Annotated in this window: 108 protein-coding genes (1 of these 108 only partly in view); 57 read left to right on the top strand and 51 right to left on the bottom strand. The window is 54.0% G+C overall.

Translation table 11 applies throughout. From position 1 onward, the window contains the following. From JKP81_RS09305 to JKP81_RS09295, 3 genes are all read left to right on the top strand, one after another. A protein-coding gene (locus tag JKP81_RS09305) for a choline transporter (RefSeq protein ID WP_200551514.1) crosses the window boundary here: on the top strand, positions 1-27 show its final stretch. 2,004 nt of this gene lie to the left of the window's left edge; 27 of the gene's 2,031 nt are visible here — the last part of the coding sequence; its start codon lies beyond the left edge, outside the window; its stop codon occupies positions 25-27. 103 nt (positions 28-130) lie between these two features. Then, positions 131-403, top strand: coding sequence for a CopG family ribbon-helix-helix protein (locus JKP81_RS09300; RefSeq protein WP_086871384.1), 273 nt, complete (start codon positions 131-133; stop codon positions 401-403). A gap of 9 nt (positions 404-412) precedes the next feature. Beyond that, positions 413-688 carry a type II toxin-antitoxin system RelE/ParE family toxin gene (locus JKP81_RS09295; protein ID WP_200551513.1) on the top strand — a complete coding sequence of 92 codons (276 nt, stop codon included), beginning with the start codon at positions 413-415 and terminating at the stop codon, positions 686-688. Positions 689-716: 28 nt separating this feature from the next. Here the strand turns inward: JKP81_RS09295 and JKP81_RS09290 are convergent, their stop codons facing one another. Further along, positions 717-1,304 carry a TetR/AcrR family transcriptional regulator gene (locus JKP81_RS09290; RefSeq protein WP_200551512.1) on the bottom strand — a complete coding sequence of 196 codons (588 nt, stop codon included), beginning with the start codon at positions 1,302-1,304 and terminating at the stop codon, positions 717-719. A 110-nt stretch (positions 1,305-1,414) separates the two neighbouring features. Between JKP81_RS09290 and JKP81_RS09285 the strand changes: the two genes are divergently transcribed. Then, positions 1,415-2,158: an SDR family NAD(P)-dependent oxidoreductase gene (locus JKP81_RS09285; protein WP_200551511.1), complete on the top strand. Its 744-nt coding sequence runs from the start codon at positions 1,415-1,417 to the stop codon at positions 2,156-2,158. A 118-nt stretch (positions 2,159-2,276) separates the two neighbouring features. Here JKP81_RS09285 and JKP81_RS09280 read toward each other — a convergent pair whose 3' ends face one another. The 7 genes from JKP81_RS09280 to entC form a co-directional block, all read right to left on the bottom strand. Then, the gene (locus JKP81_RS09280; protein ID WP_017455812.1) at positions 2,277-2,474 is read right to left on the bottom strand and encodes a YbdD/YjiX family protein; all 198 of its coding nucleotides are present in this window, start codon (positions 2,472-2,474) and stop codon (positions 2,277-2,279) included. A 20-nt stretch (positions 2,475-2,494) separates the two neighbouring features. Then, entirely contained in the window at positions 2,495-4,600 is a 2,106-nt protein-coding gene (cstA, locus tag JKP81_RS09275) for a pyruvate/proton symporter CstA (protein ID WP_200551510.1), read from the bottom strand. Between the two features lie 168 nt (positions 4,601-4,768). Next, positions 4,769-5,182 (bottom strand): proofreading thioesterase EntH, encoded by a 414-nt coding sequence (gene entH, locus JKP81_RS09270; RefSeq protein WP_200551509.1) that lies wholly within the window; start codon positions 5,180-5,182, stop codon positions 4,769-4,771. Continuing rightward, on the bottom strand, positions 5,183-5,938 hold the full coding sequence (gene entA, locus JKP81_RS09265) for a 2,3-dihydro-2,3-dihydroxybenzoate dehydrogenase EntA (protein ID WP_200551508.1): 756 nt from the start codon (positions 5,936-5,938) through the stop codon (positions 5,183-5,185). Continuing rightward, positions 5,938-6,789: an isochorismatase gene (locus tag JKP81_RS09260; protein ID WP_200551507.1), complete on the bottom strand. Its 852-nt coding sequence runs from the start codon at positions 6,787-6,789 to the stop codon at positions 5,938-5,940. The genes entA and JKP81_RS09260 overlap by 1 nt, the downstream gene beginning before the upstream one ends. A 10-nt stretch (positions 6,790-6,799) precedes the next feature. Further along, positions 6,800-8,410: a (2,3-dihydroxybenzoyl)adenylate synthase EntE gene (gene entE, locus JKP81_RS09255; protein ID WP_200551506.1), complete on the bottom strand. Its 1,611-nt coding sequence runs from the start codon at positions 8,408-8,410 to the stop codon at positions 6,800-6,802. A 9-nt stretch (positions 8,411-8,419) separates the two neighbouring features. Continuing rightward, positions 8,420-9,595, bottom strand: coding sequence for an isochorismate synthase EntC (entC, locus tag JKP81_RS09250; RefSeq protein ID WP_200551505.1), 1,176 nt, complete (start codon positions 9,593-9,595; stop codon positions 8,420-8,422). 186 nt (positions 9,596-9,781) lie between these two features. Between entC and fepB the strand changes: the two genes are divergently transcribed. Further along, positions 9,782-10,741 carry a Fe2+-enterobactin ABC transporter substrate-binding protein gene (fepB, locus tag JKP81_RS09245; RefSeq protein WP_200551504.1) on the top strand — a complete coding sequence of 320 codons (960 nt, stop codon included), beginning with the start codon at positions 9,782-9,784 and terminating at the stop codon, positions 10,739-10,741. On the opposite strand, the gene entS is transcribed toward fepB, so the two are convergent. After that, the gene (entS, locus tag JKP81_RS09240) at positions 10,742-11,983 is read right to left on the bottom strand and encodes an enterobactin transporter EntS (protein WP_200551503.1); all 1,242 of its coding nucleotides are present in this window, start codon (positions 11,981-11,983) and stop codon (positions 10,742-10,744) included. A 112-nt stretch (positions 11,984-12,095) separates the two neighbouring features. Here entS and fepD point away from each other — a divergent pair, with 112 nt between their 5' ends. The 3 genes from fepD to fepC are packed head-to-tail and all read left to right on the top strand — an operon-like array spanning position 12,096 to position 14,886. Then, on the top strand, positions 12,096-13,100 hold the full coding sequence (gene fepD / locus JKP81_RS09235) for a Fe(3+)-siderophore ABC transporter permease (protein WP_200551502.1): 1,005 nt from the start codon (positions 12,096-12,098) through the stop codon (positions 13,098-13,100). Continuing rightward, entirely contained in the window at positions 13,097-14,089 is a 993-nt protein-coding gene (gene fepG / locus JKP81_RS09230; RefSeq protein WP_200551501.1) for an iron-enterobactin ABC transporter permease, read from the top strand. The genes fepD and fepG overlap by 4 nt, the downstream gene beginning before the upstream one ends. Further along, a complete protein-coding gene (gene fepC, locus JKP81_RS09225) occupies positions 14,086-14,886 on the top strand; it encodes an iron-enterobactin ABC transporter ATP-binding protein (RefSeq protein ID WP_200551500.1) in 801 nt (266 codons plus the stop codon). Before fepG ends, fepC begins: the two co-directional genes overlap by 4 nt. A 153-nt stretch (positions 14,887-15,039) precedes the next feature. On the opposite strand, the gene entF is transcribed toward fepC, so the two are convergent. From entF to fes, 3 genes are read right to left on the bottom strand one after another with little or no spacing between them, the layout of a single operon-like run. Further along, entirely contained in the window at positions 15,040-18,927 is a 3,888-nt protein-coding gene (gene entF / locus JKP81_RS09220) for an enterobactin non-ribosomal peptide synthetase EntF (protein ID WP_200551499.1), read from the bottom strand. 10 nt (positions 18,928-18,937) lie between these two features. Then, complete coding sequence (locus JKP81_RS09215) at positions 18,938-19,141, bottom strand: MbtH family NRPS accessory protein (RefSeq protein WP_200551498.1); 204 nt, start codon at positions 19,139-19,141, stop codon at positions 18,938-18,940. A gap of 28 nt (positions 19,142-19,169) precedes the next feature. Further along, complete coding sequence (gene fes / locus JKP81_RS09210) at positions 19,170-20,381, bottom strand: enterochelin esterase (RefSeq protein WP_200551497.1); 1,212 nt, start codon at positions 20,379-20,381, stop codon at positions 19,170-19,172. A gap of 253 nt (positions 20,382-20,634) precedes the next feature. Between fes and JKP81_RS09205 the strand changes: the two genes are divergently transcribed. The 5 genes from JKP81_RS09205 to JKP81_RS09185 all read left to right on the top strand — a co-directional run bounded on the left by JKP81_RS09205 (position 20,635) and on the right by JKP81_RS09185 (position 27,348). Continuing rightward, positions 20,635-22,908, top strand: coding sequence for a TonB-dependent siderophore receptor (locus JKP81_RS09205; protein ID WP_200551496.1), 2,274 nt, complete (start codon positions 20,635-20,637; stop codon positions 22,906-22,908). 255 nt (positions 22,909-23,163) lie between these two features. Continuing rightward, a complete protein-coding gene (locus JKP81_RS09200; protein ID WP_200551495.1) occupies positions 23,164-24,105 on the top strand; it encodes a D-ribose ABC transporter substrate-binding protein in 942 nt (313 codons plus the stop codon). A gap of 12 nt (positions 24,106-24,117) precedes the next feature. Then, the gene (locus JKP81_RS09195) at positions 24,118-24,732 is read left to right on the top strand and encodes a DUF2291 family protein (protein ID WP_200551494.1); all 615 of its coding nucleotides are present in this window, start codon (positions 24,118-24,120) and stop codon (positions 24,730-24,732) included. Then, entirely contained in the window at positions 24,732-26,258 is a 1,527-nt protein-coding gene (locus JKP81_RS09190) for a sugar ABC transporter ATP-binding protein (protein WP_200551493.1), read from the top strand. The genes JKP81_RS09195 and JKP81_RS09190 overlap by 1 nt, the downstream gene beginning before the upstream one ends. Before the next feature lies 1 nt (position 26,259). Continuing rightward, on the top strand, positions 26,260-27,348 hold the full coding sequence (locus JKP81_RS09185; protein ID WP_200551492.1) for an ABC transporter permease: 1,089 nt from the start codon (positions 26,260-26,262) through the stop codon (positions 27,346-27,348). A 69-nt stretch (positions 27,349-27,417) separates the two neighbouring features. On the opposite strand, the gene JKP81_RS09180 is transcribed toward JKP81_RS09185, so the two are convergent. Both JKP81_RS09180 and JKP81_RS09175 read right to left on the bottom strand, forming a co-directional pair. Then, entirely contained in the window at positions 27,418-29,100 is a 1,683-nt protein-coding gene (locus tag JKP81_RS09180; RefSeq protein WP_200551491.1) for a methyl-accepting chemotaxis protein, read from the bottom strand. 221 nt (positions 29,101-29,321) lie between these two features. After that, positions 29,322-30,284, bottom strand: coding sequence for a sugar-binding transcriptional regulator (locus JKP81_RS09175; protein ID WP_200551490.1), 963 nt, complete (start codon positions 30,282-30,284; stop codon positions 29,322-29,324). A 316-nt stretch (positions 30,285-30,600) separates the two neighbouring features. Between JKP81_RS09175 and JKP81_RS09170 the strand changes: the two genes are divergently transcribed. The 9 genes from JKP81_RS09170 (at position 30,601) to JKP81_RS09130 (ending at position 40,542) form a co-directional block, all read left to right on the top strand. Continuing rightward, positions 30,601-31,431 carry a transketolase gene (locus JKP81_RS09170; protein ID WP_200551489.1) on the top strand — a complete coding sequence of 277 codons (831 nt, stop codon included), beginning with the start codon at positions 30,601-30,603 and terminating at the stop codon, positions 31,429-31,431. Next, the gene (locus tag JKP81_RS09165) at positions 31,424-32,371 is read left to right on the top strand and encodes a transketolase family protein (RefSeq protein ID WP_200551488.1); all 948 of its coding nucleotides are present in this window, start codon (positions 31,424-31,426) and stop codon (positions 32,369-32,371) included. The genes JKP81_RS09170 and JKP81_RS09165 overlap by 8 nt, the downstream gene beginning before the upstream one ends. A gap of 33 nt (positions 32,372-32,404) precedes the next feature. Beyond that, positions 32,405-33,823: an L-fucose/L-arabinose isomerase family protein gene (locus JKP81_RS09160; RefSeq protein WP_200551487.1), complete on the top strand. Its 1,419-nt coding sequence runs from the start codon at positions 32,405-32,407 to the stop codon at positions 33,821-33,823. A gap of 20 nt (positions 33,824-33,843) precedes the next feature. Further along, the gene (locus tag JKP81_RS09155) at positions 33,844-35,346 is read left to right on the top strand and encodes an FGGY family carbohydrate kinase (RefSeq protein WP_200551486.1); all 1,503 of its coding nucleotides are present in this window, start codon (positions 33,844-33,846) and stop codon (positions 35,344-35,346) included. A 172-nt stretch (positions 35,347-35,518) separates the two neighbouring features. Beyond that, positions 35,519-37,087 carry an ABC transporter substrate-binding protein gene (locus JKP81_RS09150; protein ID WP_200551485.1) on the top strand — a complete coding sequence of 523 codons (1,569 nt, stop codon included), beginning with the start codon at positions 35,519-35,521 and terminating at the stop codon, positions 37,085-37,087. A gap of 55 nt (positions 37,088-37,142) precedes the next feature. After that, positions 37,143-38,189, top strand: a complete 1,047-nt coding sequence (locus JKP81_RS09145) for an ABC transporter permease (RefSeq protein ID WP_200551484.1) — start codon at positions 37,143-37,145, stop codon at positions 38,187-38,189. Further along, entirely contained in the window at positions 38,189-39,022 is an 834-nt protein-coding gene (locus JKP81_RS09140) for an ABC transporter permease (RefSeq protein WP_200551483.1), read from the top strand. Before JKP81_RS09145 ends, JKP81_RS09140 begins: the two co-directional genes overlap by 1 nt. Then, a complete protein-coding gene (locus JKP81_RS09135; RefSeq protein WP_200551482.1) occupies positions 39,015-39,851 on the top strand; it encodes an ABC transporter ATP-binding protein in 837 nt (278 codons plus the stop codon). The genes JKP81_RS09140 and JKP81_RS09135 overlap by 8 nt, the downstream gene beginning before the upstream one ends. Beyond that, positions 39,838-40,542 (top strand): ABC transporter ATP-binding protein, encoded by a 705-nt coding sequence (locus JKP81_RS09130; protein ID WP_200551716.1) that lies wholly within the window; start codon positions 39,838-39,840, stop codon positions 40,540-40,542. Before JKP81_RS09135 ends, JKP81_RS09130 begins: the two co-directional genes overlap by 14 nt. A 35-nt stretch (positions 40,543-40,577) precedes the next feature. Here JKP81_RS09130 and JKP81_RS09125 read toward each other — a convergent pair whose 3' ends face one another. Together JKP81_RS09125 and JKP81_RS09120 are read right to left on the bottom strand one after the other, a co-directional pair. Next, positions 40,578-41,291, bottom strand: coding sequence for a GNAT family N-acetyltransferase (locus JKP81_RS09125; RefSeq protein WP_200551481.1), 714 nt, complete (start codon positions 41,289-41,291; stop codon positions 40,578-40,580). Between the two features lie 160 nt (positions 41,292-41,451). Then, positions 41,452-42,789, bottom strand: a complete 1,338-nt coding sequence (locus JKP81_RS09120) for an aspartate aminotransferase family protein (protein WP_200551480.1) — start codon at positions 42,787-42,789, stop codon at positions 41,452-41,454. Between the two features lie 184 nt (positions 42,790-42,973). On the opposite strand from JKP81_RS09120, the gene JKP81_RS09115 reads away from it, so the two are divergent. From JKP81_RS09115 to JKP81_RS09105, 3 genes are all read left to right on the top strand, one after another. Beyond that, positions 42,974-43,738, top strand: coding sequence for an SDR family NAD(P)-dependent oxidoreductase (locus JKP81_RS09115; RefSeq protein ID WP_200551479.1), 765 nt, complete (start codon positions 42,974-42,976; stop codon positions 43,736-43,738). A 598-nt stretch (positions 43,739-44,336) separates the two neighbouring features. Continuing rightward, a complete protein-coding gene (locus tag JKP81_RS09110) occupies positions 44,337-45,572 on the top strand; it encodes an EAL and HDOD domain-containing protein (protein WP_200551478.1) in 1,236 nt (411 codons plus the stop codon). A 94-nt stretch (positions 45,573-45,666) separates the two neighbouring features. Next, on the top strand, positions 45,667-46,125 hold the full coding sequence (locus JKP81_RS09105; RefSeq protein WP_234455576.1) for a winged helix-turn-helix domain-containing protein: 459 nt from the start codon (positions 45,667-45,669) through the stop codon (positions 46,123-46,125). On the opposite strand, the gene JKP81_RS09100 is transcribed toward JKP81_RS09105, so the two are convergent. Then, positions 46,091-46,981, bottom strand: a complete 891-nt coding sequence (locus tag JKP81_RS09100) for a LysR family transcriptional regulator (protein WP_200551476.1) — start codon at positions 46,979-46,981, stop codon at positions 46,091-46,093. The two genes, JKP81_RS09105 and JKP81_RS09100, sit on opposite strands and share 35 nt — an antisense overlap. A gap of 686 nt (positions 46,982-47,667) precedes the next feature. On the opposite strand from JKP81_RS09100, the gene ompC reads away from it, so the two are divergent. Continuing rightward, positions 47,668-48,795, top strand: coding sequence for a porin OmpC (gene ompC / locus JKP81_RS09095; RefSeq protein WP_097400525.1), 1,128 nt, complete (start codon positions 47,668-47,670; stop codon positions 48,793-48,795). Positions 48,796-48,858: 63 nt separating this feature from the next. Here the strand turns inward: ompC and JKP81_RS09090 are convergent, their stop codons facing one another. The 4 genes from JKP81_RS09090 to JKP81_RS09075 all read right to left on the bottom strand — a co-directional run bounded on the left by JKP81_RS09090 (position 48,859) and on the right by JKP81_RS09075 (position 51,182). Beyond that, a complete protein-coding gene (locus JKP81_RS09090) occupies positions 48,859-49,206 on the bottom strand; it encodes a helix-turn-helix domain-containing protein (RefSeq protein WP_200551475.1) in 348 nt (115 codons plus the stop codon). Positions 49,207-49,428: 222 nt separating this feature from the next. Continuing rightward, positions 49,429-49,737 carry a YciI family protein gene (locus JKP81_RS09085; protein WP_200551474.1) on the bottom strand — a complete coding sequence of 103 codons (309 nt, stop codon included), beginning with the start codon at positions 49,735-49,737 and terminating at the stop codon, positions 49,429-49,431. A gap of 17 nt (positions 49,738-49,754) precedes the next feature. Beyond that, the gene (locus tag JKP81_RS09080; protein WP_200551473.1) at positions 49,755-50,381 is read right to left on the bottom strand and encodes an FMN-dependent NADH-azoreductase; all 627 of its coding nucleotides are present in this window, start codon (positions 50,379-50,381) and stop codon (positions 49,755-49,757) included. A 27-nt stretch (positions 50,382-50,408) separates the two neighbouring features. Then, a complete protein-coding gene (locus JKP81_RS09075; protein WP_200551472.1) occupies positions 50,409-51,182 on the bottom strand; it encodes an alpha/beta fold hydrolase in 774 nt (257 codons plus the stop codon). A 129-nt stretch (positions 51,183-51,311) separates the two neighbouring features. Between JKP81_RS09075 and JKP81_RS09070 the strand changes: the two genes are divergently transcribed. The 3 genes from JKP81_RS09070 (at position 51,312) to JKP81_RS09060 (ending at position 53,937) form a co-directional block, all read left to right on the top strand. Then, positions 51,312-52,292 (top strand): GlxA family transcriptional regulator, encoded by a 981-nt coding sequence (locus tag JKP81_RS09070; RefSeq protein WP_200551471.1) that lies wholly within the window; start codon positions 51,312-51,314, stop codon positions 52,290-52,292. Between the two features lie 142 nt (positions 52,293-52,434). Then, a complete protein-coding gene (locus tag JKP81_RS09065) occupies positions 52,435-53,073 on the top strand; it encodes a DsbA family protein (protein WP_200551470.1) in 639 nt (212 codons plus the stop codon). 12 nt (positions 53,074-53,085) lie between these two features. Next, the gene (locus JKP81_RS09060; RefSeq protein WP_200551469.1) at positions 53,086-53,937 is read left to right on the top strand and encodes a Vmh family MBL fold metallo-hydrolase; all 852 of its coding nucleotides are present in this window, start codon (positions 53,086-53,088) and stop codon (positions 53,935-53,937) included. Positions 53,938-54,227: 290 nt separating this feature from the next. On the opposite strand, the gene yjbE is transcribed toward JKP81_RS09060, so the two are convergent. Then, entirely contained in the window at positions 54,228-54,506 is a 279-nt protein-coding gene (gene yjbE / locus JKP81_RS09055; RefSeq protein WP_234455581.1) for an exopolysaccharide production protein YjbE, read from the bottom strand. 273 nt (positions 54,507-54,779) lie between these two features. Between yjbE and JKP81_RS09050 the strand changes: the two genes are divergently transcribed. Beyond that, complete coding sequence (locus JKP81_RS09050) at positions 54,780-55,346, top strand: helix-turn-helix transcriptional regulator (protein WP_200551468.1); 567 nt, start codon at positions 54,780-54,782, stop codon at positions 55,344-55,346. Between the two features lie 471 nt (positions 55,347-55,817). Here the strand turns inward: JKP81_RS09050 and JKP81_RS09045 are convergent, their stop codons facing one another. Continuing rightward, a complete protein-coding gene (locus JKP81_RS09045; RefSeq protein WP_200551467.1) occupies positions 55,818-56,705 on the bottom strand; it encodes a LysR family transcriptional regulator in 888 nt (295 codons plus the stop codon). A gap of 1,351 nt (positions 56,706-58,056) precedes the next feature. On the opposite strand from JKP81_RS09045, the gene JKP81_RS09040 reads away from it, so the two are divergent. The 3 genes from JKP81_RS09040 to JKP81_RS09030 all read left to right on the top strand — a co-directional run bounded on the left by JKP81_RS09040 (position 58,057) and on the right by JKP81_RS09030 (position 59,393). Further along, positions 58,057-58,536, top strand: a complete 480-nt coding sequence (locus JKP81_RS09040; RefSeq protein ID WP_200551466.1) for a hypothetical protein — start codon at positions 58,057-58,059, stop codon at positions 58,534-58,536. Positions 58,537-58,957: 421 nt separating this feature from the next. Beyond that, the gene (locus tag JKP81_RS09035; protein ID WP_200551465.1) at positions 58,958-59,191 is read left to right on the top strand and encodes a KTSC domain-containing protein; all 234 of its coding nucleotides are present in this window, start codon (positions 58,958-58,960) and stop codon (positions 59,189-59,191) included. 103 nt (positions 59,192-59,294) lie between these two features. Next, a complete protein-coding gene (locus tag JKP81_RS09030; protein ID WP_017455774.1) occupies positions 59,295-59,393 on the top strand; it encodes a YoaK family small membrane protein in 99 nt (32 codons plus the stop codon). On the opposite strand, the gene JKP81_RS09025 is transcribed toward JKP81_RS09030, so the two are convergent. Continuing rightward, positions 59,390-60,631, bottom strand: coding sequence for an MFS transporter (locus JKP81_RS09025; RefSeq protein WP_200551464.1), 1,242 nt, complete (start codon positions 60,629-60,631; stop codon positions 59,390-59,392). The genes JKP81_RS09030 and JKP81_RS09025 overlap by 4 nt on opposite strands. A gap of 206 nt (positions 60,632-60,837) precedes the next feature. Here JKP81_RS09025 and JKP81_RS09020 point away from each other — a divergent pair, with 206 nt between their 5' ends. From JKP81_RS09020 to JKP81_RS09010, 3 genes are read left to right on the top strand one after another with little or no spacing between them, the layout of a single operon-like run. Beyond that, entirely contained in the window at positions 60,838-61,842 is a 1,005-nt protein-coding gene (locus JKP81_RS09020; RefSeq protein ID WP_200551463.1) for an ABC transporter substrate-binding protein, read from the top strand. Continuing rightward, positions 61,839-62,879 (top strand): iron ABC transporter permease, encoded by a 1,041-nt coding sequence (locus JKP81_RS09015; RefSeq protein ID WP_200551462.1) that lies wholly within the window; start codon positions 61,839-61,841, stop codon positions 62,877-62,879. Before JKP81_RS09020 ends, JKP81_RS09015 begins: the two co-directional genes overlap by 4 nt. Beyond that, positions 62,876-63,634 carry an ABC transporter ATP-binding protein gene (locus JKP81_RS09010; protein ID WP_200551461.1) on the top strand — a complete coding sequence of 253 codons (759 nt, stop codon included), beginning with the start codon at positions 62,876-62,878 and terminating at the stop codon, positions 63,632-63,634. The genes JKP81_RS09015 and JKP81_RS09010 overlap by 4 nt, the downstream gene beginning before the upstream one ends. A 45-nt stretch (positions 63,635-63,679) precedes the next feature. Here the strand turns inward: JKP81_RS09010 and JKP81_RS09005 are convergent, their stop codons facing one another. Further along, positions 63,680-64,084: a hypothetical protein gene (locus JKP81_RS09005; RefSeq protein ID WP_200551460.1), complete on the bottom strand. Its 405-nt coding sequence runs from the start codon at positions 64,082-64,084 to the stop codon at positions 63,680-63,682. A 1-nt stretch (position 64,085) separates the two neighbouring features. Then, the gene (locus JKP81_RS09000) at positions 64,086-65,387 is read right to left on the bottom strand and encodes a hypothetical protein (RefSeq protein ID WP_200551459.1); all 1,302 of its coding nucleotides are present in this window, start codon (positions 65,385-65,387) and stop codon (positions 64,086-64,088) included. A gap of 355 nt (positions 65,388-65,742) precedes the next feature. Here JKP81_RS09000 and JKP81_RS08995 point away from each other — a divergent pair, with 355 nt between their 5' ends. The 3 genes from JKP81_RS08995 to JKP81_RS08985 all read left to right on the top strand — a co-directional run bounded on the left by JKP81_RS08995 (position 65,743) and on the right by JKP81_RS08985 (position 67,545). Next, the gene (locus JKP81_RS08995; RefSeq protein ID WP_020456894.1) at positions 65,743-66,675 is read left to right on the top strand and encodes a nucleoside recognition domain-containing protein; all 933 of its coding nucleotides are present in this window, start codon (positions 65,743-65,745) and stop codon (positions 66,673-66,675) included. 103 nt (positions 66,676-66,778) lie between these two features. Then, a complete protein-coding gene (locus tag JKP81_RS08990; protein WP_200551458.1) occupies positions 66,779-67,129 on the top strand; it encodes a hypothetical protein in 351 nt (116 codons plus the stop codon). Between the two features lie 11 nt (positions 67,130-67,140). Continuing rightward, positions 67,141-67,545, top strand: a complete 405-nt coding sequence (locus tag JKP81_RS08985; RefSeq protein ID WP_200551457.1) for a hypothetical protein — start codon at positions 67,141-67,143, stop codon at positions 67,543-67,545. Between the two features lie 75 nt (positions 67,546-67,620). Here the strand turns inward: JKP81_RS08985 and JKP81_RS08980 are convergent, their stop codons facing one another. The 5 genes from JKP81_RS08980 to JKP81_RS08960 are packed head-to-tail and all read right to left on the bottom strand — an operon-like array spanning position 67,621 to position 72,910. Next, on the bottom strand, positions 67,621-69,135 hold the full coding sequence (locus JKP81_RS08980; protein ID WP_200551456.1) for an ABC transporter substrate-binding protein: 1,515 nt from the start codon (positions 69,133-69,135) through the stop codon (positions 67,621-67,623). After that, complete coding sequence (locus tag JKP81_RS08975) at positions 69,116-70,153, bottom strand: ABC transporter ATP-binding protein (RefSeq protein WP_200551455.1); 1,038 nt, start codon at positions 70,151-70,153, stop codon at positions 69,116-69,118. Before JKP81_RS08975 ends, JKP81_RS08980 begins: the two co-directional genes overlap by 20 nt. Next, entirely contained in the window at positions 70,153-71,133 is a 981-nt protein-coding gene (locus JKP81_RS08970) for an ABC transporter ATP-binding protein (RefSeq protein ID WP_200551454.1), read from the bottom strand. The genes JKP81_RS08975 and JKP81_RS08970 overlap by 1 nt, the downstream gene beginning before the upstream one ends. Continuing rightward, positions 71,130-71,975: an ABC transporter permease gene (locus JKP81_RS08965; RefSeq protein WP_200551453.1), complete on the bottom strand. Its 846-nt coding sequence runs from the start codon at positions 71,973-71,975 to the stop codon at positions 71,130-71,132. Before JKP81_RS08965 ends, JKP81_RS08970 begins: the two co-directional genes overlap by 4 nt. Further along, positions 71,972-72,910, bottom strand: a complete 939-nt coding sequence (locus tag JKP81_RS08960) for an ABC transporter permease (RefSeq protein ID WP_045508744.1) — start codon at positions 72,908-72,910, stop codon at positions 71,972-71,974. Before JKP81_RS08960 ends, JKP81_RS08965 begins: the two co-directional genes overlap by 4 nt. Before the next feature lie 265 nt (positions 72,911-73,175). On the opposite strand from JKP81_RS08960, the gene JKP81_RS08955 reads away from it, so the two are divergent. Both JKP81_RS08955 and JKP81_RS08950 read left to right on the top strand, forming a co-directional pair. After that, entirely contained in the window at positions 73,176-73,931 is a 756-nt protein-coding gene (locus JKP81_RS08955) for a LuxR family transcriptional regulator (RefSeq protein ID WP_234455575.1), read from the top strand. 84 nt (positions 73,932-74,015) lie between these two features. Beyond that, complete coding sequence (locus tag JKP81_RS08950) at positions 74,016-74,909, top strand: proline iminopeptidase-family hydrolase (protein ID WP_200551452.1); 894 nt, start codon at positions 74,016-74,018, stop codon at positions 74,907-74,909. Positions 74,910-74,961: 52 nt separating this feature from the next. Here JKP81_RS08950 and JKP81_RS08945 read toward each other — a convergent pair whose 3' ends face one another. Further along, a complete protein-coding gene (locus JKP81_RS08945) occupies positions 74,962-75,498 on the bottom strand; it encodes a helix-turn-helix transcriptional regulator (RefSeq protein WP_200551451.1) in 537 nt (178 codons plus the stop codon). An 812-nt stretch (positions 75,499-76,310) separates the two neighbouring features. Between JKP81_RS08945 and JKP81_RS08940 the strand changes: the two genes are divergently transcribed. The 4 genes from JKP81_RS08940 to JKP81_RS08925 all read left to right on the top strand — a co-directional run bounded on the left by JKP81_RS08940 (position 76,311) and on the right by JKP81_RS08925 (position 81,395). Further along, on the top strand, positions 76,311-77,012 hold the full coding sequence (locus JKP81_RS08940; RefSeq protein WP_200551450.1) for an oligogalacturonate-specific porin KdgM family protein: 702 nt from the start codon (positions 76,311-76,313) through the stop codon (positions 77,010-77,012). 73 nt (positions 77,013-77,085) lie between these two features. Then, on the top strand, positions 77,086-78,795 hold the full coding sequence (locus JKP81_RS08935) for a pectate lyase (protein WP_200551449.1): 1,710 nt from the start codon (positions 77,086-77,088) through the stop codon (positions 78,793-78,795). A gap of 575 nt (positions 78,796-79,370) precedes the next feature. Further along, positions 79,371-81,035, top strand: coding sequence for a methyl-accepting chemotaxis protein (locus JKP81_RS08930; RefSeq protein WP_200551448.1), 1,665 nt, complete (start codon positions 79,371-79,373; stop codon positions 81,033-81,035). 162 nt (positions 81,036-81,197) lie between these two features. Then, positions 81,198-81,395, top strand: coding sequence for a hypothetical protein (locus JKP81_RS08925; RefSeq protein WP_020456882.1), 198 nt, complete (start codon positions 81,198-81,200; stop codon positions 81,393-81,395). 51 nt (positions 81,396-81,446) lie between these two features. Here the strand turns inward: JKP81_RS08925 and JKP81_RS08920 are convergent, their stop codons facing one another. From JKP81_RS08920 to JKP81_RS08895, 6 genes are all read right to left on the bottom strand, one after another. Beyond that, on the bottom strand, positions 81,447-82,538 hold the full coding sequence (locus JKP81_RS08920; protein ID WP_200551447.1) for an NADH:flavin oxidoreductase/NADH oxidase: 1,092 nt from the start codon (positions 82,536-82,538) through the stop codon (positions 81,447-81,449). Positions 82,539-82,693: 155 nt separating this feature from the next. After that, the gene (locus JKP81_RS08915) at positions 82,694-83,512 is read right to left on the bottom strand and encodes a phosphate/phosphite/phosphonate ABC transporter substrate-binding protein (RefSeq protein WP_200551446.1); all 819 of its coding nucleotides are present in this window, start codon (positions 83,510-83,512) and stop codon (positions 82,694-82,696) included. Beyond that, positions 83,478-84,443, bottom strand: coding sequence for a fatty acid desaturase (locus JKP81_RS08910; protein WP_200551445.1), 966 nt, complete (start codon positions 84,441-84,443; stop codon positions 83,478-83,480). The genes JKP81_RS08915 and JKP81_RS08910 overlap by 35 nt, the downstream gene beginning before the upstream one ends. Positions 84,444-84,555: 112 nt before the next feature. Continuing rightward, positions 84,556-84,939 (bottom strand): putative quinol monooxygenase, encoded by a 384-nt coding sequence (locus JKP81_RS08905; RefSeq protein WP_200551444.1) that lies wholly within the window; start codon positions 84,937-84,939, stop codon positions 84,556-84,558. Positions 84,940-84,982: 43 nt separating this feature from the next. Then, positions 84,983-85,348, bottom strand: a complete 366-nt coding sequence (locus JKP81_RS08900; RefSeq protein ID WP_200551443.1) for a nuclear transport factor 2 family protein — start codon at positions 85,346-85,348, stop codon at positions 84,983-84,985. 54 nt (positions 85,349-85,402) lie between these two features. Continuing rightward, positions 85,403-86,152 carry an SDR family NAD(P)-dependent oxidoreductase gene (locus JKP81_RS08895; protein ID WP_200551442.1) on the bottom strand — a complete coding sequence of 250 codons (750 nt, stop codon included), beginning with the start codon at positions 86,150-86,152 and terminating at the stop codon, positions 85,403-85,405. A gap of 165 nt (positions 86,153-86,317) precedes the next feature. Between JKP81_RS08895 and JKP81_RS08890 the strand changes: the two genes are divergently transcribed. The 5 genes from JKP81_RS08890 to JKP81_RS08870 all read left to right on the top strand — a co-directional run bounded on the left by JKP81_RS08890 (position 86,318) and on the right by JKP81_RS08870 (position 92,612). Next, on the top strand, positions 86,318-87,223 hold the full coding sequence (locus JKP81_RS08890; RefSeq protein ID WP_200551441.1) for a LysR family transcriptional regulator: 906 nt from the start codon (positions 86,318-86,320) through the stop codon (positions 87,221-87,223). Between the two features lie 386 nt (positions 87,224-87,609). Then, the gene (locus JKP81_RS08885) at positions 87,610-89,871 is read left to right on the top strand and encodes a TonB-dependent siderophore receptor (protein ID WP_200551440.1); all 2,262 of its coding nucleotides are present in this window, start codon (positions 87,610-87,612) and stop codon (positions 89,869-89,871) included. A gap of 795 nt (positions 89,872-90,666) precedes the next feature. Next, entirely contained in the window at positions 90,667-91,605 is a 939-nt protein-coding gene (locus JKP81_RS08880; protein WP_200551439.1) for a hypothetical protein, read from the top strand. Between the two features lie 9 nt (positions 91,606-91,614). After that, positions 91,615-91,905, top strand: a complete 291-nt coding sequence (locus JKP81_RS08875; protein WP_200551438.1) for a hypothetical protein — start codon at positions 91,615-91,617, stop codon at positions 91,903-91,905. A 302-nt stretch (positions 91,906-92,207) separates the two neighbouring features. After that, positions 92,208-92,612 carry an H-NS family nucleoid-associated regulatory protein gene (locus JKP81_RS08870; RefSeq protein WP_017455745.1) on the top strand — a complete coding sequence of 135 codons (405 nt, stop codon included), beginning with the start codon at positions 92,208-92,210 and terminating at the stop codon, positions 92,610-92,612. A gap of 109 nt (positions 92,613-92,721) precedes the next feature. Here the strand turns inward: JKP81_RS08870 and JKP81_RS08865 are convergent, their stop codons facing one another. Both JKP81_RS08865 and JKP81_RS08860 read right to left on the bottom strand, forming a co-directional pair. Next, positions 92,722-94,269, bottom strand: a complete 1,548-nt coding sequence (locus JKP81_RS08865; protein ID WP_370568872.1) for a carbohydrate porin — start codon at positions 94,267-94,269, stop codon at positions 92,722-92,724. Between the two features lie 237 nt (positions 94,270-94,506). Then, positions 94,507-96,393: a beta-glucoside-specific PTS transporter subunit IIABC gene (locus JKP81_RS08860; protein ID WP_200551436.1), complete on the bottom strand. Its 1,887-nt coding sequence runs from the start codon at positions 96,391-96,393 to the stop codon at positions 94,507-94,509. Positions 96,394-96,836: 443 nt separating this feature from the next. On the opposite strand from JKP81_RS08860, the gene JKP81_RS08855 reads away from it, so the two are divergent. Further along, positions 96,837-98,252, top strand: a complete 1,416-nt coding sequence (locus tag JKP81_RS08855) for a DUF1593 domain-containing protein (protein WP_200551435.1) — start codon at positions 96,837-96,839, stop codon at positions 98,250-98,252. A 52-nt stretch (positions 98,253-98,304) separates the two neighbouring features. Here JKP81_RS08855 and JKP81_RS08850 read toward each other — a convergent pair whose 3' ends face one another. From JKP81_RS08850 to JKP81_RS08835, 4 genes are all read right to left on the bottom strand, one after another. Beyond that, on the bottom strand, positions 98,305-99,702 hold the full coding sequence (locus JKP81_RS08850) for a glycoside hydrolase family 1 protein (protein ID WP_200551434.1): 1,398 nt from the start codon (positions 99,700-99,702) through the stop codon (positions 98,305-98,307). A 28-nt stretch (positions 99,703-99,730) separates the two neighbouring features. After that, complete coding sequence (gene licT, locus JKP81_RS08845; RefSeq protein ID WP_200551433.1) at positions 99,731-100,561, bottom strand: BglG family transcription antiterminator LicT; 831 nt, start codon at positions 100,559-100,561, stop codon at positions 99,731-99,733. Positions 100,562-100,928: 367 nt separating this feature from the next. After that, positions 100,929-101,465, bottom strand: a complete 537-nt coding sequence (locus tag JKP81_RS08840; protein WP_200551432.1) for a FlhC family transcriptional regulator — start codon at positions 101,463-101,465, stop codon at positions 100,929-100,931. A 281-nt stretch (positions 101,466-101,746) separates the two neighbouring features. Continuing rightward, the gene (locus JKP81_RS08835) at positions 101,747-102,172 is read right to left on the bottom strand and encodes a GNAT family N-acetyltransferase (RefSeq protein WP_200551431.1); all 426 of its coding nucleotides are present in this window, start codon (positions 102,170-102,172) and stop codon (positions 101,747-101,749) included. Between the two features lie 207 nt (positions 102,173-102,379). Between JKP81_RS08835 and JKP81_RS08830 the strand changes: the two genes are divergently transcribed. Together JKP81_RS08830 and JKP81_RS08825 are read left to right on the top strand one after the other, a co-directional pair. Then, positions 102,380-103,057: a hypothetical protein gene (locus tag JKP81_RS08830; protein ID WP_200551430.1), complete on the top strand. Its 678-nt coding sequence runs from the start codon at positions 102,380-102,382 to the stop codon at positions 103,055-103,057. A 167-nt stretch (positions 103,058-103,224) separates the two neighbouring features. Next, complete coding sequence (locus JKP81_RS08825) at positions 103,225-104,154, top strand: LysR family transcriptional regulator (RefSeq protein WP_200551429.1); 930 nt, start codon at positions 103,225-103,227, stop codon at positions 104,152-104,154. On the opposite strand, the gene JKP81_RS08820 is transcribed toward JKP81_RS08825, so the two are convergent. From JKP81_RS08820 to JKP81_RS08800, 5 genes are all read right to left on the bottom strand, one after another. After that, the gene (locus JKP81_RS08820) at positions 104,125-105,603 is read right to left on the bottom strand and encodes a succinate CoA transferase (protein ID WP_200551428.1); all 1,479 of its coding nucleotides are present in this window, start codon (positions 105,601-105,603) and stop codon (positions 104,125-104,127) included. The two genes, JKP81_RS08825 and JKP81_RS08820, sit on opposite strands and share 30 nt — an antisense overlap. Before the next feature lie 15 nt (positions 105,604-105,618). Next, on the bottom strand, positions 105,619-106,404 hold the full coding sequence (gene scpB, locus JKP81_RS08815) for a methylmalonyl-CoA decarboxylase (RefSeq protein WP_200551427.1): 786 nt from the start codon (positions 106,402-106,404) through the stop codon (positions 105,619-105,621). A 12-nt stretch (positions 106,405-106,416) separates the two neighbouring features. Further along, a complete protein-coding gene (gene meaB, locus JKP81_RS08810; RefSeq protein WP_200551426.1) occupies positions 106,417-107,415 on the bottom strand; it encodes a methylmalonyl Co-A mutase-associated GTPase MeaB in 999 nt (332 codons plus the stop codon). After that, positions 107,408-109,552 (bottom strand): methylmalonyl-CoA mutase, encoded by a 2,145-nt coding sequence (scpA, locus tag JKP81_RS08805; RefSeq protein ID WP_200551425.1) that lies wholly within the window; start codon positions 109,550-109,552, stop codon positions 107,408-107,410. The genes meaB and scpA overlap by 8 nt, the downstream gene beginning before the upstream one ends. A gap of 511 nt (positions 109,553-110,063) precedes the next feature. Next, entirely contained in the window at positions 110,064-110,288 is a 225-nt protein-coding gene (locus JKP81_RS08800; RefSeq protein WP_200551424.1) for a hypothetical protein, read from the bottom strand. A gap of 930 nt (positions 110,289-111,218) precedes the next feature. On the opposite strand from JKP81_RS08800, the gene JKP81_RS08795 reads away from it, so the two are divergent. From JKP81_RS08795 to JKP81_RS08785, 4 genes are all read left to right on the top strand, one after another. Next, entirely contained in the window at positions 111,219-111,686 is a 468-nt protein-coding gene (locus JKP81_RS08795; protein ID WP_200551423.1) for an Hsp20 family protein, read from the top strand. A gap of 270 nt (positions 111,687-111,956) precedes the next feature. Then, positions 111,957-112,127, top strand: coding sequence for a YnfU family zinc-binding protein (locus tag JKP81_RS23575; protein ID WP_216848957.1), 171 nt, complete (start codon positions 111,957-111,959; stop codon positions 112,125-112,127). Positions 112,128-112,635: 508 nt separating this feature from the next. Continuing rightward, positions 112,636-112,962, top strand: a complete 327-nt coding sequence (gene iraP, locus JKP81_RS08790) for an anti-adapter protein IraP (RefSeq protein WP_017455729.1) — start codon at positions 112,636-112,638, stop codon at positions 112,960-112,962. 511 nt (positions 112,963-113,473) lie between these two features. Continuing rightward, complete coding sequence (locus tag JKP81_RS08785; RefSeq protein WP_086871229.1) at positions 113,474-113,704, top strand: hypothetical protein; 231 nt, start codon at positions 113,474-113,476, stop codon at positions 113,702-113,704. 269 nt (positions 113,705-113,973) lie between these two features. On the opposite strand, the gene JKP81_RS08780 is transcribed toward JKP81_RS08785, so the two are convergent. After that, the gene (locus JKP81_RS08780) at positions 113,974-114,414 is read right to left on the bottom strand and encodes a hypothetical protein (RefSeq protein WP_200551422.1); all 441 of its coding nucleotides are present in this window, start codon (positions 114,412-114,414) and stop codon (positions 113,974-113,976) included. A 354-nt stretch (positions 114,415-114,768) separates the two neighbouring features. Next, positions 114,769-114,984 (bottom strand): IS3 family transposase (locus JKP81_RS08775; RefSeq protein ID WP_162721445.1); only part of this gene is annotated, 216 nt, incomplete at its 5' end.

The raw sequence follows: 114,984 nt of genomic DNA, 5'->3' as shown, positions 1-114,984 counted from the left end.
ACTAATATCGTCTTTCCTCAGCCATAACCAGACGGGCCACTTCGGTGGCCTGTTTTTCTTGCAAAAGGGTTGAAATCCGACAACCTAATCGATACGATTTTTAAAAAATCACATTGCTTAAGGTGGCAACATGCCTGAGACCAAAGTGCTAACCGCGCATGTCCCAATAGAACTCGCACAAAAAGTTGATTTACTTGCAGAAAGTAGCGAGCGCTCGCGCGGCTGGATAATCAAGCGTGCGCTGGCAGAATATGTCGAGCGCGCGGAGTTGCGACAATCCATGATCCAGCAAGGGCTGGAGGCTGTAGAACGTGGTGAAACGCTCAGTAATGCAGAAGCCACAAATTGGCTTAAAAGTCTGGGTACGGCTAATCCACTCCCCTTACCCACGCCCCGAAAATAGGTATTCTTCATGCAATTAGAATGGACGCTGCTTGCATTACAGGATATCGAAAGGTTATCCCGTTTTTTATTTCTGAAAAATCCCGAAGCGGCGCGAAAAGTCGTCACGATGCTTGCCGATGCGCCAGAACTGCTGTTACTGCATCCACAAATAGGCCCAGCAGATGAAGCATTTTCGCCGCGCGACGTCCGCTCTTTGTTTGTCGGTAGCTACGAGATGATTTACGAACTTACCGACACCCGTATCATTATTCTGCGCGTCTGGCACACCAAAGAAGATCGATAACCCCATCCCTGAAAACCCTGTTTCGGGATTATGCAGGCCACAATCCCATTGCCATACGCGCAATGCCGAGCAGCGTTTCCCGGCTCGCGCCGTCGCGTGCCTGAATCGACATCCCCTGCTGAATGCTGACATACAACCGGGTCAGCGCGTCGATATCGGTGGTTTCAGGTAACTCGCCGCGCTGCTGCGCCTCGCTAAGACGCGCTTTTAGCTGCGCAACGCCGCCATTACGCAACTGACGAACCCGCTCGCCCAGCCGTTCATGGCCTTCGCTGGCAACCGCAGACAGCGTCACCATACAGCCGTGCGGCAAATCACAGCGGGTTAATACGTCTGCCGATCGCTCCAGCCACTGAGCAATGGCTTTTTTCGGCGATGGCTCACTTGCCATATCACCCCAGATTGCTGGTGCAACGCACTGTTCGTAGTGTTGCAACACCTCATCGTAGAGATCTTCTTTACTGCCGAACGCCGCGTATAAGCTCGGCGATTTAATGCCCATCGCCTCATACAGATCGTTCATGGATGTGGCGGTGTACCCCTTCTGCCAGAAGAGTTTCATCGCTTTATTCAACGCCTCGGTACGGTCAAATTCCCGTGGTCTTCCCCGGCTCACTTTCGCCTCCTCACATTTTGTGCTGATCGGTATATTAATAACATTGACGAATACATGGAAGCCTGTTTATTTTAATTATGTATCAATCGACACATAATTCAGGAGCCACCATGTCACATTCACTTGCAGGAAAACGCACGCTGGTCACCGGCGCGAGCCGGGGTCTGGGAAAAGCCATCGCCTTAACGCTGGCGCGGGAAGGGGCGGATGTCGCCATCACCTGGGAAAAATCCGCCGATAAAGCACAAGCTGTTGTGGACGCAATCCGCGCGCTGGGGCGTAACGCCGTGGCGATCCAGGCTAATAGCGCCGAGCCACACGCTGCCCGCGCCGCCGTTGATCAAACCGTGCAGCAACTCGGCGGGCTGGATATTCTGGTCAATAACGCCGGGATAGCGCGCGGCGGCCAGTTAGAAGCGATGTCGCAGGAGGATATCGATGCGATGATCGACGTGAATATTCGCGGCGTGGTCTATTCAACGCAGGCGGCGATTGCCCATCTGCCGGACGGCGGGCGCATTATCAATATCGGCAGTTGCCTTTCCGATCGCGTGCCGTTTAAAGATATCGCCATTTATTCGATGACCAAATCCGCACTGAACTCGTTAACACGCGGGCTGGCGCGGGACTTGGGCTCACGTGGCATTACCGTGAACATGGTTAAACCTGGTTCAACGGACAGCGATATGAACCCGGCGGATGGCGAAGGCGCAGATGAGCAGCGTCGTATGATTGCGCTCGGGCATTACGGTGAAGCGCAGGATATTGCCGAAGCGGTCGCTTTCCTCGCAAGCCCGGCGGCGAAGCAGATTACCGGGGCGGATATTGTTGTTGATGGCGGCACCAACGCCTGATCCCGACGTAAATAACTGGCTTAAAGCTGAAAGCTTCCGGAAGCACCAGCCTGGCTGGGGGTTTTCTGTAGATAAAGAAAAGCGGCGCATGTGCGCCGCTTTTTGAGCAAGACGAGTGTTAACAGCAGCGTGCGCCGCCTTTCCCGCCATAGCGCGCATCCTGACGCTCGCGGAAAAACTCTTCATAGGTCATCGGCGTCTGCTCCGGGTGCGTCACGCGCATATGCTCGACATAGTTGTCGTAATCCGGAACGCCAATCATCATTTTCGCCGCCTGGCCTAAATACTTCCCGGCTTTTGAAAGCGTATCGAACATAATTCCTCCGCGTTACGCGATTAATGCACACCTTTTGCCTGGCCGACAATCTGCTCGACGTCGCCCGGCATTTCCTGGTACGGCGTCTCGTTCGCTGTCGGTTGATCCTCTTTCAGCGCCGCCAGCGCGGTTTTCAGCGAGTAGAACGCCAGTACCACCACCACGACCATAAAGAAGATGGTTAAACCAGCATCAAGGCGGTTGTTAAACACCAGTTGCGCCAGTTGAGACTGGGTATACTGCGCCGGAATATTGCCGCTGTCGATCATCGCCTGGAACTTATTGGCGATGGCCAGGAAGCCGACTTTCGCATCCGGGCTAAAGGCTTTTTGCCAGCCTGCGGTGAGCGTACAAACCAGCAGCCAGGCGGTTGGCAGCAGTGCCACCCACGCGTAACGCTGGCGTTTCATCTTGAACAGCACCACCGCACAGAGCATCAGCGCCATACCTGCCAGCATCTGGTTGGCAATGCCGAACAGTGGCCACAGGGTATTAATGCCGCCAAGCGGATCGACCACGCCCTGATGCAGGAAGTAGCCCCACGCCAGCACACACAAGCCGGTTGCCAGCAGGTTAGCGGGCAGCGATTCCGTGCGTTTGAGGTTCGGCGAAATGACACCGAGTAAATCCTGCAACATAAAGCGCGCTGCGCGTGTCCCGGCATCGACCGCCGTCAGAATAAACAGCGCCTCAAACAGAATGGCGAAGTGATACCAGAACGAGACATCCATCAGGCCGCCGAGCGCACCGTGCAGGATATAAGCCATGCCCACCGCCAGCGTCGGTGCGCCGCCCGCGCGGGAAATGATCGACTGCTCGCCCACTTCGCTGGCAATCTGCCTGAGCGCATCCGGGGTGATACTAAAGCCCCAGCCGCTCACTACTTGCGCCGCCGACGCTACTACATCGGTGGTGCCAGCAGGCGCTAATACCGCCATCGGGCTGTTCATCGCGAAGTAGACGCCCGGATCGATAATGCATGCGGACACCAGCGCCATGATCGCTACGAATGACTCCATCAGCATGCCGCCGTAACCGATAAAGCAAGCCTGCCCTTCACTGGCGAGCATCTTCGGCGTGGTGCCGGAGGAAATCAGCGCATGGAAGCCGGAAACCGCGCCACAGGCGATGGTAATAAACAGGAACGGGAACAAGTTACCGGTCCACACCGGGCCAGTCCCATCGACAAACTTGGTCAGCGCAGGCATGGTCAGTGTCGGGCGCATGATCAGAATGCCAATCGCCAGGCCGATAATGGTGCCGATTTTCAGGAAAGTAGAGAGGTAATCACGCGGTGCCAGTAGCAGCCATACCGGCAGCACCGAGGCGACAAAACCGTAGCCCACCAGCATCCACGTTAGCTGTACACCGGTGAAATCAAAGTACGGTGCAATCGCCGGGTTTGCCGCCACCCAGCCGCCAGAAATAATGGCGAACACCAGCAGTACCAGGCCAATCACCGACACTTCGCCAATCCGCCCGGGGCGCAGATAACGAATGTAGATGCCCATAAAAATCGCCAGCGGAATGGTAAAGGCGACGGTGTAAGTTCCCCACGGGCTGTGAGTCAGCGCTTTGACGACAATCATCGCCAGCACCGCGAGGATAATCACCATGATCATAAAGGTCGCCACCAGCGCAATCACGCCCACGGTCGGCCCCATCTCCGCTTTCACCATCTCACCGAGCGAACGCCCATCGCGGCGGGTGGAGATAAACAGCACCATAAAATCCTGCACCGCACCGGCAAGTACTACGCCTGCGAGGATCCAGATCATGCCTGGTAGATACCCCATCTGCGCCGCCAGCACCGGCCCCACCAGCGGGCCTGCGCCAGCAATCGCCGCAAAATGGTGACCGAACAGCACTTTTTTGTCTGTTGGAACGTAATCAAGACCATCGTTGTAGCGCACCGCCGGAGTCATGCGCGTCGGATCAACCTGCAGCACATTTTTGGCGATATAGAGGCCGTAAAAACGGTAAGCGATAAGGTAGATACAGACCGCGGCAACCACTATCCACAGTGCGTTGATCTGCTCGCCACGATTAAGCGCGATATAGCCGAGGGCAAATGCGCCAACCAGCGACAGCACGCCCCAAATAAGGTATTTCCCTGAGTTGTTCATAGCGGGTATCCGTTGAGAGACAGAGAGATGTTACATTTTGTATCTATATCAACTCGCGGATTTTAACAACTTTGAAACATGGGAAATTTGCCCTGCCGCCAGGCATTTACCTGATTGTGTTAACGGGATCGCAAGATTGCACCCTCTCCCGCTATGGAGAGAGCGAAACTACCCCAGCACCGCCGTGCTGAGACGACAGGTGCAGCAGCGTCGGCCTTGTTCGTCAAACACCACAATTTCCCAGCTCTGGTTCTGCCGACCAAGATGCAGCGGCTGGCAAACGCCGCGCACTTTGCCCTGTGAAACCGAACGGTGATGGGTGGCGTTTAATTCCGTGCCCACCACGCACTGGCCGTCGCGGGTCATCAGATAGCCCGCCATCGATCCCAGCGTTTCCGCCAGCGCCGCCGAGGCACCACCGTGCAGCAGGCCAAACGGTTGATGCGTGCGGCTGTCTACCGGCATTTCCGCTTCAAGGAAATCATCACCGATACGGGTGTAAACCATGGCAAGGTGCGCCACCAGCGTGTTTTCGCTGGTCGCATTCAGTTCTTCAAGCGTTAAATGACGTTTCCAGATCATCTACGCCCCCAGCGTTGAGCCGCCATCCACCAGGATATCCTGCAAAGTGATATGGCTTGCCAGATCGGAAGCGAGGAACAAAATGGTGTTCGCCACTTCCTGCGGACGGGCGATTTTCCCCAGCGGAATGCCGAGCTTGAACTGCTCGCCGAAACCGCGAATGCGCTGTTGTTCAGCGTCATCGCTCATCCATAGCAAACGCTGCATGTCGGTGTCGGTCGATCCTGGCGAGACAATGTTGCAGCGCACATGGCTTGCCGCCAGCTCAAGACCGACGGTGAGTGCCAGGCTTTTCAGCGCCGCTTTCGATGCGCCATACGCGCTCATGCCGATACGCGGTGTGTGCGCCGCGTCGGATGCGACGGTAACAATCGCCCCGCTCTGCTGACGGCGAAATTGCGCCATCGTCTGCTGAAACAGGTTAAACGCGCCGCCAACGTTAATGGCGAAGGTGTTGTGCCAGGCTTGCGCTGTCAGTTCGTCGGTGGCGGCCATATGTAAAACCCCGGCGGCGTTCACCAGCACGTCCAGCCGTTCGCGTTGCGCCAGCACACGCTGGCAAACTGCCTGCACTTGTCCGGCGTCGGCAACGTCCAGCACTTCGCAGGTGAAAGGGTAATCCGTGCCGCCAAAAGCCAGATCGAAACCAGTCACGTGTGCGCCCGCCTCGACGAAGGCTTTCGCCGTGGCATAACCGATGCCTTTACCGGCCCCGGTCACCCAGACAATTTTGCCGGTAAAATCCAGGCTGGCCATTATTTCACCTCGCGGGAAAGCAGCGCCCACCAGGCATCAATGGTCGGGTTTTTCGCCAGCATCACAAAGTCGATATCGCCATGTACTTTGCGCCAGCGCGCGGCGAGCGCCATCATGCGCACAGAATCAAGGCCGTAGTCGATGAGATTCTCGTCATCTAATGGTTCGTCGGATTCATCCAGCAGCGGCAGGATCAGCGCGCGTAATGCCGCTTTGCTGCCCGGCACAGGCAGTAATTCTTGTGTCATCACCACGCGACCAGCACGCCCGGCGACATATTTCAGCGACATCAAATGCTCTTCGCGGCTGAAATCTGCCAGCGCGTCGGCGACCATAAACGGTTTGATATCGCGCATAAACGCATCGGTGGCGGTGGTCATGCAGCCAATATGTGAATAAACGCCAGTGATCAGCAACTGGTTACGGCCGGTCTCTTTGAGCATCTGCTCCAGCGGCGAGCGGTGAAAAGCGCTGTAGCGCCACTTCACCAGCACGGTGTCGGCCTCATCCGGCGCGAGTTGTGCAACAATTTTTTGCTGTTCCGGCGAGCGGGTTAAGCCCGGCCCCCACATATCGTTGAGCAGCGCCCGGTCTTCATCGTTCTGCTCTTTCGGCTGGGCGGTGTAGTAAACCGGAATGTTGCTTTGCTTGCAGAAATCGCGCAGTGCGGCGATGTTCGCCACCACTTGCTGCATCATCGGGCAGTTTTCGCCCCAGAAGTTAACAAAGTAATCCTGCATATCATGGATCAGCAGCGCTGCACGTTCCGGCTCAAACGGCCAGCTCACTTTGTTTTCCGGGATATCGGTCGCGCCAGGCAGCGCGTAGCCCTGTAATTTTGGAATCGCCATCTTCTCTCCTTTACGCCGGTGCGCGTTGCGCTAACCACTGGCGTAACTGTTTTTTATCGACCTTACCCACCGGCGTCAGCGGCAGTGCGTCCACGCACTCCACGCGATCCGGCAGTTTGAACTCGGCAACGCCCTGCTCGCGCAGGAAGCGGCGGATTGCCACCGCGCGTACCGGCGCTTTCACGACCAGATAAGCGCAGCTTTTTTCACCCAGCAGGCTGTCTTCCATGCTGACCAGCGCGGCGTGGATCACCGACTCATGGCGCAGCAGCAGGTTTTCGATCTCCTCGGCGGCAATCTTCTCGCCGCCGCGGTTGATCTGATCTTTTTCACGCCCCTGCACGGTGATATAGCCCTGCTCGTCTACCGAAATCAGATCGCCGGAGCAGTAAAAACCGTTTTCATCGAAGGCGCTGGCATTGTGTTCCGGGCTGTTAAAGTAGCCGCGGAAGGTGTACGGGCCGCGCGTCATCAGGCGGCCAACATGGCCTGGCGGCAGCAGATTGCCGTTTTCATCCGCCACCCACACTTCATCATCCGGGCACATCGGGCGGCCTTGCGTGTTGATAATGCGTTCAAAGGGATCATCCAGACGGGTGTAGTTCACCAGCCCTTCCGCCATACCGAATACCTGCTGCAACTGGCAGCCGATCTCCGCCGGAATACGCGCCGCAAGCGTTGCCGATAAACGCGCCCCGCCGACCTGCAAAAGCCGCAGCGAGGCGAGTTGCGCATTGCTACCCCATTCGGCAATCGCCTGTAACCACAGGCTCACCGCCGGCGGCACCAGCGCAGTGACATTAACCTGGTGTTCTTCAATCAGCGGGAAGCAGAGCGTGGCGCTCGGATCGGCAGCCAGCACCACGCAGCCTTCGGCGTGGAAAACGCCAAGCGCGCCGGGTGAGCTCATCGGGTAGTTGTGCGCCGCAGGCAGCGCGCAGAGATAGCGGGTTTGCGCGCTAAATCCGCAAATCTCGTTACTGCGCACAATGCTGTAGTAGTAATCATTGTGCGTGCGCGGGATAAGTTTTGGCGTGCCGGTACTGCCGCCGGAAAGCTGGAAAAACGCCACTTCATCGGCGGGCGTTGGCGTGGCGATAAAATTATCTGCCGGGCGGGCAATGGCGTTTTCCAGCGCCTGCTCGCCGCTGTCGCCGCGCAGCAGCACGGCGCGCACCGACGGGTGCTGTGCAACAAACGCGGTGAGGAAATGGTCATTCTCGAATAGCGTATGGGCGCGATCGGCAATCAGCAGCGCCGGTGCGATTTGCGTGGCATAAGCGTTCAGTTCACTACGTTGATGGCTGAACAACGCATTCACCGGCACCACGCCGATTTTCAGCAACGCAAAAAAGGTGATGTAGAACTCGCTGACGTTGCCCAGTTGCACCAGCGCGGTTTCCCCGCGCTTGATGCCCTGCGCCTGTAACGCCGAGGCCAGACTGTCTGAGGCAGCGTTGAGCTGACGGTAACTGTAGCGCCGTTCACCGTCAATCACCGCGGTGGCGTCGCTGTGCGCGTGGCGGGTTAAAATATCGGTCAGCGGTAAATCCTGCCAGTAGCCCTTTTCACGGTAACGCTCTGCAAACTCGTGCGGCCAGCGGGTAAAAGGAATGGTCATGGTTGATCCTCAATGCAAACCAAATGCGTTCAGCATGGTGGCCAGCTTGACGCCGGTTTCGCGCCACTCTGAAAGCGGCGAAGAGGCCGGAACAATCCCGGCACCGGCGAACAGCCGAACCTGGTTATCGTGAAGCCGTGCGCAGCGAATAGTGACCACCCACTCGCCGTTACCTTCGGCGTCGCACCAGCCAACGATGCCGCCAAACAGCTCGCGGTTGAACGGCTCCAGCTCGGCAATCACCTGTTTCGCCACCTGGTGCGGGAAGCCGCTCAGAGCAGGCGTCGGGTGCAGCAGGCAAGCCAGCGTCAGCGCGTTTCCCCCGGCTAATGCGGTGCCGGTGATCGGCGTGGCCAGGTGCCATAAAGTGGGGGTAGTGACCAGTTGCGGTGATTCCGGCAACGTCAGAGTTTGGCTGCGCGGTTGCAGCACGTTTTTCATCGCCTGGGTCACCAGTTCGTGTTCGTGCCGGTCTTTTTCCGAAGCCAGCAGCTTGTTGCCCGCTTCGCGGTCAAGAATGTCGTCCGGCTGACGGCGAGCGGAACCGGCTAACGGCAGAGAACTGAAGTGCTCCTGCTCTTTACGCAGCAACAATTCCGGGCTTGCGCCCAGTAGCACGCCGCCATCCGGCAGCGGAACGTGGAAGTTGAAACTGGCCGGGTTCTGGGCAATCAGGCGCTCCAGCAGCACGCCGCTGTCGATACGGCTATCAGTGGTTAACTCAATCAGACGTGAGAGCACCACTTTGTCGACTTCCGGCGTGGCGGTGCGGGCGGCGGCGTTCGCCACCATCTGCATAAACGTCTCCTGCGGCGGGATCGCCTGCTGCGCCGTGATGTTCGGCATCGCGCCGCTGGTGAAATAGCGCGCAGATCGCTGTTTCTCCGGGCGGGAGAAGGTTTGCCAGCTGTGCGGGATAAACAGCGCAGACGGCTGCGTGGTATCGAACGGGATCGCCCCCACCATCACCGGGCGGGCAATGCCCTGCGCTTTCGCATCGGCAAAGGCTTGCGCCAGCTTTTGCTGGAAAGCGCTGTCGGGCGCATCACCCCCCGCGGCAGGCGCGCAGAGACGCGCCACGCACCCGGAGGTGGTGAAACTGCGGTACGGCGACATAAAGAAAAACTGATCCGCGGCCAGCGTATTCGCAGACTGCCGGGTTTCCTCAGCCAGGGACGTATCCATATCATCCTCCAACAATGATAAATGAACTAAGAATGATTATCATTTGTGTTTTGTCGCAGTAAGATAAAAAGTTATGCCCCGCTCTGTCAACAGCAGATTCGTCGCCCGCAGCGCTAATGCTTGCATCTGCTTCATTCAACGATGAAAATGAGAAGCATTAACCTCAACAAAAACAGGATACGCGTTGTGAGATTCTCTTTATGGAGCCGTAAGCCCTTAGTGTTTTTGAGTATTTTTGTTTTAGGACTAACCTCAGCCACCGCCGCCGACTGGCCTCGCCAGGTAACCGACAGCCACGGAACACACACCCTTACCAGCAAGCCGCTGCGCATTGTTTCCACCAGCGTGACGCTCACCGGTTCGCTACTGGCGATTGACGCGCCGGTTATCGCCAGCGGCGCGACCACGCCAAATAATCGTTTCGCCGACGAACAGGGTTTTCTGCGCCAGTGGGGCGACATCGCCAGACAGCGCAATGTCGCGCGTCTCTACATAGGTGAACCCAACGCTGAAGCCGTTGCCGCGCAGATGCCGGATTTAATCCTGATCAGCGCCACCGGCGGCGACTCAGCCCTGGCGCTTTATGATCAGCTCTCGACCATCGCCCCGACGCTTATCATCAACTACGACGACAAAAGCTGGCAGGCGTTGTTAACGCAGCTTGGCGAAATCACCGGTCACGAAAAAGAGGCGGCGGCGCGTATCAGCCAGTTCAATCAACAGCTTGCTGAGGTTAAAGCCCGCATGAAACTGCCACCGCAGCCGGTCACCGCGCTGGTTTATACTCCGGCGGCGCACGGCGCTAATCTGTGGACTGAAGAGTCCGCGCAGGGAAAATTGATGCAGCAGCTGGGCTTCGCCCTCGCGCCGTTACCGGCGAATCTGCACACCAGCCAGAGCCAGGGGAAACGTCATGACATCGTTCAGTTAGGCGGCGAGAATCTGGCCGCCGGGCTGAATGGCGAAGCGCTGTTCCTGTTTGCCAGCGACCAGAAAGACGCGGACGCGCTCAGCCAGAACCCATTACTGGCGCACCTGCCAGCAGTTCATAACCACCGTGTGTACGCGCTGGGTGCGGAAACGTTCCGCCTTGATTACTACAGCGCCACCCGCGTGTTACAACGTTTGTCGGCGCTGTTTGGTTAATCAGGCTTCCGCGGCGGGCTGCGCCTGGCGAAAACGCCGCAGCTCGCCGAGCACCATCACCAGCAACACGCCCACTATCGCCAGCACAAAACCGCTGATGCTCGCCGACGAAACCGGCGTCATCATCGACGCCATCGCGCCAAGTAACGCCGCGCCGATGGCGTCGCCCGTGACGTTTTGCGCCGTCCATAAGCCGTTAATTCGCCCGAGCATCGCTTCCGGGGTTTGCGTTTGCAGCAGCGTGTATTGCAGCAGCGAACTCACCGCCGTCAGCCAGCCGCACAGCGCCAGAAACAGCACGCCCAGCGCCCAGATGGGCATCAGGCTGAATAAACCGATAGCGATAAACGCGCCAACAGACGCCAGCAGCATAATCACGCCGGGGCGTTCGCTGTGCGCCAGCCTGCCGCTGGTTAACGCGCCAATGGCCGCACCGAGCGGCAGCGCAGCATACAGCAAGCCAATTTCGGCCGCCGACATGTTCCAGCTTATCGCCAGCGCCGGGTAGAGTACGCGCACCGCGCTTGCCATCGTCAATAGCCCGCCAAGCAGCGCGATGCCGCCAATCAATGGGTTATGCAGTAAAAATTGCAGCGCGGTAAGGAGCGATTTCAGCGGGTGCTCGCGCGGTTGTGGCGGTGGCGGTAATGCAGGCAGGCTCAGTAACGGCAACAGGGTGATAAACGTGCCCGCCGCTGCCAGCCCGTAGTTCCACGCCACGCCGCCGGTCGCCAGCAGCAAACCGCCGCACATTGGCGAAATAACGGAACCCAGCCGCACCGTCAGCATAGTGATTGCGCCGGCATGCATCAGGTTTTCACGCCCGACCAGCGCCGGTGTCGCCGCCAGCAGCGCCGTCACGCCCAGCGCGCCGAAAAAACCATCCCACAAACCGAGCAGATAAATTGCCAGCAACGAAGGCGCCGGCAACAACGCATTCAGAAACAGGCCGATAAAGCCGACGCCGCAGGTGGAACGCGCCAGCAGAATCAGTTTTTTGCGCTCAAATCGATCCGCTAAAACACCGCCAAACATCAGGCCGACAAACATGGCGCTGCCGGTCAGCGTGACGGCAAGGCCAACTTGCCAGCTGGAGTGGGTCATCGCCTGGATTTGTACCGGCACCGCCACGCCCAATAAACCCAGCGAGAGAATCGAGATAAAACGCGCCAGAAATACCGCGCGAAAAGCCGGATGCGTACGCAGCAGGCTCAGGTTCAACAGCCAGGATTGTTGCTTCATTCCAATGCCTTAAATACACACTTTCTATGTCCATTCGCAGGCTGCGCATGGTAACATATCAAAACAAGATCGATAACGATAATTACTATCATTATCAAATTTGGGACGTTTTATGTCGTGTTCTGCTTTCCCGGCGCGCCCCGTTGCCCTCGCCGGGTTATTGATATTGTTGGTTGTCGCCATTGCACTCAGCCTGTTTGTTGGCGCAAAACCCCTGCCCGCCGCGGTTGTCATTGACGCCCTGACAGGCGTCTGCCAGAGCGCGGACTGCACCATCATCAACGATGCACGTTTGCCGCGTACGTTGGCAGGTTTACTCGCTGGCGGCGCGCTGGGCATTGCCGGTGCGTTAATGCAAACGCTCACGCGAAATCCGCTCGCCGATCCTGGCTTACTCGGCGTTAACGCCGGTGCCAGCTTCGCCATCGTGCTCGGCGCGGCGCTGTTGGGCGCGGTCACCCCTGTCGAACAACTGCTGCTCGCCTTTTGTGGCGCGCTGGCGGCGTCGCTGCTGGTCGCCTTTACCGGCAGTCAGGGCGGCGGACAGCTCAGCCCGGTTCGCCTGACGCTGGCGGGCGTGGCGCTGGCGGCGGTGCTGGAAGGGTTATCGAGCGGCATTTCGTTGCTTAACGCCGACGTTTACGACCAGTTGCGCTTCTGGCAGGCCGGTTCGCTGGATATCCGCACCCTGCAAACGCTAAAAATTGTCCTTATTCCGGTGCTGCTGGCAGCGCTCATCGCATTGATGCTGAGCCGTGCGCTGAACAGTCTGAGCCTCGGCAGCGATACTGCTACGGCGCTGGGCAGCCGCGTGGCGCGCACGCAGTTGCTCGGTTTAGTGGTGATTACGGTGCTGTGCGGCAGCGCGACGGCGGTTGTCGGCCCGATTGCCTTTATCGGCCTGATGATGCCGCACATGGCGCGCTGGCTGGTGGGCGCGGATCACCGCTGGTCGCTGCCGGTTACGTTGATTGCCACCCCTGCCCTGTTACTGTTTGCCGATATACTTGGCCGCCTGCTGGTGCCGGGCGAACTGCGGGTTTCCGTGGTCAGTGCCTTTATCGGCGCGCCGGTATTGATTGTGCTGGTGCGCCGCGCGCGCGGAGGCGGCTTATGATGGCACCCTCCCGCCGCCTGCTCGGCAGTTGCTTGCTCATGGTTATTGCCGCGTTGCTTTTAGCTACCTGGGGTTTACGCAGCGGCGCGGTGACGCTGGCGTTTTCGCAAGTGCTTGACGCGCTCACCGGCGATGCGCCGCGCGCCATGCAACTGGTGGTAATGGAGTGGCGCTTGCCGCGCGTGCTGATGGCGCTGCTGGTGGGCGCTGCACTTGGCGTGAGTGGCGCGATTTTCCAGTCGCTGATGCGCAACCCGCTCGGCAGCCCGGATGTGATGGGCTTTAACACCGGCGCGTGGAGCGGCGTGCTGGTGGCGATGGTGCTGTTTGGCCAGCATCTGGCTGCTATCGCGCTGGCGGCGATGGCGGGCGGTCTGCTGACCTCGTTGGTGGTCTGGCTGCTGGCCTGGCGCAACGGTATTGAGACGTTCCGCTTGATCATTGTCGGTATTGGCGTGCGCGCGATGCTGGTGGCGTTTAATACCTGGTTGCTGCTGCATGCCTCGCTGGAAACGGCGCTCTCCGCCGGGCTGTGGAACGCCGGATCGCTCAATGGCCTGACATGGGTGAAAACCGTCCCTTCCGCACCGATCATGCTGGTGATGTTTCTTTTTGCCGCGCTGCTGGCACGCCGGATGCGGCTGCTGGAAATGGGCGATGACAGCGCCTGCGCGCTCGGCGTCAGCGTTGAACGTTCACGTCTGATGCTGATGCTGGTAGCCGTCGCACTCACCGCCGCCGCAACCGCGCTGGCGGGGCCGATTTCGTTTATCGCGCTGGTCGCGCCACATATCGCCCGCCGGGTTAGCGCCACTGCGCGCTGGGGGTTAACCCAGTCCGCACTGTGCGGCGCAGTGTTGTTGTTGCTGGCGGATATGATTGCCCAGCGAGGTTTTACCCCTTACCAGTTGCCGGTCGGCGTGGTGACCGTCAGTCTGGGCGGTATTTACCTTATCGCCTTGTTAATTCAGGAGTCTCGTAAGAAATGACCGATTCATCTGCCCGTTTGCGCGGCGAAGCGCTCACCCTTGGCTACGGCAAAAAAGTGGTTGCCGAGCGCTTAAGCGTGGCGATCCCCGACGGCCATTTCACCGCCATTATCGGCCCTAATGGCTGCGGTAAATCCACGTTGCTGCGCACGCTGAGCCGCCTGATGACGCCCGCACAAGGCCATGTTTATCTTGATGGCGAGCAGATCCAGCGCTATGCCAGCAAAGAGGTGGCGCGCCGTATAGGGTTACTTGCGCAAAATGCCACCACGCCCGGCGATATCACCGTGCAGGAATTGGTCGCGCGTGGGCGTTATCCACACCAGCCGCTGTTCACCCGCTGGCGCAAAGAAGATGACGACGCGGTGCAACGCGCCATGCGGGCAACCGGGGTAGAAAGCCTGGCCACGCAGAGCGTCGATACGCTCTCCGGCGGGCAACGTCAGCGTGCATGGATCGCCATGGTGCTGGCGCAAGAGACGGCAATCATGCTGCTTGATGAGCCGACAACATGGCTGGATATCAGCTATCAGATCGACTTGCTGGAACTGTTGAGTGAGTTAAACCGCGAACAGGGCTATACGCTGGCGGCGGTGCTGCATGATTTGAATCAGGCTTGCCGCTACGCCACGCATCTGATTGCGCTGCGCGATGGCAAAATCGTAGCGCAGGGCGCGCCAAAAGAGATTGTGACCGCAGATCTGATTGAAGCGGTGTATGGCATGCGCTGCATGATCATCGACGATCCCATCGCCCATACCCCGCTGGTGGTGCCGCTCGGGCGTAGCGGCAGATAAATGCATTGCGAAGTGGTGTTTACCCGATATTTATCGTGGTGACGGTTTTGTTCTGTTCACCAGACGTATCCTGTTTCGGCGGTTAAACAGGCGCTGAAACAGGATAAAGGGGCCTGTCTGCCCCTTATAAACACAGACGCACCGGGTCTTTCCCTATTCTCCCAATACTTCTCTTAGCACCGGGCCAATGCGCTCAAACGCCTGCGGCGAGATAATCTCCACGTGAGCGCAATCCTGACGGTAAACCTCCAGTTCGCGAACCCACGGTGCCCAGGCGGTGTGCGGATCGGTGCCTGCGGGTAACGTGCGCCCGGCAACAAACAGCGTGGCTTTACCGTCAAACGGCAGGCTGTGGGCGGTGGTCAGCAAGCGAACCGCATCGGCATAGTTGCCCTCGATAACCGAGAACAGCTCACCGGAGGCTTGCCCCTGCTGCGCGGCGAGAAACGCTTGCCGCTCACGTTCTATCTCTGCCAGCACTTCTGGATCCAAGCCGTTCGCCTCTTTTTCTGCCCAGTTTTGCGTTTCCGGCGGCCAGGTATCGAGCAGCCCGAGGAACGCCACCGCCTCGCCCCGCTGCCGCAGACGCGCGGCAATACCCTGAGCCAGCGTTCCACCGAGCGAATAACCCAACAGGTAATACGGCCCGTGCGGCTGCTGCGCCAGCAGCGTCGCCAGGTGTTGTTCACAAGCCTCATCTAACGTGGCGGCCTGTTGCAGCGGCCCATCCGGTCGCGGTGACTGAATACCGATGATCGACCAGCGCGGCGCAAGGTGACGGGCGAGCACGCTAAACTGCCAGGCAAAACCGGACGCCGGATGGAAGCAAAACAGCACTGGGCCGTCGCTCTCGCGCAGGGGCAGCAGCGTTTCCAGCCCAAGCCGCCCGGTCTGTTCCGCCGAAAGCGTTTGTTCGAGCGACGCGGCGAGTTTTTCTACCGTGGAAGCCACCATGATTTGCCCGGGCGTAACCTGCCGTTCACACTCGCGGCTCAGTTGCGCCGCCAGGCGCATTGCCAGCAACGAATGACCGCCCAGCGCGAAGAAATCCGCCTGCGCGTCGTTCACTTCGCACCCCAGCAAACCGGAAAATGCCTGCGCAACCAGCGTTTCCATCCCGGCATTGAGCGGACGACCGCCCTGCTGCACCGCCAGTTCCGGCAGCGGTAACGCTTTTCTGTCGAGCTTACCGTTGGCGCTCAGCGGCAGCACGTCCAGTTGCACCAGCAACACCGGCACCATATGCGGCGGCAGTCGCTCACGCAGTTGTGCCAGCAGCGCCGTCGCATCCAGCGGCTGCCCGGAGGCAGAAACCACATAACCGACTAACTGGCGCGCATCGCCGCCGCTGGCGGCAGCCTGATTAAAGACACAAGCATGCGCCACGGCCTGAGCCACGTCTGGCAGCGCCAGCATGGCTCGATCAATTTCGCCTAACTCAATGCGCTGGCCGCGAATTTTCAACTGATCGTCACTGCGCCCCAGATATTCAACCGCGCCGTTTTCCAGCCAGCGCGCAACATCACCGGTGCGATACATGCGCTCGCCTGCGGCAAACGGATCGGCGATAAAGCGGCTGGCGGTGAGATCCGGACGGCCAAGGTAGCCCTGCGCCAGCTGGATGCCGGTGAGGTAGAGATCGCCCGCCACGCCCGGCGGCACCGGGCGCATCATCGCATCCAGAATGCGCAGCCCGGTGTTCCATACCGGAAAACCAATCGGCACGCTGTTGCCGCGCACACCTGCCAGCGCCTCGCCATACGCCGGATACCAGCTTACGTCGACAGCCGCTTCCGTCGGGCCGTATAAATTATGCAGCGGCGCGCCGGTCAGCTGCTGCCACTCGCGACAGAGATCGGCAGGCAGCGCTTCGCCACTGCAGAACACCTGTTTTAGTGTGCGGCAACTGCGCTTTGCGCTTTCTGGCGTTAGCGAGGCGACAAACGCGGCCAACATCGACGGCACAAAGTGCGTGGTCGTCACGCCGTAATGGGTAAAGAAGTCCTGCAACGCTTGCGGATCGCGGTGTGCTTCCGGTTCTGCCATTACCAACTTTGCCCCGGCGATAAACGGCCACCAGAACTCCCACACCGACACGTCAAAACTACACGGCGTTTTCTGCGCCACCACATCCTGCGCAGCGAGCGGATAACTCTCTTGCATCCACAGCAGTCGGTTGACGATGGCGGTTTGCCCAACCATCACCCCTTTTGGTCGCCCGGTGGAGCCAGAGGTGAAGATGATGTACGCAGTATGCTCCGCACGCGCCAGATTGAGCGCGTCGCTGCCGTGGGTTTCCAGCGGGGCTTCGTAGCAGAAATGGCGAAGCGTGGGAATATCGCTAAAGCGCGCCAGTTGATTCTGCGCGGTGATCAGCAGACGCGGTTTGGCATCTTCGAGCATCATTTTCAGCCGCTCATCCGGGTAACCGGTATCCAGCGGCAGCCAGGCGGCGCCCGCTTCGACAATGCCGTGCAGCGCCAGCGTCAGGAATACTGAGCGCGGCAGCGCCACCGCCACGCTGTCGCCGGGTTGTACGCCAAGCTGGCGAAGCTGGTGCGCCAGCGCCACAACCTGCTCGCGCATTTCGCGGTAGCTAAATTGCCACTGCGCATCCGCCAGCGCGGGCGCATCCGGCGTTTTCGCCGCCTGCGCAGCAACCAGCGCGCTTAACGTGGTGGTCGGCAGCACCTTGCCGGTATCGTTAATGTCCGCCAGCCGCTGCGCTTCGGGCGATAAGAGCAGCTCAGCATCGCCGCAGCGCAACTGCGGGTTTTCGGCAAATTGCCTGAGCAGATGCGCCAGGCGCCCGACGTGCGTTTTTAATGTGGCTTCATCATAACGGCTGCGGTTCGCCAGCACTTCCAGCGATAGCCCGCCCTCTTCGTGCGGGAACAGGGCGATTTCCAGATCGTTGACCGGTCCGGTCGCCAGCGTGTGCGTAGTGCCTTTAATGCCGTCAACATCCAGCAGGTAATCAAACATTTTGACGTTAAACACCGGGCCGAACAGCGGCTCATCACCCGCCGCACGTCCGGCGTCGCGCACAATTTGTTCGGCGTCATAACGCTGGTGGCGACGCATCGCTTTCAGGCTGCCTGCAAGCGTCGTTGCCAGCCCGGAGAGCGTTTGTGTGCCATCCAGATGAATGCCCAGCGGCAGCACGTTGAGTACCGGCCCGGTGGCGGTTAACGCCGCCGAACCCATACGGCGCATAAAGATGAATCCGGCGGCATAGTCGCTGCGCCCGCACAGGCGACCAAGCCACAGTGCGGCCAGCGCCAGCGCCAGATCGGCGGGCGAATTGTGGCTAAAAGCCAGGGTTAGGCGGCGAAATGCCCCGGTATCCATCTCCACGTTGAGACGTAAAATATCGGTCGTTGCCGCGCGCCCCGGCAATGGCGTATCGGAAAGCGAAACCGGAGAGGGCAACGCGCTGCGCTGCTGTGCCCAAAAAGCGCGGTCACGTTGCCAGGCGTCACTTTCGCGGTAGCGCTGGTACTCTTCCACCACCTCGGCAAACGGCGTAAAGGGCGATATCGGTGTTGCCTCACCGCGTCGCCATGCGCTGTAAATGGCAGCAATCTGACGGGTAATAGCCGGGAAACTGAAGCCATCAACCAGTAAATGGTGATAACGCTGATACCAGTACCAGTGCTGCTCGCCCACGCACAACAGTTGATGGCAAACCAGCGGATTGCCGCTCTCGACACGCAGGTTTTGCGCCAGGTCGGCCTGCATCATCTGTAATGCAGTAGCGTGCGGTTCGCGGCTGTCACGCAGATCGACAATTTCCGGCAGGTCGAATTTATGCGCCTCATCAACCCACTGCCACACTTCGCCGTTTTCTTCCTCAAAGCGCATGCGCAGCGTATCGGCTTGCGACAAACCGCTGGCAATCGCTTGTGCCAGCAGCGCGGCGTCAATATCACCTCTCAGTTCGACATAGTGCGCCACGCTCCAGGCGTTAGGCAGCGTTGAAAGTTTTTCCGCCATCCAGATCCCCGGCTGTGCGGCGACCAGCGGTAAACGTTGGGTCATTTTCCGCTCCTCATTGCGCATGGTGCGCCGGGGTCAATGTTTGCCAGTTTGCCGCCAGCCAGGCGTTGCAGGCATCCTGCGGTTGTGGCTCGCACACCACGTTCCAGCCCGCAGGAAGCGCGCACTGCGCGGGCCACAGGCTGAACTGCCGCTGGGTATTTTGCAGAATATAAAATTGCCCTTGCGGGTTATCGAAGGGGTTGGTGAATTCCATAGCAAACTCCTGTCGTAGAAAGGCGCGATTAACGGGCGCGGGTAAGCGGCTGCCAGAGGGTGATAAGCCCGGAGGTCAGCCCGCCGCGCCAGCAAAGCGCATCGTGTCCGCCGTCAACCTGACGCCAGAAAACCGACTGCTGTGTGCGTTGTAACAGGGGAAAAAGCGCCTCGTTAGCGCGAAAAATAAGCGGCTCGCGCACCCCGGCCTCCAGCACAATGCGCAGGCCCTGTGGGTTCAACTCACCATTTTTAAGTTGTTCGATAATGATGCCGTCACGCTCACCGCCGCGATGCGGCCACCAGAACGATCCGGACTGGCTCAACACGCAGCCAAACCGCTGCGGCCAGTGCAGCGCGGCATAAAGTGACGACAAGCCGCCAAAACTCTGCCCGGCCACCACGGTGCGATCCGCGTTGTCGCTGAATGGCGCGATGGCACGGACCTGTGGCAATAACTCGTCTTGTACCGCCAGCCAGAAATCGGCATTGCACGGCAGTTCCCGGCTGCGGTGGGCGTTATCAATCACATCAATCAGCACGTACACCGCATCCGGCAGTTGCCCGGCGGTGGTTAAGGCTGCCAGCGCGGGCCATACCGGCATGCTTTGCGCCCAAAACTGCCCGTCGAGCAGGATCGCCAGCGGGCGTTCAGCGCTATCGCTATTGCCGGTGGTGTAAACCCAGACGCGGCGCGTGTTGTTCAGGCGCGCGCTGCGCCATTGCAGGCGCTGCGGCGCGTTGAACGGCGTATCCGTTTCGCGCCAGCCCGGCTGTAACGGCGCATCGGGCATTTCCAGCGCCGAAACGGGATGACCGCGCCCGCCGCGCCAGCTTTGCGGATTGAGCGGATCGGCAATCGCATGCGCCAGTAATTTGCGCCAGCCTTCGCGCAGCGCGGTGCGATCTGGCGGTGTCGTGGTAAAAACGTCGGCGGAAAAATCGTCGCTGTTTTGCGAAGGAATGAAGCAGTAGCTGCCGCGCCAGCTGGCGGCAAGCGTGGTTTTCCAGCACCAGACATCGGTTCCGGCAATGCGCGTCAGCGATTGCGGCGTCGATTTTTGATGGTGATCGGTCACCCCGGTAATGTAGATCCACACCCGGCGCACGCGCGAGGTTGCTTCTGTCCCGGCAGGATCGCGCCACCAGAACGTGACCGCATAATTTCCCTGCGCGTTTTTGACCCATTCGGGTCCCTGTTTTGACTCCCACCAGGCATCGCTTCCCGTTGTTGACGTCACGGCTTTAACCTCAAATATGCTGTGGAAATTTTTGCTTGCAGATCAAAAAATATCGATAATATTATTGATAACTATTTTCATTTGCAATAGCGTATTGGCGCGCTGTGGGAAGCGCGTCTTTCACTTAAAACGGCCGCCGTGGGCGAATTTTCTCAGGACTGAGCGACTCGCTACGTGCTGGCTTCATCATGCCGCCTCCTCTCCCCCTGGGAAAGGACTTGCCGGGGATGCGGCGACGAAATGCAGGTAAAAAATGAATAACAAAATCAAATCCCTGGCCGTTCTGGTCAATCTGGGGATCTACGGCGTTGCTGTGCCAGCGTTGGCGGCAGAAACCCGCGCCACCTCTGGCGAAGAGACGATTGTTGTCACGGCGGAGCAGCAAAACTTGCAGGCGCCGGGCGTTTCCACCATCACCGCAGACGAAATTCGTAAGAACCCGCCTTCCCGTGATGTCTCCGAAATTATCCGTACCATGCCCGGCGTGAACTTAACCGGTAACGCCACCAGCGGTCAGCGCGGGAACAATCGCCAGATCGACATTCGCGGCATGGGCCCGGAAAACACCCTGATTCTGGTGGATGGTAAACCGGTCACCAGCCGTAACTCCGTGCGCCTTGGCTGGCGCGGCGAGCGCGACAGCCGTGGCGACACCAACTGGGTACCACCGGAAATGATCGAGCGTATCGAAGTGATTCGCGGCCCGGCGGCGGCGCGTTACGGTAACGGCGCAGCGGGCGGTGTGGTGAATATCATCACCAAAAAAGAGAATACTGGCGAATGGCACGGCTCGTGGAATACCTATTTCAACGCGCCGGAACACAAAGATGAAGGTTCAACCAAACGCACCAACTTCAGCCTGAGCGGCCCGCTCGGCGGCGATGTTAGCTTCCGCCTGTACGGCAACCTGGCCAAAACCCAGGCCGACGCGCAGGACATCAACAAAGATCACCAGTCCGAACGCACCGGCACTTACGCCAACACCGTCGTTGCCGGGCGTGAAGGTTCGATCAACAAAGACATTACTGGCGTTGTGCGCTGGGATTTTGCCCCGATGCAGGCACTGGAGTTGCAGGCCGGTTACAGCCGCCAGGGCAACCTCTACGCGGGTGATACGCAGAACACCAATAACGACAGCACCACCAATAACTACGTCAATGATAACTATGGCAAAGAGACCAACCGTCTTTATCGCCAGAACTACTCAGCGACCTGGACCGGCGGCTGGGATAACGGCGTTACCACCAACAACTGGGTGCGTTATGAACACACCCGTAACTCGCGTATCCCGGAAGGGCTGGCGGGCGGTACGGAAGGCCTGTTCAACGCGCAAAAATTCTCTGATATCGACTACAGCGATCTGTTGCTGCACAGCGAAGCGAGCGTACCGTTTGAGCTGCTGTTCAAGCAGAACCTGACGCTCGGCGCAGAGTGGGATCACCAGAGCATGAAAGATTCCACCTCGAATACCCAAACCTTTATGGGCGGCAATATTCCGGGTTACAGCAGCACCGGCCGTAGCCCCTATTCCGATGCGGATATCTTCTCGGTGTTTGCCGAAGACAACATTGAGCTGACCGACAGCACTATGCTGACCCCGGCGCTGCGCTTTGACCACCACACCATCGTCGGTAATAACTGGAGCCCGTCGCTGAACTTGTCTCAGGGCCTCGGCGATGACTTCACGCTGAAAATGGGTATCGCCCGCGCGTACAAAGCACCGAGCCTGTACCAGACTAACCCGAACTACATTCTCTACAGCCGTGGTCAGGGTTGCTACGCGGTCACCGTGGATGCTAACGGCAGAGACATCGGCTGCTATCTGCAAGGTAACGACGATCTGAAAGCAGAAACCAGCATCAACAAAGAGATTGGTCTGGAGTTCAAACGTGACGGCTGGCTGGCGGGTGTCACCTGGTTCCGTAACGACTACCGCAACAAGATTGAGTCTGGCTACGCGCCGGTTGGGCAAACCTCTATCAAGAGCGGCAATTCAAACCTGAACACCTATATCTACCAGTGGGATAACGTGCCGAAAGCGGTGGTGGAAGGGTTAGAAGGTGCGTTGAATGTGCCGGTAAGCGAGACAGTAAACTGGACCAACAATGTCACTTACATGCTGCAAAGCAAAAACAAAACCACCGGCGAACGGCTGTCGATCATTCCTGAATACACCTGGAACTCGACGCTGAGCTGGCAGGTTACCCAGGATGTTTCGCTGCAATCGACCTTTACCTGGTACGGTAAACAGCAGCCGAAAAAATATGACTACAAAGGTAACCGCGTGACCGGTTCCGCCACCAACGAAGTGAGCCCGTACAGCATCGTTGGCCTGAGCGGCACCTGGGACGTGACCAAAAACGTCAGCCTGACGGGCGGTGTCAGCAACGTGTTCGACAAACGTCACTGGCGCGAAGGTAACGCGCAAACTACCGGCGGCGGCGCAAACTGGATGTACGGCGCAGGTGCTGCAACGTATAACGAGTCGGGCCGCACCTGGTATATGGGCGTAAACACCCGCTTCTAAGCACCAACCGCCCTCTCCCCAACGGAAGACTCCCCCGCTTCCCACGGGGAGAGGGTTCTCTCGCTTCCCCTATTTCCCCTCGTTGAATAACCCGCAGCAGTGCAGAAATCGCCCGTGCCTTTAGCGCCTGGATCGTGATCCTTTTCTCCTTTTAGGAAATTAGCTGCGCAAAGCGTAGACAGTTCGTCGTCGTCGAATTATCGTTACTTTGAATAATAAATCATTATTGAATATATATTCAATGTGGAGAAAAAGATGAACAAGACCCTACTGAAATCTGCTGTACTGGCTTCGATGATCGCCGCTTCCGGCTCGCTTTTCGCCGCAGATAACGGCCTGATCGCGATTATTACCCCTTCACACGATAACCCGTTCTTTAAAGCAGAAGCCGATGGCGCAGCCGCCAAAGCCAAAGAGCTGGGCTACACCACGCTTGTCGCCTCGCATGATGATGACGTGAACAAACAAAACCAGCTGATTGAAACGGCGATTGCCCGCAAAGCGAAAGCGATCATTCTGGATAACGCCGGGGCAGACGCCACCGTCGGCCCGCTGGAAAAAGCCAAAGCCGCAGGCGTACCGACATTTTTGATAGACCGGGAAATTAACAAAACCGGCATCGCCGTGGCGCAGATCGTCTCTAACAACTATCAGGGCGCGCAGCTCGGCGCGGAAAAATTCGCCAAATTGCTCAACGGCAAAGGCAAATATGTTGAGTTACTGGGCCGCCAGTCCGACACCAACGCCAGCGTACGCTCGCAGGGTTACCACGATGTGCTGGACGACTACCCGGACCTGAAAATGGTGGCGCAGCAGACCGCCAACTGGAGCCAGACCGAAGCCTTCACCCGCATGGAAGCCATTTTGCAGACGAACCCGGACATTGTTGGTGTGATCTCCGGTAACGATACCATGGCGCTCGGCGCAGAAGCCGCGCTGAAAGCCGCCGGGAAAACCAACGTTATTGTGGTCGGTTTTGACGGCAGCGATTACGTGCGCGATTCAATCATCAACAAAGGCAATATCAAAGCCACGGTGCTGCAACCGGGCTGGCAACAGGCGCAGATGGCCGTAGAACAGGCGGATTACTTTCTGAAAAACGGTAAAGCGCAGAAGGATGAAAAACAGCTGATGGATTGTGTGCTGATCGATGACAGCAACGCCAGCAAACTGAAAATGTTCAACCTCAGCAAGTAACGCGGAGGCGATATGTCGTTAACACAATGGGGCGCGTTACTGACAGGGTGCGCCGCCCTGTTGCTCACGGCCTGCACCGTGGTGGATCTGGATGAAAATGGCAAGCCGATTCTGCCTGCCGACCCGAACGCGAAAGCGAAAGCGAGCTTCGACAACCAGACACCTCAGCAGATCGCGCAACAAACCTGGCAGGCGCGCGTGATTGACGCCGCCCATCAACATGCGCTGGACGCCACCGCGCTCGCCGCGCAGATGAAAACCCCCACCACTACGCCGCACAGCGTTTTTGTCCGGCTGACAAGCCAGGTCGCGCGGATTGATAAGCGCAATGAACGGGAACAACAGCTGGTGGTGAGCCTCAACGGCCAGCCGCTGGAGATCCAGACCGGCCCGGTGGTGCGCGGCAATGCGATTCGTGACGCAACCGGGTTTAAATTTGAGGACTTCACCAACCAGGTGCAGTTTGCGCAGCTCTCCCGCGCTTACAACCGTGAAGCGGTGAAACATCTGCCGAAAATCGACGCCAGTTGGGCCGGAAAACCGGTCAGCGTGCTGATGGCGCTGACGATAAACGGCGGCAAGGCTGAGGACGCCGTCGCCCTGGAGCTGAAACAGGAGGCACAATAATGAGCGACGTACCTAGGGATGAAATTATTCTGCGCACCAAAGGCGTGTCGATGCTGTTTCCCGGCACCGTGGCGCTGGACAACGTGGACTACAACGTCTGGCGCGGCAAAGTGAATGTGATAATCGGTGAGAACGGCGCAGGGAAATCGACGCTGATGAAAATCCTCGCCGGCGTGCAGCAACCGAGCCTCGGCGATATCGAACTGAACGGTGAAAAAGTTCATTTCGCCGATACCCGCGCCGCCGCCGCGCACGGAATTGGCATGGTGCATCAGGAGCTGAATCTGTTTGAAAATCTCAACGTCGCCGAGAACATCTTTTTAGGCCGCGAGCTGCAAAAAGGGGTAACGCCGATTAACGAAGCCGGGCAGGAAAAGCGCACCGCTGAACTGCTCAAACGCCTCGATCAGCCTATCTCACCGCGCGAACTGGTCGGTAACTTAAAAGTCGGCCAGCAACAACTGGTGGAGATAGCCAAAGCGCTGGCGGAGGACGCGGATATTTTGATCCTCGACGAACCGACGTCGGCGCTGAGTAAAACCGAAGTGGAGATCCTGTTTCGTGTGATCCGCGAACTCACCCGCCAGGGGGTGTCGATTATCTACATTTCGCATCGGCTGGAAGAGCTGATGGCAATCGGCGATGTGATCACCATCCTGCGCGACGGCAAATTCCAGGCTGAAGCGAAAGTATCAGATATCGACGTGCCGTGGATTGTGCGCGAAATGCTCGGTAGCGATCCGGTGAGCAATTTCCTCTCGCCGGGGCGCACCTTTGGTGCACCGGTGCTGGAAGCGGAACATATCACCTGCGTCAACGCCAGCGGCGTGGCGACGGTGAACGATGTCAGTTTCAATGTGCATGCCGGGGAAATTGTCGGTATTTACGGGCTGATGGGCGCGGGGCGCACTGAGTTGTTCGAATGCCTGCTCGGAACGGAGCGTAATTACCTCGGAAAACTGTGGCTCGACAGCAAACCCGTGCCGCAGCGCTTAACGCCCGCCGAGCGCATTCGCATGGGGATGAGCCTCGTCCCGGAGGATCGCAAACGCACCGGCATTTTTCCCATCTCGTCGGTGGCGACCAACCTGACGATCGCCAGCCTGTGGCGGCGGTTGCAGCGCGGTTTGACCATCGCCAGCAAGCAGGAAGCGGAAGTTGTCGCCACCACCATTGGCAATTTGTCGATCAAAGTCTCCTCGCCGGACGTCGAAATTCAGGCGCTGAGCGGCGGCAATCAGCAAAAAGTGGTGATTGGCCGTTCGCTGCTGACTAACCCGAAAGTGCTGTTCCTGGATGAGCCAACGCGCGGCATTGATGTCGGCGCAAAAGCCGATGTGTTCCGCATGATGGTGCAGCTTTCCGAACAAGGCATTGCGGTGGTCTTTTCGACGTCCGATCTGAAAGAAATCATGGCGGTGTCTGACCGCATTATGGTGATGTCCGGCGGCAAACTGACCGCCGATATTGTGCGCGACCGGGCCGAGGAATCGGCGCTGGTAACAGCAAGTGCCCAGGGGTTCTGATATGAAAACAATACAATCTGTGGCGATGACGCCGCGCGCGGGCGCGTCGCTGTCGCGTGAAAGCATTCTTCTGTTACTGCTGAAGCTGCGTACCTTTATCGCGCTGTTCCTGATTGTCGGTTTCTTTACCGCCACCGTGCCGGGCTTTCTCTCCACCGGCAGCCTGCTGATTATGATTAAGCATATCGCCATCAACGCTTTTCTGGCGCTCGGCATCACGTTTGTCATTATTACTGCCGGCATCGATTTGTCGATTGGTGCCACGCTCGGGCTGTGCGGGATGATTGCCGGCTGGATGATCACCAAAGGCATTGTGCTGCCGATGTTTGGCATCGCCATTTTTCCCAGCGTCTGGGTGATTGTGCCGCTGGTGCTGTTAATTGGCGGGTTAATCGGTGCGGTGAATGGCTGGATAATCACCCGTTATAACGTGGCACCGTTTATCTGTACGCTCGGCACCATGTATGTACTGCGCGGTGCGGCGATGCTGACGTCCGACGGGCAAACGTTCCCCGGTCTTTCGGGTAATCCGCTGCTGGGTAATACCGGTTTCGATGAGATTGGCGCAGGTACGCTGCTGGGTATTCCGTGGGCCATCTGGCTGATGATTGTGCTGGCGGCGGTCATTGCCTATGTTGCCCGACGCCTGCCGTTTGGCCGCCATGTTTACGCCATCGGCGATAACGAACGTGCCGCCGAGCTTTCCGGCGTGCGGGTAAAACAGGTAAAAATCTGGGTTTACACTATTTCCGGCCTGTGTGCGGCGCTGGCGGGAATTGTTGTTTCCGCGCAACTGCTGGCAAGCCACCCGGCGAACGGTACGGCGTTTGAAATGAACGCCATCGCCGCCGTGGTGCTGGGTGGAACTTCGCTAGCCGGTGGCCGTGGTACGGTGCTCGGCACGCTGATTGGTGCTTTCGTGATTGGCTTTCTCGCCGACGGACTGGTGATGATGGGCGTCAGCGAATTCTGGCAGATGGTGATTAAAGGCATTGTCATCATCGTGGCGGTGATTATCGATCAGATGCAAAACCGCATGCAGCAGAAAGCGGCGGTGGTGGCGCAAAAAGCGGTGATGAAAGGGAAATAGAACCAGCTTACCCGGCAATGTTGCCGGGTCTTTTATGTCGCCCGGATTGTGCATCCGGGCTTTTTTTTATCAGAACGCTTCCCAGTCGTTTTCTGGTGCTTTGCTGCCACCCGCCAGCGCCGGGCGTCGCAACGCGTTCCCGGCTTTTGGCGCGCTCGCGACTGGTTTGCTGGTATTGCCCGGCTGCGCGGCATCTCCTGGCAGTTTAAACACCGAAACAATTTCGGTTAACTGGTAGGCCTGCTGCTCCAGCGAACCAGAGGTGGCAGAAGACTCTTCCACCAGCGCGGCATTTTGCTGCGTGACGCTGTCCATCTGCGAAATCGCCGTGCCGACCTGACCGATCCCTTTGCTCTGCTCGATAGACGCCGAGGCGATCTCGCCCATGATATCCGTCACGCTGGTGACCGAACGCAGAATGTTATCCATCGATTCGCTGGTCAGCGTCACCTGGTCGAAACCGTTGTTGACGTTGGTGACTGACTCATCGATCAGCGTTTTGATCTCTTTTGCCGCACCGGCGCTGCGCTGCGCGAGGTTGCGCACTTCGCTGGCGACGACCGCGAAACCACGACCCTGTTCACCGGCACGCGCCGCTTCGACGGCGGCGTTAAGTGCCAGAATGTTGGTCTGGAAAGCGATACTGTCGATGACGTTAATAATGTCGGTGATTTTCTGCGAGCTGCTGGTGATGTTTTTCATGCTGGCAATGACCGCCTGTACGCGCTCTTCGCCTTTATTCACTGCGGCTGACGCCGTTTTTGCAAGCGAGCTGGCTTCGCTGGCGTTGTCGGCGTTCTGTTTGACCACCGCGCTCAGCTCTTCCATGCTGGCGGCGGTTTGCGTCAGCGCGGCGGCCTGTTCTTCCGTGCGCGAAGAGAGATCGGTGTTACCGGAAGCAATTTCGCTCGCCCCCTGGTAAATTTCCCCGGCACTGTTACGGATCTGCGTGACGGTGTTCACCCAGTTGTTCTGCATGGTTTCAAGGTAGGGGATCAACTGCCCTACTTCGTTGTTGCCGAGATTTTTTGTTGGCTTATCCAGATTACCGACCGACAGCACCTGCAAATGCTGTTTTACCCACTCCAGCGAGCGCGCCAGGCACAGCGCCAGGTAACGCTCCGACATCACCAGCATCGCCAGGCCAATAATCATGGCAACGATAATGATGGTGCGCGTCAGGGAAACCCAACTGGCAATACGCGCGTTAGCGGCGGATTTCAGGTCATGAATTTCCTGGTTATAGGCCACAATCGCCTGCGAAAAACCGCTACGTAACGGGCTGAATTGCGCTTTCGACAGTTGGTTATAGCTCTCAACATTATTGGCTTTAACGGCGGCGAACATCGGCGTAATCGCCTGGTTAAACAGGGTCAGCGAGCTGTTATAGATATTGTCGGTGGCGTTGGTGCTGATATTCGCGTGATCAGTCACTTTGAACTGATTAAGCCCGTTTTGCAGAAAATCGATATCTTTGCCGATACGATCGATCATTTGCTGGTAGTTTTGCGTATCGTTATTGGCCTGGAAAACCAGCGCGCGATCCATCAGCAGTTTGACCTGATAATAGCGGTCGCTGGCGTTATTAATGATGTCGCCGTTAACCTGCTGCACATTAGTGAGTTCCACTTCCTCGGTCAGGCCGCTTAACGCGTGCAGTGAAAAAAACGAGACACCGCCCCAGAGCAGAGTGAAAATCACCAGGATCGCCAGCATCGCGACCTTGATTTTTAGATTTCGAATAAAGTGCATAAAAACCCCGGTAAATAGTTGTGAAATAAAGTATTCAGGCAGCGGTACTACCGCTGTCTACAACTCCATCGGCTAAGTGTCGGGGTTAATTAAGAATAAAAAGAAGTAAGGCAATAACCTTTGTATTGAAATGGTGATAACAAATATTGTACCAGTGCTTAACTTTTCTGCCGCAACTGAACACTTCTCAGCGCGGCAGATGTTAACGTGAGGGGGTTAATTCATTCCGCCGGAATGTCTTTCACCAGACTGCGGGCGGTGGGGTAATCCGTTATCAGCACATCGATATAGTTGCCCTGTAACGCACCGCGAATAGCGTTGCGTTTTTCCACCCCACCCGCCAGCGCTATCACATGCGGGCAGGCGCGGATCTGCTCAAGCTCCATTCCAATTACCGGATCTTCATCTTCGTTGAGCACCGGTTTGCCCGCCGCGTCATAGTAGTGCAGGCAGATATCGCCCACCGCGCCGCGTTCGGCCAGCAGTTTGAGCATCTCTTCGTTGTAGTAGTTACCGGAATTTTTCAGCAACTGAGACGGTTCCAGCTCGCCAATACCGACAATCGCCACATCCACTTCGGCGAATTTCGCCACCACCGCGGCAACGTCCGGGCTGTTGACCAGCCGCGCGCGCTCTTCAACCGAGTGTTCAATACTTTGCGACGGCAACAACCACGACGGGCAACCCAGGTGCGCCGCCAGTTGCTGCGTCAGAATGGTCGCCTGCACATTACCGTTCGGCCCTACGCCGCCCAGCAACTGAATCACGCCTGCAGCGCGAATACTCTGCGGGTGTAGTTCATCCACCATGCAGCGAATGGTGCTGCTCCAGGACGAAATGCCGACCAAATCTTCCGGGCGCAAACGCGTTTCCACATAGTGCGCCGCCGCGCTGCCGATGGCGTGCTTGATCTGCGCGTTGCCGGCATTTTCACCGACATCCACCACCACCGCCTGGCGAATGCCATATTGCTGCTCAATGGCCTTTTCCAGCGCGACGAAAATATTGGTCGGCTGCACAACGGTAATTTTAACCAGCCCCTCTTTCTGGCAACGCGTTAACGCCCGCGACACAAAAGATTGCGAGAGGTGGAGCAAGGTGGCGATTTCAGACTGTTTTTTGTTTTCGTTGTAATAAAGCGTGGCAATTTTCACCAGTAGCCGCTGTTCATCCTGCTTCGACATGCGCATCCCCTTAATCTGTTGCTGGTATTTTTATGCATCATTGAATAGATAACAAGCCAGCGTTGAGAGCAGCCGACGATCCAAATGTGATCCTTTTCTCCTTTCTTCCAAAATTGCCTGTACAGAGCGTAGACAAAGCCCGGCACAAGGCATATCTTTAATCATGAATAATAAATCAGTAGTGAATATATATTCTATACAGCAACAAATCCAGCGTAAAATCTGACTGTGACGGTTAGTAAACGCCGATGGGCTGCACTTTTTCACTCTGATTGAATATTTATTCATTCAAGATTATAAATTCAAGAGGTGTCTTATGAATCCGTTTTCGCTCTCTGTTGATGAGCTCGAAAAGAAAGCCCGCGCGGTGCGCCGCCGTATCATCGTGCTGAACGCCGAAAGCCCGGCTGGCGGGCATACGGGGGCCGATTTATCGCAAGTGGAGCTGCTGACGGCGCTCTACTTCCGTATCCTGAACTGTTCGCCGCAAACCAAAGAGAGCGACGAACGCGATATTTATATTCAGTCGAAAGGCCATGCGGTGGGCGGTTATTACTGCGTGCTGGCGGAAGCCGGGTTTATTCCCATCGACTGGCTGGCGACTTACCAGCATGCAGATTCCCACTTACCGGGCCATCCGGTGAAACACAAAACCCCCGGCGTAGAGCTGAACACCGGCGCGCTCGGCCACGGTTTACCCGTCGCGGTCGGCATCGCGCTGGCAGCGAAACGCAGTAATAGCAAGCGCCGCGTTTTTGTCGTCACCGGCGACGGTGAACTGGCCGAAGGCAGCAACTGGGAAGCCGCGCTGGTCGCCGCGCACTACCAGCTGGATAACCTGATCATCATTAACGACAAAAACAGCCTGCAACTGGCGGGGCCAACCAAAGAGATCCTCAATACCGACCCGCTGGATGCGAAATGGCGCGCCTTTGGCATGCACGTTACCGAGTGTCGCGGTAACGATATGGCAGAGGTGGTCACCACGCTGGAAGGGCTGCAACCGGCGGGCAAACCGCATGTGGTGATTGCGCACACCACCAAAGGCGCAGGCGTCTCCTTTATTCAGGGGCGCCCGGAGTGGCACCACCGCGTGCCGAAAGGTGAAGAAGTTGAACTGGCGCTGGAGGAACTGAAAGATGAGTAAAAGTGAACACCTGGCGACGGTGATGGTGAATGCCTTTATCGATGCCGTCGATAGCGGTGTGGATCTGGTGCCGGTGGTGGCGGATTCCACCTCTACCGCCAAGATCTCACCGTTTATGAAAAAATTTCCCGGCCGCGTGGTGAATGTCGGTATCGCCGAACAAACATTGGTCGGCGCTGCTGCGGGTCTGGCGCTGGGTGGCAAAATCGCCGTCACCTGTAACGCCGCGCCGTTTCTGATCTCCCGCGCTAACGAACAGATCAAAGTCGACATCTGCTACAACAACACCAACGTCAAACTGTTCGGTCTGAATGCCGGTGCGAGCTACGGACCGCTGGCCAGCACGCACCACAGCATTGACGATATTTCAATACTGCGCGGTTTCGGCAATATCGAGATTTATGCCCCTTCCTGCCCGCTGGAGTGTCGGCAGATTATTGATTACGCCCTCGCCCACGTTGGTCCGGTTTATATCCGCCTTGATGGTAAAGCGCTGCCAGAGTTGCACGATGCCGATTACCGCTTCGCGCCGGGCAATATTGATGTGCTGCGTCGGGGCAGAGATATCGCGCTGGTGGCAATGGGATCGACGGTGCATGAAATTGTCGAAGCTGCCACACAACTGGCAGCACAAGGTATTGACGCCAGTGTTATCAGTGTACCGTCTATTCGCCCATGCAATATATCGCAGCTACTTGCGGCGCTGAAAAACCACCGCGCCGTGGTCAGCGTGGAAGAGCACAACATCAACGGCGGCGTTGGCAGCCTGGTGGCAGAAGTGCTGGCAGAAGCGGGTTGTGCACTGCCGCTGCGTCGGCTCGGCATTCAGGATGGCGAGTACGCCATCGCCGCCGACCGCGCTGCGACTCGCGCCCGCCATAAAATCGACGCGGCTGGCGTGGTCAACAATGCCCGCGAGCTGCTGGCAGCCCGACAATAACAATAAAAAAAACATTTTACTGGAGAGAGAACAATGTCCCGAATTCCACAAAAACTGACCATGGCGGTGATCATTGGCAACCGTGGTTTTTTCCCAAGCTACCTTGTGGCGGAAGCGCGCGAGCAGGCCATTGCCCTGTTTGACCGCCTTGGCATCAACACCATCATGCTTAACGAGACGCAAACCGAGCTAGGCGGTGTGGAAACCCGCCAGGACGCGAAGATTTGCGCCGATCTGTTCCGCGCGCACCGCGATGAGATCCACGGTGTTGTCGTGCTTTTGCCCAACTTTGGTGATGAAAAAGCAGTGGCGGAAACCCTGCGCCTTTCCGGGCTAAACGTGCCGGTGCTGGTGCAGGCCGAAGAGGATAATCTGGATAAAATGGGGCTGGCGACGCGCCGCGACAGCTTCTGCGGCAAAATATCCCTGTGTAATAACCTGCGCCAGTACGGCATTCCTTTTACGCTCACCACCCAACATGTCTGTGCGCTCAGTGGTGAGGTATTCGCGCGCGATCTCAAACGCTTTGAGCAGATCTGCCGCGTGGTCAGCAGCATGCGCGGTGTGCGCGTCGGCGCTATCGGCGCACGCCCTGCCGGGTTTAACACCGTGCGCTATAGCGAAAAATTGCTTGAACGTCTGGGTATCGCGGTAGAAACCCTCGATCTTTCTGAAGTCTTTACCCGCATAAAAACCCTGCGCGACGATGATATTCGCGTTGATGAGAAACGCCGCCTGCTGCTGGATAACGCCGACGCCAGCGCCATTCCGGCCGACAAACTGGTGACCATGGCGAAGCTGTTTGTGGTGATAAGCGAATGGGTTACCGCCAACGATATCGACACCACCGCCATCCAGTGCTGGACCTCATTACAGGAGAACCTCGGCATTAACGTCTGCTCGATCATGAGCGTCATGTCTGGTCAGTTAATGCCATCGGCCTGCGAAGTGGATGTGATGGGCGCGCTCTCCATGTACGCGCTGGCAAGCGCCAATATGAATCCGGCCTCCATTGCCGACTGGAATAATAATTTCGGCGACGATCGCAACAAATGTGTGCTGTTTCACTGCGGAAACTTCGCCTCTGCCAGCCTGGAATCGCCGCACATGGGCACTGCCGACATCATCGGCACTACCGTCGGGAAAGAGAATACCTGCGGTGCGGTACATGGCCGCCTGAAAGCGGGCGCGCTGACGTACTTCCGCTTAAGCACTGACGATCTGAGCGGCGACATCAAAGCCTATGTTGGCGAAGGCCAGTCGGTGGACGATCCGCTGGAGACTGTCGGCTGCCGCGCGGTGATCCAGGTGCCGAAGCTGGAGAACCTGCTCGCCTGGATCTGCCGCAACGGCTTTGAACACCATGTGGCGATGAACCACGCCGCCAGCGCGGAAGTCCTGCACGAAGCCTTTACCCGCTATCTCGGTGTTGAAACGTACCTGCACCAGTAACCGCAATCAGGAGAGATGCGATGTCGCAGGAAAACATCATTATCGCGCTGGACGAAGGCACCACCAACGCCAAAGCCGTCGCGCTGAACGCGAAAGGCCAGGTGGTGGCGACGTGCTCGCGCCCGCTGAGCATCGAAACGCCGCGTGAAGGCTGGGTTGAACAATCCGGCGAAATGCTGCTGGAGGCCTCGCTGGCGGTGGTGCGCCAGGTGGTGGAAGCCGTTGGCGCACAGAATGTTGCCGCGCTGGCTATCAGTAATCAGCGAGAGACCGCCATCGGCTGGTATCGCGCCAGCGGAAAACCGTCAGGTCCGGCGCTCAGCTGGCAGTGCTCGCGCACGGCGGATTTTTGTCATGCGCTGCGTGAACAGGGAAAAGAAGCGGCCATCAAAGCCGCGACCGGCTTGCCAGTCGCGCCGCTCTTTTCCGCCTCGAAAATGCGCTGGCTGCTCGATGCCATCCCTAACGGCAGCGCGCTGGCAGCGCAGGGTGACATTTGCCTTGGCACCGTCGATAGCTGGCTGTTATGGCATTTCACTGGCGGAACGGCCTTCTGCTGCGATTACTCCAACGCCTCGCGCACACAGTTGTTCAACCTGCACAGCGGTGACTGGGACGAGGAGATGTTGGTGCTGTTTGGTATTCCGCGCCAGGCACTGCCGCAAATCCGCCCCTCCAGCGGCTTATTCGGTCACACTCAGGGGTTGAGCGGCATCCCGGATGGCATTCCTGTTCTGGCAATGATTGGCGATTCCCACGCCGCGCTGTTTGCTCATGGGCTGGGCGCAGCAGGCTGCGTAAAAGCCACCTACGGCACCGGTTCATCGGTGATGGCACCGGTCGCGAGTGCGCAGTGCGAGGTTAAATCGCTGGCGACAACCGTGGCGTGGCACGATGGCGAGCGGCTGGTTTACGGGCTGGAGGGCAATATCCCGCACACCGGCGATGCGGTGGCGTGGATGGTGGAAAGTACCGGTCTGAACGAATTGTCCGAGGCCGAACTGGCGCAGGCGCTGAGCGCCCTGCCCACCTCAGTGGACTCAACCCTTGGCGTCTATTTTGTCCCGGCGCTGACCGGGCTGGGCGCGCCCTGGTGGGATGAGCATGCGCGCGGGTTAATCCACGGTTTAAGCCGCGGTGTGAAACGCGCGCACCTGATCCGCGCGGCGCTGGAGTCGATAACTTACCAGATTGCAGATGTGGTGGTGGCAATGCGCCAGCACGGCGAGTTTTCCCTGCACGCGCTGATGGTGGACGGCGGGCCGACCAAAAATAACTGGCTGATGCAGTACCAGGCGGATCTGCTCGGCTGCCCGGTGATGCGCAGCGATGTTGCCGAGCTTTCCGCTATCGGCGCGGCGCTGCTGGCGCGCAAGGCGTTATTGCAGATAGATAACGAAAAGTTGCGCGCCTTCCTGCCGGAACATATCACCTTCCAGCCGGATATGGCGCGCCACGACCGCCTGCAAAAACGCTGGTTTGACTGGCAAAATGCAGTGCAACTGGCGCGCGCAACAGCGTAATTTCCTCTTACGCGGGGCATTCGCTCCGCGCTTCTCCCCGCTAATGACAAAAACATCTGGCTTATGCTCATGCAGCATATTGAAAGATGAATTTAAACTTTAAGAAACATGAGAAGCAGCCTACTTTAGCGGAACAAATAATCACATCGTATTAACTTTTCAGGGATTTCTTATGACTAAAAAACTGCTGCCTCTCGTCATATTGACGCTCCTTTCTGCTGCCAGCCACGCGGCAACGCCGCCGGATACGCTGGTGGTGGCCCAGGGACTGGATGATATTGTCAGTCTCGACCCGGCGGAAGCTAACGAACTCTCCAGCATTCAGACCGTGCCGAGCCTGTACCAGCGCCTTGTACAGCCGGATCGTGAGAACCCGGAAAAGATTAACCCGGTGCTGGCGGAAAGCTGGCAGGCAGATGCGGCGGCGAAAACCCTGACTATCAAACTGAAAAACGATGCGAAATTTGCCTCCGGCAACCCGCTGCGCCCGGAAGATGTAATTTTCTCTTATACCCGCGCTGTCACGCTGAACAAATCACCGGCGTTTATTCTCAACGTGCTTGGCTGGCAGCCAGAAAATATCGCCAGCCAGTTGAAAAAGGTCGATGACCATACTCTGCAATTGCACTGGACAGCGGATGTCAGCCCGGCTGTAGCATTGAATATTCTCTCCACGCCGATTGCCTCTATCGTTGATGAGAAACTGGTTAGCGCCAACGTGAAAGGTGATGACTTGGGCAACGCGTGGCTGAAGATGCACTCTGCGGGCAGTGGCGCGTTTAAAATGCGCGTCTACCAGCCGCACCAGGCGATTGTGCTGGATGCTAACGCCATCTCGCCTGGCGGCGCACCGAAACTGAAAAACATCATCATTAAAAACGTGCCGGATCCGGCTTCACGCCGCTTACTGATCCAGCAGGGCGATGCCGATGTGGCACGCGATCTGGGCGCGGATCAAATCAGCGCACTGGCGGATAAAAAAGGGGTCAAGGTGCTGAGCATCCCGTCTGCCGAGCAAAACTATCTGGTGTTTAACGCCGGTAACAGCGCCAACCCGCTGCTCAATAACCCGGCGTTCTGGGAAGCGGCGCGCTGGCTGGTCGATTACAACGGCATCACCAAAGACCTGCTGAAAGGGCAATATTTTGTCCACCAGAGCTTCCTGCCGGTCGGCCTGCCGGGCGCGCTGGAAGATAATCCGTTCAAATTTGACCCGGCGAAAGCGAAAGAGATCCTTGCCAAAGCGGGCATTAAAGATGCGCACTTCACGCTGGATGTGGAGAACAAACCGCCGTTTATCACCATCGCGCAATCCATGCAGGCCAGTTTTGCCCAGGGCGGCGTGAAGGTGGATCTGCTGCCTGCCGCCGGTAGCCAGGTGTATGCCCGCGTGCGTGCCAAACAGCATCAGGCGGCGATCCGTTTGTGGATCCCGGACTACTTCGACGCCCACTCTAACGCCAGCGCCTTTGCGTATAACGACGGCAAATCCAGCACCGTGGCAGGGCTGAACGGCTGGCAAATTCCCGAGCTAAGCAAAGCGACGCTTGCCGCGGTGGCCGAGCCGGATGCGAAAAAACGCCTTGAACTGTACAAACAGATGCAGCAGGAGTTGCAGCATAAATCACCGTATGTCTTTGTCGATCAAGGCAAAACACAGATTGTGGTACGCGACAACGTGAAAGGCTATCAGCAGGGGCTGAATGCGGATATGGTGTGGTATGACCGCGTAACCAAGTAATGCTTCCTCCTCCCGCTCACGCGGGAGGGTTCTTTTACTGACCACGAGTTTTTCCATGTCTGTTTCACCCAACAGAGCAGAGCGGCGCGCAAAACGCCCTCTGCTCGCGCTATTTCAGGGGCTGCTGACGCTCTCCCTCACGCTGTTTGGCCTGTTGCTGGTCACTTTTTCGCTGTCGGCGTTTTCGCCTGTCGACCGGGTGCTGCAAATTGTTGGCGATCATGCCAGCCAGTCCACATATGACCAGGTTCGCCACCAGCTCGGGCTGGATCAACCTTTGCCGGTGCAGTTCTGGCACTATCTGACTCATCTCGCTCACGGTGATTTAGGCACCGCCAGCGCCACCGGACAGCCGGTGATGCAGGATCTGCTCGCCGCCTTCCCCGCCACGCTGGAACTGGCGACACTGGCGCTGATCGTCGGCTCCGTACTCGGTATTATCGCCGGTGTACTGTGTGCCCGTTTTAAAGGCTCACCGTGGGATTTGGCGGTACGCTCTTTTACCCTGCTCGGCAACTCGGTGCCCATCTTCTGGCTGGGCCTGTTGATGCTGGCGCTGTTTTACGCCCGCCTGCAGTGGAGCGCCGGGCCTGGCCGGCTGGATGATATTTACCAGTACACTGTGACGCCGCAGACCGGGTTCGCGCTGATCGATACCTGGCTTTCCGGCGACAGCGCGGCGTTCAAAAACGCCATCAGTCACCTGCTGCTGCCGGTGCTGTTGCTGGCGTATTACTCTCTGGCGAGCATTACCCGCCTCACCCGCTCCGCCTGCCTTGGGGAAATGAACAAAGAGTACATTTTGCTGGCTCGCGCGAAAGGTGCGAGCGAGATGACGATTTTGCTCCGCCACGTGCTGCCGAATATTCGCGGTACCTTGTTAACGGTGATTGCGCTGGCATATACCAGCATGCTGGAAGGTGCAGTGCTGACTGAAACGGTCTTCTCGTGGCCGGGAATTGGTCGCTACCTCACTACCGCGCTGTTCTCAGGAGATACCACCGCCATCATGGGCGGTACGCTGGTGATTGGCGTCTGTTTTGTGTTGATCAACAACCTGACCGACCTGCTGGTGCGGTTGACCGATCCGAGGGTGCGCTGATGCCGACAATGCTATTTTTACGCCGTTTGCGCCGTTCGCCGGCCGCATTTAGCGGGCTGATCATTGTGCTTCTGCTGCTGCTCATCGCTCTCTTCGCGCCGTGGCTTGCCCCGCTCGATCCGAACTGGCAGGATGCCGCCGCGCGTTTGCAAGCGCCCACTGCGCAGCACTGGCTCGGCACCGACAGTTATGGTCGTGATTTGTTATCACGGCTGATTTACGGTACACGTCCGGCGCTGGGGCTGGTGGCGCTGGTGACCCTGATTACACTACCCGCCGGATTGCTGGTGGGCATCCTTTCCGGCTATTACGGCGGCTGGATGGAGCGTGTGCTGATGCGTTTTACCGATGTTGTGATGTCGATGCCGCGCTTGATCCTCGCGTTCGCATTTGTCGCCATGCTCGGCCCTGGTCTTGTTAATGGTGCGCTGGCGCTGGCGTTGACGACCTGGCCTGCTTACGCCCGCCAGGCGCGCAGTGAAATCCAGCGCCTGCGCCACAGCGATTACCTCGCCGCCGCCGGGATGATGGGTATTCGCGGCTGGCGCTTGCTGCTGGGGCATATTTTGCCGCTGTGTTTGCCGTCGGCGATTGTGCGTCTCGCGCTCGATCTCGCCGGAATTATTCTTGCCGCCGCCGGGTTGGGTTTTTTAGGCCTCGGCGCACGCCCGCCGATGGCAGAATGGGGCGCAATGATTGCCGATGGCATGCAGGTGATTTTCGATCAATGGTGGATTGCCGCCGCACCCGGTGCGGTGATTTTGCTGGCAAGCCTGGCATTGAATTTACTCGGCGATGGCCTGCGCGATGTACTGGAGCCGCAACATGACTGAGACACGCGTCGCGGTGAGCGGCCTGAATATTGATTACCCCGGCTCGCGGGTGGTCCGCAATCTGTGCTTTACCCTCGGCAACGAAAGGCTGGCGCTGGTGGGCGAATCGGGTTCCGGCAAATCGATGACCGCCCGCGCGCTGATGGGGCTGGTGCGCGCACCGGGCAACGTCAGCGCAGAAAAACTCGACGTGCTGGGGAATAATCTTCTGACGCTCGACAATCGTGGCTGGCGCAACCTGCGCGGAAACGACATCGCCATGGTGTTACAAGATCCGCGCTACGCGCTGAATCCGGTGAAAAATGTACAGGCGCAACTGGACGAAGCCATCACGCTGCATCAGCGCCTCAGCCGCAAACAGCGCATGGAGAAAATTAAGGAAGCCTTGCGCGCGGTGGAACTTGAAGCGACGGTGCTGCATCGCTACCCCACCGAGCTTTCTGGCGGCATGGGTCAGCGGGTAATGATCGCCATGGCGCTGGTCAACGACCCGCGAGTGTTGATTGCCGATGAACCAACCTCGGCGCTGGATGCGCGTCTGCGTAACCAGATCCTCGAATTGCTGGTTGCGCAGTGTGAACAACGCCAGATGGCGATGCTACTGATAAGCCACGATCTGCCGTTGGTGGCGCAGCACTGCCATCGCGTGATGGTGATGTACCAGGGCGAATGCGTGGATGCGATGCCCGCCGCCGATCTGCCGCAGGCGCAGCATCCTTATACGCGCACACTGTGGACTTGCCGCCCGAATGCGCACACTTACGGCCAGATGCTACCAACGCTCGATCGCAGCCAGAATTTTACGGAGCGCAATGATGAGCATCGTTGATCTTCACCAGTTGCAGGTCGCCTTTGGCGAGAAAACGGTGATTTCCGGCGTCAGTTTCCAGTTGCACGTCGGTGAAACCTTTAGCCTGATTGGCGCCTCCGGCTGCGGTAAATCGACCGTGCTGCGCGTACTGGCGGGCTTACAGCGCGAATGGCAAGGCAACGTGTCGCTGTTTGGCGAGCCGGTCAACGCCGGGCAGCGCTATCAGGGCGCTTTGCGCCGCAACGTGCAGATGGTGTTTCAGGATCCTTATGCCTCGCTGCACCCGAACCATACGCTGTATCGCACACTGGCGGAGCCGTTAAAAATCCATGGCGAAAACGATGTCGACAAACGCGTGACGACGGCGCTGGAACAGGTTGGCTTACCCGCCGATGCCGCGCGGCGTTATCCGCACCAGCTCTCTGGCGGCCAGCGCCAGCGCGTGGCGATTGCGCGCGCCCTGCTGCTGCGGCCAAAACTCCTGCTGCTTGATGAACCGACGTCAGCGCTGGATATGTCAGTTCAGGCGGAGATCCTTAATCTGTTGAATCACCTGAAACAACAGCACGGGATGAGTTATCTGCTGGTCAGCCATGACGCGGATGTGATTGCCCATATGTCAGACCGGGCGGCGTATATGGCGGGCGGGATAATTGAACGTTTCTTTGACCGGGAGGCGCTGCTGAGCGGCGAACACCGGATGGGCTAACGAGATGGCATCGGCGAATACCGATGCCATGTTTATTATTGTGATGAGGGAGCAAAGAAGGCGCTGAGTTTTTGTTTTTGCCTGCCCTGCTCGTCAAAATTACTGGCCGCCAGCCAGGCGGAAATCGCCGCGTCGCGCTGCGGCCATTCGACATCCAGCATCGATAAATAGTCAGTATCGCGGTTGCGCCCTTTACGCACCATGTGCTGGCGGAAACGCCCTTCCCAGCTAAAGCCGAGACGTTCGGCGGCGCGGCGGGAAGCGACGTTGAGCACATCACATTTCCACTCCACGCGGCGGTAGTTGCAGGCAAACGCGTGGCGCAGCATCAACCAGATGGCTTCTGTCCCCAGCACGCTGTTTTTCATGCGCGGTGACCAGGTGACGTGGCCGATTTCCACCGAGCCATTTTGTGTGTTGATGGCAAGCCAGGCGACAACGCCGAGCGCCTCACCGCTGACACACTCCACCACGGCGAAAGGCGCGATAGCGGTGTCGATCATTTTACCCACCACCCACTGCGCCATACTGTCCACAGTTTGTGGGCGCTCACCCGCCAGCCATGTCCAGTCGCTCTCATTTTCTGCCTGAGAATACGCACGCAGAAGATCGTGCGTGTGTACCCTGGCGTCAAGCGGTTCCATCCGACAGTATTGTCCGTGCAACACGCTGCGCGGCAGCGGCTGGACGCCGTGCCAGTGCGGCAACCTGTCACCGACGGTTTGACCATAATGATTCAATTCCGGCACTTTTTTCTCCCAGGCAAAAAAGTTAAATAGAAAAAGAGAGTTTTAGCAGCAGTTAAGCCCGGAATATAGTGCCTAAAATTGGGGGGTAAGTGTCAAAAAATGTCTTTGAAATCAGAGGACTGACCAGATTTGGCACCAGAATAGTCTGATGCCTTTACACTTACTGACTAAAATGACCAAATTGAGCCAAAACCTGGTCAAAAATGGCCATTCCTTGCTGGACTTCTTTCGCGCTCATTATGCAAGGTGGTACCACGTGAATGCGGTTTTCGACCACAAAAGTCAACATTCCGGCCCCGGTTAGCGCCGCCTTAATCGCTGCCATCTCTGCCGCGGCTAAAGGCGTTTTGGTTTTATGGTTGCTCACCAGTTCCAGCGCCTGGAACATGCCGCGACCACGCACATCGCCAATCAGCGGATGTTTTGCTGCCAGCGCCTCCAGCGCAGGGCGCAGAACGCCATTGCCGATCTCTGCCGCATTCTGCACCACGTTCTCCTCTTTCATCGCATCAAGCGTGGCGACAATCGCCGCCATCGCCAGCGGATGCCCGGAGTACGTCAACCCACCGGCGAAGAAATGGTCGTCAAAGTAGTGAGCAATCGGCGCGGAAATCAGCACACCGCCCGCCGGCACATAGCCCGCATTCACCCCTTTGGCGAAGGTAACCAGATCCGGCACGATGCCATCTTGTTCGAAAGCGAACCAGCTACCGGTACGGCCAAAACCGGCCATCACTTCATCGAGTATCAGCACAATGCCGAACTCATCTGCCAGCGCGCGCACGCCTTGCATATACCCGGCTGGCGGCACCAGAATGCCGGCTGTGCCAGGAATGGACTCAAGCAGGATCGCCGCAATCGACGACGGCCCTTCACACTCAATCATGCGGCGCAGATGCGCCAGCGCGCGCTCGCACTCTTCAGCTTCGCTGGTGGCATTAAATTCGCTGCGATACAGGTACGGGTTAAAGAAGTGAACATGCCCGCGTGAATATTCATTTGGCACACGCCGCCAGTCGCCGGTCGCCGCAATGGCGCTGCCGGTATTACCGTGGTAAGAGCGATAGGCAGAGAAAATTTTGTCGCGCCCGGTGTAAAGCCGTGCCATACGGATGGCATTTTCGTTGGCATCCGCCCCGGCGTTGGTGAAAAAGACTTTGCTGAAGCCTTCCGGCGCCAGCTCAACAATGCGTTTTGCCGCTTCGCCACGCGCCAGGTTGGCGGTGGCCGGCGCAATGGTTACCAGCGTTTCCAGCTGCGCTTTCATCGCCGCCAGCACGCGCGGGTGTTGATAACCAATATTGACGTTCACTAACTGGCTGCTGAAATCGAGGTAGCGGTTACCGTCGTAATCCCACAGCTCGCAGCCTTGCGCCCCGGCAATCACCATTGGGTTGAGGTTGCCCTGCATCGACCATGAATGAAACACATACGACCGATCCAGTTGACGCACATCGTCGTTCGTTATCGCCATCTCGTTGTGAAGTGCCAGTTTCATGCCAGATCCTCTTATGCCGTTGTTGTTGTCTGCATCATGCTGCGCGCAATAAAGAGGCGGGTAGAGCCAGTCGGCTTCGCGGGATGTGACACCCGTGTCACACGTCAGTGGCGTAACTGGCACTGTCTGGCAGGCGTGAGGGTTTTTATAGTGGCGCAATAACCCTGCACAGGAGAAGAGAACAATGGCAGCGAAAAACGTGGTGTTCATTACCGGCGCGACATCCGGATTTGGCGAAGCGGCGGCGCAGGTTTTTGCCGATGCCGGATGGGCGCTGGTATTGAGCGGGCGTCGGCTCACGCGTCTGGAAAACCTAAAAGAACGGCTGCATGGCAAGGTGCCGGTGCACACTATTGAACTGGATGTCCGCGATAACGCCGCGGTAAAAAAAGCGGTGGCCGAACTGCCTGCGCAATTTGCCGATATCACAACGCTTATCAATAACGCCGGGCTGGCGCTCGCCCCGCAACCCGCCCAGAAAGTGGAGTTGCAGGACTGGCAAACAATGATCGACACCAATGTCACCGGGCTGGTGAACGTGACACACGCGCTGCTGCCAACGCTGATTGCGCATGGTGCGGGGGCATCGATTATCAATATTGGCTCTATCGCCGGGCAGTGGCCCTACCCCGGAAGCCATGTGTATGGCGCGACCAAAGCTTTTGTGAAGCAGTTTAGCTACAACCTGCGCTGCGATTTGCTGGGAACGGGCGTGCGGGTAACCGATCTTGCGCCGGGAATTGCCGAAACGGAATTTACCCTGGTACGCACCAAAGGTGACAAGGCGGCGTCTGATAATTTGTATCGCGGCACAACGCCGCTCAGCGCGCAGGATATTGCCGGGCAGATGTTCTACATCGCCACCCTGCCGGATCATATGAATATTAACCGTGTAGAAGTGATGCCGGTGCGCCAGGCATGGCAGCCGTTTGCCATCGACCGGGATTAAACCTGGGTTGTACTGGGCCACAAAATAAAACGCCCCGGCATAAATGCCGGGGCCTGCTTTTATTCTTTTTTCCTGGGTGTTTAATCGTTTTACCCCGCCCGGCGCTTATCTCCGGCACTCACTCTTTTAGGTGGCGTTAGCTCTTTATGGGGTGAGACCACAATAGTCCATCGGAATGTTCTTAACAATAGCCTTTTCGTTGCAATTTTCGGTTTTTTGATGCTGGTCATAATTTGCCGGATCTTCGCGCAAACCCGCGTGACAGCGGTCACTCGTCAGCAAGGGACGACAATTTGCGTGCCGAATAAAAACAGACGAAGCGTGACGCGCATCGCGATGCGAACGCAAAATTGATGAATTTTTCGCCGCAGTTGTCGATAAAAGAGGCAATGCGGTATGATTGCGCCATTCGGAATTTGACTTAAATCCTTCAGACGTTTACAAAAGATACTGCCTTCCTTAAGTCCGACTTGCGTCTTTCCTGTTTTCGTCCAGGCTTCCATTTTACCCTGCGTAAAAATGGCGCGGATTGACCGGTTCAGATTTGCGTTTTACCGACTATTTTATGATTTGCAGGCATCTGTAAGTGGAGTATCGCATGTTCTCTTTTGTCGCCCGGCAGGCGATTTTTGATGCAAATATGAACACAGTCGGTTACGAGTTGTTGTTCAGAGACAGTATGACGAACCGGTTTCCCGACGTTACGCCGGAGTACGCCACTGCCCAAATTATTGTCGAACAGTTTCTCGGCGCGCCGCTGGGCCGCCTGAAAGAGTACAGCGCGATCTTCGTTAACTTCCCCTATGAACTGCTGGTGCAGGGAATGGCGGAAACCTTGCCAAAAGATCGCGTGATTGTGGAAATCCTCGAAACCGCCAAACCCACGCCTCAGTTGCTCAACACGGTAAAAAAACTCTCTGCGCAAGGTTTTCGCATCGCACTGGATGACTTCGCGTTAGGCGACACCTGGAACGCCTTTTTACCTTATATCAGCATCATCAAATTCGACGTGCGGGAAAATACGCCCGACGAGATTAGCGGCTATATCAATGACAAAGCCCATTTGCTGAAAGACACGATATTTCTTGCCGAAAAGGTGGAAACCCAGGAAGAGTACGAGTGTTTTCGCAATATGGGCTGCACGCTGTTTCAGGGGCATTTTTTCAGCAAGCCGGTGATCCACTCAGCCAATAAACTGTTTCAGAATCAGGAAATCACCTTAAAACTGATGAAAGAGGTGAATGCCGATTCGCCGGATTTTGGCCGAATCGAAGCCCTGCTGAAACAGGATCTGGCGCTGTCGTTTAAGATCATGCGCTATGCACAAAATATTGTCTTCAACGCGCGCGGGATTAAAAACTTCCGCAGCCAGTCGTTAAAGGACGTTATTTTTTACCTTGGCACCAACGAGTTACGCCGCTTTGTGCTGGTTTCCTGCCTGACCTCGGTCAACAAAGTAAAGACCGACGACATTTACTACCAGAGCCTGATCCGCGCCAAATTTTGCGAGCTGGCCTCGGCGCACTCCATCAGCCGTCACTCCGCCGATGACGCGTTTATCGTCGGTCTGTTTTCACAGCTCGACAGCATTTTTGAAATGCCGATGGCAGATTTGTTAAGCCAGATTGATATCTCCGCCAGCGTAATGATGGCGCTTAAAGAGCAAAAAGGGCCGCTCTACCCTTATCTGCAACTGATTGAGCTGTACGAAAATCACAACTGGGAAGAGGTCAGCGCGCTCGGCCATCGGCTGGGTTTTAACCGCAGCATGGTGGCGGAATTGATTAAAGCCGCCACCAAATGGACTAACGCTATCCCGTCAAACGTCAACTGATCATTTCAGTTTTCGCGCCAGACAGCCGATTTAATCAGTAGGGTGTATGTACACCGCTGCTTTGGTTCACTCGGCTGATCACTGGACGCGCATCATGGAAAAGTTAACGGTATATGGATATCGCCTCGGTAACGAATATCAAGTGGAATTCGTGCCTTATAAGCAAAGTCTGACGACCTGCGCGATCCCCGGTAGCTGCACCTATTTACGTAACACCATGAACAACCTGTTGACCTATCTGCTGGCACACGCCGTGGGGAATATTGTAGCCGACAAAACGCTGCAGATTCAGGTATGGGAAAATAACGGATTGAGTTGTTCAAGCCAGCGACTGTGGCAGGTGATGAACAACCTGAAGCGTAAACTGGCGGTATTCGGTTTGTCCGATGATTTTATTCTGCGCGTAGCCGGGAAAGGGTATCTTATTCCGCCGGAAAAGGTGCTGACGCTTTATTGCCGGGAGACGTTTTTTCAGCAATACCTCGCGGTTGATTACCCCGCCCTGTCAGTACAGATAATTAAGCGTAACGCAGCGCGTCAATCAATAAGGTAAACGCGGCAGTGTGCTGTTTGCGGCTGGGATAATAGAGGTAATAGCCGGGGAACGGTTCACACCAGTCGTCAAGCACCGTTGCAAGTTTGCCTTCGTTAACCGCCTGCGCCACGCAATCTTCCGGTACCAGCGCCAGCCCCATACCGCTGGTTGCCGCTTCGATTCTGGAAGCCAGATTATTAAAGGTTAATTGCCCTTCCACGCGCACGCGCATTGGCTGACCGTCTCTGGAAAACTCCCAGGCATAGAGCCCGCCGAGCGTCGGCAGGCGCATATTAATACAGTTGTGCTGCTGTAAATCATGCGGCGTTTGCGGTTTACCATGGCGGGAAAAATAACCCGGCGAGCCAACCACCACCATGCGCCAGTCGGGGCCAATTCGCACCGCGACCATATCTCTGGCAACCTGTTCACCAAGGCGAATGCCGGCATCGTAGCGCTCAGAGACAATATCCGTCAGGGTGTTATCGATGGTTAATTCCACTTTCACATCGGGGTAAGCGTCTAAAAAAGGCTTGATGGCTGGCCATACCGTAGAATGCAACGCGTGCTCGCCAAGCGTAATGCGGATATTGCCGGCAACGCGATCGCGCATATCGGTTAAGGCAATCAGTTCTTCCTCAATCTCTTTAAAGCGCGGGCCAATGCTATTAATTAATGCCTCGCCTGCATCGGTGGGTGCGACACTGCGCGTGGTACGGGTAAGCAGACGAATTTGCAGACGCTCTTCCAGCCCGCGAATAGCATGGCTGAGCGCCGATTGCGAGACGCCTAATTTTGCTGCCGCACGAGTAAAACTGCGTTCACGGGCCACCACAATTAAATAGAAGAGATCGTTAAAATTATCTTTCAGCATTTCTGCCTCATTCCCAAACCTTGAAAATAGCGTTTATGCTACACTTCGGCCGCATGTAAATATATGTCTATAATTCACTAATCCCGCAACCAAAGGGCTCTGATTGTGAAGCGGATCACCTCTGTTTATGTTAATAAACGCCAGAGTCATTCATTTTTAATGAATTGTACTCATAGCCACAATGAGCCCTACCACTTAATCGATACGCTTTATTATTCGCCACGCATAAAAGCGCTGCAGCTTCATAAAAATTCACCATGCAGCAGCGGCAGATATTTAATAATTAAACACCCGCTGCTATCAGCCACTTAAAATAACCACTCAAACAACCCGCATATTTAATCGCACATTTCGCCAATAAAAGCCGGGGGAATTACCCCCCCGGATAGAGAAAAAAGTAACAGTAGACACAAAAAATGCAATGAGGTTAATAAAGCGTCTTAACGGTAACCGATCAAATGATGGTTGATATTAGCGATCTGTGCGATTAAAAAAAGCCCCAAAAAAAAAGTTCCAGCCGATATTTGTCAATATGTGCTAAAACAAATTTAAATATTTACACAATAAGAACTCAGGTGATAAACAATATCTTACAACCTGAATAATCCATGAGCCACTCTCATAAGTGGCAATGTATTCTTGTTGTTATTAAAAAACACAGTGGCAAACATCAAGGGTTTATTTATATGAAAATCTCTCAACTGAGTCTTTTCGTCTCTGCTGCGGTACTGTGCTCGTCAGTACAGGCGGCGGAAATATATAATAAAGACGGTAATAAGTTAGACTTATATGGTTTGGTATCAGCAGAACATTATTTTTCTGATAACAGCGGCTGGGATGGCGACCAAACTTATATGCGTCTTGGCTTTCGCGGTGAAACACAGATTAACGACCAACTGACCGGCTACGGCCAGTGGCAGATGCATATTGACGCCAATAAATCGGAAGGTGATACCAATACGCCACGCACACGTTATGGCTTCGCCGGTTTAAAATTCGCCAATTACGGTTCAGTGGATTATGGCCGTAACAAAGGTGTTTTATATGACTCCCTCGGTTATACCGATATGCAGCCAGAATTCGATGGCATGACGTACGGTTCTGACCAATTTATGTTTAGCCGTGGCAGCGGCATGCTGACCTACCGTAATACGGATTTCTTCGGCCTGGTTGACGGCCTGAATTTCTCCCTGCAGTACCAGGGTAAAAATGATGGCGGCGGCGAATCCGGCGCCGGTCGAAATGTATTACGTCAAAACGGCGACGGCTACGGCTTATCCGTGGAATATAACATCGGCGCGGGCGTAAGCGTTGTCGGTGCCATGACCAGCGCTAAACGTACCGAAGAACAAAATACCGCCACCAATATTCTCGGTGATGGCGATCGCGCCGAAGCCTATTCTGGCGCGATTAAATATGACGCCAATAATATCTATCTGGCGGCGATGTTTACTCAGGCTTATAACGCTTCGCGTTTTGGCAGTGCTTCCGATACGACAACCGCCTACGGCTACGCCAACGAATCGCAGATTTTTGAAGCGTACGCCAGTTACCAGTTCGATTTTGGCTTGCAGCCATTCGTGGCGTATAACGCGCTGAAAGGTAAGAATATTGGCAGCAACAGCGCGGGCGATAAATATGGCGATCAGGACATCGAAAAATATGTCGATCTCGGCGCCACGTACTACTTCAACAAGAACTTCAACATGTTTGTTGATTATAAAATCAACCTGATTGATGAAGATAAATTCACCACCGCCGCCGGCATCAACACTGATGACGTGGTTGCTGTGGGTATGGTTTACCAGTTCTAAACCAGCAAAAGGCGGCACAGGCCGCCTTTTATTCACCTTCATTTTCCGCTCGTTTTCCTTTCATCACGCCCACTTTTCCTGGCGCTGATGCTGACGTCGCCAGACGCCAGGCGGCATCTGGTATTTGCGTGTAAAAGTGCGTGTAAAGGTCTGCTGCGAGTCATAACCGTATTTGGTGGAGATGGCCATAATCGACTGCTCAGTCGCCAGCAGTTCATGCGCGGCGCTTTCCAGCTTCTTCTCGCGGATATAAATCCCGAGCGGTATCTGGATTACTTGCTGGAACAGACGCTGAAGATGCCATTTCGAATACCCCGCCCGCGTGGCAACATCCTCGATCCGCAGCGGCCGTTCAAGGTTATCGTCAATCCATTGCTGGATCTCAAGAATTACCGCGTGTTGCATACCCATGGTTGAAACCTCCTTGAGAACAGGAGCATTTACCTTAGCGGAGTGATACTTACGCAAACATGACGCGAAAATAATAATTTTGTCAGAAATGTTCCTTCTGCAACGCCAAATGACGTTTAGAGTGAGGTTTGCTCGTCGCAGGAAACGTCCCCCCTCATGAACGACCCGCAATGCAAAAGGGGTGCGGCTGAGCGCTGCCTCCCCGCACCGACTCTCATTGAGCTATAGCGCTTTTGCCTCTCCTGCCCATTCACGCAGGAAATGCATGGAGCAAATAGCGGGCTCGATAACCGCAATATCGACGCTAACCAGGCCAAATTTCACAAATGGATCGCGTTCTATTTCGTTTTCCAGGCTCTGGCTGTCGCTGGCCGTCGCGAGGATAAATCCACCCGGTTTATTTTGCAGAGGCCCGGCGAAAATAACATGACCTTTTTTGATCATCTCACCAAGCCACAGTTTATGCGCATCAACATATGCGCCAGGAATATCGGGTTCACTACCGTAATTAAGCGTAATCGCATATAACATAATTCATTCCCCGCAGATTAATTTAATGGCAGTGCAGCAATAATATTACTGATAGCCGATCGCGCGGCGGCAATTTGCTGATTTTTTATATCATCACCTTTCGAGGTACCTTCTGCGCGAATAATATGAAGAGCGTCAATACCCAGGAAACCAAAAAACGCACGCAGATATTTTTCCTGGAAATCCATGCCATCAAAAGGTGGTTGTAAATAAAAGCCGCCGCGCGCCGAAATAATCAATACCTGTTTTCCCTCCGCCAGCCCGACCGGCCCGGTGGCGGTGTACTGAAAGGTTTTTCCCGGTTGCGCAAGTCTGTCCAGCCAGGCTTTTAACTGGCTGGAAACAGAGAAGTTATACATGGGTGCCGCGATAACAATCAGGTCATGGGCCAGGAATTCATCAACCAGTTGCTGTGAAATCTGGTGCTCCGGGTGCCTGTCACTTGCCGGTTGACTACCGGCAACAACCCGGAATCCGGCGGCGATATCTGCGGTTAAATGGCTTACTTCGTCGCGAACCACATCGCGATAGGTTATTTCTGCTTGCGGATAATGGGCTTTTATTTCCCGTATAACGTCAGCGGAAAGTGTGCGCGTGACGGAATAGTCACCCGAAATACTGGAATCAATATGCAGAATCTTCATGATGCTCTCCGACAATAAACACAATAGTTATTTAAAGGACTTAGCGGCAGTATCGATAAATTTCGCTACGGCATCGGGTTGCGAAACCATAGATAAATGTGAACTGTTAACGCTATATACGGTGGCGTGGATCTGTCTGGCTATTTTCTCCTGAACGGCGGGTAACAAAGCATGATCGTTTTCGGTAATAAAATACCAACTCGGTTTATTTTCCCAGGCGGCATGGGTGATTTTTCCCTGAAATGCCGCGAGCGCGATCGGTTGTGAAACCGCAGCCAGCGCCTGGACATTCCCGGTTGAGATATCGTTGGCCATCACCTGTTGAAACTGGCTGGCATCATCTAACCACACCAGCCCTTGCGCATCCGCTGCTAGCCCGGTCATTGGCGCGTTAAGGCGCGCCAGTAAATCCGTCACGGATTCCCCCGTTGCCGGTGCCAGCGCCGAAAGGTAGACCAGCCCCCGTACGTGGCTGTTATTGCCGGCCTGGCTGATAACAGCGCCGGCCCATGAATGACCGACCAGCAGCACATCGCCATGCTGGCGCGCCAGCACACGTTCGGTGGCGGCGACATCATCATCCAGCGAGGTCAGCGGGTTTTGCACCGCCGAAACGTGGTAGCCCATCTTTTGTAAACGCCCGGTCACGGCGGCCCAACTGGAGCCGTCCGCAAACGCGCCGTGCACCAACACAATATTCTTAATCGGCTGTGCGACAGCCTGCGCCGACATCACGCTCAACATGGCCGCACATGACGCCGCCGTGATAAACCGTTTTCCTTTGCGAAAAGCGTTCCGCATGTTCTCTCCCGCCACGTATTGATGAAGTGATAAACACAATGCGGAGAGTGTAATCGGGGCAATCTGGCGTGGTAAGATGGCGAACTTGACATTAAACAGGCAAAACCAGACATAACACGGAGAACCACAATGCAGATAGCGATAGTCGCCACCGCAGGTAGCATGATGTCTGCGATTACCGGGCTTGCGGATATGTTCTGGATAACCAACCAGCTTCTTCCCGCCAGCACTGAAGCCAGCCGGTTCAGGATCGCCATTGTCAGCCCTGACGGGAAACCGGTCGCGGACGCGCAAGGTCGTACGATTGCGGTGGATGGCGCGTTTGCCAGCATCAGTGCGCCCGATGTGATTCTGGCCTGCGGCATGGCGCTCGGCGGCAATAAACTGCCTGCGCTCACCAGCCCGGAGGCCGTCGCGTGGTTGCGTCAACAGCATCAGCGCGGCGCGAAAATTGGCGGCGCCTGTGCAGGGGGGTATCTGCTGGGTGATGCCGGATTGCTGGATGGCAGAGAGTGCGCCACCACATGGTGGCTGTATCCCACTTTTCGCACCCGCTATCCGCGCGCCAAAATGGTGTGGGGAAAAGCGTTAATCGAAGAGCGCAACGTGATAACCACCGGCGGGCCGCTGTCGTGGGTGGATTTGGCGCTGCACATTATCCATCAGCATGCCGGGGACGAAGTGGCAAGAATGGCAGCGGATATGACCGTTGCCGACAGCCAGCCAATCTCCCAGCAAATCTATGCGCCGCGCGGCTTTTTAAACACCATTGATCCGCTGTTACTGCGCGCCGAGCAGCTTATCCGCTATGAAAACCCGGCCATCACCGTCGAAGAACTCGCCAGCGCGTTGAACCTCAGCCCGCGCACCTTGCATAGAAAACTGGCCGATTTAACCCATGAAAGCCCCAAACATTTTATTACGCGTGTGCGTATTGAATCGGCCTGTTTGCTGCTTGAAAACCCCTCAGCCAATATCAGGCACGTCGCCGCCGCGTGTGGCTATACGGAAGATACGGCGTTTCGCAAAGCCTTTAACCAACTCATCAACATGACGCCAGCGCAGTACAAGCACTGGGCTGCCGCGCGAAACATGAAGCACGGGCACTAACGTCACGCTATAACGGTATTTTTTTCGTTATGTCGTGGTTATCTGATCGTTTTACGAAACGCTGCATGTCCGGTTACGGGAATTCTCTTCGGCGCCAGTGCGCCTACAATGGGCGCCACCTGCACAACAAGAGAGAATAACCATGGCATTTCAGGCTGGACTGTACTGGGTAATCGATCCGCTCTGCGGCTGGAGTTATGGCGCACTGCCATTGATTAACCGCACGGCTGAACACTTCACTGAACGACAACATATTTTGCCCGGTGGCCTGTTTATCGACGCGCAGCGCCGCCGGCTGGACGCCGGCTGGCTCGCTCATGTGCATGAACATGATGATCGAATCGCGAAATTAACCGGTATGCCGTTTGGCCGTGCTTATAAAGAAGATCTACTTGCCCGCGATGGATTGCTGCTCGATTCGTTGCCTGCCACTCGCGGCTTGTTAGCCTTACAGCAATTTGGCGAACCGGCCGACGCGCTGTGCTTTCTGAACGCCATTCAGACAGCCTGGTATCGTGATGGGCGTGATATCACCCGCGATGAGGTAGTCAACGAGGTGATTCAGCACGCCACCGGCCTACCTGTTGTCAACGGCCAGGTGGCGGAAAGCGAAGCTCGCGCCGCTATTCAATATGGCCGTATGGTGATGGCACAAGCCGCCGGGGCAGGTTTCCCCAGCGCCGTGTTGGTACAGGAAGATGGCCGTTACACACTGCTTCCGGTTGGCCAGTATTACGGCAACCCGGATGCATTTATGGCGCTCGTAAAAACATATCGTTAAAGGAATTCCTCCATGAACCGTAAAATATCCGGCGTATTGCTGATGCTCGCCAGCGCCTCTTCTGTTGCCGCACCGTTACAATTGCAGGTTTACAACCCGCAGGAAAAGGCGATTTTCGCCGTCTCATCGACGCTGGTTTCCGGTCCTACGGAAGCGATTTTGTTTGATGCGCAATTCAGCGTCAAAGATGGCGAAAAACTGGTGGAGATGATCAAAGCCAGCGGCAAAACGCTCAAGCAAGTGGTGATCACCTCCGGCGATCCGGATTTCTATTTTGGCCTTGAACCGATCGTTAAAGCCTGGCCGCAGGTCAAGGTGGTTGCCTCACCTGAGGTGGTGAAACATATCGAAGCGACAAAAGAGGCCAAGCTGGCGTACTGGGGACCGCAGATGAAGGACGGCGCGCCGCACACGTTAACCGTACCGACAGCGACCACGGCAACACACTTTACTATCGATGGTGAAACGCTGGAGCTGCGCCATCCGCAAAGCTATGCGGCTTATGTCTGGATCCCGGCGAATAAAGCCATTCTCGGCGGTACGGCGATTTCCAGCGGCATTCACGTCTGGAGCGCCGACACGCAAACCCCGGCTGCACGTGCGCAGTGGCGTGAAGTGCTGAATGAAATGCAACACCTGAAGCCGCAGCAGGTGATCCCCGGTCATTATCTGGGGGCGCGCCCCGCCGGTGACCAGGCCATTACGTTTACCCTTAATTACCTTGATACCTTCGAGCAGGCACTGAAAGCGAATAAAACTTCAGCGGGCGTTATTAAAGCAATGACCGCCGCTTATCCGAACCTGGCAGAAGCGGGTTCACTGGAACTGAGCGCAAAAGTGAATAGCGGCGAGATGAAGTGGTGATCGCCACACGTAGCACGTTGTTTATGCATTAGAATTTACCCATCACCTGCGTTATGGTTCCATTCGAGCCAGGCTCGGCATACTGAATTAAACGCAGCGTCATGAACAAAATCAGGGGGACCTCTGTGTCCCCCTGATCAATTCCCACCGCTCCCGCTGAACCTTCGATTGCCGATCTGCTGTCGACTCGCATCGGCATGATGCGTCCCCTCACATCTTCCGGTGCGATCGGGCATTCCGTTTTAAACCCTCCAGGACCCTGGCGTGGCGAATTTTAAAAAGCGTTACCGTTAATTAGCGGGCGTTGTCGTGGTGGTGGTGCTGGTCGAGGTATTACTCCCATCATTTCCGCCCCCCATTGATAATAAAAGTAACCCCGTTACAGCGGTAATAACGGCCACTCCAGTGACGGCTGAACTGCCAACCGCATATTCCGCTGCATTCTCCCCGGCGGCTTTCCCTTCTTCTGTGGGCGCTGCGTAGCAAATTTCAGAAATAACAAATACGAAAGCGATAATAATGTATTTTAAAAGCACCATAATCCTGTCCTCATATTTATTTGGGATCATCTGCACTTTAAATCGCCATCACAAAAACGGATCGCAAAATAGGACATTCCTCGACAATATGAAAACAAATGGGAGATTCCTCAGCGAAACTAAATTATCTCAGCGCATGCGCATTTCGCTTAAAAATAAAAATAAGATAATCCTCAGTTAACAATTTTTTAGCAGTATGATAGAGATCAAAGAAGACATAGAAGAGCACAACAAAGGACTGAGAAAAATTTCAAACTTGCAAATTTTACACACGCACATCCAGACGCTCCAGGAGGGTGTAATATGGAAAGAAAAATAGATGTCATATTATGCAAAATCACCTGTTCTTATACCAAAAAAGGCATCACTCAATTAGTTAATGAAATCAGAAACGGCAGTGGTTTGCACATTGGAATTAACTTTACAGCACCTTACTCTGGCCGGGGAACATTAGTGGTGACCAAAGGTAATTTCATACCCTTTACGTTGGCACATACACCAATGATTGTGATACCTGATAAAGTTCCGGTCAGTGTTTTAATGGACATATTAACCGAATTTGTTTACGGAAGAGTCAGCCAGCATGTTAAGACGATTCGTCTTGGAAGGCGCGAAATTGCGATCCTTAAGGAGATGATTTACGAAAAAAGTGATGAGGAGATTTCCACGCTATTAAACATCAACAAAAAAACCGTTTCATCGCACAAGGACAACATAAAAAAGAAAATCTCCGCGAGTACAAAGATTGACATTTTCTATGCGTTTAGCATTTTTTCCTTTACCGACTCCACATTAAATGAGAGTACGAGCGAAGATCCACTTTTTATGCCGCCGGGCGAGCAAATAAATAGAATGGTCGCTTACGGCTAAAAAAGAAAAATAACCACAACACTCAGCAAAATAAAAACCAGGCCGCAACCTGCAATTGCCTTTTTATCCCGTGGATAAAAAGGCAATTCACATTAAATATCGTTAAGTCTTTTTGCCGTATTTACGCGATTGACCCACTTTTCTTGAGCGTACAAGTCGAAAGTGTCTGTAAAAAGAATACGCGATAACGATCAGCAGCACGCCTATCAAGGCCAGGTTCATCATCACCATTTTAGTTTCACTCACAGCGGGCGGGCTTTCATTTAACCGATAAATAACCGCAGCCGTCAATAGCTGGCAAACAAATAAGACTGGCCTCAACCGCACAAATAATTAAATGCTGATGATGAGATTAAACCTAAGAAAAACAATGGCACTACCGCGCAGTGCCAGCACGAGTACGCGACACCGCTATTATATTTAGATTTTTCATCGTTATTACGCGGCGAATTCCCCACATAAAATGGCAATTTATTCTGTCGCGCCGGTTAACTGCTGGCGGATAGCATCAATAAACAACCGCAGGGCGGCGTGTTGATGTTCGCGAGACTGGTACAGACCATAAATCCCCAGTCGTTGCGGTTCGAGATCGGGTAATACCCTGACCAGTTGGCCGTTATTCAACGCTTCCTGCGCTTCCCGTTCCGGCACCAGCGCCAGCCCGCACCCGGCAATCGCCGCATCACGCAGCACCGCGGAGATCCCCGCGCTCAGATTACCCTTCGCCATCACTTCCCACGTGTTTTGTGCGCTGTCGGTAAAGTGCCATGACTGCCCGGCGAAACCGCTGTAGTGCAGACAATTGTGGTGCTCAAGCTCGTGCACCGTGTGCGGTGTACCGTGCAGACGCAGGTAATCCGCCGATGCACAAAGCACCGATCGGCACTCGCCCAGACGCGTGGCTATTGCCCCTGCTTCCGGGTTATTGGTGATGCGAATCGCCAAATCAATGCGTTCGCCAATGAGATTGACCGGGTGGTTTCCCACTTCAACTTCGATTCTTAACGCCGGGTAACGCGCCAGAAAACCCGGCAGCACCGGCCCGATAATGTGGCTGGCCGTGAAGTGGGCGCAGGCAACGCGCAATGTGCCGGAAGGCGTTTCCCGCGTCGATTGCCCTTCAATATCGCCAAACAGCGGCGCGAGTTGCCGCGTCTTTTGTAACGTATTTTCCCCGGCAGGCGTCAGCGTCAGACGGCGAGACGAACGGTGAATAAGCCGGGCACCCGCCCATTTTTCCATTTCATCAAGGTAGCGGCTGACCATCGGGCGAGAAATGCCCAGCGCCCGCGAAGCGGCGCTCAAACTTCCCAGCTCGCAGATGCGATTAAACACCACCACCGCCATCACTCTGTCCATCTATTCACCTGTTCGATTTGCGAAACTGAAGCGCATTGTTTCAGAAATACGCCTGGCAAAATAGCCTTCCGCCCATGCCTTGTGTTTTGAGTTGACTGCTTTTCGTGTGAGTCCGGGTTCTGTGATGCGTCACGTGGTCATGAAATGGCTGTCATGCCGAAAGAGGCGCATGAAGCCCGGCGCTTTGCTGACTCTGTTTTCAACCAACAGCGCCATTCCTGCGCACCCGATGTTACTCATCGGTATTCTTCGCTTTACGATACGTTCGCACCTGCAATTTATGCATAAAGTTTACAGGCGGTGTGCCGTTAGCCATATCGGTGGGCCAATGCTTTGGCAATGTAAATACATTAATGTGCTTTGAGCGGGAAACCGTGGATGAGAAAAATGATACGAAAAATATTGTTACTGCTGTCTGTTTTATCGATTGGCTATTATGCTTACTCATATTCTACGGTGATGGCAGATTTACCCTTCACGTACCAGGTGCAGAATGTCTTCACAATAGTTATGTGCTCGGTGTTTGCAGGGCTGTTATTTGCATCGAATAATAACGAAATAGAACTTTTACTAAACCGTTATTACTCCTCGTTCAGGGCTAATAAAATTAGTAATAACTATAACTACATGCTTTTATTCTGTTTCATGTTTCTCTCTTACGCACACTATTATCTTTCCAGCCTGCTCGGCAGGTTAATACTGGATGTAATAGTAAAAATCGGCTCACTGGACACCTTGTTGACGATCGATATTTACACCTCACTGTTATTTTCAGCTAACTGTCTATTATTTGTGGTTTATGTAATCCCTGTTGTGCATGCATTTATAAAGCTGCACGCTGAAAAGGTTACCGTAGTTTCTCCCCCTCACGACGAATAAAAGACCTTCAGTGCAAAGATGAATGCTTTTTCCCAAAAAAGACTGGCGCGAGTTCGCCAGCGTTTTTTAGGTTGACCGGGGCTCTGCACCCATGAATTTTATGTTTTTATTCAGTCCATTATCTTTATCACAACCAATGAGATTACGTTTATTCCTTCCGCATAAAGAACAGAGGTGATGCGATCAGGTCGACACGTTAAACGCCCCGGATAAAAGGTCTACGCCAAAAGCCCGATTTGTTTTTTTATTTCTATCGTTATCTTTAAGGCGTTATCGGATGATAATGCGGTAGCGAGTAACATTAAAATCACCATCAAAAGCGTTGTTATAAATATGACGTCACTATGCATACCGTATATCACCAATGAGAAACGTACTGTCTTTTTTAATTTTGCTGGCACATCCGATAAAGCAAAAGTAAACAACAGCACAGCACGGTAAACACCTATCGTAATCATGAGGAGATAAAGAGATGCCATCTGTTTATTATCGCGGTGATAGCCGCGTCATTTCTGAAATACAAAAAACCGGGTTCCAGCCGCGCATTGAATCGTGCCGGGGGCGAACGCCAGCTCAGGCTATTGCTTATATTCAGCAGCTTATTGTCACCAACGGTTTTAAAAGCCTTGCGGATATTGGCGGTTATATCATAAGTAATGCCAAAGGAGATTCTGTCTCGACCTCATGTATCGAAGATGGCGCATCTTATGGCACACATAAATATCGCATCACCGTCCCGAAGAGTGCGCTGTTTTTTGAATTTAATCTCGATGGCAGCGTGGGGGCACAACTGCCCGATCAAGGGCATATGTATGGACGCAAGCCGTACTATATTTTGACCAACGTGAACCCTGATTTAAGCCAATACGTTATCGTTGGTACCAGAACGGCCACGCAGGAAGCCACCTTTTTTACGGATATACCAAGCGACTGGATCTCGCTACTCAGCTAACCGGATCGTCTGCCCCTGTTCGCCGTGAAAAACGTGCCCTCCTGCTTAGTGAGGGCACTGTTTAACGCGTGGATTCATCCCTGACATCACTGAACCGGTTATTCCCTTTTCGTTAACGCGCGTCATGGCGTTTTGCGCACCGGTTCGCCGCGCGAGAGAGTGTAAAAGTGCCTTTCACCTGCCCTCTTCCCGATCGGCCAAACGGCTACAGTCATGCGGTGAAACGGCCTGCCTGTATCTGATTCACGCCGCGAAACGACGCGCAATGCACATCCCTTTTTGCGCCTGACACACCGTTTTAATAAACGCAGGGTAAACGGCACTGCGCTAAATCCCTGGTCGCAGTGTAAATTTTCCGCGCCGGCTGCCGATAGCAATAGCAGAAGTGCCACTTTGACATTGACGTTGAGCAGAACACATTATGAAAAGACATCCCCTTTCCTGCCGCGCGCTGCGCGCCGCCGGATACGATCCCAACTCCAGCGTACTTGAGCTTGAACACAGCAACGGTCGGGTTGAGCAATATCTTGGCGTGCCGCCCAAAACCTGGCAGGCATTTTTGATGAGCCACGAGCAGGAACACTATTTCCGCGAGCACATCGCCAATAGCTACCTGAAAATTACCGTCGAGCAGGCAAATCACAGCCGTTTTTGACCGCTGAGGAAGTAATTTTTTGCCCGCGTTTGTGCTAACGTTGTCTGCCCGCAGACGATGCGGTTTGGTGCGTGCTCATGCTGCGACAGCGTAACGAGGTGTTATGAGAATTGGTATTGCGTTTCCTATCCTGGTTTTTATTGTCGCCGTCGCCTTTCTGACGTGGTTTATCGCTGGCGGTTACGCCACACCGGGCAGCTAACGCCCGGCGTGGCGCGTCATCGGGCGGCAGATAAATATCATGGCCAGTGCGCTGAGCAACGGGATCAGCGCCAGCCACAGCCAGGCGACACTCGCCGCCGCAGAAGGCGTCAACGCATTATCCAGTTGCCCGCCTAGCAGGAAGTTACCCACCAGCACCGTCACGCCCCCCATTGACGCCAGTGCGCCATAATGCGCGCCAAGGTTCTGGTTATCGGCAAACCACGGCACCAGATCTTTTCCCACCGGAACAATCAACATTTGCCCGAGCGTTAACAGCGTCACCATGCAGGCGGCTGGCACGTAACGCTGCCAGTTTTCCGGCGCGGGTGTCGCGGCAAACAGCGCAACGCTGATAAACGACGCGGCCAGTAGCGCAAACCCCAGCGGCAACATGCGCGCTGCGCCAACACGGCGGGCAAGCCGCGCCAGCGGCATCTGTAACGTGATGATCAGCACCGAGGCCAGCATAAAGAGCGGGCCGAGGGTTTTCTCGCTGCTGCCCGAGCGGCTCAGTTCAACCGGCAACGCCAGATAAAGCTGGTTATAGCTGAACAGATAGGCGCTGTAGGCCACCATAAACGCGACAAAACGCGGTTTGCGAAAGGTCTTCCACCACGGCAGCACATGCAGCGTTTCCGTTTTCCCGTTGCCGCCCGGCAGGCAGAAAAAGAGCACCAGCAGCGCCACGACAAACACGCCCGCCCCGGCCAGCGCCACGCGCTGGAAACCAAAACCGGCAAGCAGCGAACCCAGCAGCGGCCCAAGCACCGTGCCCAGCTCGCCGCAAATGGCGAACAGCGCAAACCACTCCGCGCGGCTGCGTTTTCCCGCTTTTTCACTCTGCGTGCCCGCTTTCGCCAGCAGCGCTTCGATGGACGGAGAAAACAACGCCCCGCCAACACCGGTTAAACAGGCACCCAGCACCACCGGCAGCAACTCCCCGCCAAACGCCAGCAGCAGATACCCGCTTATCCGCACCACACAACCGCACAGAATAATGACCCTTGCGCCAAAGCGGTCGGATAACGCACCGCCTAATAAAAACATTCCCTGCTGCGAGAAAGTGCGCAGGCCGATGATCAAGCCAATCAGCGATCCGGAAAGCAGCAAATCGTCGCGCAAATAGATCGCCAGAAACGGCACTACGGCATAAAAACCGATATTAAAAATCAGCTGGCTCCCCGCGAGCAGGTACGGCGATGTTACTTTCGACGGGGCAGAAATTTGGGCAGGCATGAAGGATCCAGGTCAGCAAAACGCGCAAGGGTCTTTAATACCGGGGAAATTTCCTGCTGGCAACTCTCTTTAATCCCGCACTTTACGCAAGGTTTTTATGGGTAATTCCCCATATTGACAAGGCTCATGCCGCTCGGTATAAGAGCCGCCATAAGAATGATTTGCATTTACAAAACTAATCCTTTCTCAAGGTCATGATGATGCCAATGTTTAAAAAATCGTTGTTTGCGCTGGGTATGTTGTTTGCGGGTTCAGCACTGGCGCAAGCCACCCATTATCCGCTGACCATTGAAAACTGCGGTGTGCAGGTCACGTTCGACAAAGCGCCGCAGCGCGTGGTGGCGCTGGGGCAAAACACGGCGGAAATCATGTTGCTGCTCGGCTTGCAGGACAAAATGGTGGCCAGCGCGTTCTGGCCGACCAAAGTGCTGCCGCAGTTGGCCGCGCAAAATGCCAAAGTGAAAGTGTTAACGGTCGAGATCCCAACACTTGAGTCGATCATTGCCCAGGAGCCAGATTTCGTGGTCGCCCAGTTGCCGATCCTGCTGGGGCCGGATAGCAAAGTGGCGAAGCGCGAAGATTTGTCCGCCATTGGCGCAAACAGTTACCTCTCGCCAGGCGTCTGCGCAACCAAACAGGATAACGGCGATATTTACGGCAGCCGTCATACCCTGTGGAACCCGTCGCTGCTGTACAAAGAGATCAGCGATCTGGCCGAAATTTTAGATGTGCAGGATCGCGGCGAAAAGCTGATTGCCGGGTTCAAACAGCGTGAAGACGCGCTGCGCAGCACGTTCGGCCACGGCAAGAAAAACCTGTCATTTGTCTTCTGGTTCTCCAGCGCGTCGCCCTCGGCGGACGCCTATGTCGGCGGCAAGAACAGTGCTTCCGGTTATATCGCCAACCTGCTGGGCGGACACAGCGCTATCACCTCAGAAAGCGAGTGGCCGACGCTCAGCTGGGAAAGCATTATTGCTTCTAACCCGGACGTGATTGTTGTCTCGAGCCTCGATCGCAACCGCTGGGCGCTGGACAGCGCGGAAGAGAAGATCAAATTCCTGAAAAGCGATCCGGCGGTCAGCCAGCTTGAGGCGGTGAAAAAAGGCCATATCGTGGTAATGGATGGCCAGGCGATGAACCCGACTATCCGCACGTTCTACGGCGCAGAACAAGTGGGCGCGCAACTGGAGAAGCTGGGGCTGGATAAATGACCACGCCCTCACCGGCTGCGCTTAAAAAAGCACAGCACGCGGTACTCTTGCTGTTATCGCTGTTGCTGCTCGGGCTGGTGATTGCCGTCAGCGTTGGCGTCGGCGAACTGGCTATTCCGCTCAGAACCACCTTTTACGCCGTCAGCAATAAACTGGGGCTGACCAGTGAGCCGCTGAACCGCATCCATGAAACGGTGATTTGGGATTTCCGCTTAAGCCGCGCGCTGGTTGCCGCCTGCTGCGGCGCCGGGTTAGCGATTTGCGGCGCGGTGCTGCAAAGCCTGCTGAAAAACGCGCTGGCAGAACCTTATGTGCTGGGCGTGTCAGCCGGGGCATCCACCGGCGCGGTGTCGGTAGTGGTGTTAGGTCTTGGCGCGGGCGCGGTGTCGCTCTCCGCCGGGGCATTTGTTGGCGCGTTTGCCGCCTTTTTGTTTGTCGCCGTGTTAACCAACGGCGCGCGCGGCGGCAATGAACGCACCATTCTCGCCGGTGTCGCGGCTTCCCAGCTTTTCAACGCCATCACCGCGTACAGCATCAGTACTTCCGCCAGCGCCCAGCAAGCGCGGGATGTGATGTTCTGGCTGCTGGGCAGTTTCAGCGGCGTGCGCTGGCCGGAATTCCAGCTGGTGTTAGTCGTGGTTATTGTTGGCCTGCTGGCGTGCCTGTATCACGCCAAAGCGCTGGACGCCTTTACCTTTGGCGATGACGCTGCCGCTTCGCTGGGTATTCCAGTGGGCGCGGTACGTTTGATTCTCTTTTCCGTTACCGCGCTCATCACCGCCACCATTGTCAGCATGGCGGGTTCCATTGGCTTTGTGGGTCTCGTGGTACCGCATGTGATGCGCTATTTCATTGGGCCGCTGCATCGCCAGTTGCTGGTGGCGTGTGCGATGGCCGGTGCGATTTTGATGGTGCTGGCGGATATTGCCTCGCGCACGCTGATTGCGCCGCAAAGCCTGCCAGTTGGCGTGGTTACCGCGCTGGTGGGTGTGCCGTTCTTCGCGGTTATTCTCTATCGCTCAAGGAGATTCGCATGAGTATCAGCGCCAAAAATCTCTGCTGGCGGGCAGGGAAAAAAACCATCGTCGATAACGTCTCGCTTGAGGTTGCAAAAGGCCAGACGCTGGGCCTGCTGGGGCCGAATGGTTCAGGGAAATCCTCGCTGCTGCGTATTCTCGCCGGGCTGCGCCGCCCGGATGACGGCAGCGTGATGCTGGATGGTCGCGATGTCGCAACGCTGAGAAAAAAAGCGCTGGCGCAGCGGGTGGCGTTTGTTGAGCAGCATGCGGCGACGGAAGCCAATATTCGCGTGCGCGATGTGGTGAAGCTGGGGCGCATTCCGCACCACTCGCCGTTTAGCCCGTGGTCGCACAGTGATGATGAGATAGTCACGGCAGCGCTTGAGCGCGTGGGCATGCTGGAACACAGCGAGCAGGGCTGGCAAAGCCTCTCCGGCGGCGAACGCCAGCGGGTGCATATTGCCCGCGCGCTGGCGCAAGCGCCGAGCGAGATTTTGCTCGACGAGCCTACCAACCATCTCGACATTCATCATCAAATGCAGTTAATGCGTCTTATCAGCGAACTGCCGGTTACCAGCATTGTCGCGATCCATGATTTGAACCATGCGGCCATGTTCTGCGATGCGCTGATCGTGATGCAAAAAGGGCAGATTGTGGCGCGCGGCACGCCGGATGAGGTGCTCACGGAAGCAATGTTGTCCGAAGTATTTCAGGTACGGGCGCGCATTGAGATCTCACCCGATCACGGCAAAAAACATATTCACTTTTTGTGAAAAGCTTTGCGCCAGAACGTAGCACTGTTCTGGCGCAAAACAGGCTTACAGATCGATAACGTTGCGGCTGTCCTGCAATGTCGCATGTAACGATTTCAGCGATACCACTGAAGATTGCTGGGTGATAGCCACAATTGCGCCTAACGATTTATCTAACAGTTCCAGATTGTTCGTTTCCAGCGCCTTATCCAGCACGGCAAACGTCTGAGTAAGTGAAGTCTGGCGCAGCGTGAAATCCTGATTCAACGCCTGCAACAACACCTCTTTTTGCGCCTGAATCCGCGCAATTTGTACTTCGGTCTCCTGGGTGATTTGATGGCGAGCCGTTTCCTGCTCCGCACGGTATTTTTGTAAATCACGCCAGGCGTCAAAAATCTCTTTCGCCGCCGATGCCGCTTGTAACGGCGACGCTTTTGCCGCCACTTTCGAGGCGTTAAACAGTGCTTTCATATTATGCCCACCAGAATAAATACGCTGCGTAGCCCAGCAGGGCCAGAATACCCGTCCCTACCAGACCTGAACTGTCAAAATTAAACAGACGACCTAACGCCCCGGAAAAACCGGTGAAACTGAACAAAAAGGCGACAAGCGAGGTGTAAGTCCACGCAATGCTGTGCAGATAATATCCCAGCGCGCCAAAAAGAAGGCACAGCACCATCCACAGCAGAAACGAAGGTTCATCATCGGCAGTGGCTTTGCGCCGCTGGCTGTCAGCCAGCCAAAAATAGAGCGCGCTCTGCTCGCCAGGTGCGAGAGACGAGACATCGCTGGCCGTTGTCAGTGGTGCATTTGCAGCAATCAGGTTTGTCACCAGCGTATTCACACGCTCCTCGGTGAAGGCTTGCGCATGGGAAACCACCTTCACGGATTCCGGCGTCGGGCTATTTTGATCGTCTACCAGACGTATCGCCAGCAACTGTTTCATCGCTTTTACCAGCAGCACGGTCTGGAGCTTCAGGAAAACGACACGCTCATGCGCAACGTTGGTTGAGAGTGCCTGATCCAGCATCTGGTAACTGGTCTTCAGGCGCTGAGCAATGCCTTCAATGGTCGAGGCATACAGCGAAATATGCTGATTAATGGCCTGCGCCACTTCGATCACCGCATTGATTTTTGCCACTTCCTTGTTAACCGCACTGCGATATTCATACGCTTCGGTCAGCTTTTTTTCCGCATTCTGGCTGTATTTCATCATCGCGAAAATGGCGACCGGAGCCAGCACAATGCCGCCCAGTACCATGGTGCCGCTGGCGATCCCTGCGCCACCGGCAGAAAGCGCGCCGCCGCCAAACCAGGCCAGCGTGGCGTTACTGGCAGCTGCGCCAGAAAGCGAGGCGATCGCCGTGCCGGTAGACGCTGCGCCAAACGTCGAAACCGCACTCATTGAGCCAAGCGCCAGCGCCGCGCCGGTCGCGGTCCCTTTCACTCCGGTGCCAATGATTTCGGTCATTTTTACCGACTGGGTTTGCAACTGCGGCGCGTCGTAACGGGCAAAATTATCTAACACGTCCTGCGAAACTTTGGTCTCCAGCCGGTTAACTTTTTGGCATTTTTCCAGTACGGACAAGGCATCCGGGATAATGTCATCCGCGTAGCGTTGCTTTTGATCGAGCAGCGTGTTGATGAGCGTTGACGATGCATTTCTGGCTTCTTCCAGCCCCTCTTCCGCCAGCCGCGCTTTAAAACGCGCATCCACCACAATCTCTTCAGCTTCTTTTTTTTGCTTGTGTGCTTTAAAAATATTCAGTCCCATCGGCAACCTCGAAAGAATCCTGTTCCGCCCTATGCATGAAACTACGTTCCAGAAAACGTTATCGGCACCGTGAGACGATCGTTAAGTGAAATTTTCTTTGCGCTCAAACGGATAATTTCACCACACAGATTTTTGGCCTGATTTCGGCTGTTTTACTCAGTGTGACGAAGTTATATTTTTCGTTTTCAGCAGGATGCCATCTTTCATGCTGGTTTATCGCGGTTTCTGGTAAATCATGGCGCACGGAAAAAACCGTCGGTGAAGGAAGAAAATAAGTAAATACAATGGGGTGAAAGCGGCGGTCAAACCGTTGCCGGGTGTACTATATCGGTGAAAACATTCACCGGAGTCAGTAATGAATATCATTGAAATCATCATGTCGGCGGGCAAGGTTTCCGTAGATGTTGCGTTGTACACCTTGCTGCCCATCATGGTGGTGATGCTCATCATGATGAAATACCTGGAGGAGAAAGGGGTTTTAGATGGCATCGTGCGCCTCACCTCCCCCGTGCTGAAACCTTTTGGTATCAGCGGAATGGGGATTTTCGCCCTTATCCAGCTCAACTTTGTTAGTTTCGCCGCCCCTCTCGCCGCCCTGGCGATTATGGAAAGAAGAGGCACCTCCGACCGCCATCTCGCCGCCACGCTGGCGATGTTATTCGCGATGGGACAGGCCAACGTCTTTTATCCGCTCACGCCGTTCGGCCTGCACTGGGGAATGGCGATTGTGATTTCGCTTATCGGCGGGCTTGCTGCCTCCACGCTGACCTATTATGTGTCGGGGCGAAAACTCTCCGCTGCCAGCCTGCGCGACGAAGAGGGGGAATTGCACCAGGATAAACCGCGCGCGGGTTTGATTGCAGTGATTAATGGTGCCGGGGCAGATGCCATTCGTTTGTCGCTGGGTTCGCTGCCAATGCTGCTGCTGTCGTTAACGGTGGTGGGGTTATTGAAAGCCGCAGGCGTCGTGGAAGCCTTAACCACCCTGCTCACGCCGCTGCTGTCGTTTTTCCATATTTCCACGGTGTATGTGTTGCTGGCGTTAACCAAATGTCTGGCGGGCGGGACGGCGTATTTTGGCGTGGCGTCCGAAATGGTGCAGCACGGGCAGTTAACGGCTGAGCAAATTAACGCCTCGGCAGGCTTTCTGGTGCAGACGCTGGACTTGCCCGGTATCGGCATTTTTCTCGGCATCGCCAGCCGCTTTGTGCGCCTGTTCCGTTTTGCGCTGCCGGGCGCAATTGTCGGGATACTGGTGCGCACCGTCTTGCATACGGTGATGTTTTAACGCCATAGCGGAAAAGCCATTTCTGCTATATACATTCCATATAGATCTTTCGTTACAAGGTCTATATACTTTGTATATAGTTTATGGGTCAGAGAGGTCAGTCATGACAGTAAGCGTAGCCGTATCGAGCATGTCCACAGCGGCAAAACGCGGTGGTAAGCCAGCGCGTAAAGAGGCGAAAAAAACAAATGCGCCGAAAAAGTTTCTTTTCCAGTTACGTCCACGCGATAACGAATTCGGTGTGAGCGAAGAGACTTTCTTGCGTTTAATGGATGAACTGGCGTTGAACCAAACTGAACTGGTTCATAAGGCGCTGCGTAATCTGGCTAAAGAGGTTTTGCCCGCTTATGAGCCCGATGACGGGCCGCTATCTGATGCGCAGCACATTGCGATTCAGAAAAAATCAGGCCTCGACATTAGCGAGAGCGATCTGGACTCCCCATTATTTAAATAAGCAGGAAGCTTATGGCCACACATTACCTCCCTCTTCCCATCGCGGGAGATATTATCTGGTGTAAATTTCCTCAGGATGAAGATCTGGGCAATCCGGGGCCAAAACCGCGCCCCGGACTTATTCTGAATGCCTTTCCTGATATCCACGCCGTGCTTATTACTTACGGAACGTCACAACATACGGGACCTGACGAGATTTTCCCCGGCGAATTTGTTATAGACGACCAACTGGACACTGCAGGGTTGAGCAAAGCGACAAAATTCGATTTGAACAGGCTACAAAAATTGCCATTCAATACGGACTGGTTTGGTATTGCTCCTGGTGTAGAAAGGAAAAGCCCCTTGCCGAAAATGGGCGTCATACCGCCAATTTTCATGTCTCCCATGCGAGCGGCCTGGGCAAAACGCAAAAAGTAACCGCGTTATTTCGTAAACGTTCACAGCGGCGTACTCAGCATGCCGGGTGTCGCAATGCGCACCCGGCAGCCTGTTCTAGTTTTTCACTGTATCTTCGAGGAAGAAACGTCCCAGCGGATTCTGATAGAAACCTTCAATATTCTTCCGGGTCACATTGCGGTATGGGCTGTAGTAGAGATCGATCCAGTTCACATCAGCTTTCGCCATTTTTTGCAGCTCGATATACATCTGTTCGCGTTTTTTCGCGTCCATTTCGACACGCGCCGCCGCCACCAGTGCTTTCACTTTGTCGTTCTTATAACGCGTCATGTAGTTCATGTTCGCATCATGACCAAGCACAAACGTGGTCTTTTGATCCGGGTCGAGAATGTCGTTGGTCCAGTACATCACGGAAATATCGTACTCACCGGCCACCAGCATGTCCCAGCTTTGGCTCGGGTCGACTTTCTGCAAGTTAACCTTCACGCCCGCTTTCGCCAGCTGCTGTTGCAGCAAAATGGCGATTTGCTCATCCACTTCATCCCCGGCGTTAACCACATAATTCAGCGTCAGATCGCCCGCGCCCGCCGCTTTCAGCATCTGTTTCGCTTTTTCTGGATCGTAGGGGCGACGCAGGTTGTCGTTGTAGTGATAAAGCGCACCGGCCGGAATATAGGAATTCGCCACCTGACCGTAACCGAAGGTCACGGTTTTGACAATCGCGTCTTTATCGATGGCAAAATCCAGTGCCTGGCGCACCTCCACTTTGCCGAGCGCGCCGTGCGAATGGTTGATAAGCAGATGATCTTCGCGGGTTGATGGATCCAGCTCCACCTTCAGGTTGCTGTCTTTTTGCAGCGAGGCGATGCGTGAGAACGGCACCGTCAGCGCGGCATCCAGTTCGCCGGCCTGTACTTTCAACATGCGCGTGTTGTCATCCGGGATGGTCAGCCAGTCCACTTCATCAAGGCTGACATTTTTTGCCTGCCAGTAATTCGGGTTCTTCACCAGCACGATTTTTTCGCCGCGCACCCACTCTTTTACGCTGAACGCGCCGGAACCGACCGGTTTTTCCGCAAAGGTTTCTTCGCCTTCGCTTTTCAGCGCTTTCTCGGAGATAACCGACGCGTTCGGCAGCGCCAGTTGCGACAGGAACGGCGCAGATGGCGATTTCAGCGTCACCACCAGCGTGCGCGCATCCGGTGCTTCGGCTTTATCGATAATGCTGTACGAGTCGCGCCAGAGCGATCCTTCATCACTACGAATGCGCAGCAGGCTGAAGGCGGCATCGCTGGCGCTTACTGGCGTGCCATCAGAGAATTTGGTATCGCGGATTTTAAAGGTGTAGACCTTGCCATCCGGAGAAATGGTCCAGCTTTCTGCCACGCCTGGTTCCAGTTTGGTGCCGGTTTTATCAACGCGCACCAGCGGATCAAAAACGTTGGAAAAAACCCAGTTATCCGCGTTCTGCGCCGATTTGATCGGATCAAACGTGGTGCTGTCTTCCCGACGACCAATCGTCAGAACGCCAGCCGCCTGCGCCATTTCACTGACCACACTGAGCGCCAGAAAAACGCTGGCTGCCAACAACTTAACTTGCTTGTGCTTCATCAAAGGATCCCTCAGTCAAAGGAAAAACACTCTTCTCGCCTGCGTGCGTCAGCACACAGGTCCAGGCGTGATCGGCAATCTGCCGGGTCGGGGGTAATGCGCCGGTGCGGCACTGCACCTGCGCGTAAGGGCAGCGCGGATGAAAGGCGCAACCTTGTGGAATGGCAACCGGGCTCGGCGGCTCGCCCGCGAGCGTCTCCTGCGGCAACGGTTTATCCGGGTCGATTTCCGGGATGGCGGAAACCAGCGCGGCGGTATAGGGGTGGCGCGGATGGGTAAAGACGGCTTCTGCGGGGCCTTCTTCGACGATCCGCCCGAGGTACATCACCGCCACCCGATCGCACAGGCGGCGCACAATCGCCAGATCGTGGGCGATAAACAGGATCGCCAGCCCCATTTTTTCGCGCAGATCCATCAGCAAATTGACGATCTGCCCCTGAATGGAGACATCCAGCGCCGCCACGCACTCATCGGCGACGATCAGCCGGGGTTCGATCGCCAGCGCCCGCGCAATACCTGCCCGCTGGCACTGACCGCCGCTCAGTTGGCCGGGCTTGGCTGCGGCGTGTTCCGGGCGCAAGCCGACCAACGTCAGCAGCTCTTCGACGCGTGCGCTAATCCGGTTGCGCGGCACCTTCTGGTGGACGCGCAGCACTTCGCTGATGCTCTCACCTATCGTCTGGCGGGGGTTAAGCGAGGCGAACGGATCCTGAAAAATCATCGCCGTTTGCAGACGCAGCCGCGCGATGTCGCTTTTCAGACCGTGAGTAACGCGGTGACCGTCGAAACGCACTTCACCATCAGTGATCTTTTCAAGCTGTAACAGCGCCCGCCCCAGCGTACTTTTGCCGCTGCCGGATTCGCCCACTAATCCCAGCGTTTCGCCCGCGTGGATTTTGAGCGTCACCTGGTTTACCGCGTGGACCACGCGTTTTTTGCTGAGCAGCCCGCCGGAAACCGGAAACGTGACCGAGACGTTATCCGCTTCCAGCAAAGGCCAGTTTGCCGGTGTCGACATTATCCCTCCCGCTGAGTCAGTGGCTGTAAGGCGTGATGGCACGCCGCCGCGTGCGTCAGGCTGTCGCGCCCGAACAGTAACGAAGGCTGCTGCTGGCATGCGCTGCTCGCCTGCGGGCAACGCGGGTGAAAGCGGCAGCCGGTCGGGAAGCTCCCCGCCAGCGGCGGTTGCCCATTGATGGTGACCAGCCGTCCCTGCCCGCCTTCGCTGGAGGGCTGGCAATCAATCAACCCGCGCGTGTACGGGTGCAGCGGCTGCGCCAGCACTTCGCGCTTGCCGCCCACTTCACATAAACGCCCACCGTACATCACCGCAATGCGATCGCAGGTTTGCGCCACCACGCCAAGATCGTGGGTGATCATCACCACCGCCAGGCCTAACTGCTCGCGCAGGGTGCTGAGCAAACGCAGGATCTGCATCTGCACGGTGACATCCAGCGCAGTGGTCGGCTCATCGGCTATCAGCAGCGACGGTTCCGGCGCCAGCGCCACGGCAATCATCGCGCGCTGGCGCATGCCGCCGGAAAACTCGTGCGGGTAGTTGTTAATGCGGTTTTGCGGATCGGGAATGCCCACCTGGCGTAGCAGCTCTTTGGCATCCTCTTTTGCCTGCCGACGGTTAACGCCGAAATGCAGGCGGCGGCTTTCAGCAATCTGCTCGCCAATGGTCATGACCGGGTTTAAGTGGCTGGCCGGGTTCTGGAAAATCATGCCTATTTCCCGTCCGCGTACGGCCGACATCTGCGCTTCGCTAAGCGACAACAGATCGCGCCCGCCAAACCACACTTCTCCGCCACTAATCGTCAATCCCTGCCCCGGCAACAGACGCATTAATGCCCGGCAGGTTACGGTTTTTCCGGAACCACTCTCGCCCACCAGCCCCAGCATCTCCCCGGCCTGTAGCCGGAAAGAGACCTTATCCACCAGCGCGCAATCATCCCCACGGGAAATGGTCAATTGCGAGACGTTTAGTAAGCTCATACGCGCGCTCCCAGTTTGTCGCCAAGACCATCCGCCAGCAGGCTGAAACCCATTGCCAGCAGAACAATCGCCAGCCCCGGAAAGGTGGTGATCCACCAGGCGGTGGTGATAAAACTCTGCCCTTCCGCCACCATCACGCCCCATTCGGCCGTCGGCGGTTGTACGCCGAGACCGAGGTAGCTCACCGCCGCGCCGTTTAACAGCACCAGCACGCAATCCGACATGGAAAACACCAGCGCGCCGGTCATGGCGTTAGGCAGCAAGTGGCGAAACAGAATGCGAGCATGACCATAGCCGAGGCTGCGCGCCGCCAGCACAAAATCACGCTGCTTGAGAGTTAATACCTGCGCCCGCACCAGCCGGGCATAAGAGACCCAGCCGACCATCGCCATCGCGATGTAAAAGCTGCCAAGACCCGGCCCGAGAATGGCAATAATCGCCAGCATCAATACCAGAAACGGGAACGCCAGCACGATGTCGATAATGCGCATAATCAGCGCATCCACCGCGCCGCCCAGGTAACCCGACAGCGCACCGAGTGTGGTGCCGAGCAGAAACGGGAAGATAACGCCCAGCAGGCAGATTTGCAGATCCACCCGCGCGCCCCACAGCACACGAGAAAAGATGTCGCGGCCAAAGTTGTCCGTGCCAAACAGATGTGCGCCTCCCGGTGGCAGCAAGCTGGCGGTCGCATCCTGGGTGATCGGATCAAACGGCGCCAGCCACGGGGCGCATAACGCGACGCACAGCCACAAGCCAACAATCAACAGCCCAACGCCCAGGGCATGCTGCTGTGGAATAGCGCGGCGACGTAACACGGTCAGTACGCTGATGGCGCTCATAGTTTCACCCTCGGATCCAGCGCCACCGTCAGTATGTCGGCCAGCAAGTTGACGGCGACCGTGGCAAGGGCAAATACCATCACCACGCCCTGCACCACCATGTAGTCACGGCTGAAAATCGCTTTTACCAGCAGTTGCCCCAGTCCCGGAATGGCAAACACGCTTTCAATCACCACCGTGCTGCCAATCAGCCAGCCGATATTCACCGCCAGCAGGTTTAGCGTCGGCACCAGGGAGTTGGGTAACACATGTCGCCAGAAGATGCGGTTTTCCCGCTGCCCGCGCGCTCTGGCGGCCATTACGTAATCGCTGCTCATCTCCATCAGCAGGCTGGCGCGCAGGTTGCGGATCAGCACCGCCGACAGCGCCAGCGCGACGGTCAGACACGGCAGCACCATGTGGTGCAACTGGTCGGCAAAATCGCTGCCGTAACCGGAAACCGGGAACCAGCCCAGCACCACGCTAAAAACAATGATCATCATGATGCCCAGCCAGAAGGCGGGGAAACCGAGGCCGGCGGTGGTGAACAGGCGAATAAGCTGGTCGGCGATGCGCCCACGCTGACGCGCCGCCAGCGCTGCCAACGGCACCGTAAAGATGACCGCCAGCAGCACGCTGCCAAGCACCAGCCACAAAGTAGGTTCAAGGCGGGAGTTAATCAGTTTTAGGGTATCGATGCGGTAGACGATCGATTTTCCCAGCTCTCCCTGCACCAGATTGCGCAGAAAGTAGCCATACTGTACCCACAGGGGTTCATCCAGCCCGAATTGCGCACGGATCCGTGCCAGTGCCGCTGGCGTGCTGCGCACACCAAGCAGGATGCGCGCCGGATCGCCGGGGATCGCGCGCACCATCGCAAACGTGATGATGCTTATTCCCAACAGTACCGGCAGTAGCTGCAATGGCCGGAATAACAGAAAACGGTAACGGTGCATCAGCATTCTCCTGTGGTGCATGCGGGGTCGTAAGGTTAAAAAAACGCCTCGCGATGGTGCGCCACTCCCCTGGTTATCTGCGCCCGGCCTTGTTTGTCGGGCGTTTTCTTTACGCTAGCGGCATCCATGGAAGCTGGGTAGTTAGCAAAAATACTAGTTTTGCCTCTCCCGCGTGACGGCACCGGAATTGCATGCCTTTATCATTCCACGGGAGAGGTTTGCACAAAGCGTGCCCGTGGCGCGGCACCGTCAACCATGAGGGGGAATGATGCGAATAAACATTGAAAACCCTGCTGCTGCCAATGCCAGCAGGCTTGAGGAGGCGTTTGCCGGGCTATTTACCCAGACGCAGGCGCTGGGTTTTGACGCGGTGATTTATGACTACACACCGGTTCCGCGCTCGCTGGAAGGGGCGCTTATTACCCCGTCTCTGCTGGAGATGCGTAACGTACCGGAGGATATGCGTCGCCTCTGGTGCGAGCGCGGTTACTACCAGGTCGACCCGGTGCAGCACTTCGCACTGGAGAGTTGCGCGCCGTTTGTCTGGTCTTATCAACGCCCGGACAGCGGGGCGCTGCATGGCAGGCTGGATGATAACGCCCAGGAAGTGACGCATTACATGCGCGACCACAATATGCCCTGCGGTGCCACAGTGCCGCTGCATTTGCCGCACGGTGGGTTTGTCACCCTGACCGGCATTGTCGCCAGCCAGCAGCAAGCGCGTGATATCAGCGACACGCTGGCGCAATTAACCTTTATCGCCCACCGCTTTCAGGAGTCTGCCTTCCCGCTGTTTGACGCCTCAATGCTCACGTGCCGCCATGTCAAATTGAGCAACCGCGAGCGCGAGTGCCTGGCGTGGTCAGCTGAAGGATTAACGGCGAAAGAGATTGCCCGCAAGCTGCACCGATCGGTGGCAACCGTGACGCTGCATCTGAATACGGCAGCGAAAAAACTTGGCGCGACCAACCGCGTACAGGCGGTGGTGCGTGCGCTGCACTACCGTCTGCTCGACAGCTAATAACTAGCAATTTTGCTAGTGTTCAGCGCCGCCTTCGGCGTTCTACCCTGAAAGCCAGTTCACTTAACAGGGTAGACGTCAACTATGTATACCATTCGCGAAGGCTACGTTCCCTTCCGGGAGTATCAGACCTGGTTTCGCATCTGCGGCGATCTGCAAAACGGGCAGACGCCGCTGGTGGTGGCCCACGGCGGCCCCGGCTGCACCCACGATTACGTTGATGCGTTCAAAGATATTGCTGAAACCGGGCGTGCGGTGATCCACTACGATCAAGTGGGTAATGGCCGTTCAACCCATCTGCCGGATAAAAGCCCCGATTTCTGGCAACCCGGCCTTTTTCTTGATGAGCTCAACCATCTGCTGCAAGCGCTGGAAATTGCCGATAACTACGCGCTGCTCGGCCAGTCCTGGGGCGGCATGCTGGCGGCAGAACATGCGGTGACACAGCCGCAGGGGCTAAAAGCGATGGTGATCGCCAACTCACCAGCCTCGATGGCGCTGTGGCTGGAGGGTGCGGCGAAACTGCGCGCGCAGTTACCGCCGGATGTGCAGGACACGTTGTTAACCCACGAGGCGGCGGGCACGGTGGATAGCGCAGAGTATAAAGCGGCAAGCCAGGTATTTTATCAGCGCCATGTGTGCCGGCTCGACCCGTGGCCTGCGGAGGTGCAACGCACCTTTGACGCCATGGAAGCTGATCCTACCGTTTACCACGCGATGAATGGCCCCACCGAATTCCACGTCATTGGCAGTATGAAAAACTGGACGATTATCGACCGGTTAAAGCAAGTGCGCGTGCCAACCTTGTTGATTTCCGGGCGTTACGACGAAGCCACGCCGGAAGTGGTGCAACCCTTCAAAGACCATATTACCGGGGCGCAGTGGGTGATTTTTGAATCCTCAAGCCATATGCCCCATGTCGAAGAGCGGCCGTTGTGCATGAAGACCGTCAGCGACTTTTTACTGGCCACATGCTGAGGCTGTTTGCCCACACCAGGTTGTGTTGTTAAGCGCCGGCCAGGCGCTTTTTTTATGCGCGCATTGCGGTGTAGAGCGAACAAAGCGCCTGCAAACTTTTGGTGCCGGTGCGCTTCATTAAACCGTTGCGCTGCACACTGACGGTAGTCGGGCTGACACCGCGAATGCGAGCGATATCCTCAACCGAATATCCACGCAGCAGCAGGCGCATAATTTGCTGTTCGGCGGTGGTGAATTTAAACGCGCCGTGGCTGTAACCCGGCTGCTGATTCTGTGCAGATAACAAGCTCATCACTTCCAGCGCCTGACGCAACTCTTCGACGCGTAACCTTTCGGCCAGACAGAGTTTCACAAGGCCCGGGAAAAGTAGCGACAGCGAGTCAAAATGGCGTTCTGAGGAGATAAAAATAGAGTAGTGCGCGGGCGGACGGGAGAAAAACAGCGAATACATTTCCATGATGTCCATTCCCGTGGTGACATATATGGCGGGTTCACCACTGCAAAAACGGCTACCCTTTTCCCTGCTAAGTTGTCTGAGTATTTTCTCAATACCATAAATGAAAAGGCGATCCTTCCCGTAGATAGTCATGTAGGTACTCCAGAGGGTAATGTTTTATTATTTTCCTCTCCGCTAACGGAGGCATGGTCTTTTTTCCTGAATGTGCGGGATGTGTTCAGTCAGATCAAGCGTGATGCTGGCTCGTTTAATGTTTGTTTAGTTTGCGACAACATAAATCACCCTGATTTTCCTTTCCGTACTCTCCCTGATGCGACCAGTGTATTGCATTTTGTGTCAAATGTTCGCTTTTTATTCCAGGAATAAATTTATTCCGCTATTTATTTACCACACTAAAGCGTACGAAACCACATACATACACTCTTGTATGTAGTTATCTTATTCATTTGATTTTAAATGATTTTATGCAATTAAGATTATCTTTATAACCGACAAAATATTAATTTTCATTCTACTTTTAAATGTTCGATCTCAGTCTCAAAACACTATTTCAAAATGTGTAAAAGTCCGTTCCACTTGATAGGATGAAGATATCTTGATGCAGACAAAACCGTATTTTGTGTGGTGAATCCCCCTAAGCGGAGGGGTCATGCTGATATGAGGTTATTCTCAATAAAGTTTCATTTTTATGGACGGATTGAGGCGATCGGCACTCAATTCACCGGGAGGCACCCGGCACCACACGCCACTTTAAAAGGAATGTTAGCGTTGCTGTTGTGATCAGTAATAACGGCTTCGAAACTATATCCGGCATAATTATTATGCTTGCTAATTATATCAACCTGCACTGAGAGTGAATTAACCATTCCTCTTTGAATTAAAGCTATCTGCATTTTTCGCAGAGAACATCTTGTACCTTTTGACTATAAATAATAGGGGATATTATGTTGCGCACTTTGTTATTAGTTACTGTACCTTTTATCAGTATTGCCGCTCAGGCGGTAACATTTGATTATCGTCATGAATTAAATGATAGCGGCGGTAATAACCACAAAGATCGTTTATTAATGTCGCATCGCTTTGCTAATGGTTTTGGTTTATCACTGGAAGGCAAATGGAAAGGTTCGCAAAATAAAGATAAGGCGTACCACGAGACGGTAAGTAATGGTACTGAAGTGGTGGCCAGCTACGTCTATAAAATTAATCCCACCTTCCAGATCGAGCCGGGTTTCTCACTCGACAGTAGCTCCACAGCGAACAACTATCGCCCGTACCTGCGCGGCAAAGTGAACTTGAGCAATGACGTTGGCGCAACGCTGCGCTACCGCCCGTACTTCAAACGTAACTCCAACAATATCGGCACGGCAAAAGACACCAGCGAAAACGGCTATAACCTTACTGCCGCCGTATCGTGGAAAATTTTCGGTGATTACCAACTCGATTACGAACTGGATTACAAACACGCCACATCCGCTGGCGTGCTGATTGCAGATAATGAAAACTACGACTGGACGCACGATCTCAAACTGACATACAAACTTGATAAAAACTGGTCTCCGTATATTGCTGTGGGCAACGTTTCCGGCAGCAAATATACCGATGAGCGTCAGACCCGTTATCGTGTCGGTGTGAAATATAATTTCTGATAAATAATTTTAGGGTAGCAAACATAAATAAGGGTTTCGGCAGAAATCCTTATTTTTATCTAAGAGGCGAATAATGAAACTGTCAAAAATAGCACTGGCGGTCACTCTTCTCGGTATCTTCTCCTGCACGGCATTTGCGCAGGAGAGCGCACGTCTTAGCAGCGTAAAAGCGTTTGCCGACACGGTCATTGATAAAGCTGGTGACAAATATCACAGCAATGTGCCGCTGCTGGCGGATGGCGTTGATCCCCGTACCGGTAAGCAGATGGAGTGGGTCTTTCCGGACGGAAAAACGGCGGTGCTGTCGAACTTCTCCGCACAGCAGAATCTGATGCGCGTGCTGGTTGGCCTGAGCAACCTGACGGGAGATGCGAAATATAAAAAGCGGGCGGAAGATAATGTCCGTTACTACTTCCAGCACTACCAGGACAAAAGCGGGCTGCTGATATGGGGCGGGCACCGTTTTATCGATCTGAAAACGCTTGAACCACAAGGCCCAAGCGAAAAAGAGATGGTCCATGAACTGAAAAATGCGTATCCCTGGTACGACCTGATGTTTGCCGTGGATAAACCGGCAACCGCCCGCTTTATCCGCGCGTTCTGGAACGCCCATGTGTACGACTGGAAAATCCTCGAAACCAGCCGCCACGGCGAATACGGCAAAGAGATGGGCAAACTGTGGGCCAGCCACTTTGAACAGCAACCGCCGTTCTTCGCCACCAAAGGGCTGAGCTTTCTTAACGCCGGCAATGACTTAATTTATTCTGCTTCGCTGTTGTATCAATACGATGGTGAAAAAGGCGCGCTCACCTGGGCGAAGCGACTGGCAGAGCAGTATGTGTTGCCACGCGATAAAAAGACCGGGCTGGGCGTTTATCAGTTTACGCAAGCGCTGAAACGCGCCGAAACCACCGACGACACAGATACTAACTCGAAGTATGGCGATCGCGCACAGCGCCAGTTTGGCCCGGAATTTGGCCCCGACGCGCTGGAAGGCAATATGATGCTGAAAGGCCGCACCAGCACGCTCTACTCCGAAAACGCCCTGATGCAATTAGCGCTGGTAAAATCGCTGGGCGCGGATGGCAACGACATCAAAAAGTGGACGCTTGATGGCCTGAAAGCCTTTGCGCATTACGCCTATGATGAGAAAACCAACACCTTCCGCCCGATGCTGGCAAACGGCACCGACTTGTCGAACTACACGCTGCCGCGCGACGGTTATTACGGCAAGAAAGGCACCGTGTTAAAGCCTTATCCGGCGGGGAATGAATTCCTGCTCTCTTATGCCCGCGCCTGGACACTGGCACCGGACGCAGAGATGTGGAAAGTGGCGCGCGGCATTGCCAAAGGCCAGGGGCTGGGTGATATCGGTGAGCCGGGTGGCAAAAACAGCAAGCTGGATCTGAACACCAAAAACAGCGAGCCGTATGCCATTTTTGCGCTGATCGATCTCTGGCAATCTACCGGCAATAAAGGGTACCTGACGCTGGCAGATAAAGTGGCGGACAATATTCTGGCGACGAAACGGCTGAATAACTTTTTCATCGACGATCCCCAGTATATTTATGCCAATGTCGACAATATCGCGCCTTATGCGCTGTTGGCGCTGGAAGCGGCCATGCGTGGCAAACTCGATGCGGTTGCGCCATTTATCAATGGCGCAGGCTTTACCGAAGGCGCGTATCTGCTGGCCGATGGCACCGTGCGCTACTCCACCCGTGATGATGAGTTGTTCATGCTAAAACCGGGTGAGCAGTTGAAACCTAACGGTAAAAAGTAAGCCCCTCACCTCTCACGGCGCGCCCGTGGGAGGTTTTCCTGCGCCTTGTTTTGCCCTTCGCATGCTATTCTGCCGGCGATCATGACGTCTTATCAGCGATAATTTCGAACAAAAAGTGTATTAATCACCGCAAAGCCGGATATATCAATCCGGCATTTCTCTTGCGTATTATTAGCAGGCAATTTTATTTAACGCAGATTAAATAAGATAGCGACCTTATTATCCGGTCTCTAAGAAATAATTATCAAATTGAATTCAATAAGACTTAATTCAAATTAAATATTGGTAGTCGATAGAAATAACCTTTTCAAGAAATTGCTGAAAAATAATAGACGACTATTATGAACTCAGATAGCTTATGTGATCGAAGTCCAGGAATAATATCCTGCACTCTGATTAATTATATTTAAGTTGATTGATATCAATATCCATAAAATAGAACATCTTTTCAAAAAGTTAAAAGACCGTTTTATTAACGCCAATCGCGTTCTGGTCAGAATGTCATGGAGGGTGAAATAGCCAGAGAGCTGGGCCAATGCCAACCTGAGGGTAATTTCTATTACCGGGGGAACAACATGAAAATACTTCGCGACATAACTATCCGCAAAATGCTGATCATCATTTTATCGCTCTTCAGCATTATTTGGGGACTGGCAACCGTTCTGACATTTCACAATTTTTCGACCATTGACCAATTACTGACGCAAAACGCCGGGCAAAAAAATGTCTACGCCTTGTTGGTGAAAGGAAACGATCAATATTTCCGTACCGTAACCCGCATGCTGCGCGCCATGGATTACCAGCAAACCGGCGATGACGAAAATGCGAATAAAACCTTCGCCTCCGCTGAAAAAGCACTGGCCATTACCCAGGATATGCTGGCGAAGTTTCGCGCCAGCCAGCACCCAGGTGTCGATAGCGAAGTGGTTGCCGCCATGATCCGCGACTGGGACGCCCTGCTCAACAACGGCATTGTGCCAATGCTGAATGCCGCCAAAAATAAACAACCGGATACCTTTCGCGACTTATTTCGTAAAACCTATCCCCCGCTGAGCGTGCAGTTTGGCGCAACGGCGGAAAAATACACGCAAGCGATCCAGTCCAACGATTTACTGGATCAAACACAGGCACAGGTGATTTTTAATAAATACGTGCTCGCTGCCGCCTTAATTGCCGGTATCTTCACGCTGCTTCTCACCGACCGCTACCTGGTGAATTTTCTGGTCAAACCGCTGCGTATGATCCAGACACATATGGAAACCATGGCCGCCGGTAAACTGAATCACGAATTACATGAATTTGGTCGTAACTGTGCGGGCCAGTTGATTCCTTTCATCCGCACCATGCAGGAGAGCCTGAGAACCACGGTGGAAACTATCCAGGAGAGTTCGACCAGCATTTACCGCAGCACGAATGAGATCAGAGAAGGCAACGAAGAGCTTTCCGGGCGTACCGATCAGCAAGCCGCCGCGCTGCAACAGACCGCCGCCAGCATGGAAGAGCTTACATCCACCGTGCGTAACAACGCGGAGAACGTGCGCGAAGCCCGTAAACTGACGGAAAACGCGCAGCACACCGCACAAAAAGGCGGCGAAATTACCGCGACTGTGGTGAAAACCATGCACGGGATTTCCGAAAGCTCGCAGAAAATTGCTGACATTACTAACGTTATCAACAGCATTTCGTTCCAGACCAACCTGCTGGCGCTGAACGCGGCGGTTGAAGCGGCGCGCGCCGGGGAGCAAGGCCGTGGATTTGCCGTGGTCGCCAGTGAAGTACGTGCGCTGGCAAGCCGCAGTGCGCAGGCGGCAAAAGAGATCGAAACGCTGATCCATGAATCCGTCTCCCGCGTCAAAACGGGAGCCGAACAGGTTCAGGAAGCCGGTGGCGCCATGTCGGTGATTATCAACTCCATTGAGCATGTGAATAAATTAATGACGGAGATTTCCGTCGCCTCCGATGAGCAAAGCCGTGGTATTGACCAGATTGGCCAGGCGATGACCGAAATGGACGGCGTAACACAGCAAAACGCCGTGCTGGTGCAGGAAGCGAAAGCTAACGCCGTCTCGCTGGAAAAAGAAGCTGAGCGCCTGAACAAAACCATCGCCATGTTTGATTCCGGCACGAAAGATAACCGCCGTGGCGCGCAGCCGGGCAGAAGCACGTTACGCCAGTCGCCGCAGCTGGCGCTGGCTTCCTCATCAACAGGTGAGAGCCGCGATAACTGGCAATCCTTCTAAGTAAATTTATGCCCTTTCACCAGGCCCGAGGCTTCACGCTTCGGGCTTTTTTTATTTGTATTACAATCACCTAATGCATTTATCACGCTGTGATTTTGATAAATGGCGGAAATATATCTGTGTGCTAAATTTCTCTGTAGACAAATCGGGGAGGGATAACGCATGAAGTTCAATGATGAGCACACGGGACTCATTGGATTAGCCATTGGCGCAGCCGTGATCGGCCTGGTTTCAGAACGCAAAGCCATTAACCGCGACAGCATCGTGCAGGAGATTGAACGGCAGGGCAGAAACCGAGGCGATGGCGTAGAAGATGACGTATTCCTCAAAGCGGCAGAGTTGGTGCGTAAAGGCGTTTAGCGGACCAATAGCGGTGAGCCTGGCAAAATAGCAAGCTCACCGATTTATGTGTTATTTAACCGTTCCTTTCACACCGTGCGGTTCGGCGCGGCGATACTGCGGCGCGATATGTACCGCACCGTGCAAAGCGGCAGCGGCATGCCACGGCCAGCGTGGATCGTAGAGCGCACCTCTTGCCAGCGCGATAAGATCGGCCTCCCCTTGCTGCAAAATTTCTTCTGCATGCTGTGGCTCGGTAATCAGCCCCACGGCGATAACCGGCATATTGGTCTGCTGGCGCAGCGCTTTGGCAAACGGCACCTGATAACCCGCCGTCACCTTAATACTTTGCAACGGTGAAAGCCCACCGCTGGAGACGTGAACATATGCGCCGCCCTGGGCCTCAATTTTTTTCGTCAGTACCACCGATTGTTCCAGATCCCATCCGCCTTCTACCCAGTCAGTCGCCGAAATGCGAATGCCTACGGCAACGGAAGCGGGTACCGCTTCACGCACGGCGCTAAACACCTCTTGTGTGAAACGCAGGCGATTTTCAAGGCTGCCGCCATACTCATCGCTGCGCTGGTTGGAGAGCGGCGAGAGGAACTGATGCAGCAAATAACCGTGCGCCGCGTGGATTTCAATCACCTCTATTCCCAGCGCCACCGCCCGCAAGGCGCTGTCGACAAACGCCTGTTTAACCCGTGCCAAATCTTGTTTCGTCATTTCAAGCGGCGAACGTTCTGCCGGATCGTGCGCCAGCGCGGAGGCCGAGATCGTTTGCCAGCCACCCTCTTGCGGCGAAAGCTGTTTCCCGCCAAGCCAGGGCGCGCTGACCGATGCTTTACGCCCGGCATGCCCAAGCTGAATACCGATTTTCACCGGCGAATACTGGCGAATATCGTCCAGCACCACGCGCAGCGCCTGCTCGGTTTCGTCATCCCACAGGCCGAGATCCTGCGGTGAAATTCGCCCTTGTGGCTCAACAGCAGTGGCTTCGATAATCAGCAGCCCCGCCCCGGAGAGCGCCAGGTTACCTAAATGAATGCGATGCCAGGCGGTCGCTTTCCCTTCTTCGGCGGAGTACTGGCACATCGGGGCGATAACGATGCGGTTATCCAGCGCAACGTCGCCAATATTAACTTCTGTGAATAACTGACTCATATCTCATCCTTTTCCGGTTTCGCAAAGGGCACGCCCGGACGGCAACAGTGTGAATGGTTTGCATGACTTTCAGCCAAATTTCCGGGCGTGTCTTTGGCGGCACGTGCCCTTTTCACGGCATTTACCTTTGATAACATAATGAAATGACTGACGAATTATAGCTGCGTGACGCCGCGTGCTGCGGCCTCATCCCGCCATCTCAACAACAAAGCATAGTCCTGTCGCGTGACCACGCTAAAACCGCCAATCAATGCCGCGGCACAGGTTTCGCGAAAACGCGTGTCGCTGACCAGTTGCTGCAACGCCTCTCTTATTGATGCGAGCGTGGCGGCGCTGCTCCGTTGCGCCATGATCAACGGCAGCCCAGGCGCTAACGGGCTTTGCGCTATCACACGCAACCCGCGCAACAGGGAAGGTTCGTGGCGTTGCAATAAGGCGAACGTCACGCAGTCGATGGCGGCGATATCCGCCGTACGGTTGTGCAGCGCCACCAGCGATTGCCGGTGGCTGCCGCTGAAATGGGGAGCATCGGCGAAAAATCGCTCGTCGCCCGCAAGCTGCGAAACCAGGTAACGCAGCACGTTATAACCTGATTGCGAATCGGCGGAATTACACACCGCGCGACGACCGCGAAAATCCGCAAGCGAAGTAGCGCGTTCCTCATCACGCGCCACCAGCAGGCTGCGATAGCGAAAACCTTCACAGCCCGGCGCAAGGTAGTGGAAGCAGCCAACCAGTTGCACATCCGGTAGTTGCGTTACCAGCGGGTAGCCGCAGGTCTGGCTGAGCAGCACATCGTCACGCCGCCAGTGGGCAAGCAGGTCGCTTTGCGGCCAAATCAGCTGCGCCGGAAGCCCGCGCTCCGCCAGAAGTTCGCACAATGCCTGACCCAGCGCGGCTGTTTCTGGCTGCGCGACGTTATACATCGGCAGGGCAATGTTATTCACTGCGTACTTTGCTTGCGGGGTGTGCATTGACCTCTACCGGGGTAAAGAAAAACTGCCGTAACCATTCACTATAGCCGTGCACCAGAAACCCGCTATTGCGTTGCTGATACGCCGCTTTGTCGCGCAGGTAAACAGTTCGCAATCCGTACCACGGCACAGCGGGCAGATCATGATGCACGGAGTGGTAGTTGAGGTTAAGAAACAGCAGACGCCACGGCCACGCGGCTTCGTTGATCACCGAACGCGCTAGCGGATCGTCTGCTGCGCGGTGTTCGAGAAAAGAACGCACTTTGGTGATAGCCAGCGCCGGGTAGCTGACCACCAGCACAAACCAGATAACGGAAAATTCACAATGGCTTATCCAGGCAAAAGTCACGACCAACAGCGCACCGTGTACCAGCCACATCAGCATGGCTTTGCCTTGCCGCAAGCGAAATGCCGCCACCATTCCCGCCAGCAAATGCGCAATATCCAGCGCCGGAGCCAGCAGTAAACGGCCTGCAAAGGTATTACGCAACTGAATCAGTTTTCGCTGCCAGCGCGTCAGACGATGCCAGTGTTGAGTGGAAAAATAGTAGGATTCCGGATCATCTTCCGGCAGCGTCAGTAAATGCGTACGGTGATGAGCCAGGTGCGAATCGCGATAAATGCCGTACGGATACCACACCGCCAGCGGCATTAACCCCAGCAGTTGGTTAAACCTCGCCCAGCGCGTGGGATGCCCGTGGATCAGCTCATGCTGTACCGATAAATACCAGGTGGTGAAGAGGCTCAGAAGCGCGGTTGCCGGCAACAGGCCGAGCATTTTCCAGTGCGCGAGCGTGCTGAACCAACCGCCATACACCGTAACAATCACCAGCCAGGTAGGCAGCTCGCTGCGCCACAGCCAGCTGCGCGATAACCGTCGGACAGCGGCTCGCTGTTGTTCATCTAAATAGACCGCGCTGCTTTTCGCCATTCACGTGTGACTCCCCGCATTCTCATATCGCCACGATGTGAGAGAACGCCGGAAATAACAAAGTATTTAAATGGCTTAGCTGTTGCTGAAAATCGCTTAATGCGGCGGCAACTCAGGCTACTTTGCCGCGCGGATCATCGACGTGTTGCAGGGCAACATCGTAGCGAACACCCTGGCGGTTAAGGATGCGCACATTTTTAACTACCGTCGCTAGGGCCTGCAGAAAGGTTGTCGCGTTTTCATGGCGCTGGTAGGCGGCTTCATCTTTCCAGCCTTCCACCAGGTGAAAGGCGTTGGCATCGGTCAAATCCTGCGCGAAAGCATAATAGATACAGCCCGGCAGTTTGCGTGCCGCCGCCATTTCCGGCACCACGGCATCAATAAAGGTTTTCCTGTCCTCAGGATGGACGCGATAGTAAGCGCTAACAACGATACCTGTAGCAGGCAGTTTGTTATGGTCGGCGCTGGAAAAACTCAGGTTTGCAGGTGTGTTCATAATGATTCCTCAATGGGCAATGAATGATGCTGCTTACCGACCGTTACGGCGTATTGATAAATACCCAAAGGCTGGCAAGACGACCGTCGCGCACGGTGAAAATATCCTCACCGCGTATCAAGTTCGGGTTCTCCTGTGGACCATAACCCCAGGTGACACGCCCTAAACCGTGGTTCCACGTCACCGGAGCGGGGGTGAAGGAAAACCCCGGATGCTCGCCTTGTACGCGAGCAATCAGTGCCGCGACGTTCTGAAACCCGGTGGCCACATCGGCATAATCCGCAACGAAAAAATCGTCAGTATAGACATCGGAAAATGTGGCGACCTGTTGTTCAGGGTGTGCGCCATTCCAGATAACAAAATGTTTGTCGATCAGTTGCTGAGCGACCAAAAGCGCGGACGTGTTCATGTTCTGCTCCTGCGTTGCGGGCTGGCACAACGACGGCCAGCCCGGCGTGGTGAATTAGATTTGCGCCATGCCGCCATCGACGAACAGCTCAGCACCATTGATAAAGCTGGAAGCGTCCGAAGCGAGAAACGCCACGACTTTGCCAATCTCTTGCGGTTCACCCAAACGGCCCAACGGAACCTGGGCTGCCAGCGCGTCGAACAAGCCCTGGCGATGCTCATCCGGCACCAGTTCACCTAAACCCGGCGTGCGGATTGGGCCTGGGCTAACCACGTTAACGCGGATACCGCGCCCTTGCAGATCGAGCGCCCATGAACGGGCAAAGTTACGCACCGCCGCTTTACTGGCGCTGTAAACGCTGAAACTGGCGGTGCCTTTCACCGATGTCGTCGAGCCGGTGAGAATGATTGAAGCGTTGTTCACCAGCAGCGGGAGCGCTTTTTGCACGGTAAACAGCACGCCGCGCACGTTGGTGGCGAAAATGCGGTCGAAATGCTCTTCGGTAATCGCCCCCAGCGGCATCATGTCGCCACCACCGGCGTTGGCAAACAGAATGTCGAGCCGCCCGGCGCTTTTCGCAATCTGGGCAAAAACGGCATCAAGATCCGCCATCACCGAGGCATCGGCGCGGATCCCCGTGGCGCTGGAACCAATACGTTCAACCGCCGCGTCCAGTTCTGCCTGGCGACGACCGGTAATAAAGACGCGCGCCCCCTGCTCTGCCAGCTCTTGTGCGGTTGCCAGACCAATGCCGCTTGTCCCGCCAGTCACCAGTGCGATTTTGCCATTCAGTTGTGTGCTCATGTTGTATTCCTCGGTTCAGTTAAGGGATGTTCCTGCGGCAAACTCGCTTGCCGTCTCAGGTATGGCGCTACTCTACCTTTCACGTTTTTATTGAAAAATACCGAAAAATTAAAATGACTATTCACCACTGTGTATAATCAATGTCCCAGCAACAGAGGAACTGGCATGGATCAATTACTGGCGATACGCGCTTTCGCCCGCGTGGTTGAAGCGGGGAACTTTACCCGGGCGGCGGATTCACTGGAGATGCCCAACGCGACATTGAGCAAACTGGTACAGGAACTGGAAGCCCACCTGGGTGTGCGGTTATTGCAGCGCACCACCCGCCGCGTGACGGTTACGCCGGAAGGACGCGACTATTATGAAAAAACGACCCGTATTCTTCGCGATCTCGAAGATGTCGACGGTTCGTTCAATGCCGCACGCGGCACGCCAGGCGGGCAGCTTCGCGTCGATATTGGTGGCTCCACGGCGAAAGATGTGTTGATCCCCGCCCTGCCGGATTTTCTGGCGCGTTATCCGGATATTCGCCTCGATTTAGGCGTTGCCGACCGCGCGGTGGATTTGATTAGCGATAATGTGGATTGCGTGATCCGTGGCGGGCCGCTGGATAGCTCCTCGCTGATTGCCCGCCGTATTGGTTCTGCCACGCTTATCACCTGCGCAACACCGGAATATTTGAAAACATTCGGTACGCCGGCCTACCCCGAAGAGCTAAAAAACGGCCACCGGCTGGTCAGCTACCTCTCGCCGCAAACCGGCCGGGCGTTTCCGTTGCGCTTTGAGCGCGATGGCGAGAAAACCGAAATTAAAGTGGCGCACCGGATCGGTATTAATGAGAGCAATGCGCATCTCGCTGCCGGGATGGCGGGGCTGGGGATTATCCAGACCTTCAGCTATTCACTCGGTGCGGTGCTACAAGCGGGCACGCTGGTGGAGATCCTGCGCCCGTGGCGGCCAGAGCCGTACCCTTTTCATGTGGTGTATCCACAAAACCGCCACGTTACGCATCGTCTGCGCGTGTTCATTGACTGGTTGCTGGAGATATTTCCCCAGCGGGTGGGAAAATAACCGCGAAATAAGCCTGAACAGATAAATGGCATAGCGTAAACATCGTGGAAACAATATGAACGCAATGGGGATTTACGGTGATTTTGCATGTACGTCATTTATATTTCATGGCGTAAATGCCAGACGAAAATAATTCCAACTGATTGATTATAAATAAAAAATAATTTTATCCAGATGTGAATCATTCTCAACTTGATAACAGATCCCGTTTCCACTACCGTCAGCCCGACATGATTATATTGCAGAGGCTCTGCTAATCCCGTCATGTAAATAACCTCTCTCGCGTTCACTCTTTTTGCTGGCGTAAATAATAGCCGTGGCTGCACGCGGCCTCGCTACGCCTGAAAAATGAGGAGCGAGCAAAAAAAGAAAACAGGGAAAATGGCATGAAACACACTTCGCATTACCCGCTGACCATGCTGGTTCACGTGGCGCTATGGGGGCTGACGCTTCCGACGTATGCCGCGCAGACCAGCACGACATCTGACAATACGCCACAGGACACCGCCGCCGCGCAAAATGAAGACACGCTGGTGGTCACTGCGGCGAAACAGACGTTGCAGGCCTCGGGGGTTTCCACTATCACCGCCGGGGAGATCCGCAAGCATCCACCAGCACGCGATGTCTCGGAACTGATCCGCACACAGCCAGGCGTGAACCTGACCGGCAACTCCACCAGCGGCCAACGCGGTAATAACCGGCAGATCGATATTCGCGGCATGGGCCCCGAAAACACCCTGATACTGGTGGATGGCAAACCGGTGACCAGCCGCAATTCCGTGCGTTATGGCTGGCGTGGCGATCGCGATAGCCGTGGTGACAGCAGTTGGGTACCGGCAGAGATGATCGATCATATTGATGTGATTCGCGGCCCGGCAGCGGCGCGCTATGGCAATGGCGCGATGGGCGGTGTGGTCAACATCGTGACTAAACCCACTTCTGATGCATGGCACGGATCATGGAACACCTATCTGAACGCGCCGCAACACCGCAAAGAGGGGTCAACCAAACGCACCAATTTCAGCCTTAACGGCCCCCTTTCGGATACGGTCAGTTTTAACCTGTGGGGCAACCTGAGCAAAACCCAGGCTGACGCGCAGGATATCAACGCCGGCCACGAAGCCGCGCGCACGGGTACGTATGCCGGATCGTACCCGGCCGGTCGCGAAGGGGTCGTCAATAAAGATATTCACGGCAAAGTGCGCTGGGAATTCGCGCCAATGCAGGCGCTGGAATTTGAATCCGGCTATAGCCGCCAGGGCAATCTCTACGCGGGCGATACGCAAAACACCAACACCAGCACGCTGGTAAAAAGCAAATATGGTGAAGAGACCAATCGCCTTTATCGCCAGACCTATGCGCTGACATGGACCGGCGGCTGGAACAACGGTGTAACCACCAACACTTATGCGCAGTACGAACATACGCGTAATTCGCGGATGAGCGAGGGGCTGGCGGGCGGTACAGAGGGCATTTTCTCCAGCGATAAATTCGCCGATATTGATCTCGCAGATGTATTGCTGCACAGCGAGGTGAATATTCCATTTACCCTGGCGGTGGAGCAAAACCTGACGCTGGGAACCGAGTGGAACCAGCAGCGAATGAAAGATGGTGTCTCCACTACCCAGTCGCTCTCCTATGGATCAATAGACGGCATCAGCAGCACCGACCGCAGCCCGTATAGCAGCGCGGAAATTTTCTCGCTGTTTGCCGAAGACAATCTGGCACTGACCGAAAGCACGATGTTGACGCCAGCGCTGCGCTTCGATCATCACAGTATTGTGGGTAATAACTGGAGCCCATCGCTGAACCTGTCGCAAGTGCTTGCCGAAGACTGGACGTTGAAACTGGGGATCGCCCGCGCCTATAAAGCGCCGAATCTCTATCAGCTTAACCCGAACTACATCCTCTACAGCAACGGCCAGGGGTGTTACGCCAGTAGCGCCGCCTGTTATCTGATGGGTAACAGCGACCTGAAAGCAGAAACCAGCGTCAACAAAGAGATTGGCATCGAATATAAGCACAACGGCTTCCAGAGCGGTATCACGTACTTTCGCAACGATTACCGCAACAAGATTGAATCCGGCTATTCTGCCGTTGGCACCGCCAGCAATGGCACGACGAATATTTACCAGTGGCAGAACGTGCCTAAAGCACTGGTGGAGGGGCTGGAAGGTACGCTGAATGTGCCGGTTAGCGAAACCATTAACTGGACCAATAATATGACGTGGATGCTGCAAAGTAAGAACAAAACCACCGGCGACCGTTTGTCAGTTATTCCGCAGTTTACGCTGAATTCCGCTCTGGAGTGGCAGGTGCGCGAGGATCTCTCGCTGCAAGGCACCTTTACCTGGTATGGTCGTCAGAAGCCGAAACGCTTTAACTATAAAGGTGAATCCGTCTCTGGCAGCGAGTTGAACGAAGTGAGCCCTTACAGCGTTGTCGGTCTGAGTTCAACCTGGACGGTGAATAAAAACCTGAGCCTGACCGGCGGCGTGGATAACCTCTTCGATAACCGTCACTACCGCGCGGGCAATGCGCAAACCACGGGTAACTCGACTACCGGCGCCTGGTTATATGGCGCGGGAGCGCAAACGTATAACGAGTCCGGGCGAACATTCTATGTCAGTGTGAATACACACTTCTGATATCTGACATATATAAAGCCTGGTGGCGATGTGTTTACCAGGCTGATGCCAGGCCGCAACCCATCGGTGGCGGCTTCTCTTTTTTTAATGCTTGCGCGTTATATCTTCTGACAAAATCTCCATGACTTGCGCATATTGCTTTCACCTTCAGGGGCTACGATTAGCGCCGTTGACGTTGATGGAAATGAATTCCGCCAGTGCTCAACAGTGGTGCAATGCCACTCTTCGTTAAGTCGTACCTCTCCCCCCTTCCATTTCCCAACCGCCTGCGCGCGGTGGAGGGGGGGACTCCACTGTTTCAGGCGTCGCGAAAGTGTTATCGCTATCATTCATCGCTGTGCTATGCATGAAGGCCTTTTTACTCGTTCAACTCCACCCGTGAAATTAAAATCCTGTCGCTGAATACAGCGCCACGCTATTTAACCGACTGCCGCATCGTTTATTCCCGGTGTCTTTATTTCCGCTAACAAACTACGGTCATATGCTTTTGGGGTGCGAAGTACACAAGATGCATAAGTTCCTGGACGTGACCCGAGGTTTTTCACCATCAACTAAATAGCCGCATTAGATTTATCTGCAAGCGACGAAACAGGTTTCACAACCCTTTAAAATTGCGCAGTGAAAATGGCTTCTCTGCTGCGCCGATATCCATTCTTCCTCCATTCTTTCATCATAATTAAATGTGATCCTGCCGCTTCATTCGGCTTATGGTGCGCAGATTCTCTTTACTTAAGAAACGACTCATAACCAAAGCCAGCAACCGCGCCCTTTGCTCTCTCTTTTAGACGAAATGTCATGTTGAAAAAATGCAAAATTATCGCTGGATCCGCGTTTTCTCCTTTTAGGCTTCACGCCATATCCGCATATAAAATCAACACCATTCGTTCTGCCGGGCAACAGCGTGTCGACGCGCTATTTTCTGTTTTTGTAAAAACCAGAGCAGAAGCCATATTCGCCAACATAGTACGAATCCGCATTATTGTTAACCAAACGGTTAGTAAGGAAATAGCGCGAAACCAGCGGCAATTACGCGCTTCGGCTTCGGGGTGGAAAGTGATCGCCGCCCGGGAATACTCACAACAAAAACGGCACGAGAACAGTGAAGCGTTGCCCAATGATTATCGCAACCGCGGTTATGCGCGTTTTGTCATTAATTCCGTTCAGGTTAGTCTGATGCCGGATAAACAGCAGTTAAATATCGCCAAACGTGAGCGCTACCAGACGACTAACACGGTTATCAACAGCGTACTGACTCACTACCGCCAGTACGAAAGTAAAACCCATAGCAGCACAGCTAACACTCGCGTGGAAATGGATATCAGAACATTGCCCGGTAAATATGGCGACGCCTGGCAACAGGGAAATACACAACGGGAAAGTGCGGTATCACAAAATGCATACCGCGATCGCACCGGCTATTTTGAACCCGCTGAGAACCCAATATCCCAGGCTCTGGTTGTAAGGTTCAGTTTTACACCGCCCCAAAACGTAACAGCAAGCCGCTTTAGCCTATTCGTTATTACACAGTTATCGCGCTGCAATTCATGTCGCCGCGCGTTTTCTCACAGGCTGAATCCTTTAAAAAATAGGGTCGCGTTAAGGCCAGGCAGTTTCAGTTTAATATCAGAAAAACCCGCTAACAGGATAAAACCCGCCTCCCATCATTTATGCGACACGCTGTGTGCGCCGCAACGCGCGATATCCAGCAATGCAATTATTACTGTATGTAATTAAAAGATGAGTATGAAAAAGAAACCACAACTGACGGTCAACAAGGTGGATTTTTATGACTTTCGATATGAACTGGAGCGTGCCGTGCTTGCCACCAATCGAGAATATTCTCAACAATGCCTGACGCGGGCAAAATTCCTTAGCTACTTATTGTGTAGAAACCTGAGCCATCAATATGTGGTCATGTTTAATGAAACATTTAGCAGTGCTGAAATTGCCGCTTGCGCTAACGCAAATCAAAAAGAAAAAACGCGCCAGTTCAGAGATAACTTTTACCGTTTGAAACAGGCGCTATACCTGTAATGACTCTTTGTTAAGAAACATCTGCCTCTGGCAAGCGAAAGTCAATGCAAAGATATAGGTTATTTCATGATGAACAAGCGGCATTTACTAACGATTCCGATAAAAATAACCCTTAAATTTTGTGGCTTTTTTAATGCCGCATTGTTACTAAATTACCCTTAGCGAGATACCTACAAAGTCATAGGGTTGCAAAATCACATATATATTTGCTAAAACCTATAATTCCATATTGATTTTTATGTCGTTATCACTAAAAATTAATTCCGATAGATTATTCATTTTTCCGCACACGGAGTGACGCTATGTCAGAAGCACTTAAATCACTTAATAACATTCGCACCCTGCGAGTTCAGGCCCGTGAGCTTACCCTTGAAGCTCTTGAAGAGATGCTTGAAAAACTGTCAGTTGTTGTTGAAGAACGTCGTGAAGAAGAATCTTCTCTACGTAAAGAACAAGAAGAGAAAGAAGCCAAGCTGGCTGCGTTTCGTCAAAAACTGCTGGATGAAGGTATCGATCCAACCGAACTTTTATCCTCGCTGAAAGGACAAACGACGAAATCAAAATCTGTTCGTGCACCGCGCCCTGCCAAATATAAGTATATTGATGAAGACGGCACGGAAAAAAGCTGGACCGGCCAGGGCCGCACACCGAAAGTGATTGCCAAAGCACTGGAAGACGGTAAAAAACTGGAAGATTTTGCCATCTAAAAATAAAGGGTTTGTCTTTATCCCACCCTGCATTTTTATCGCTTTCTAACGCAACATCTGCATGCGTTATTGTTCCCCGCCACCCCGGCGGGGATTCTGTTTTTGTTGTTCAAAAGACCACTTCAGCCTGCACACCAAAACTTATTTGATAATCCTTACCGTCGTTAAAGGTCTGGCTATCGATCTCATGTTCTAACGCTTTCAGGTAAGTACTATAGAGACGAAGTTCCGGTCGGGAATTAAGAATGCTGGTATCCACTTTATACACCTGCGCCAGCGTCACCTTATAACCAGATTCATCCAATGTGGAATTATTGACGCGATTTTTCTGCGTGAAATACCCCAATTCCAGCGCCGTCTGCATGTTTTGATTCCAGATCCATGACGGACGAATAACCGCACGCGCGGTGGTAAAGTCCGTATGCGCGCCGGTATATGTCGAGTAAAGATCGTGGCCGCGACCATACACCAGCGCATGCGCCATGATAACCTTCTCACCCAGATAGAACTCCCCCTGGTCCACTAACCGCCAGCCAATACCACCGCTGTGAATACCGTAGTAAGAACTGTTGTAATCAAAATCCGGGTTGGCGCTGGAAATATTCATAAACTGGCTGGCAAGGGAGTTATTCGCCACTTGCAGCGTCAATTCATTTGCGCCTTTCAGAATGGGATTACGCAAAATCGCCTGTCCAAGCCATGAGGATTTCACCTGATAATAATCATTATCCGCCTGCGCTTTTTTCTGCTCATCCGTCTGGTTAGCAAATGCATATTTCGCCCCCAGCTCCAGCGTCATATTTTCGCTGACAGGAAGATTCTTGTAGCGAACTTCCGCGATATTGACGTTAACCTGCGTGGTATCGCTACAGCTGGAAGAACCTGCCGCACACACCGTACTGTAGTTATCAATATCATTACGCGTTATTGCCATACTGAGTGCGCCAACCGGCAGCTTCCAGTTTTCTATCCCAACGCCTGCGCCAGAAAGTGTGCGATTGCTTTTCCAGTCCAGTAGCTGAATTTCATACTGTGGCAGCGTATGTTTCCCCACCCAGACCGACGCCTCTGGCGCAAAAGGAAGTAGCCCGTTGCCCTCCACATAGAGTTTACTCAGTTTGCCCATACCGCCGCCGGACATCCCTTTTTCAAAGGATTCATTGCTCTGGGTTAACCCGAGATCGCCCTCAAATTGCACATTCGCCCAAATAGATTTGTCGCCATCGCGCCATGCTCGTTTCTTTAATGACAAGTTATACCAACCGTCATATTCGTTACCAAAACGCCCAAGCGATCCCACTGCCCAGGATTTTGGTCCGCCATTGGTGGTGGTTGCCCAACCTGAGCGGAAATAACCGGAATATTTAAAGCCGGTATCATCCTGCACATACTGGCTTATTTTTTTCAGTGTCCCTGCCGACAGCTCCGGCTCCGTTTTAGCCTGCGCGGCCGTAGCCTGAACCGTCGTACCAGATTGCGCCGCAGGCACTGCTGATGAGGCAACGTTGCGTTGCTGCGCGTGCTCTTTTTCTTCATAGGCTTGCAGTTTCTGCTGCGTAACGCGCAACTGCGCTTCCAGCGCCGCCATGCGCTGTTCAAGCGTTAGCGGCTGCGCCATTACCCCGATACTTGCGCCGTAACAGGATAATAACGCCACGGCAATACACCTCTTTTTAGAAATTATGTTGTTCACCTTCATGAGTTCCCCTCGGTATTACCCCCAGAAAACAAAAAGACCCGCAACCAGCGGAAAATGCTCCGTCAGTTGCAGGTCTCGCCTGAATAAAATCAGTAACGTCCTGTGGGGGTAGATCAATTAACGCATAAACACGTTTTTAATAGGTTGCGGCGACAACCGCCCCCGCCGCAAATAGCTTCCCGCTAACAGCGAGAGTTACACCAATAGCGCCATTACCGGTTCGCCAAAGCGGGAATGGGGTTTATCGCTAATATGTAATTCGCGCCAGGCTTCGCTGTTGGTGATGACCACCGGCGTCACCGTGTCATAACCCGCCTGTTTAATTTCATCGAGATCGAAAGTCAGCAGAAGCTGGCCTTTTTTGACGTCATCGCCTTCGTTCACCTTCATATGGAAATATTGCCCATCCAGTTGCACGGTATTAATCCCGACGTGGATCAGTATTTCCGCGCCCGCCGTGGAGCGAATGCCAATGGCATGGCCGCTGGCGAAGGTGCTGGCGATATGGCCGTCGACCGGGGAATAAACTCGTCCTTCATCAGGAATAATGGCAAAACCCGGCCCAACTACGCCTGTCGAAAAGACCTTATCTTCCACTTCTGCCAGCGGGATTAACGCGCCAGAAACCGGCGCGGTAATCTGCTCAGGAGCCAGCGCAGCGGTTTTCGGCATTACCGGTTGATGTGCGGGATGTTTTTTTTCACTCGCCGACGCGTCGGGTATCGCTTGTACGGAAGGTTCGTCAAAACCAACGATCAGCGTCAGCACGAGGCTGCCAATAAACGCCACGCCGCAGCCAATAAGAAAGCCGATAAAACCGTCGCCGTAGAAAATCGGCAGCGTCAGCAATCCAGGCATGCCCATTGAAATCGCCGAGCTTTTAGCATACCCAACCACCGCACCGCCAAAGGCCGCCGCGATCACCGCGCAGATAAACGGTTTTTTCAGTTTCAGGGTGACGCCGTAGACACCCGGTTCGGTAATGCCGAACAGCGAGGCGATAAAAGTACTGCCCGCCAGCGCTTTCAGTTTTTTGTCTTTCGCCCGCAGCATCACCGCCAGCAACGCGCCGGACTGAGCGAAAACCGAGGGGCTGGAGGCGGCTTTAAGAAAGCTGTGTCCCATCACCGAAATGTCGTTGATAAAAACGGTAACAAAGCCCCAGTGCACGCCGAAAATCACCAACACCTGCCAGGCGGCAGCCATTAGCGCGCTGGCAATAATCGGGTTGAAACCGTAAATCGAAACAAATAAAGAGGCGACAACCTCACTGATCGAAATGCCAATCGGCCCGATGGTCATTAACGTCAGCGGCACCATCAACGTCAGCAGGAAAAACGGCGTCAGAATATTGCGCACGCTTTCATGAATATGACGATTGAGAAAGCGCTCTATTATCGACATCAGCCAGACGCTGAAAATAATCGGGATCACCGAACCGGTATATTTCATCATCACCACCGGCAGGCCAAAAAAACTCACCGGCTGACCGCCATCAAATAACCCTTGAATGCTGGGGTAAATGAGCGCTCCCGCGATCGACACGGCAACAAAGATATTGGTTTCAAATTTACGCGCAGAGGTGATGGCTAACAGCATCGGCAGAAAATAGAACAGGCTGTCGGATGCGGCATGCAAAATAATATAGGTGCTCTCTTTATTGCTCAGCCACCCGGCGGCCAGCACAATCGCCAGCGCGCCTTTTAGTACACCGGCTGCGGCCATCGCGCCTAATAATGGCGTGAAAATCCCGGCCACCAAATCGATCAAACGCCCTAACAGCGAGGCTGTATTTTGCGCCGGTTCCGCAGGTTGTTTCTTCTTATCATCCTCCAGTAATCCGGAGATGGTACCAAACGCGCGGAACACGTCTGGCACGCGGTTGCCAACCACCACCTGTAACTGGCCTGAACCATTCACCACGGTAATGACGCCGTCCAGCGCGTCGAGTTCGGCCAACCGCACTTTGCTGTTATCAATGATTTTAAAACGTAAACGCGTCGCGCAATGCACCAGCGTCGCAACGTTGCTCTCTCCACCTACCAGCTGCAGAATATTTTCTGCCAGTACTTTGCTATTCATAATGAGACTTCCCGTTTCACAAACGACAGTAATAATCAGGTCACCCTGGTGTTGCCTGCATCCGCTGGCCAGCTGGAAAAAAGCAAAAAAAAACCTGGATAAAATAGTGTGTAAACACACTGCTTTATCCAGGTCTCGCCCAGAATTTCTCTGGTGACGTCCTTAACAACGCCCTCTTTCTAACAAGCCGCGCAGGCAATTACCACCGCAAATGATCAATTTGTGAAAATCATCACGCAAATAGCGTTGACCTGGAATTAAACAACCAGGCAAATACAGAACCCCGGTCACATTTATCAATATTATGCGTTGCCTGCCTGAACGACTCTTTTTATAACCATGCCCACAGGACGTTACATCTCCTTTTGGCGAAACCTGCTTTCCGTTGCTCCACCAGGCAACGGAAAGCAGGTTTTTTTGTTTTTTAAGATAGGGAAAACTCCATGTCACTTCCAAAAACGCTATTAAGCACGTTACTGGCGCTCTCTCTTGGCGCAGTCAGCACAACAACACAAGCCACCACGCAACAGCCGATGTCCGGAAAAACCCGCATCCTGATTTTGTCTGATATTGGCAACGAGCCCGATGATTCACAGTCGCTGGTGCGTTTTTTGGTTTACAGCAATGAGTTTGATGTCGAAGGGCTGGTTGCCACCACCTCCACCTGGCTGCGTGACAAAGTGAACCCGCAGATGATGCTCAAACGCATTGATGCGTATGAGCAAGTGCTGCCGAATTTACGCAAACATGCCAACGGTTACCCCAGCGCTGATGCGCTGCGCAACGTCGTTCGTGCCGGCCGCGCCGGTTACGGCATGGATTATGTCGGCGCGGGAAAATCCACGCCGGCGTCACAACTGATAATCAATGCGGTGGATAAACACGATGTGCGCCCGTTGTGGATTGATGTCTGGGGCGGCGCGGTCGATCTGGCACAGGCGCTGTACGATGTGCGCGCGACACGTTCACCACAAGAAGTAGCAGCGTTCGTGAACAAGATCCGCGTCTATGCCATTTCTGATCAGGATAATACGGGCGAGTGGATCCGCGCACAGTTCCCGGATCTACGCTATATCACCAGTATTCATGCATGGAACGATTACTTTATTGCCACCTGGACAGGCATGTCGTCGCGCTATGCCGAAGGCGGCGATATGAGCAAGGTGAACAACGACTGGCTGGCGAAAAATATTCGCAACAAAGGCCCGTTGGGTGCGGTCTATCCGGCAATCGAGTACACCATGGAAGGTGATACGCCCTCGTTTCTCTACTTGTTAAATAATGGGCTGAATGCGCCGGAACACCCGGAGTATGGCGGCTGGGGTGGACGCTACGCAGCGGTCAATCCTGACAGTCGCAGTGGTTTGCGCACCAGCACGTCTGATACCGTGACCGGCATTGATGGCAAAAGTCGCCGCACTGCCAGCGCCACTATCTGGCGCTGGCGCGAAGCATTCCAGAATGATTTTGCCGCGCGTATGGCATGGAGCGTTAACGCCGGGGTGGAAAAGGCGAACCACAACCCGCAACTGGTGCTCAACGGTAAACCCGGGACGGAAATTGTGACATTGCAGGTCAAGCCCGGCGAGATGGTGAAACTCTCAGCGAAAGGCTCGCATGACCCGGATAACAACCGCCTGAGTTATCACTGGTGGCAATATAAAGAACCCACAGCCACCAGCATGGGCATCCATTTCGCACCGGAACTGAAACTTGAGAACAGTGACGCACTTGATGTCAGCTTTATCGCACCGCCAGTCAAAACCGCTACGCCGTTCCACATCATTTTGCAGGTGCAGGATGACGGCACGCCGTCACTTTTCGCTTACCGCCGCGCGATTGTCACCGTGACGCCATAAACGACAAATGCCGGATAGGCGTAAGCCACATCCGGCATCTCTTGCGCTCACATTACGGTGCTAACGTTTCCCCATTACTGCTGATCACATCGCGATACCAGAAGAAGCTTTTCTTACGCCGACGCGCCAGCGTGCCATTCCCGGCATCGTCGCGATCCACATAGATAAAGCCATAGCGTTTCGACATCTGCGCGGTTCCGGCGCTGACCAGATCAATCGGCCCCCAACTGGTATACCCCAGCAGTTCCACGCCATCTTCAATCGCCTCTCTGACCTGCACCAAATGCGCCTGCAAATACTGGATGCGGTAATCATCTTCAATCGAGCCATCCTCGGCGGGGACATCTTTCGCCCCCAACCCGTTTTCCACAATAAACAGCGGCTTCTGGTAACGATCGTGCAGTTCATTGAGCAAAAATCGCAGCCCTTGCGGGTCTATCTGCCAGCCCCACTCGGAGCTTTCAAGATGCGGGTTGGGGATCATGCGCATAATATTGGTGCGCGAGCTTTGATACAGCTCCGGCTGCGCGGCGGCGCAACCGCTCATGTAATAACTGAACGAGATAAAATCGACCGTCTCTTGTAGATCCTGTTCATCCTGCCCGGTGATATTGAGCGCAATGTTATTTTCGCGGAAAAAGCGGCCAATCCACGCCGGATAAGCACCACGCGCCTGAACATCGCCAAAAAACAGCCAGTCGCGATTTACCCGCTGCGATTTCAGCGCATCTTCCGGTTTGCAGGTGATCGGGTAACGAATGCCACCCAGCAACATGCTGCCGATTTTGGCATCCGGGATGATGTGATGGCAGGCTTTTACCGCACGGGCGCTGGCCACCAGTTGATGATGAATGGCCTGATAGATCTCCTGCTTACTTCGCTCGCCCGCAAGCCCAACGCCGGTAAACGGCGCATGCAATGCCATGTTGATTTCGTTAAACGTCAGCCAGTATTTCACTTTATCGCGATAGCGGGTAAAGACCGTGCGCGCGTAGCGCTCGAACAGGTCGATTACCTTCCGGCTGCTCCAGCCATCATAGTTTTTCACCAACCCGTAAGGCATTTCGTAGTGTGAAAGCGTGATCAACGGCTGGATGCCATAGCGCGCCATTTCATCAAACAGCCGGTCGTAAAAAGCCAGCCCCGCTTCGTTTGGTTCGCTTTCATCGCCATTTGGGTAAATGCGTGTCCAGGCAATCGAGGTGCGCAATACTTTAAAACCCATCTCAGCAAATAACTGAATATCTTCCGGATAACGGTGGTAAAAATCGATGGCCACATCTTTGATACCGGTGCTGTTCGCGTCACGTTCAACGACATTACCGTGTATTCCCTGCGGTTGCAGATCGGAGGTGGAAATGCCTTTTCCTCCCTCGTTCCATGCGCCTTCGACCTGGTTTGCGGCGACCGAGCCACCCCACAGAAAACCTTCGGGAAACCTCATTTGCATCGTTACTTTCTCCTTTATCTTGCCGCCGTTAACCACCGCTCAGGCGATTGATATGGATCGTCAGGAACATCACTTCGTCGGTGGTGAGCTGGCACTGGTAATTCTTTTCAACATAATCATTAACTTTCATCGCACAGGCATAGGCAGCCGGCATCATACTGGTGATCCCCTGATAGATGCTGTCGTCGCCGTGCTCGACGGTATTGCGGTTCAGCAAACGCAGTGCGAAAAATTTGAGGTGCGTGATAAGCCGCTGATAATTTAGCGACTCTTCGTCATAGGTCAGGTGCAGATCGTATTTCAGGATTGTCAGCACATCTTTAATGATGGTGGCACTCTGCATGGTGCTTTGCATGTCGCTGTTATTCCTGACGTTCGCCAGATGCAGTGCGATAAACCCGGCTTCATCCTCCGGCAGGCTAATGCCGAGTTTACTGTTGATAAGCTGCAATGCCTCAAGCCCCACCGCATATTCCTGGGCATAAAAACGTTTAATGTCCCACAGCAAAAAGTTCTTAATCACCAGTCCGTTGGCTTGCCGCTGGATAGCAAAATTTAAATGATCGCTTAACGCCAGGAACAGTGTGTCCTGCACTGTGATCGCCAGCCGCTGCTGGGCCAGCGCAATGATCTGCTGCGTGACAGCCAGATAAGGGGGCGGAATTTCCGCCAGCAGTTGCGAAAGGACGTCCGCCAGTCCTTCCGACTTTTTGACGAACTGGCTTTCAATCTGGCTACTGTCGACCTTATCGCCCGGTCTTTTGCCAAAACCAATGCCCCGCCCAATGGCCACGATCTCTTCTTGCTGTGCATTGGTGAGCAGGACAGCGTTGTTGCTGAGTATTTTTTCTACTTTCATTTTCAGCTTTCTCACTGTTTAACTCAGATGTTCTTCCCGGAGGAGTTCGTCCAAAAAAAGCAAAAAAAAACCTGACTCCATTGCCGCCACGCAAGGCAACAATGGAATCAGGTTTCGCTCAGTTTTCTTCTGATTACGCCCTGGGAACTCTTATAACGAATCAGACGAGGCGGCTCAAGCCTTCAAAACGGGAACTGTGATGATAATCATGGATGTGTGATCAGCGTCCTGCAAACCGTGCAATCCATTGCAGGGTTGTACATATATTTTTTGCTACTGGTGGAAATATTTTACCGGGAACATTGACATACAGCAGAGGAAATAATGTTGAATTCGAATCCTTTATCTATATAAATGCTATCAAAAATTAATCGCTAAGCTGTTGCGTTTTATTTAATAAATAAGAATTATTCCAACTCACTACACATGCTTGCTTTAATAAACCAGATTCTAATTGCAAACCGGGTTCAAAACACAACAGATGTATATATTTTTCCAGCAAAGAAGGTGCGGATTGCTCGCCAAAACAGCATGCAGGTTCGCACCCATCACTACAGGCAAGGCATTTCTCATAAGCCTCGATTAACACCCAGCCCTGAACCAGGGTCAACACCGGAGCAGACTGCAACTCCAGCAGACAATCACTGACATAGAGCGAGTATGCTTCAAGCGCTGTGCGGCTTGTCGCCTCAGTGTCACGCTTTTTTAGCAGCCGCCATATCCTGCCAAAATGGCGGACGTGTATCCGGTGAGTATGATCCAAAAACCACGCTTTCGTGAAAGGAGAGCTGCTGTAACTATGCTTATCTCCTTCATTATCAGCGAATATATTGCAGACGCCCCTGTTCGCTAAAAATAATACCAGAGACATCTTTTGCAGTTCAGAAATATAAGATTTATTCATTGCTTCACAAAAGAATATAAGAATTTACTGTAGCACCCATAATCAATAATACATTTTACATGAAACTTTGCCACAAACATTTCAATGATCCTTAATAAAAATTTGTTACCCGTATCCCAAAAACAATACTTAAATAAAATGCAAACTAATGTTTTCTTAATAAATAGACTTAAAGCGGAACAAACGAGTAGAGTTTGTACAAACCTTCATGAATGAGAGGGTTATTGTACAGGCATTCGGCGAATGCCCATGATGACCGAAAGGCGGCTCCCCTGAGCCTCTTAAAGCTGTTTGCGCAAAAAAATCCGGCTGGTTCCCTCAGGCAGGCAATTGATACGACCAAACTCTTGCCAACCGTTCTTTTTATAAAACTCCGGGGCCTGGAAACTGATGGTGTAAAGGAAACCGGAGATGCAGCCGCGCTGTCGCCCTTCCTCTTCAAACTGCCGCAGTAGTGTTTCGCCAAGACGTTGCCCACGAAGCGCTGGCGGAAGATAAACCAGATCAATAAACAGTAGCCCCAGTGAAGTACGGCCAATCATCCCGCCAATGACTTCACCGGTATTCGCATCCTTAACCAGTACACTCAAAGGCCTGCGATCGCTTATACCGGTGATCTCATCATTAAAGGCATTCAGGCCTTGTTCCACCGGAAAAAAATTGGCCGCGACTGCCTGATCTGAAACGCTGACCTCATAATTTGCCATGCCTTTCTCCACACGAAAGCACTCATAGATTCCTTGATTTGCACCAATAAAGATGAAAATTCAGTGCTAAATCCCCGCTAAAGCTCATTTAAATCAGACCGTTATCTTAATTAACCACTTTTTGCTCAAGTCAGGCCCCCGGCGTATTCACTAATAGAACCGGTCCGCTGGATTAAACGTTGTAAACGGAAAAAAGAAGGAAAAAAAGTGAAAGTTAAAGCATTAGCGCTCAGCGTACTGTCTGTAGCCCTACTGGCAGGATGTGCAGGAACCAGTACGCACCCGGTAAAAGCCACCAACGGTACAACACTTGAGATTGCCACCATTTTTAGCCCGCTTGAAATGAATAACAATCGCTACCCGGATGTGAAACTGCGTGAAGTGAGCCCCGCCCATGCTGGCACCGGCATGGGTCTTTCGTTACTCAGCACAGCACTTGGCGGTGGAGCAGGCAGCGGCGATGCCTTTGATAAAAATAGCTATAAAGGCAACGCGATAGATTCCATGCCGGAACCGACATCACGCTATTTAAGCCCAAAAGCTGAAGTGAAAATTCGCGAATGGCTCGATAAACAGGGCGGTAATTATGTCTACAAACAGCCGCTGTATATCGCAGCAGCGCAGTGGTCGCTGGTCTACACAGATATGTCTGCGGGAAACAGTAATTATGATCTGGCCTATCGCGTGTTGTTCTATAAACGCGCCGAAGATGGCAATGTGCTGAGTGCTTTTGTGAGAGCAGAATGTGCACCAACGGTGAAAACCGCGCCGCTGGCCGACTGGCGGGCGAATAGTTACCAAAAAGTGACGCAAGAAACGCAGAAAATGATGGATGCGTGTCTGCTTGAACTGGAAAACCAGTTGCCACGATTGCTGAAGAAATAATCTGAAAAAGCCGCAAATAACTGCGGCTTTTCTTCCACTCTGCATTGATGCCTCTGGTTCGTGCCAAGACAGCAGTGCTATACCATTGCTGGCAGCAATAAATAGCATGCTAATGATGGCACGGATGGCCATACGTATTGGTTATTGAGTCAGAGAGGGATTTTCAGATGAGCAACTCTATTTTTATTTCCAAAAGAATGCGCAACTTCATTTTACTGGCGCAAACGAAAAGCATTGCCAGAGCGGCAGAAAAAATACACATGACTGCATCGCCGTTTGGCAAAAGCATTGTCTCGCTGGAAGAGCAGATTGGTTATCCGCTCTTTACCCGCAAAGATAACAGTATCCGTTTGAATAAAGCCGGGCAGGAGCTTTATCAGAAACTGTTCCCGGTTTATGAGCGCTTATCAGCAATTGAAAATGAGCTTCACTCTTCCGCCCTGCGCTCGCGCAAAATCGTTATTGGCGTCGACAACACCTATCCCACCATCATTTTCGATCAGCTGCTAAGCCTGGGGGATAAATATGACAATATCAGCACGCAGGCCGTCGAATTCAGTGACAACGGCGTGATTGATGACCTGCTTGGCCACCAGCTTGATTTTATTATTTCTCCCCAGCAGGTTTCACCGCGTGTTCTGGGTCTGGAGAACCTCACTGCCACCGAGTTGCCTCCGCTGCGTCTGGGATTTTTAGTTTCCCGACGCTATGAGCAAAAACAGCCGCAGGAGCTACTGCGTGAACTCCCGTGGTTGCAGATGCGTTTTCAGAACCGCGCGAATTTTGAAGCCATGCTCGATTCTCACATGCGCCCTTGCGGGATCCACCCAACCGTTATCTACCGGGCCTACAGTTTTATGGCGAAAATCAGCGCGGTGGAACGCGGGCAATTTCTTACCGTGATCCCCTATTTCGCCTGGCATCTGGTTAACCCCACCACATTGCGATATTTCGATGCGCCAAACGGACCGATGTATATGCAGGAATACCTGTATTCGTTAAAAAACCATCGGCACACCGCCGAAGTCTGTCAGTGTATTAATGACGATCGCGACGATTCGTGCAATTTAGCCGAGCATCGATCCTGTGTTCAGTAAATTCATATGCAATTCGAATACGCGGCTAAGATCGTGATGAAGATGCCCGCCTGGAGCCGTTTCCAGATAGCGATGAAGGTAATCCCGATAGAGTGGGTGTGCGCAATTATCAATAATGGTGCGGGCGCGCTCAATTGGCGACAACCCGCGCAGATCGGCGATGCCCTGCTCCGTAATGATCACTTTGACACTATGCTCGCTGTGATCAACGTGACTGCACATCGGCACAATGGAAGAAATTTTTCCCTCTTTGGCAATCGAGGGCGCCATGAATACCGACAAATAAGCATTACGCTCAAAATCTCCGCTGCCACCAATCCCGTTCATCAGGTTAGTGCCCGCGATGTGCGTTGAATTGGCGTGCCCGTAAATATCAAATTCCAGCCCGACATTCAGCGCTATGACCCCAAGGCGGCGGATAATTTCCGGGTTATTGGAAATCTCCTGCGGTCGCAAAACGATACGCCCGGCGAAAAAATCCATGTTGTCGTATATGTTACGCAGCGTCTTGTCGGAAACGGTCAGGCTGGATGCGCTAACACCGAGGATTTTTCCTGCGGCAAGTAAATGCGCTACCGACTCCTGCAACACTTCGGAGTACATCATAAATGCCGGGATGTCGGGGCTTTCCCCGAGCCGTGCCATCACGGCATTATTGATATTGCCCACGCCGCTTTGTAACGGCAGAAACTCGCGCGGAATACGCCCCTGCGCCATTTCATGCAGCAGAAATCTCACCACGTTGTCGGCAATTTGCTGGCAGACAGATTTTGCGCCATCCAGCACGTTACCAGCATCAGGTAATTCAGTATCCACCACCGCCACAATCTTTTGCGGTTCCACCTGTACATAGTGCAGGCCAATCCTGTCCAACGCGCTAAAAATAGCAACACTGTGGCGATACGGCGGCGCGCCGGGCGTGGCGATATCGGCGAGTTCAGCCACCCGCGGGCTGTGGTAGTGATTAAGCTCAATAATGATTTTTTTCGCTTTTCTGAGCCAGGTTGGCGCGTTGCCAATCCCGCTGGAAAGCCATATTTTGCCATCGGATGTCAACGCAGAGGCTTCGATCACCGCGATATCAATATCGCCAAAAAAACCGTAGTTCACCATCTGGGCAACTTCACTCAAATGCAGATCAACAAACTTAATCTGCCCCTGGTTGATTTTTTGTCGCATTCCCGTCGAGGACTGATAAGGCGCGCGCCAACTGACCGCATCCGCCTCCGATAACGCATCATCAGCAGCCGCGCTAATGGACGCGCCGGTCAGCAAACGGATTTGAAAAGGTTGCTGCAGTATATGTAGCTCCCGTGCCCGACGTGCGATGGCGGCGGGAAGCGCTTTGGGCGAACCTGCTGCAGTAAAACCACTAAAAGCAACCATGTCATTGTGCTGGATGATTTCTGCCGCTTCGTCTGCACTCAGCCGGGGCCAGGGTTGTTTCATTATCGTCTCCGTGAATCAGCGCCCAAGAAAGTTTGGCTTACGTTTTTCCATAAACGCGCTCATCCCTTCCTGATAATCCCGGCTGTCATAAACGGCGCGACGCATCCCCTGAATACGTTCAAACTCATCCGAATTCATGGTGTGTGCTTCGCCAAGCACACGTAGCTCTTCTTTAATTACCGCAATGGCAAGCGGTGCTTTCTCCGAGATCTGATGCGCCATCTGCAAGGTGAAATCTTCCAGCTCGCTGGCGTCGACAACATGGTTCAGAATGCCAACCTCCCGCGCCCGCTGCGCCGTGATGGGTGCCGCAGTGAAAATCAGCTCTTTAACGATATGGAACCCGGCGTCGCGCGTCAGGTTATGGATACCGACCAGGTTATAAGGAACACCGAGATTAACGGGCGTCATAGAGAAGGTTGAAGAACTGGCGGCAATAATGAGATCGGAACTCATGATCATCTCAAATGCCCCTCCCCAGACGCTTCCTTCCACCATGGAGATCACGGGCTTCGGGTATTTTTGAATCATGCGGGTAATCTGGCGTAGCGGGTCGTCATAAGAGAGAGGATCGCGCCGCCCTGAGGGTAACTCGTGGATATCATGCCCGGCGGAGAAGACTTTCGCGCCATGTGGCGCGCGCAGGATCACGCAACGGATCTCCGGTTTGTTAAGATCCTCCAGCGCCCGCATCAAATCATCAATAAACACCTTGCTAAGTGCGTTAAGTTTGCGTGCGTAATTAAATTCGATAACAGCCACTTTTTGAATAATGGTTACAACCACATACTCGTACGACATATCAATTCCTTTTTACTGTGCAAAATAGTGATGCTGAAGGTATTCACGGATGTGCTGTAAGCCCGTGCGCGGCGCTTGTTGATGATTTTTCACCTCATCAATCGTTTGGTTAAAATCTTCTCGGAAAGCGCGGTGGGCATAAAGCTGGCGCATCGCCTCTTCTTCCACCTGCTTTCGTAGCCACGTCACCATCTGCTGCTGACGCAATAATGGGAGATGACCATTTTTTGTCATCACATCGTAAAAATGAACAATTGCCTGCCAGACATCCTCTATGCCACGCTTTTCCAGTGCGCTACAGCTCAACACCGCGGGTCGCCACTGCGGATATTTGTGATGAACGATAGCAAGCGCGCTGTCGTAAATTTGCCGGGCAATGGCGACTGCCTCGCGGTTGTTGCCATCATCTTTATTGATAACAATGATATCGGCCATTTCCATGATGCCTTTTTTGATGCCCTGCAACTCATCGCCACCACCGGCGATTTGCAGTGAAACGAAGCAATCGACAATGCTTGCGACCGCCGTTTCAGACTGGCCAACACCCACCGTTTCCACTATCACCACATCGTAATTAGCGGCTTCGCACAGCAGTATCAATTCACCGACGTGCGGACTGATACCGCCTGTAGCACCGCCGGAAGGCACCGGCCTAATAAACGCCGCATAGGCCTTAGCCAGTTCCGTCATACGGGTTTTATCACCCAACAAACTGCCGCCGCTGAGTGGGCTGCTGGGATCGACCGCAATAACCGCTACTCGTTTTCCCAGGCCAACGAGTAGCATGCCGAAGGTGTTGAGAAAGGTACTTTTCCCGGCACCGGGTGTACCGGTGATGCCAATACGTATTGCCCTTCCCGTCGCGGGCATAATCGTGTCCAACAATTGTTGGCTCAACATTTGATGTCGTGGAAGCTGGCTTTCCACCAGCGTCATGGCCTGAGCGAGCGCGACACGATCCCCCGCCCGCAAGCGACGGATTGATTCATCAAGGGTTTGTGCATTAATCATGGCGCTGGCTAATCCGCATCAGCACATCGCGCACGCTTTCCAGCATCGGCGTACCTGGGCCGTAAATCGCTGCCACGCCACGTTCACGCAGGAAGTCATAATCCTGTGGCGGGATCACACCGCCGGCAATGACACAAATATCCTCACGACCATATTTCCTTAATTCGTTAATCAATTCAGGAATCAGCGTTTTATGACCTGCTGCCAGCGACGATGCGCCAACGACATGCACATCATTTTCCACGGCCAGCCGGGCAATCTCTTGCGATGTGGAGAACATAGGGCTGAGATCGACATCAAAACCCACATCGGAGTATGCGCTGGCTATGACTTTTGCCCCCCGGTCGTGCCCATCCTGCCCCATTTTCGCAATCAAAATGCGCGGACGACGACCATGCTCAGCAAGAAAGTGTTGCGTTTGCGTAATGATGGCGTCGAATTCAACCGCCGCTTCGCTGTCCTGCTGATAGCTTTGCGTGATCACCCCCGTAACGCATTGGCTGGGAACCAGGTAACGGTCAAACGCCGCTTCCAGCGCACTGGAAATCTCACCAAGCGTCGCACGCAATCGTGCGGCCTGAATCGCCGCAGCCAGCAGATTTTCGTTGTGTTGGGCCGCATGGGTCAGCGCGGACAACGCATCGTGAACGGCAGCGGAATCACGCGTGGCGCGGATCTGCTCAAGTGCAGCGATTTGCTCGTTACGCACCTTCACATTGTCGATTTCCAGTACCGGCGTTACCGCTTCTTTATCGAGCTTGTATTTATTAACACCGACAATAGTGCGTTTCCCCTGGTCGATAAGCGATTGCTCGCGCGCGGAAGCCTCCTCAATCATGCGTTTTGGCAGCCCAGACTCGATAGCCTTCGCCATCCCTCCGGCATCATCGATCTGGCGGATAATTGCCCGCGCCTCTTTTATGATTTGATCGGTCAGAGATTCGACATAATAGGAGCCTCCGAGCGGATCGACGGTACGGCAAATCTCCGCTTCTTCCTGCAAGATAATTTGCGTGTTACGCGCAATACGCGCCGAAAAATCCGTTGGTAGCCCCAGCGCTTCATCAAACGCATTGGTGTGCAGAGATTGGGTACCGCCAAGCGTCGCCGCCAGCGCTTCAATAGTGGTGCGAACAATGTTGTTGTAGGGATCCTGTTCCGTCAGGCTCCAGCCGGATGTCTGGCAATGAGTGCGCAGCGCCAGCGACTTCGGATTGGTCGCGCCAAACCCACTAACGGCTTCGCTCCATAAATAGCGGGCGGCGCGCAGCATGGCGACATTCATAAACAGATCCATGCCTATACCGAAGAAGAAAGAGAGGCGCGGCGCGAAGTCATCAATTTTCAGGCCTGCGGAGAGCGCGGCTTTTATATATTCAATGCCGTCCGCAAGGGTAAACGCGACTTGTTGAATACAGTTAGCACCCGCTTCTCCCATATGGTAACCGCTGATGCTAATAGTATTAAATTGCGGCATATTGGCGGAGCACCAGGCAATAATATCGGCAATAATCCGCATTGAAGGCTTAGGTGGGTAAATATAGGTATTGCGGCAGAGATACTCTTTTAAAATATCATTCTGAATAGTACCAGTTAATTTCTCAGGAGAAACACCCTGTTCTTCCGCTGCAACAATATAAAACGCCATGATAGGTAAAACCGCACCATTCATCGTCATCGATACCGACATTTTATCCAGCGGAATATTGTTGAAGAGTATTTTCATATCTTCCACGGTATCAATAGCGACCCCCGCTTTTCCTACATCGCCCGACACGCGCGGGTTATCCGAGTCATATCCCCGGTGAGTTGGCAGATCAAATGCAACGGAAAGTCCTTTCTGCCCGGCGGCGAGATTACGCCGGTAAAATGCGTTCGACTCTCTGGCGGTTGAAAACCCGGCGTACTGGCGTATCGTCCACGGTTGGGCGGTATACATTGTGGCGCGCGGCCCGCGAGTATAAGGCGGAAATCCCGGTAGCGTTCCGGTGATTTCCAGCGCGTTCAGATCGTCAGGAGTATATAAAGGCTTAATCGCAATGCCCTCTGGCGTCAGTTTGACCAGCGACTCAACGCTTTTTCCCTTACGGCTGAGCTCTTTATTTGCAGCTTTTTGCCAGTCAGTCATTGTAGCCATACATATCTCCGTTATTCCAAATCAATAACTCACTGGGCAGAAATAGTAATTTCCACTATCAACGTTGTCGCCAGCAAAAAAAGACCTGCAGCAATTCATTTTTTGCCGCAGGTTATATTCTGATTTTTATCACGCACTAATTAATAGAGTGGGAACGTCGCTTATTTAATGTTTATGGGAAACAAATCGTTCAATTTTTTCCTGTACATGCTCATCAGGATTTTCTGCAATATCTCCAGCGACATGCCGTATATAGTGATTTTGCCCGGAAAGTTGGGGGAAAGCGGGTGCCGCCGAACTGGCAGGGCGAACGTCAAAAGCAGAAAAAACCAGGCTACGCTTAACTTTTTTCCCATCATGCCTATACCTTTCAAGAGAGAGTTAACAGGCAACATACTGAGAGAGAAAGCGTCAGTAAGTGTCAGAGATGTTCAAACCTGTCCCGGCAGTTGTAATCAGTCGTGGGAAATGAAAATCAGAGGAAACAAAAAACCGCCCTCAGGCGGTAGGTTTACAGGTCAGATTCTAACGCATCCTGAATCGCATCGGCGAGGGTGGCGACCTCTTGCGAGACGTTACGTAAATCCATCTGGCTACGAATGCCCGAATTGGCCGTGGTTGCAGAAACTGCCGCCTTTGAAATTTCCAGCGCTGCCTGTACAGCTAATAAGCGCTTTCTGTTTTCTACCGCCTCATCCCCTGTCGCCCCATCAAGATCAAAATACCCTTCTAACATTACCTTCTCCTTCGGGTTTACCAGCAAAGACCAAGCATACACAGTTGAGCGAGAGGATGAAAACGTAAACGCATTGCGAGCCGCCTCGTAAAACGAGGTTATGGCGAGTATTTGAAATAAACAGTAGGCGCGCGTTAAAAGGAATTATCAGGTGGGAGATAGGATTTTCAGTGAGCTTAGAGAAAAGATACCTCTCGAGTGGCAGCAAAAAAAAGGATTAAGAGTGCGATTACAACGCCGGTGAGTGTTCCGGTTATCCATTTGCTCTTTATGCCGGTTAAGAAGAAACATTTATAACACTAAGCGATAGCTAAAATCCGGGAAAAAAAACCGCTCGGACAGAGCGGTAGAAGAACATCACCAGGGAAAATAGGGTTAACGATGATAGCGCGTTAACTATAGTTACTTTCTGTCGCTCTGCCAGTTCAAAAACCATTAATTAAACCAATTACATAGAGAGCCCATATCTATCAGAAATCGATTACAAATGAGAATAATCTCATTGCCAGTAAAGTAATAATTAGCAAACTAATAAACGTAACGAATATGCAATTGCATCCCTCAGGAGCAGCCCGGATTTCCTGTTCCTGAGGGTCTTTTCTTAACAACATTAATTATTCCCCTTTCCACTGAAATGAAATAGGTTATATCGCTCCCGAGCGACTCGCGCTGTGGCCCACGTATAAAGCCGAGCGGCAGATGTACGTTTGCATTAACAGCTTCTTTTCCCTTCATATTACAGGCCTGTTATTTCCTGCATCCCAGCAGCCATTTCATGTGTACTCAACCACGCAGTTCGCCACGTCGATACAGGAAAAATTTTTTTATTTGTGTCTTGAAAAATGTGTTGAAGGAATTATTTATATAAGCGGACAAGCAAAGCTTGCCTTTAAGTTGAACTTTTGAATTGATTATTCAGGAGGTTAAGTTATGGCACTCAAAACCTTGTCAGCACTCCCCGGTTTTACTGACTCTGTTTTTGCTGACCGTTTCAATCGTATCGACCGGCTTTTCAGCCAGTTAACTGGCGACTCACCGGTGGCATCATTACCGGCTTATGATCTGAAAAAAGTCGATACAAGTAATTATCAGCTCCACGTAAGCGTCCCCGGCTGGAAAGAAGACGAACTCGAAATCGAGACCGTCGGCGGGGTACTAAATGTATCCGGTAAACGCGCGGAAAATGAAACCCATGATGAACAGGGCTGGATATACAAAGGTATTCGCCGCGCGGATTTCCGTTTGAGCTTTTCGCTTCCGGAACATACAAAAGTGAGCAACGCAAAACTTGAAAATGGCATATTGCTGGTGTCCATTTATCAGGAAATTCCCGAGAGCGAAAAACCGCGTAAGATTGCCATTGAAAATACGCAAAAAGCCATTGAACATCAGGCTTGATAGCTTTTCCTCTTCCTCTACGGCCCGCGCATGCGGGCCTTTTTCTTATCCTGTTCCTGATACGCTGCCTTGCCGACACGTATAAACGCGAAGAGATGCTTTTCGCAGAATGTGTGACCGCAGGACGTAGTTGTAATTCATTACTGTGACGCCCTCATCATCAAGCGGCAAAATGAAAAGCCACACGATTCTCGCGCTGTACAAAAGGATTACGGGCAATATGCTCGGGGATAGTGTATGGTTGCAGGCCATTTATCAGGATAATACTCTATGCCACAACGCAAAGACTCAAAAAACAATCGCAACTTCCTCACCAAATGCACCTGCCCTCACTGTTCACAACAGTCAGAACACAGCTTCTCCCGAGTCCAGAAAGGCGCCGCGTTAATGTGCCCGCACTGCAGTAAAATCTTCCATCAGGACAAAGCCGCTTTCGCTTAAAACCGAGCTATGTTGAGAAACCGGTCGAAATATCAGGGCCGGTTATCGAACTGGGCGTTCCTGACAATGAAAGCCACGGCAAATATTTCGACCTGAATCACGCCAACATGATTGTTCTTAAGTAACCGTTGATCAGCATGCGAAGAGAAATTACCTGGGTAAAGCCGCAGAACTGCCCTAACACTTCAGCAGCCGTCCAGTCGTTACCCTCATCAACGGTGAAAGACACATCGCAAAGATCATCCGTCGGTACCGTTCGCAAGCATCCCGCTCGCTTTAAGCCGAGTAGCATGCGTTTTCAACGTTGTAGCCCCAGTAGTAATTACCCGCATCAGAGGCCGCCGTTGACGACTTATTAATAACGCTATGAGTATCAACGCATTCAGCCAGACGCCTGGCCTGCTTATGCAGGAAGCATGTATAACCACAACAAAACTATTGATCCTTCATTATAGAAATCTCGACCATAATATATTCAGGGGTGATGCGGCTAATAACAGGGGCACTTATGAAAAACTTAATACTCGGTGTGATTGCAAAAATCTCGAAAATGGATGCGGAAGCCAAGCTACTTGCAGCCAAAGTGGAAGCTCAGTCTTTACTTATCGGGGCGTTGATGCTGACACTTGGCAAAAACGGTGGCATGAATGAAATGCTTGATAATGTAAAAAAAGCGATTAACGCAGCGCTTGATGCGGCTGATATTCCACTGAAATCAGATGCAGAACTACTTATGAATGAATTTAACAATCTTATTCAGTTAACTCAGTTGCTTGAAACAAACGACGCTGAAATTGATATAGAAGCGTTAAAGGGCGCGTCCGATAAAATTTGACGCAATGTGGTTATTAATCATAAGGCTGGAAAGATAAACATCCGGCCTTTTATTTGCGCGACTACCGGCCATCTCTTTACCCTAACGTTTGTCATGAACACCACATGATCTACGAACCCAGCTACAATGCATAAAACCTGAATATTACCAGCTTTTTCATTGCCATCCGGCAGCGAAGCCACTCAATCAGTTGGTAGCATAAATCCCTTGCGATCAGTGAATCGATGGCTGATGTTTCGATTCTCTCCCGGAGGGTGAAATCACCCCACAGAGCAGGCTCTGCATGTCTGCGCTGGAAACATCGAACATGTCGATGGTGATGCAATCTTGCCGTCTGGCATCAATCCAGGCGGATACGCCGTCCTAATGTTATCCCGATCCGGTTTGGCCCTGACGCCACTGGTTTTATTTGCCTAACTGAACGATATTAAATATTCACATCACACCGATATTCGCGACAGAACATTTCTTGTTTGTCGGTGAGCACCACAGTATTTCTTAAGGAGAGGTTATGAAGCCAGTAGAAGACGCGATTAATGACCTGCAGTGTCGTGCTTTAGCGTATGAAATCATTTTTCAGTCCATTTGCTCAGAGTTGCCGCAAGTGTTCATCGAGAAAGCCGTAGAGAACATTGAGCTTAACTTCAAAGCATTTGAATCTGGCACGCATTCTGAAGCAGGGAAAGCAAAGCTCGAAGCGGCGAAAGCTATAGCCTCAAGAATTATAGGAGCAAAGATTTAACCTCTCTCCCAGGCGTGATCCAGAAGTGGAGGGGAAGTCATCATCATTTCTCCTCCACTTTTTCCATTGCTGCGTTGTCGCGGTTGTTATGGTCAGAAATGTGGGCGCGCGTCCCCAAAAGCAGGGAAAAGGCCTGATGCTTCACTCACCCGACAGTTCTGAAAATGAACGTCCACGATAGTCGCGCATGGCAGTCTGAACGCCATCAAGCATTTACAGTTCGATACCTTAGACATATGGGCGAACGGGTTAATACAGCCCGGGAGCCGTTATCTCTTCTTCGAAAAATGAAAGGATGGGAAAGTACAGAAATGGTGTGTGGATAGACGCCCCCAGGTACCTGACCATTTAACCAAGCACGCGAAGCACATTGACTTAATTCTCGAAGGAGGTACTGAGCGCTCTATCTGCTCATACTCGCCCAGCGAGTAATATGCTTTTCCGATCACATCAGCAAATGATAAAGAGGTCATCCCGGCATTATGGATGCGCATAGTCAAATCACCATACTCAAACATGCCGCGCCCATAAACCGGATCAAAATCGCCGATACACTCAACCATACTGTCGAGGTAGTAAAGCATCACGCCGCACTGTCCGGTATAGGCTAAATACTGAGCATCGCGATACATTACCGCAACATCGTTCAGCTTGCGTACGCCTGCCAGATATAGAAACTGACAAGCCAAAATGAGGCTCTGCTGAATCAATATAAGAGCGCACCAGCAAGAAGATGCTGGAGGTGATACACCAATGCCAGGCTTATTACTCCAGCGCGGTTATGTGTAGAAATGGTTATTCCAATGCGGCAAGAAGATAGATCACACGTAGGTGCATGTGGCGCACCATTAACATTGACTAGCATTTTTTTCATCTGCTTTTACATTTTCAGCGGGTGATGTAGCAGGCCTGGTTGCATATATGATACCCACAGATAAAAAATGCTGATGGCTATACGCAGGGTGCGCGGAGGGAAAACACCGGAGTTTTGCTTATTCAATTCGACGAAAAGTCCGCATTTTTGATTTAAAGCTTGAAATTATGATTGAATCGCCACGGATAATCTAGACACTTCCGAGCCGTTGATAATACTGGTTTTCATATTCTGTCGGTGACATCTGTTCGCTAGAACCATGCCGACGCTTACTGTTATAAAACATTTCGATGTAATCAAAAATATCACTGCGGGCTTCTTCCCGCGTTCCGTAGATCTTTTTCTTTATCCGTTCACGTTTCAACAACTGGAAAAAACTTTCTGCAACCGCATTATCATGGCAGTT

Origin of the sequence: Kosakonia sp. LAM2021, assembly GCF_016620385.1 — a bacterium.
GTDB lineage: Bacteria > Pseudomonadota > Gammaproteobacteria > Enterobacterales > Enterobacteriaceae > Kosakonia > Kosakonia sacchari.
Note: the sequence above shows the minus strand (reverse complement) of the source record. Positions and strands in the feature narration are given on the sequence as shown.

What these genes read in the sequence shown, in the direction of transcription:
- JKP81_RS08905 (WP_200551444.1), bottom strand. Translation starts at nt 84,939, where the DNA reads ATGAACACACCTGCAAACCTGAGTTTTTCCAGCGCCGACCATAACAAA.
- JKP81_RS09005 (WP_200551460.1), bottom strand. Translation starts at nt 64,084, where the DNA reads ATGAAAGCACTGTTTAACGCCTCGAAAGTGGCGGCAAAAGCGTCGCCG.
- JKP81_RS08900 (WP_200551443.1), bottom strand. Translation starts at nt 85,348, where the DNA reads ATGAACACGTCCGCGCTTTTGGTCGCTCAGCAACTGATCGACAAACAT.
- scpA (WP_200551425.1), bottom strand. Translation starts at nt 109,552, where the DNA reads ATGGCTACAATGACTGACTGGCAAAAAGCTGCAAATAAAGAGCTCAGC.
- JKP81_RS08880 (WP_200551439.1), top strand. Translation starts at nt 90,667, where the DNA reads ATGTTGAAAAAATGCAAAATTATCGCTGGATCCGCGTTTTCTCCTTTT.
- JKP81_RS08860 (WP_200551436.1), bottom strand. Translation starts at nt 96,393, where the DNA reads ATGAATAGCAAAGTACTGGCAGAAAATATTCTGCAGCTGGTAGGTGGA.
- JKP81_RS08940 (WP_200551450.1), top strand. Translation starts at nt 76,311, where the DNA reads ATGTTGCGCACTTTGTTATTAGTTACTGTACCTTTTATCAGTATTGCC.
- licT (WP_200551433.1), bottom strand. Translation starts at nt 100,561, where the DNA reads ATGAAAGTAGAAAAAATACTCAGCAACAACGCTGTCCTGCTCACCAAT.
- JKP81_RS08890 (WP_200551441.1), top strand. Translation starts at nt 86,318, where the DNA reads ATGGATCAATTACTGGCGATACGCGCTTTCGCCCGCGTGGTTGAAGCG.
- JKP81_RS09300 (WP_086871384.1), top strand. Translation starts at nt 131, where the DNA reads ATGCCTGAGACCAAAGTGCTAACCGCGCATGTCCCAATAGAACTCGCA.
- JKP81_RS09205 (WP_200551496.1), top strand. Translation starts at nt 20,635, where the DNA reads ATGAATAACAAAATCAAATCCCTGGCCGTTCTGGTCAATCTGGGGATC.
- JKP81_RS08935 (WP_200551449.1), top strand. Translation starts at nt 77,086, where the DNA reads ATGAAACTGTCAAAAATAGCACTGGCGGTCACTCTTCTCGGTATCTTC.
- JKP81_RS08975 (WP_200551455.1), bottom strand. Translation starts at nt 70,153, where the DNA reads ATGTCGACACCGGCAAACTGGCCTTTGCTGGAAGCGGATAACGTCTCG.
- JKP81_RS09020 (WP_200551463.1), top strand. Translation starts at nt 60,838, where the DNA reads ATGTTTAAAAAATCGTTGTTTGCGCTGGGTATGTTGTTTGCGGGTTCA.
- JKP81_RS09085 (WP_200551474.1), bottom strand. Translation starts at nt 49,737, where the DNA reads ATGTTATATGCGATTACGCTTAATTACGGTAGTGAACCCGATATTCCT.
- JKP81_RS08945 (WP_200551451.1), bottom strand. Translation starts at nt 75,498, where the DNA reads ATGACTATCTACGGGAAGGATCGCCTTTTCATTTATGGTATTGAGAAA.
- JKP81_RS09200 (WP_200551495.1), top strand. Translation starts at nt 23,164, where the DNA reads ATGAACAAGACCCTACTGAAATCTGCTGTACTGGCTTCGATGATCGCC.
- JKP81_RS09195 (WP_200551494.1), top strand. Translation starts at nt 24,118, where the DNA reads ATGTCGTTAACACAATGGGGCGCGTTACTGACAGGGTGCGCCGCCCTG.
- JKP81_RS08840 (WP_200551432.1), bottom strand. Translation starts at nt 101,465, where the DNA reads ATGAATAAATCTTATATTTCTGAACTGCAAAAGATGTCTCTGGTATTA.
- JKP81_RS08970 (WP_200551454.1), bottom strand. Translation starts at nt 71,133, where the DNA reads ATGAGCTTACTAAACGTCTCGCAATTGACCATTTCCCGTGGGGATGAT.
- JKP81_RS09165 (WP_200551488.1), top strand. Translation starts at nt 31,424, where the DNA reads ATGAGTAAAAGTGAACACCTGGCGACGGTGATGGTGAATGCCTTTATC.
- JKP81_RS09150 (WP_200551485.1), top strand. Translation starts at nt 35,519, where the DNA reads ATGACTAAAAAACTGCTGCCTCTCGTCATATTGACGCTCCTTTCTGCT.
- JKP81_RS08785 (WP_086871229.1), top strand. Translation starts at nt 113,474, where the DNA reads ATGAAGCCAGTAGAAGACGCGATTAATGACCTGCAGTGTCGTGCTTTA.
- JKP81_RS08985 (WP_200551457.1), top strand. Translation starts at nt 67,141, where the DNA reads ATGGCCACACATTACCTCCCTCTTCCCATCGCGGGAGATATTATCTGG.
- JKP81_RS08850 (WP_200551434.1), bottom strand. Translation starts at nt 99,702, where the DNA reads ATGCAAATGAGGTTTCCCGAAGGTTTTCTGTGGGGTGGCTCGGTCGCC.
- JKP81_RS09035 (WP_200551465.1), top strand. Translation starts at nt 58,958, where the DNA reads ATGAAAAGACATCCCCTTTCCTGCCGCGCGCTGCGCGCCGCCGGATAC.
- JKP81_RS09140 (WP_200551483.1), top strand. Translation starts at nt 38,189, where the DNA reads ATGCCGACAATGCTATTTTTACGCCGTTTGCGCCGTTCGCCGGCCGCA.
- JKP81_RS09040 (WP_200551466.1), top strand. Translation starts at nt 58,057, where the DNA reads ATGCCATCTGTTTATTATCGCGGTGATAGCCGCGTCATTTCTGAAATA.
- JKP81_RS09285 (WP_200551511.1), top strand. Translation starts at nt 1,415, where the DNA reads ATGTCACATTCACTTGCAGGAAAACGCACGCTGGTCACCGGCGCGAGC.
- entF (WP_200551499.1), bottom strand. Translation starts at nt 18,927, where the DNA reads ATGACCCAACGTTTACCGCTGGTCGCCGCACAGCCGGGGATCTGGATG.
- entC (WP_200551505.1), bottom strand. Translation starts at nt 9,595, where the DNA reads ATGGATACGTCCCTGGCTGAGGAAACCCGGCAGTCTGCGAATACGCTG.
- entA (WP_200551508.1), bottom strand. Translation starts at nt 5,938, where the DNA reads ATGGCCAGCCTGGATTTTACCGGCAAAATTGTCTGGGTGACCGGGGCC.
- JKP81_RS08980 (WP_200551456.1), bottom strand. Translation starts at nt 69,135, where the DNA reads ATGAAGCACAAGCAAGTTAAGTTGTTGGCAGCCAGCGTTTTTCTGGCG.
- JKP81_RS08990 (WP_200551458.1), top strand. Translation starts at nt 66,779, where the DNA reads ATGACAGTAAGCGTAGCCGTATCGAGCATGTCCACAGCGGCAAAACGC.
- JKP81_RS09190 (WP_200551493.1), top strand. Translation starts at nt 24,732, where the DNA reads ATGAGCGACGTACCTAGGGATGAAATTATTCTGCGCACCAAAGGCGTG.
- JKP81_RS09025 (WP_200551464.1), bottom strand. Translation starts at nt 60,631, where the DNA reads ATGCCTGCCCAAATTTCTGCCCCGTCGAAAGTAACATCGCCGTACCTG.
- JKP81_RS09215 (WP_200551498.1), bottom strand. Translation starts at nt 19,141, where the DNA reads ATGGAATTCACCAACCCCTTCGATAACCCGCAAGGGCAATTTTATATT.
- scpB (WP_200551427.1), bottom strand. Translation starts at nt 106,404, where the DNA reads ATGTCGTACGAGTATGTGGTTGTAACCATTATTCAAAAAGTGGCTGTT.
- JKP81_RS09060 (WP_200551469.1), top strand. Translation starts at nt 53,086, where the DNA reads ATGAACCGTAAAATATCCGGCGTATTGCTGATGCTCGCCAGCGCCTCT.
- JKP81_RS09090 (WP_200551475.1), bottom strand. Translation starts at nt 49,206, where the DNA reads ATGGGTATGCAACACGCGGTAATTCTTGAGATCCAGCAATGGATTGAC.
- JKP81_RS09280 (WP_017455812.1), bottom strand. Translation starts at nt 2,474, where the DNA reads ATGTTCGATACGCTTTCAAAAGCCGGGAAGTATTTAGGCCAGGCGGCG.
- entE (WP_200551506.1), bottom strand. Translation starts at nt 8,410, where the DNA reads ATGACCATTCCTTTTACCCGCTGGCCGCACGAGTTTGCAGAGCGTTAC.
- JKP81_RS09145 (WP_200551484.1), top strand. Translation starts at nt 37,143, where the DNA reads ATGTCTGTTTCACCCAACAGAGCAGAGCGGCGCGCAAAACGCCCTCTG.
- JKP81_RS08950 (WP_200551452.1), top strand. Translation starts at nt 74,016, where the DNA reads ATGTATACCATTCGCGAAGGCTACGTTCCCTTCCGGGAGTATCAGACC.
- JKP81_RS09180 (WP_200551491.1), bottom strand. Translation starts at nt 29,100, where the DNA reads ATGCACTTTATTCGAAATCTAAAAATCAAGGTCGCGATGCTGGCGATC.
- JKP81_RS09015 (WP_200551462.1), top strand. Translation starts at nt 61,839, where the DNA reads ATGACCACGCCCTCACCGGCTGCGCTTAAAAAAGCACAGCACGCGGTA.
- JKP81_RS09295 (WP_200551513.1), top strand. Translation starts at nt 413, where the DNA reads ATGCAATTAGAATGGACGCTGCTTGCATTACAGGATATCGAAAGGTTA.
- JKP81_RS09100 (WP_200551476.1), bottom strand. Translation starts at nt 46,981, where the DNA reads ATGCTGAAAGATAATTTTAACGATCTCTTCTATTTAATTGTGGTGGCC.
- JKP81_RS09185 (WP_200551492.1), top strand. Translation starts at nt 26,260, where the DNA reads ATGAAAACAATACAATCTGTGGCGATGACGCCGCGCGCGGGCGCGTCG.
- JKP81_RS08930 (WP_200551448.1), top strand. Translation starts at nt 79,371, where the DNA reads ATGAAAATACTTCGCGACATAACTATCCGCAAAATGCTGATCATCATT.
- JKP81_RS09115 (WP_200551479.1), top strand. Translation starts at nt 42,974, where the DNA reads ATGGCAGCGAAAAACGTGGTGTTCATTACCGGCGCGACATCCGGATTT.
- JKP81_RS08920 (WP_200551447.1), bottom strand. Translation starts at nt 82,538, where the DNA reads ATGAGTCAGTTATTCACAGAAGTTAATATTGGCGACGTTGCGCTGGAT.
- JKP81_RS09045 (WP_200551467.1), bottom strand. Translation starts at nt 56,705, where the DNA reads ATGGACAGAGTGATGGCGGTGGTGGTGTTTAATCGCATCTGCGAGCTG.
- JKP81_RS09000 (WP_200551459.1), bottom strand. Translation starts at nt 65,387, where the DNA reads ATGGGACTGAATATTTTTAAAGCACACAAGCAAAAAAAAGAAGCTGAA.
- JKP81_RS08825 (WP_200551429.1), top strand. Translation starts at nt 103,225, where the DNA reads ATGAGCAACTCTATTTTTATTTCCAAAAGAATGCGCAACTTCATTTTA.
- meaB (WP_200551426.1), bottom strand. Translation starts at nt 107,415, where the DNA reads ATGATTAATGCACAAACCCTTGATGAATCAATCCGTCGCTTGCGGGCG.
- JKP81_RS09010 (WP_200551461.1), top strand. Translation starts at nt 62,876, where the DNA reads ATGAGTATCAGCGCCAAAAATCTCTGCTGGCGGGCAGGGAAAAAAACC.
- JKP81_RS09075 (WP_200551472.1), bottom strand. Translation starts at nt 51,182, where the DNA reads ATGCGGAACGCTTTTCGCAAAGGAAAACGGTTTATCACGGCGGCGTCA.
- JKP81_RS09160 (WP_200551487.1), top strand. Translation starts at nt 32,405, where the DNA reads ATGTCCCGAATTCCACAAAAACTGACCATGGCGGTGATCATTGGCAAC.
- yjbE (WP_234455581.1), bottom strand. Translation starts at nt 54,506, where the DNA reads ATGATCCCAAATAAATATGAGGACAGGATTATGGTGCTTTTAAAATAC.
- fepD (WP_200551502.1), top strand. Translation starts at nt 12,096, where the DNA reads ATGTCGTGTTCTGCTTTCCCGGCGCGCCCCGTTGCCCTCGCCGGGTTA.
- cstA (WP_200551510.1), bottom strand. Translation starts at nt 4,600, where the DNA reads ATGAACAACTCAGGGAAATACCTTATTTGGGGCGTGCTGTCGCTGGTT.
- JKP81_RS08910 (WP_200551445.1), bottom strand. Translation starts at nt 84,443, where the DNA reads ATGGCGAAAAGCAGCGCGGTCTATTTAGATGAACAACAGCGAGCCGCT.
- JKP81_RS08795 (WP_200551423.1), top strand. Translation starts at nt 111,219, where the DNA reads ATGGCACTCAAAACCTTGTCAGCACTCCCCGGTTTTACTGACTCTGTT.
- ompC (WP_097400525.1), top strand. Translation starts at nt 47,668, where the DNA reads ATGAAAATCTCTCAACTGAGTCTTTTCGTCTCTGCTGCGGTACTGTGC.
- JKP81_RS08915 (WP_200551446.1), bottom strand. Translation starts at nt 83,512, where the DNA reads ATGCACACCCCGCAAGCAAAGTACGCAGTGAATAACATTGCCCTGCCG.
- fepC (WP_200551500.1), top strand. Translation starts at nt 14,086, where the DNA reads ATGACCGATTCATCTGCCCGTTTGCGCGGCGAAGCGCTCACCCTTGGC.
- entH (WP_200551509.1), bottom strand. Translation starts at nt 5,182, where the DNA reads ATGATCTGGAAACGTCATTTAACGCTTGAAGAACTGAATGCGACCAGC.
- JKP81_RS09155 (WP_200551486.1), top strand. Translation starts at nt 33,844, where the DNA reads ATGTCGCAGGAAAACATCATTATCGCGCTGGACGAAGGCACCACCAAC.
- JKP81_RS09135 (WP_200551482.1), top strand. Translation starts at nt 39,015, where the DNA reads ATGACTGAGACACGCGTCGCGGTGAGCGGCCTGAATATTGATTACCCC.
- JKP81_RS08965 (WP_200551453.1), bottom strand. Translation starts at nt 71,975, where the DNA reads ATGAGCGCCATCAGCGTACTGACCGTGTTACGTCGCCGCGCTATTCCA.
- JKP81_RS08875 (WP_200551438.1), top strand. Translation starts at nt 91,615, where the DNA reads ATGAAAAAGAAACCACAACTGACGGTCAACAAGGTGGATTTTTATGAC.
- JKP81_RS23575 (WP_216848957.1), top strand. Translation starts at nt 111,957, where the DNA reads ATGCCACAACGCAAAGACTCAAAAAACAATCGCAACTTCCTCACCAAA.
- JKP81_RS09260 (WP_200551507.1), bottom strand. Translation starts at nt 6,789, where the DNA reads ATGGCGATTCCAAAATTACAGGGCTACGCGCTGCCTGGCGCGACCGAT.
- JKP81_RS09080 (WP_200551473.1), bottom strand. Translation starts at nt 50,381, where the DNA reads ATGAAGATTCTGCATATTGATTCCAGTATTTCGGGTGACTATTCCGTC.
- JKP81_RS09110 (WP_200551478.1), top strand. Translation starts at nt 44,337, where the DNA reads ATGTTCTCTTTTGTCGCCCGGCAGGCGATTTTTGATGCAAATATGAAC.
- JKP81_RS08995 (WP_020456894.1), top strand. Translation starts at nt 65,743, where the DNA reads ATGAATATCATTGAAATCATCATGTCGGCGGGCAAGGTTTCCGTAGAT.
- JKP81_RS08895 (WP_200551442.1), bottom strand. Translation starts at nt 86,152, where the DNA reads ATGAGCACACAACTGAATGGCAAAATCGCACTGGTGACTGGCGGGACA.
- JKP81_RS08835 (WP_200551431.1), bottom strand. Translation starts at nt 102,172, where the DNA reads ATGGCAAATTATGAGGTCAGCGTTTCAGATCAGGCAGTCGCGGCCAAT.
- JKP81_RS09050 (WP_200551468.1), top strand. Translation starts at nt 54,780, where the DNA reads ATGGAAAGAAAAATAGATGTCATATTATGCAAAATCACCTGTTCTTAT.
- JKP81_RS08885 (WP_200551440.1), top strand. Translation starts at nt 87,610, where the DNA reads ATGAAACACACTTCGCATTACCCGCTGACCATGCTGGTTCACGTGGCG.
- entS (WP_200551503.1), bottom strand. Translation starts at nt 11,983, where the DNA reads ATGAAGCAACAATCCTGGCTGTTGAACCTGAGCCTGCTGCGTACGCAT.
- JKP81_RS08925 (WP_020456882.1), top strand. Translation starts at nt 81,198, where the DNA reads ATGAAGTTCAATGATGAGCACACGGGACTCATTGGATTAGCCATTGGC.
- JKP81_RS09105 (WP_234455576.1), top strand. Translation starts at nt 45,667, where the DNA reads ATGGAAAAGTTAACGGTATATGGATATCGCCTCGGTAACGAATATCAA.
- JKP81_RS09070 (WP_200551471.1), top strand. Translation starts at nt 51,312, where the DNA reads ATGCAGATAGCGATAGTCGCCACCGCAGGTAGCATGATGTCTGCGATT.
- JKP81_RS08820 (WP_200551428.1), bottom strand. Translation starts at nt 105,603, where the DNA reads ATGAAACAACCCTGGCCCCGGCTGAGTGCAGACGAAGCGGCAGAAATC.
- JKP81_RS09065 (WP_200551470.1), top strand. Translation starts at nt 52,435, where the DNA reads ATGGCATTTCAGGCTGGACTGTACTGGGTAATCGATCCGCTCTGCGGC.
- JKP81_RS08870 (WP_017455745.1), top strand. Translation starts at nt 92,208, where the DNA reads ATGTCAGAAGCACTTAAATCACTTAATAACATTCGCACCCTGCGAGTT.
- JKP81_RS09130 (WP_200551716.1), top strand. Translation starts at nt 39,838, where the DNA reads ATGAGCATCGTTGATCTTCACCAGTTGCAGGTCGCCTTTGGCGAGAAA.
- JKP81_RS08800 (WP_200551424.1), bottom strand. Translation starts at nt 110,288, where the DNA reads ATGTTAGAAGGGTATTTTGATCTTGATGGGGCGACAGGGGATGAGGCG.
- JKP81_RS09170 (WP_200551489.1), top strand. Translation starts at nt 30,601, where the DNA reads ATGAATCCGTTTTCGCTCTCTGTTGATGAGCTCGAAAAGAAAGCCCGC.
- JKP81_RS08855 (WP_200551435.1), top strand. Translation starts at nt 96,837, where the DNA reads ATGTCACTTCCAAAAACGCTATTAAGCACGTTACTGGCGCTCTCTCTT.
- JKP81_RS08960 (WP_045508744.1), bottom strand. Translation starts at nt 72,910, where the DNA reads ATGCACCGTTACCGTTTTCTGTTATTCCGGCCATTGCAGCTACTGCCG.
- fepG (WP_200551501.1), top strand. Translation starts at nt 13,097, where the DNA reads ATGATGGCACCCTCCCGCCGCCTGCTCGGCAGTTGCTTGCTCATGGTT.
- JKP81_RS09120 (WP_200551480.1), bottom strand. Translation starts at nt 42,789, where the DNA reads ATGAAACTGGCACTTCACAACGAGATGGCGATAACGAACGACGATGTG.
- iraP (WP_017455729.1), top strand. Translation starts at nt 112,636, where the DNA reads ATGAAAAACTTAATACTCGGTGTGATTGCAAAAATCTCGAAAATGGAT.
- JKP81_RS08955 (WP_234455575.1), top strand. Translation starts at nt 73,176, where the DNA reads ATGATGCGAATAAACATTGAAAACCCTGCTGCTGCCAATGCCAGCAGG.
- JKP81_RS09175 (WP_200551490.1), bottom strand. Translation starts at nt 30,284, where the DNA reads ATGTCGAAGCAGGATGAACAGCGGCTACTGGTGAAAATTGCCACGCTT.
- JKP81_RS09030 (WP_017455774.1), top strand. Translation starts at nt 59,295, where the DNA reads ATGAGAATTGGTATTGCGTTTCCTATCCTGGTTTTTATTGTCGCCGTC.